This is a genomic window from Enterovibrio coralii (assembly GCF_001559595.1).
Lineage (GTDB): Bacteria > Pseudomonadota > Gammaproteobacteria > Enterobacterales > Vibrionaceae > Enterovibrio > Enterovibrio coralii.
On the sequence record NZ_LNTY01000025.1, the window covers coordinates 173,015 to 288,357 of the forward strand.

General features: G+C 48.4%; 97 protein-coding genes and 16 pseudogenes (2 of these 113 running past the window's edge). 55 read left to right on the forward strand and 58 right to left on the reverse strand.

The window, feature by feature from the left end:
* The 3 genes and pseudogenes from putA to putP form a co-directional block, all read left to right on the forward strand.
* Positions 1 to 2,122 (forward strand): annotated as a pseudogene (gene putA / locus ATN88_RS07860) (bifunctional proline dehydrogenase/L-glutamate gamma-semialdehyde dehydrogenase PutA); it begins 984 nt to the left of the window's first position.
* The gene (locus ATN88_RS07865) at positions 2,119 to 2,853 is read left to right on the forward strand and encodes a delta 1-pyrroline-5-carboxylate dehydrogenase (RefSeq protein WP_232312950.1); all 735 of its coding nucleotides are present in this window, start codon (positions 2,119 to 2,121) and stop codon (positions 2,851 to 2,853) included. The pseudogene putA and the gene ATN88_RS07865 overlap by 4 nt, the downstream one beginning before the upstream one ends.
* Positions 2,854 to 2,915: 62 nt before the next feature.
* Positions 2,916 to 4,411, forward strand: a pseudogene (gene putP / locus ATN88_RS07870) (sodium/proline symporter PutP).
* Between the two features lie 55 nt (positions 4,412 to 4,466).
* Here putP and yieH read toward each other — a convergent pair.
* On the reverse strand, positions 4,467 to 5,159 hold the full coding sequence (gene yieH / locus ATN88_RS07875) for a 6-phosphogluconate phosphatase (protein ID WP_067413803.1): 693 nt from the start codon (positions 5,157 to 5,159) through the stop codon (positions 4,467 to 4,469).
* 341 nt (positions 5,160 to 5,500) lie between these two features.
* Here yieH and ATN88_RS07880 point away from each other — a divergent pair, with 341 nt between their 5' ends.
* A complete protein-coding gene (locus ATN88_RS07880) occupies positions 5,501 to 6,163 on the forward strand; it encodes a fumarylacetoacetate hydrolase family protein (protein WP_067413808.1) in 663 nt (220 codons plus the stop codon).
* Here the strand turns inward: ATN88_RS07880 and ATN88_RS07885 are convergent.
* From ATN88_RS07885 to ATN88_RS07895, 3 genes are all read right to left on the reverse strand, one after another.
* Positions 6,141 to 6,719: a DUF1415 domain-containing protein gene (locus ATN88_RS07885; RefSeq protein WP_067413811.1), complete on the reverse strand. Its 579-nt coding sequence runs from the start codon at positions 6,717 to 6,719 to the stop codon at positions 6,141 to 6,143. The genes ATN88_RS07880 and ATN88_RS07885 overlap by 23 nt on opposite strands.
* A 102-nt stretch (positions 6,720 to 6,821) precedes the next feature.
* Positions 6,822 to 7,328, reverse strand: a complete 507-nt coding sequence (locus ATN88_RS07890; RefSeq protein ID WP_067413815.1) for a CreA family protein — start codon at positions 7,326 to 7,328, stop codon at positions 6,822 to 6,824.
* Between the two features lie 109 nt (positions 7,329 to 7,437).
* On the reverse strand, positions 7,438 to 7,722 hold the full coding sequence (locus tag ATN88_RS07895; RefSeq protein ID WP_232312952.1) for a hypothetical protein: 285 nt from the start codon (positions 7,720 to 7,722) through the stop codon (positions 7,438 to 7,440).
* A 302-nt stretch (positions 7,723 to 8,024) separates the two neighbouring features.
* On the opposite strand from ATN88_RS07895, the gene ATN88_RS07900 reads away from it, so the two are divergent.
* The 5 genes and pseudogenes from ATN88_RS07900 (at position 8,025) to ATN88_RS07920 (ending at position 12,037) form a co-directional block, all read left to right on the forward strand.
* Positions 8,025 to 8,480 (forward strand): hypothetical protein, encoded by a 456-nt coding sequence (locus ATN88_RS07900; RefSeq protein WP_067413818.1) that lies wholly within the window; start codon positions 8,025 to 8,027, stop codon positions 8,478 to 8,480.
* A 382-nt stretch (positions 8,481 to 8,862) separates the two neighbouring features.
* Positions 8,863 to 10,025: pseudogene (locus tag ATN88_RS07905) on the forward strand (D-alanyl-D-alanine carboxypeptidase family protein).
* A 148-nt stretch (positions 10,026 to 10,173) separates the two neighbouring features.
* Positions 10,174 to 10,692 (forward strand): hypothetical protein, encoded by a 519-nt coding sequence (locus ATN88_RS07910; RefSeq protein WP_067413821.1) that lies wholly within the window; start codon positions 10,174 to 10,176, stop codon positions 10,690 to 10,692.
* Between the two features lie 198 nt (positions 10,693 to 10,890).
* Positions 10,891 to 11,334, forward strand: a complete 444-nt coding sequence (locus ATN88_RS07915; RefSeq protein ID WP_067413824.1) for an L-alanine exporter AlaE — start codon at positions 10,891 to 10,893, stop codon at positions 11,332 to 11,334.
* A 106-nt stretch (positions 11,335 to 11,440) separates the two neighbouring features.
* Positions 11,441 to 12,037: a class I SAM-dependent methyltransferase gene (locus ATN88_RS07920; protein ID WP_067413829.1), complete on the forward strand. Its 597-nt coding sequence runs from the start codon at positions 11,441 to 11,443 to the stop codon at positions 12,035 to 12,037.
* Positions 12,038 to 12,060: 23 nt separating this feature from the next.
* Here ATN88_RS07920 and ATN88_RS07925 read toward each other — a convergent pair whose 3' ends face one another.
* On the reverse strand, positions 12,061 to 12,936 hold the full coding sequence (locus ATN88_RS07925; RefSeq protein ID WP_067413832.1) for a LysR family transcriptional regulator: 876 nt from the start codon (positions 12,934 to 12,936) through the stop codon (positions 12,061 to 12,063).
* Positions 12,937 to 13,037: 101 nt separating this feature from the next.
* On the opposite strand from ATN88_RS07925, the gene ATN88_RS07930 reads away from it, so the two are divergent.
* The 3 genes from ATN88_RS07930 to ATN88_RS07940 all read left to right on the forward strand — a co-directional run bounded on the left by ATN88_RS07930 (position 13,038) and on the right by ATN88_RS07940 (position 14,823).
* Positions 13,038 to 13,331 carry a putative quinol monooxygenase gene (locus tag ATN88_RS07930; protein WP_067414116.1) on the forward strand — a complete coding sequence of 98 codons (294 nt, stop codon included), beginning with the start codon at positions 13,038 to 13,040 and terminating at the stop codon, positions 13,329 to 13,331.
* Positions 13,328 to 14,302 (forward strand): Gfo/Idh/MocA family protein, encoded by a 975-nt coding sequence (locus ATN88_RS07935; protein WP_067413837.1) that lies wholly within the window; start codon positions 13,328 to 13,330, stop codon positions 14,300 to 14,302. The genes ATN88_RS07930 and ATN88_RS07935 overlap by 4 nt, the downstream gene beginning before the upstream one ends.
* Before the next feature lie 101 nt (positions 14,303 to 14,403).
* A complete protein-coding gene (locus tag ATN88_RS07940; protein ID WP_067413841.1) occupies positions 14,404 to 14,823 on the forward strand; it encodes a GNAT family N-acetyltransferase in 420 nt (139 codons plus the stop codon).
* Positions 14,824 to 14,937: 114 nt separating this feature from the next.
* Here the strand turns inward: ATN88_RS07940 and ATN88_RS07945 are convergent, their stop codons facing one another.
* On the reverse strand, positions 14,938 to 17,385 hold the full coding sequence (locus ATN88_RS07945) for a M66 family metalloprotease (protein ID WP_232312954.1): 2,448 nt from the start codon (positions 17,383 to 17,385) through the stop codon (positions 14,938 to 14,940).
* Positions 17,334 to 17,792: a hypothetical protein gene (locus ATN88_RS27020; RefSeq protein WP_232312957.1), complete on the reverse strand. Its 459-nt coding sequence runs from the start codon at positions 17,790 to 17,792 to the stop codon at positions 17,334 to 17,336. The genes ATN88_RS07945 and ATN88_RS27020 overlap by 52 nt, the downstream gene beginning before the upstream one ends.
* A 406-nt stretch (positions 17,793 to 18,198) precedes the next feature.
* On the opposite strand from ATN88_RS27020, the gene ATN88_RS07950 reads away from it, so the two are divergent.
* A complete protein-coding gene (locus ATN88_RS07950; RefSeq protein ID WP_067413844.1) occupies positions 18,199 to 18,669 on the forward strand; it encodes a GNAT family N-acetyltransferase in 471 nt (156 codons plus the stop codon).
* Between the two features lie 58 nt (positions 18,670 to 18,727).
* On the opposite strand, the gene ATN88_RS07955 is transcribed toward ATN88_RS07950, so the two are convergent.
* On the reverse strand, positions 18,728 to 19,081 hold the full coding sequence (locus ATN88_RS07955) for a VOC family protein (RefSeq protein WP_067413847.1): 354 nt from the start codon (positions 19,079 to 19,081) through the stop codon (positions 18,728 to 18,730).
* A 440-nt stretch (positions 19,082 to 19,521) separates the two neighbouring features.
* On the opposite strand from ATN88_RS07955, the pseudogene ATN88_RS28560 reads away from it, so the two are divergent.
* Positions 19,522 to 21,728: pseudogene (locus tag ATN88_RS28560) on the forward strand (esterase-like activity of phytase family protein).
* 59 nt (positions 21,729 to 21,787) lie between these two features.
* Here ATN88_RS28560 and ATN88_RS07965 read toward each other — a convergent pair.
* Complete coding sequence (locus ATN88_RS07965) at positions 21,788 to 22,297, reverse strand: GNAT family N-acetyltransferase (protein WP_067413850.1); 510 nt, start codon at positions 22,295 to 22,297, stop codon at positions 21,788 to 21,790.
* A gap of 280 nt (positions 22,298 to 22,577) precedes the next feature.
* Between ATN88_RS07965 and ATN88_RS07970 the strand changes: the two genes are divergently transcribed.
* The 5 genes from ATN88_RS07970 to ATN88_RS07990 all read left to right on the forward strand — a co-directional run bounded on the left by ATN88_RS07970 (position 22,578) and on the right by ATN88_RS07990 (position 26,200).
* Positions 22,578 to 23,102, forward strand: a complete 525-nt coding sequence (locus ATN88_RS07970) for a PepSY domain-containing protein (protein ID WP_067413854.1) — start codon at positions 22,578 to 22,580, stop codon at positions 23,100 to 23,102.
* A gap of 84 nt (positions 23,103 to 23,186) precedes the next feature.
* Positions 23,187 to 23,444, forward strand: a complete 258-nt coding sequence (locus ATN88_RS07975; RefSeq protein ID WP_067413860.1) for a hypothetical protein — start codon at positions 23,187 to 23,189, stop codon at positions 23,442 to 23,444.
* A gap of 38 nt (positions 23,445 to 23,482) precedes the next feature.
* Complete coding sequence (locus tag ATN88_RS07980; protein ID WP_067413863.1) at positions 23,483 to 24,178, forward strand: response regulator transcription factor; 696 nt, start codon at positions 23,483 to 23,485, stop codon at positions 24,176 to 24,178.
* A 71-nt stretch (positions 24,179 to 24,249) separates the two neighbouring features.
* A complete protein-coding gene (locus ATN88_RS07985; RefSeq protein ID WP_157490685.1) occupies positions 24,250 to 25,392 on the forward strand; it encodes a sensor histidine kinase in 1,143 nt (380 codons plus the stop codon).
* A gap of 94 nt (positions 25,393 to 25,486) precedes the next feature.
* Positions 25,487 to 26,200, forward strand: coding sequence for an SDR family NAD(P)-dependent oxidoreductase (locus ATN88_RS07990; RefSeq protein ID WP_067413870.1), 714 nt, complete (start codon positions 25,487 to 25,489; stop codon positions 26,198 to 26,200).
* A 40-nt stretch (positions 26,201 to 26,240) separates the two neighbouring features.
* Here ATN88_RS07990 and mltC read toward each other — a convergent pair whose 3' ends face one another.
* From mltC to ATN88_RS08010, 4 genes are all read right to left on the reverse strand, one after another.
* On the reverse strand, positions 26,241 to 27,350 hold the full coding sequence (gene mltC, locus ATN88_RS07995) for a membrane-bound lytic murein transglycosylase MltC (protein ID WP_067413873.1): 1,110 nt from the start codon (positions 27,348 to 27,350) through the stop codon (positions 26,241 to 26,243).
* Positions 27,351 to 27,486: 136 nt separating this feature from the next.
* Positions 27,487 to 28,674 carry an L-2-hydroxyglutarate oxidase gene (gene lhgO, locus ATN88_RS08000; protein WP_067413877.1) on the reverse strand — a complete coding sequence of 396 codons (1,188 nt, stop codon included), beginning with the start codon at positions 28,672 to 28,674 and terminating at the stop codon, positions 27,487 to 27,489.
* An 84-nt stretch (positions 28,675 to 28,758) separates the two neighbouring features.
* Entirely contained in the window at positions 28,759 to 32,487 is a 3,729-nt protein-coding gene (locus ATN88_RS08005) for an EAL domain-containing protein (protein ID WP_067413880.1), read from the reverse strand.
* 190 nt (positions 32,488 to 32,677) lie between these two features.
* Positions 32,678 to 33,043, reverse strand: a complete 366-nt coding sequence (locus ATN88_RS08010) for a nucleotide pyrophosphohydrolase (protein WP_067413883.1) — start codon at positions 33,041 to 33,043, stop codon at positions 32,678 to 32,680.
* Between the two features lie 207 nt (positions 33,044 to 33,250).
* Here ATN88_RS08010 and ATN88_RS08015 point away from each other — a divergent pair, with 207 nt between their 5' ends.
* The 7 genes and pseudogenes from ATN88_RS08015 to ATN88_RS08045 all read left to right on the forward strand — a co-directional run bounded on the left by ATN88_RS08015 (position 33,251) and on the right by ATN88_RS08045 (position 39,164).
* Positions 33,251 to 33,829 carry a DedA family protein gene (locus ATN88_RS08015; protein ID WP_067414119.1) on the forward strand — a complete coding sequence of 193 codons (579 nt, stop codon included), beginning with the start codon at positions 33,251 to 33,253 and terminating at the stop codon, positions 33,827 to 33,829.
* A gap of 17 nt (positions 33,830 to 33,846) precedes the next feature.
* Positions 33,847 to 34,952 (forward strand): annotated as a pseudogene (locus tag ATN88_RS08020) (D-alanine--D-alanine ligase).
* 73 nt (positions 34,953 to 35,025) lie between these two features.
* Complete coding sequence (locus ATN88_RS08025) at positions 35,026 to 35,577, forward strand: DinB family protein (protein WP_067413888.1); 552 nt, start codon at positions 35,026 to 35,028, stop codon at positions 35,575 to 35,577.
* Positions 35,578 to 36,336 (forward strand): NRDE family protein, encoded by a 759-nt coding sequence (locus tag ATN88_RS08030; protein WP_067413891.1) that lies wholly within the window; start codon positions 35,578 to 35,580, stop codon positions 36,334 to 36,336.
* Between the two features lie 104 nt (positions 36,337 to 36,440).
* Positions 36,441 to 36,868: pseudogene (locus ATN88_RS08035) on the forward strand (YHS domain-containing (seleno)protein).
* Positions 36,869 to 36,949: 81 nt separating this feature from the next.
* Complete coding sequence (locus ATN88_RS08040; RefSeq protein ID WP_067413895.1) at positions 36,950 to 37,384, forward strand: YHS domain-containing (seleno)protein; 435 nt, start codon at positions 36,950 to 36,952, stop codon at positions 37,382 to 37,384.
* Positions 37,385 to 37,411: 27 nt separating this feature from the next.
* Positions 37,412 to 39,164: pseudogene (locus ATN88_RS08045) on the forward strand (lysophospholipid acyltransferase family protein).
* A gap of 66 nt (positions 39,165 to 39,230) precedes the next feature.
* Here ATN88_RS08045 and ATN88_RS08050 read toward each other — a convergent pair.
* Together ATN88_RS08050 and ATN88_RS08055 are read right to left on the reverse strand one after the other, a co-directional pair.
* Positions 39,231 to 39,746 (reverse strand): hypothetical protein, encoded by a 516-nt coding sequence (locus tag ATN88_RS08050; protein WP_067413899.1) that lies wholly within the window; start codon positions 39,744 to 39,746, stop codon positions 39,231 to 39,233.
* A 211-nt stretch (positions 39,747 to 39,957) separates the two neighbouring features.
* Positions 39,958 to 40,665 carry a DUF445 family protein gene (locus ATN88_RS08055; RefSeq protein WP_067413902.1) on the reverse strand — a complete coding sequence of 236 codons (708 nt, stop codon included), beginning with the start codon at positions 40,663 to 40,665 and terminating at the stop codon, positions 39,958 to 39,960.
* Between the two features lie 214 nt (positions 40,666 to 40,879).
* Between ATN88_RS08055 and ATN88_RS08060 the strand changes: the two genes are divergently transcribed.
* Positions 40,880 to 41,569, forward strand: coding sequence for a hypothetical protein (locus tag ATN88_RS08060; RefSeq protein WP_067413906.1), 690 nt, complete (start codon positions 40,880 to 40,882; stop codon positions 41,567 to 41,569).
* A gap of 47 nt (positions 41,570 to 41,616) precedes the next feature.
* Here ATN88_RS08060 and ATN88_RS08065 read toward each other — a convergent pair whose 3' ends face one another.
* From ATN88_RS08065 to ATN88_RS08100, 10 genes and pseudogenes are all read right to left on the reverse strand, one after another.
* On the reverse strand, positions 41,617 to 41,880 hold the full coding sequence (locus ATN88_RS08065; protein WP_067413909.1) for a glutaredoxin family protein: 264 nt from the start codon (positions 41,878 to 41,880) through the stop codon (positions 41,617 to 41,619).
* 137 nt (positions 41,881 to 42,017) lie between these two features.
* A complete protein-coding gene (locus ATN88_RS29075; RefSeq protein WP_456297732.1) occupies positions 42,018 to 42,395 on the reverse strand; it encodes a CZB domain-containing protein in 378 nt (125 codons plus the stop codon).
* A 24-nt stretch (positions 42,396 to 42,419) separates the two neighbouring features.
* Positions 42,420 to 43,103, reverse strand: a pseudogene (locus ATN88_RS29080) (methyl-accepting chemotaxis protein); the annotation flags it as partial.
* A 232-nt stretch (positions 43,104 to 43,335) separates the two neighbouring features.
* Positions 43,336 to 43,812, reverse strand: coding sequence for a C4-dicarboxylate transporter DcuC (dcuC, locus tag ATN88_RS28200; protein ID WP_269748115.1), 477 nt, complete (start codon positions 43,810 to 43,812; stop codon positions 43,336 to 43,338).
* Positions 43,713 to 44,687: a C4-dicarboxylate transporter DcuC gene (dcuC, locus tag ATN88_RS08075; RefSeq protein ID WP_269748116.1), complete on the reverse strand. Its 975-nt coding sequence runs from the start codon at positions 44,685 to 44,687 to the stop codon at positions 43,713 to 43,715. The genes dcuC (ATN88_RS28200) and dcuC (ATN88_RS08075) overlap by 100 nt, the downstream gene beginning before the upstream one ends.
* A gap of 551 nt (positions 44,688 to 45,238) precedes the next feature.
* Positions 45,239 to 45,943: an SDR family oxidoreductase gene (locus ATN88_RS08080; RefSeq protein ID WP_067413916.1), complete on the reverse strand. Its 705-nt coding sequence runs from the start codon at positions 45,941 to 45,943 to the stop codon at positions 45,239 to 45,241.
* A gap of 46 nt (positions 45,944 to 45,989) precedes the next feature.
* Complete coding sequence (locus ATN88_RS08085) at positions 45,990 to 46,430, reverse strand: hypothetical protein (protein ID WP_232312962.1); 441 nt, start codon at positions 46,428 to 46,430, stop codon at positions 45,990 to 45,992.
* 180 nt (positions 46,431 to 46,610) lie between these two features.
* Positions 46,611 to 49,704, reverse strand: a pseudogene (locus ATN88_RS08090) (beta-galactosidase).
* A gap of 171 nt (positions 49,705 to 49,875) precedes the next feature.
* Positions 49,876 to 50,882: pseudogene (locus ATN88_RS08095) on the reverse strand (substrate-binding domain-containing protein).
* A 30-nt stretch (positions 50,883 to 50,912) separates the two neighbouring features.
* Positions 50,913 to 52,046 carry an ABC transporter ATP-binding protein gene (locus ATN88_RS08100; RefSeq protein WP_067413919.1) on the reverse strand — a complete coding sequence of 378 codons (1,134 nt, stop codon included), beginning with the start codon at positions 52,044 to 52,046 and terminating at the stop codon, positions 50,913 to 50,915.
* Between the two features lie 210 nt (positions 52,047 to 52,256).
* Here ATN88_RS08100 and ATN88_RS08105 point away from each other — a divergent pair, with 210 nt between their 5' ends.
* The 4 genes and pseudogenes from ATN88_RS08105 to ATN88_RS08120 all read left to right on the forward strand — a co-directional run bounded on the left by ATN88_RS08105 (position 52,257) and on the right by ATN88_RS08120 (position 55,782).
* Positions 52,257 to 53,153: a carbohydrate ABC transporter permease gene (locus tag ATN88_RS08105; protein WP_067413922.1), complete on the forward strand. Its 897-nt coding sequence runs from the start codon at positions 52,257 to 52,259 to the stop codon at positions 53,151 to 53,153.
* Positions 53,153 to 54,004: a carbohydrate ABC transporter permease gene (locus tag ATN88_RS08110; protein WP_067413925.1), complete on the forward strand. Its 852-nt coding sequence runs from the start codon at positions 53,153 to 53,155 to the stop codon at positions 54,002 to 54,004. The genes ATN88_RS08105 and ATN88_RS08110 overlap by 1 nt, the downstream gene beginning before the upstream one ends.
* Positions 54,005 to 54,031: 27 nt before the next feature.
* Positions 54,032 to 55,266: pseudogene (locus tag ATN88_RS08115) on the forward strand (ABC transporter substrate-binding protein).
* 168 nt (positions 55,267 to 55,434) lie between these two features.
* Entirely contained in the window at positions 55,435 to 55,782 is a 348-nt protein-coding gene (locus ATN88_RS08120) for a hypothetical protein (protein ID WP_067414122.1), read from the forward strand.
* On the opposite strand, the gene ATN88_RS08125 is transcribed toward ATN88_RS08120, so the two are convergent.
* The 4 genes from ATN88_RS08125 to ATN88_RS08140 are packed head-to-tail and all read right to left on the reverse strand — an operon-like array spanning position 55,764 to position 58,232.
* The gene (locus tag ATN88_RS08125; RefSeq protein ID WP_198158348.1) at positions 55,764 to 56,216 is read right to left on the reverse strand and encodes a GNAT family N-acetyltransferase; all 453 of its coding nucleotides are present in this window, start codon (positions 56,214 to 56,216) and stop codon (positions 55,764 to 55,766) included. The genes ATN88_RS08120 and ATN88_RS08125 overlap by 19 nt on opposite strands.
* A gap of 26 nt (positions 56,217 to 56,242) precedes the next feature.
* A complete protein-coding gene (locus tag ATN88_RS08130; protein ID WP_067413932.1) occupies positions 56,243 to 56,836 on the reverse strand; it encodes a GGDEF domain-containing protein in 594 nt (197 codons plus the stop codon).
* A gap of 20 nt (positions 56,837 to 56,856) precedes the next feature.
* Positions 56,857 to 57,732, reverse strand: coding sequence for a HAMP domain-containing protein (locus ATN88_RS08135; protein WP_067413935.1), 876 nt, complete (start codon positions 57,730 to 57,732; stop codon positions 56,857 to 56,859).
* Between the two features lie 29 nt (positions 57,733 to 57,761).
* A complete protein-coding gene (locus ATN88_RS08140; RefSeq protein ID WP_067414124.1) occupies positions 57,762 to 58,232 on the reverse strand; it encodes a hypothetical protein in 471 nt (156 codons plus the stop codon).
* Between the two features lie 854 nt (positions 58,233 to 59,086).
* Between ATN88_RS08140 and bufA2 the strand changes: the two genes are divergently transcribed.
* The 3 genes from bufA2 to ATN88_RS08155 are packed head-to-tail and all read left to right on the forward strand — an operon-like array spanning position 59,087 to position 60,974.
* Positions 59,087 to 59,368, forward strand: coding sequence for a BufA2 family periplasmic bufferin-type metallophore (gene bufA2, locus ATN88_RS08145; RefSeq protein ID WP_067413939.1), 282 nt, complete (start codon positions 59,087 to 59,089; stop codon positions 59,366 to 59,368).
* A 20-nt stretch (positions 59,369 to 59,388) separates the two neighbouring features.
* Positions 59,389 to 60,216 carry an MNIO family bufferin maturase gene (gene bufB, locus ATN88_RS08150; protein WP_067413942.1) on the forward strand — a complete coding sequence of 276 codons (828 nt, stop codon included), beginning with the start codon at positions 59,389 to 59,391 and terminating at the stop codon, positions 60,214 to 60,216.
* The gene (locus ATN88_RS08155; protein WP_067413945.1) at positions 60,213 to 60,974 is read left to right on the forward strand and encodes an HvfC/BufC N-terminal domain-containing protein; all 762 of its coding nucleotides are present in this window, start codon (positions 60,213 to 60,215) and stop codon (positions 60,972 to 60,974) included. The genes bufB and ATN88_RS08155 overlap by 4 nt, the downstream gene beginning before the upstream one ends.
* 6 nt (positions 60,975 to 60,980) lie before the next feature.
* Here ATN88_RS08155 and ATN88_RS08160 read toward each other — a convergent pair whose 3' ends face one another.
* From ATN88_RS08160 to ATN88_RS27035, 3 genes are all read right to left on the reverse strand, one after another.
* The gene (locus ATN88_RS08160; RefSeq protein ID WP_067413949.1) at positions 60,981 to 61,535 is read right to left on the reverse strand and encodes a GNAT family N-acetyltransferase; all 555 of its coding nucleotides are present in this window, start codon (positions 61,533 to 61,535) and stop codon (positions 60,981 to 60,983) included.
* A 236-nt stretch (positions 61,536 to 61,771) separates the two neighbouring features.
* Positions 61,772 to 62,392: a DMT family transporter gene (locus tag ATN88_RS08165; protein WP_232312964.1), complete on the reverse strand. Its 621-nt coding sequence runs from the start codon at positions 62,390 to 62,392 to the stop codon at positions 61,772 to 61,774.
* Entirely contained in the window at positions 62,365 to 62,670 is a 306-nt protein-coding gene (locus ATN88_RS27035; RefSeq protein ID WP_232312965.1) for an EamA family transporter, read from the reverse strand. The genes ATN88_RS08165 and ATN88_RS27035 overlap by 28 nt, the downstream gene beginning before the upstream one ends.
* Before the next feature lie 281 nt (positions 62,671 to 62,951).
* Here ATN88_RS27035 and ATN88_RS08170 point away from each other — a divergent pair, with 281 nt between their 5' ends.
* The 3 genes from ATN88_RS08170 (at position 62,952) to hppD (ending at position 65,554) form a co-directional block, all read left to right on the forward strand.
* Positions 62,952 to 63,851, forward strand: coding sequence for a helix-turn-helix domain-containing protein (locus ATN88_RS08170; protein ID WP_067413953.1), 900 nt, complete (start codon positions 62,952 to 62,954; stop codon positions 63,849 to 63,851).
* Positions 63,852 to 63,984: 133 nt separating this feature from the next.
* Positions 63,985 to 64,338 carry a DUF2750 domain-containing protein gene (locus ATN88_RS08175; protein ID WP_067413957.1) on the forward strand — a complete coding sequence of 118 codons (354 nt, stop codon included), beginning with the start codon at positions 63,985 to 63,987 and terminating at the stop codon, positions 64,336 to 64,338.
* A 145-nt stretch (positions 64,339 to 64,483) separates the two neighbouring features.
* Entirely contained in the window at positions 64,484 to 65,554 is a 1,071-nt protein-coding gene (gene hppD, locus ATN88_RS08180; protein ID WP_198158349.1) for a 4-hydroxyphenylpyruvate dioxygenase, read from the forward strand.
* 50 nt (positions 65,555 to 65,604) lie between these two features.
* On the opposite strand, the gene ATN88_RS08185 is transcribed toward hppD, so the two are convergent.
* Positions 65,605 to 66,285 (reverse strand): flagellar brake protein, encoded by a 681-nt coding sequence (locus ATN88_RS08185; RefSeq protein ID WP_067413960.1) that lies wholly within the window; start codon positions 66,283 to 66,285, stop codon positions 65,605 to 65,607.
* 20 nt (positions 66,286 to 66,305) lie between these two features.
* Positions 66,306 to 67,118: a substrate-binding periplasmic protein gene (locus tag ATN88_RS08190; RefSeq protein ID WP_157490682.1), complete on the reverse strand. Its 813-nt coding sequence runs from the start codon at positions 67,116 to 67,118 to the stop codon at positions 66,306 to 66,308.
* Positions 67,119 to 67,170: 52 nt separating this feature from the next.
* Between ATN88_RS08190 and ATN88_RS27040 the strand changes: the two genes are divergently transcribed.
* Together ATN88_RS27040 and ATN88_RS08195 are read left to right on the forward strand one after the other, a co-directional pair.
* On the forward strand, positions 67,171 to 67,692 hold the full coding sequence (locus ATN88_RS27040; RefSeq protein WP_232312967.1) for a hypothetical protein: 522 nt from the start codon (positions 67,171 to 67,173) through the stop codon (positions 67,690 to 67,692).
* Positions 67,653 to 69,491 (forward strand): response regulator, encoded by a 1,839-nt coding sequence (locus ATN88_RS08195; RefSeq protein WP_232312969.1) that lies wholly within the window; start codon positions 67,653 to 67,655, stop codon positions 69,489 to 69,491. Before ATN88_RS27040 ends, ATN88_RS08195 begins: the two co-directional genes overlap by 40 nt.
* 62 nt (positions 69,492 to 69,553) lie before the next feature.
* On the opposite strand, the pseudogene ATN88_RS08200 reads toward ATN88_RS08195, so the two are convergent.
* The 7 genes and pseudogenes from ATN88_RS08200 to ATN88_RS08230 form a co-directional block, all read right to left on the reverse strand.
* Positions 69,554 to 70,152: pseudogene (locus tag ATN88_RS08200) on the reverse strand (acetate uptake transporter).
* A gap of 262 nt (positions 70,153 to 70,414) precedes the next feature.
* A pseudogene (locus ATN88_RS08205) lies at positions 70,415 to 72,147 on the reverse strand (ABC transporter substrate-binding protein).
* A 25-nt stretch (positions 72,148 to 72,172) separates the two neighbouring features.
* On the reverse strand, positions 72,173 to 72,445 hold the full coding sequence (locus tag ATN88_RS08210; protein ID WP_067413964.1) for a DUF2160 domain-containing protein: 273 nt from the start codon (positions 72,443 to 72,445) through the stop codon (positions 72,173 to 72,175).
* 10 nt (positions 72,446 to 72,455) lie between these two features.
* Positions 72,456 to 73,253: a carbohydrate ABC transporter permease gene (locus ATN88_RS08215; protein WP_067413966.1), complete on the reverse strand. Its 798-nt coding sequence runs from the start codon at positions 73,251 to 73,253 to the stop codon at positions 72,456 to 72,458.
* Positions 73,254 to 73,255: 2 nt separating this feature from the next.
* On the reverse strand, positions 73,256 to 74,125 hold the full coding sequence (locus ATN88_RS08220) for a carbohydrate ABC transporter permease (RefSeq protein WP_067413968.1): 870 nt from the start codon (positions 74,123 to 74,125) through the stop codon (positions 73,256 to 73,258).
* A complete protein-coding gene (locus ATN88_RS08225) occupies positions 74,115 to 75,257 on the reverse strand; it encodes an ABC transporter ATP-binding protein (RefSeq protein WP_067413969.1) in 1,143 nt (380 codons plus the stop codon). Before ATN88_RS08225 ends, ATN88_RS08220 begins: the two co-directional genes overlap by 11 nt.
* Positions 75,258 to 75,266: 9 nt before the next feature.
* Positions 75,267 to 76,346, reverse strand: a complete 1,080-nt coding sequence (locus ATN88_RS08230) for an ABC transporter ATP-binding protein (protein ID WP_067413970.1) — start codon at positions 76,344 to 76,346, stop codon at positions 75,267 to 75,269.
* 262 nt (positions 76,347 to 76,608) lie between these two features.
* Between ATN88_RS08230 and ATN88_RS08235 the strand changes: the two genes are divergently transcribed.
* Both ATN88_RS08235 and ATN88_RS08240 read left to right on the forward strand, forming a co-directional pair.
* A complete protein-coding gene (locus ATN88_RS08235; protein ID WP_067413971.1) occupies positions 76,609 to 78,468 on the forward strand; it encodes a sigma-54-dependent Fis family transcriptional regulator in 1,860 nt (619 codons plus the stop codon).
* Positions 78,469 to 78,897: 429 nt separating this feature from the next.
* Positions 78,898 to 79,950 carry a porin gene (locus ATN88_RS08240; protein ID WP_067413974.1) on the forward strand — a complete coding sequence of 351 codons (1,053 nt, stop codon included), beginning with the start codon at positions 78,898 to 78,900 and terminating at the stop codon, positions 79,948 to 79,950.
* 258 nt (positions 79,951 to 80,208) lie between these two features.
* On the opposite strand, the gene ATN88_RS08245 is transcribed toward ATN88_RS08240, so the two are convergent.
* The gene (locus tag ATN88_RS08245; RefSeq protein ID WP_067413977.1) at positions 80,209 to 80,517 is read right to left on the reverse strand and encodes a DUF496 family protein; all 309 of its coding nucleotides are present in this window, start codon (positions 80,515 to 80,517) and stop codon (positions 80,209 to 80,211) included.
* A 192-nt stretch (positions 80,518 to 80,709) separates the two neighbouring features.
* Positions 80,710 to 81,633 carry a chemotaxis protein gene (locus tag ATN88_RS08250; protein WP_067414132.1) on the reverse strand — a complete coding sequence of 308 codons (924 nt, stop codon included), beginning with the start codon at positions 81,631 to 81,633 and terminating at the stop codon, positions 80,710 to 80,712.
* Between the two features lie 425 nt (positions 81,634 to 82,058).
* Here ATN88_RS08250 and ATN88_RS08255 point away from each other — a divergent pair, with 425 nt between their 5' ends.
* The 3 genes from ATN88_RS08255 (at position 82,059) to ATN88_RS08265 (ending at position 85,135) form a co-directional block, all read left to right on the forward strand.
* Positions 82,059 to 83,015: a chemotaxis protein CheV gene (locus tag ATN88_RS08255; RefSeq protein WP_067413980.1), complete on the forward strand. Its 957-nt coding sequence runs from the start codon at positions 82,059 to 82,061 to the stop codon at positions 83,013 to 83,015.
* A complete protein-coding gene (locus ATN88_RS08260; protein ID WP_067413983.1) occupies positions 83,012 to 83,512 on the forward strand; it encodes a SixA phosphatase family protein in 501 nt (166 codons plus the stop codon). Before ATN88_RS08255 ends, ATN88_RS08260 begins: the two co-directional genes overlap by 4 nt.
* 264 nt (positions 83,513 to 83,776) lie before the next feature.
* On the forward strand, positions 83,777 to 85,135 hold the full coding sequence (locus ATN88_RS08265; RefSeq protein WP_067414133.1) for a hypothetical protein: 1,359 nt from the start codon (positions 83,777 to 83,779) through the stop codon (positions 85,133 to 85,135).
* 52 nt (positions 85,136 to 85,187) lie between these two features.
* On the opposite strand, the pseudogene ATN88_RS08270 reads toward ATN88_RS08265, so the two are convergent.
* Positions 85,188 to 85,942, reverse strand: a pseudogene (locus ATN88_RS08270) (DeoR family transcriptional regulator).
* 265 nt (positions 85,943 to 86,207) lie between these two features.
* On the opposite strand from ATN88_RS08270, the gene ltnD reads away from it, so the two are divergent.
* The 5 genes and pseudogenes from ltnD (at position 86,208) to ATN88_RS08295 (ending at position 91,320) form a co-directional block, all read left to right on the forward strand.
* Positions 86,208 to 87,113, forward strand: coding sequence for an L-threonate dehydrogenase (ltnD, locus tag ATN88_RS08275; protein WP_067413986.1), 906 nt, complete (start codon positions 86,208 to 86,210; stop codon positions 87,111 to 87,113).
* A 2-nt stretch (positions 87,114 to 87,115) separates the two neighbouring features.
* A complete protein-coding gene (otnK, locus tag ATN88_RS08280) occupies positions 87,116 to 88,372 on the forward strand; it encodes a 3-oxo-tetronate kinase (RefSeq protein ID WP_067413989.1) in 1,257 nt (418 codons plus the stop codon).
* The gene (gene otnC, locus ATN88_RS08285; protein ID WP_067413991.1) at positions 88,369 to 89,001 is read left to right on the forward strand and encodes a 3-oxo-tetronate 4-phosphate decarboxylase; all 633 of its coding nucleotides are present in this window, start codon (positions 88,369 to 88,371) and stop codon (positions 88,999 to 89,001) included. The genes otnK and otnC overlap by 4 nt, the downstream gene beginning before the upstream one ends.
* Entirely contained in the window at positions 89,001 to 89,777 is a 777-nt protein-coding gene (gene otnI / locus ATN88_RS08290; RefSeq protein WP_067413995.1) for a 2-oxo-tetronate isomerase, read from the forward strand. The genes otnC and otnI overlap by 1 nt, the downstream gene beginning before the upstream one ends.
* Before the next feature lie 92 nt (positions 89,778 to 89,869).
* Positions 89,870 to 91,320, forward strand: a pseudogene (locus tag ATN88_RS08295) (GntP family permease).
* Positions 91,321 to 91,379: 59 nt separating this feature from the next.
* Here ATN88_RS08295 and ATN88_RS08300 read toward each other — a convergent pair.
* The 14 genes and pseudogenes from ATN88_RS08300 to cspE form a co-directional block, all read right to left on the reverse strand.
* Positions 91,380 to 94,486: pseudogene (locus ATN88_RS08300) on the reverse strand (error-prone DNA polymerase).
* Positions 94,487 to 94,508: 22 nt separating this feature from the next.
* Positions 94,509 to 95,918 carry a Y-family DNA polymerase gene (locus ATN88_RS08305; protein WP_067413997.1) on the reverse strand — a complete coding sequence of 470 codons (1,410 nt, stop codon included), beginning with the start codon at positions 95,916 to 95,918 and terminating at the stop codon, positions 94,509 to 94,511.
* A gap of 43 nt (positions 95,919 to 95,961) precedes the next feature.
* Positions 95,962 to 96,603, reverse strand: a complete 642-nt coding sequence (gene imuA / locus ATN88_RS08310) for a translesion DNA synthesis-associated protein ImuA (RefSeq protein WP_232312971.1) — start codon at positions 96,601 to 96,603, stop codon at positions 95,962 to 95,964.
* A 161-nt stretch (positions 96,604 to 96,764) separates the two neighbouring features.
* A complete protein-coding gene (locus ATN88_RS08315; protein WP_067414000.1) occupies positions 96,765 to 98,282 on the reverse strand; it encodes a glycosyltransferase in 1,518 nt (505 codons plus the stop codon).
* A 106-nt stretch (positions 98,283 to 98,388) separates the two neighbouring features.
* Positions 98,389 to 99,183 (reverse strand): HlyD family efflux transporter periplasmic adaptor subunit, encoded by a 795-nt coding sequence (locus tag ATN88_RS27045; RefSeq protein WP_232312973.1) that lies wholly within the window; start codon positions 99,181 to 99,183, stop codon positions 98,389 to 98,391.
* Complete coding sequence (locus tag ATN88_RS27050) at positions 99,159 to 99,863, reverse strand: hypothetical protein (RefSeq protein ID WP_232312975.1); 705 nt, start codon at positions 99,861 to 99,863, stop codon at positions 99,159 to 99,161. Before ATN88_RS27050 ends, ATN88_RS27045 begins: the two co-directional genes overlap by 25 nt.
* A 332-nt stretch (positions 99,864 to 100,195) precedes the next feature.
* Complete coding sequence (locus ATN88_RS08325) at positions 100,196 to 100,534, reverse strand: hypothetical protein (protein WP_067414003.1); 339 nt, start codon at positions 100,532 to 100,534, stop codon at positions 100,196 to 100,198.
* Between the two features lie 179 nt (positions 100,535 to 100,713).
* Positions 100,714 to 102,123: a response regulator gene (locus ATN88_RS27055; protein WP_232312977.1), complete on the reverse strand. Its 1,410-nt coding sequence runs from the start codon at positions 102,121 to 102,123 to the stop codon at positions 100,714 to 100,716.
* Positions 102,111 to 104,624 carry a histidine kinase dimerization/phospho-acceptor domain-containing protein gene (locus tag ATN88_RS27060; RefSeq protein ID WP_232312978.1) on the reverse strand — a complete coding sequence of 838 codons (2,514 nt, stop codon included), beginning with the start codon at positions 104,622 to 104,624 and terminating at the stop codon, positions 102,111 to 102,113. Before ATN88_RS27060 ends, ATN88_RS27055 begins: the two co-directional genes overlap by 13 nt.
* Positions 104,625 to 104,633: 9 nt before the next feature.
* Positions 104,634 to 105,635, reverse strand: a complete 1,002-nt coding sequence (locus ATN88_RS08335; RefSeq protein WP_067414006.1) for a response regulator — start codon at positions 105,633 to 105,635, stop codon at positions 104,634 to 104,636.
* A 113-nt stretch (positions 105,636 to 105,748) separates the two neighbouring features.
* On the reverse strand, positions 105,749 to 106,054 hold the full coding sequence (locus ATN88_RS08340) for an AzlD domain-containing protein (protein ID WP_067414009.1): 306 nt from the start codon (positions 106,052 to 106,054) through the stop codon (positions 105,749 to 105,751).
* Between the two features lie 70 nt (positions 106,055 to 106,124).
* The gene (locus ATN88_RS08345) at positions 106,125 to 106,787 is read right to left on the reverse strand and encodes an AzlC family ABC transporter permease (protein WP_232312980.1); all 663 of its coding nucleotides are present in this window, start codon (positions 106,785 to 106,787) and stop codon (positions 106,125 to 106,127) included.
* Between the two features lie 34 nt (positions 106,788 to 106,821).
* Positions 106,822 to 107,667, reverse strand: a complete 846-nt coding sequence (locus ATN88_RS08350; RefSeq protein WP_067414016.1) for an AraC family transcriptional regulator — start codon at positions 107,665 to 107,667, stop codon at positions 106,822 to 106,824.
* 265 nt (positions 107,668 to 107,932) lie between these two features.
* Entirely contained in the window at positions 107,933 to 108,139 is a 207-nt protein-coding gene (gene cspE / locus ATN88_RS08355; RefSeq protein ID WP_067414018.1) for a transcription antiterminator/RNA stability regulator CspE, read from the reverse strand.
* Between the two features lie 604 nt (positions 108,140 to 108,743).
* Between cspE and mak the strand changes: the two genes are divergently transcribed.
* From mak to ATN88_RS08385, 6 genes are all read left to right on the forward strand, one after another.
* Entirely contained in the window at positions 108,744 to 109,643 is a 900-nt protein-coding gene (mak, locus tag ATN88_RS08360) for a fructokinase (protein WP_067414019.1), read from the forward strand.
* A 170-nt stretch (positions 109,644 to 109,813) separates the two neighbouring features.
* On the forward strand, positions 109,814 to 110,368 hold the full coding sequence (locus ATN88_RS08365) for a response regulator transcription factor (RefSeq protein ID WP_067414134.1): 555 nt from the start codon (positions 109,814 to 109,816) through the stop codon (positions 110,366 to 110,368).
* 199 nt (positions 110,369 to 110,567) lie between these two features.
* Positions 110,568 to 111,140 (forward strand): chemotaxis protein CheW, encoded by a 573-nt coding sequence (locus ATN88_RS08370; RefSeq protein ID WP_067414021.1) that lies wholly within the window; start codon positions 110,568 to 110,570, stop codon positions 111,138 to 111,140.
* Between the two features lie 3 nt (positions 111,141 to 111,143).
* The gene (locus ATN88_RS08375) at positions 111,144 to 113,300 is read left to right on the forward strand and encodes a CHASE3 domain-containing protein (protein ID WP_067414023.1); all 2,157 of its coding nucleotides are present in this window, start codon (positions 111,144 to 111,146) and stop codon (positions 113,298 to 113,300) included.
* Positions 113,301 to 113,318: 18 nt separating this feature from the next.
* Entirely contained in the window at positions 113,319 to 114,197 is an 879-nt protein-coding gene (locus ATN88_RS08380; RefSeq protein WP_067414026.1) for a CheR family methyltransferase, read from the forward strand.
* A 5-nt stretch (positions 114,198 to 114,202) separates the two neighbouring features.
* On the forward strand, positions 114,203 to 115,343 hold the 5' portion of the coding sequence (locus tag ATN88_RS08385; RefSeq protein ID WP_232312988.1) for a chemotaxis protein CheB. Its footprint extends 371 nt past the window's final position; only the first 1,141 of its 1,512 coding nucleotides appear in the window; the start codon lies at positions 114,203 to 114,205; its stop codon lies beyond the right edge, outside the window.

Below are 115,343 nucleotides of genomic sequence, written 5' to 3' on the forward strand. Positions count from 1 at the left end.
GGTTCAAGCTTACTCCAAACGCGCACTGCCCGTCATCGTGTGGTTGGCTTCGCTGGCGAAAGCCAATAACACCAAAATCCCAATGCGTTTGGTGAAAGGCGCGTACTGGGACAGTGAAATCAAACTGTCTCAGCAAAAAGGGTTGTCAGGCTACCCTGTCTTCACCCGTAAAGAGGGGACGGATGTCTCTTACCTCGCTTGCGCTCGCTTCCTGCTTTCTGAACACGTTAGCGAACTGATTTATCCGCAATTTGCTAGCCACAATGCGCAAACCATCGCCGCTATTCAAGCCATGGCCAAACATGGCAACTATGAGTTTCAGCGTTTGCATGGTATGGGCGATGCGCTTTACCACCATGCCAAAGTGACCTTTGGCCAACCTGTCCGTATTTATGCGCCTGTCGGAAGCCACAAAGATCTGCTTCCTTACCTTGTTCGTCGTTTGTTGGAGAACGGAGCGAACAGTTCGTTTGTGCACCGTCTGGTCGATGCACGATGTCCAATCAGTGATTTGACCCAGCATCCCGTCGATGTGTTGCGCGCGAAACCAACGCTCAACAACACGCGAATCCCACAGCCAATCGAGATTTTTGGCGATTCGCGCAAAAACTCAAAGGGTGTTGCGACCGACATCGAAAGCGAGTGGAGCGTTTACCATGATGATGTGAATCGCTACATGGACAAGCGTTGGCAAGCAGGGCCGATTGTTGATGGTCAAAAACGCACAGGGGCGGATCATCGCGTTGTCGCGCCATACAATCACGGCATTGATGTGGGCGAAATTGCATGGTCAACCGTCGATGACGTTGACCGCGCCATGACTTCAGCGCAGCAGAGTTTCTCCGATTGGAATGCGCTTTCTGTTGAACAACGAGGTAAGTACTTACTGATGCTTGCTGATAAGCTCGAAGAGAATCTTGGCGAGCTGGTGGCCTTGTGTCACCAAGAAGCAGGCAAAACCATTCACGACAGCATTGATGAAGTGCGTGAGGCTGTCGACTTCTTACGCTACTACCCATTGCAAGCGCAAAACGTGTTAGTTGAAAACAGCGTATTCACACGCTTTGATGGCAAGGTCGTTTCACTCACCCGAGAAGGGCGAGGTGTCTTCACCTGTATCAGTCCGTGGAACTTTCCGCTGGCCATTTTCATTGGGCAAATCTCTGCTGCGCTTGTCACAGGCAACACAGTAGTAGCAAAACCGGCCGAGCAAACGTCATTGATTGCTTGTCGTACTATCGAGCTTTTACTTGAAACCGGCATTCCTTCTGGGGTGATCCACTTACTGCCAGGTAAAGGCAGTGAAATTGGGCAGGCACTGACGCAAGACGTTCGCGTTGCAGGCGTGGCATTTACCGGGTCGACCCCAACCGCGCAGCGCATCAATCAAACGCTTGCTGCTCGCGATGCTCTGCCCGTGCCGTTTATTGCCGAAACGGGCGGTCAAAACGCCATGTTGGTCGACAGTACCGCATTGCCAGAGCAAGTGGTCAGAGATGTATTGCGCTCGGCGTTTGCTTCTGCTGGTCAACGCTGCTCTGCGCTTCGTGTCCTTTATCTGCAAGAAGACGTTGCTGACCGCATCATCAGTTTGATCAAAGGTGCAATGGCAGAGATGCAAGTGGGCTTGCCTTACCTGCATCAAACTGATGTTGGCCCAGTGATCGACGAGCAGGCGCAAGCCAAGCTACAAAATCACATCAACAATCTGTTTAAACGCAGCACCTTTATTGCTAAAGCCCCGATGGACAGCAATGTGCGTCTGGGGACCTACATTGCACCCGTAGCGTTTGAAATTGACAGTATTTCTGAGCTGACGGAAGAGCACTTTGGCCCAATCCTTCATGTTGTTCGCTACAAAGCGGATGCGCTGGATAAAGTGATTGATGACATTAATCACGCAGGTTTTGGCCTCACTCTCGGTATTCATAGCCGTAACGAAAGCACCTATCGCTACATCGAATCCCGTACCCGAGTGGGTAACAGCTACATCAACCGTGACCAAGTCGGGGCGGTTGTAGGTGTGCAGCCATTCGGGGGACAAGGCCTTTCTGGTACTGGCCCGAAAGCGGGTGGTCCGCATTATCTATTCCGTTTCACTCGCGAGGAGATGTCAGCATGACCCAGAGTAACGAAATCATGATGGCTCAGGTTGAAGGTGCTGCGACACAAAGCTTAGCCGTGTGGGATGCGTGGAATGCTATCGGTGTCGAGGTTCGCAGTGAGCTTTTGATGCAATGGGCAGATGCGCTCTCTGTAAGAGGAGAAGCATTTGAACAGGCTGCTGCCCTTATTCGTTTTCAGGCTGAAAGTGCGAACGCTTTAATTGGACCTGTCCACGATATGCCTGGGCCAACTGGCGAAACCAATGAGCTTTATACCTCAGGACGAGGGCTGTTTATCGTCGGTGGTGATGAGGCGTTAACCTTGACGGCCTTGGCTGGCCAATTGGCAGCCGCGTTGGTTGCGGGCAACTGCGCTCTGCTCGTTGTGCCGACGACCTTAAAAGCAGGTGCAGATGCCTTGTTGGCAGATTTTGTCAAAGTCAGCTCACAAGATCGTTTGGTGCAATGCCTTGAAGAAAACACTTTAGAAACAGCAATGGCAACCGCGCCGATCAGCGGTGTGGCAGTTGTTGCTGATGATGCAACCTTGGTTGCATGGAACCGAAAACTGGCTGCACGAGAAGGCGTATTGGTCCAGTTCATTGCTGAAAGCAATGGGACACAATTGCCGCTTATCGCGTCGCCGACTTACCTTCTTCGCTTTATCACTGAGCGAACAAGAACCATAAACATCACCGCCGTGGGTGGCAATGCCACGCTTCTGGAACTCGGTAGTGGTGAACATTAAATCTAACGCAATCCGGAATTGGGCACTGGATATAGTGCCCGAAGTTATTGAGGGAAATTCGAATGATTGAAAACAGCTTTGCAATCAGTGCCACGTTTATCGTGTACCTGATTCTTATGCTTGCCATTGGTGTGTACGCGTATAAACGCACCGCTAACTCAGAGGACTACTTCTTGGGCGGTCGCTCATTGGGTCCTTGGCCTGCAGCATTGTCTGCGGGCGCGTCTGACATGAGTGGTTGGTTGCTGCTTGGTCTGCCGGGCTATGCCTATGCCGCGGGTATTGAATCGCTGTGGCTGGCAGGTGGTTTGTTAGCGGGTACTTACTTAAACTGGCTGATTTGTGCAAAAAGACTTCGTACCTACAGTATTGAAGTAGACAATGCGCTGACTATCCCCGAATTCTTGTCGCGTCGCTTTGAAGATAAATCGAAATTGCTTCAGACCATTTCGGCATTCTTCATCCTGCTGTTTTTCCTTTTCTATACCAGTCTGGCTTGGTAGCGGGCGGCAAATTGTTTGAAACTGTGTTTGGCCTTGAGTACAGCACGGCAGTGATCATCGGTACCGTTTGTGTAGTGTCTTACACCTTGTTTGGTGGCTTCTTGGCGGTATCTTGGACTGACTTGGTGCAAGGCCTGCTCATGGCGGCAGCACTGATGATCGTGCCCATTGCGACCATGGAAGGATCATTTACCGATCTTCCTGCCGCACTGGAAGCGAAAAACCCAGAATTGCTGACTCTATTCCACGACATCAGCGGCCAGCCGTTGTCTTGGATTGCGATAGTGTCGCTGGTGGCATGGGGTCTGGGCTACTTTGGTCAGCCTCATATTCTTGCTCGTTTCCAAGCAACGCGCAGCAACCATGACATCACCGCAGCGCGTCGTATCGCTGTGGGTTGGAGTGGTATCTCTATGGCGGGTGCCGTATTGATCGGTCTGGTGGGTATCCTTTACGTTGATAAACACATGGGTGGTCAACTGGCCGATGGCGAAACCATCTTCATGTTCCTAGTGAATGCAGCGTTCCACCCAATCGTTGCAGGTATCTTGCTGGCGGCGATTCTGGCGGCGGTAATGAGTACTGCGGACTCTCAGCTACTGGTGTCTTCTTCTGCGCTGGCAGAAGATTTCTACAAGCAAGTGTTCCGTCCTGACGCTTCAACCAAAGAAGTGGTAATGGTAGGTCGCTTTGCGGTTATCGGCATTTCTATCGTTGCGCTAATGTTGGCGATGAATCCAGACAGCACAGTTCTGGGTCTGGTGTCTTACGCATGGGCAGGCTTCGGTGCGGCATTTGGTCCTGCGCTGTTGCTGGCACTGTTCTGGAAAGACATGAACCGCAACGGTGCGCTGGCAGGTGTGATTGTCGGTGGTGTAACCGTGGTGGTGTGGAAACAAATCACGGGCGGCATCTTCGATCTGTATGAAATCGTCCCTGGCTTTATCTTCGCGTGGATTGCGATTGTGGCTGTCAGCAAACTGACTGGCGGTGCAAGCGACAGCGTGATGCAAAAATACGATGACTACGAAAACAGCCTGAAAACGCTGCCGTAATCTCTCGTAATACGAAAAAGGACGCCTTAGGGCGTCCTTTTTTGTGTCTAATTAATTATGCCCAACTGTTACATAGCGGCAGGCGTTCCAATAAGGAAGAAAGCTCGCCCATCGAATGCACTGAGCGCACTAAGGGGTGGTCGACGGCCTGTTTGTTGGCTGTGTTGAAGTAGACGGTGCGAATGCCTGCATTGATGCCCGCTTCGACGCCGAGCAAGGTGTCATCAACAAACAAACACTCTTGAATGGGCGCGGCCATGTTCATGGCTGAGTAATGCAAAAGATCCGGTGCAGGCTTCCAACTGTTGGCATCAAACGCACTAAAAAGCTTGCCTCGGAAGTGCGGCATCAAGCCTGTCATTTGCAGCGTCATTTCCATTTTGCTGACTGGCCCGTTAGATGCGACGCAGATATCGACGCCAATGTTTTCAAGCATGTTGATGACATCGGGCACACCATCAACAGGTTTAAGGTCTCTATCGAACAAGGCTGCGCATTTGTCGCGATAAAGCGGCTCCAAATCATCCAGCGATATCGTCAGGCCGTATCGCTCACAGGTTTGCATAAGGATATCGGCGAGTTTTCCGCCCTGAAAATGGTCAAGACATTCCTGAAGATCAAGGGTGACACCATAGTGAGAGAAGACCTCTACCATGGCCATCTGACAGAGCACTTCACTGTCAACCAGCGTGCCATCGCAGTCGAAGATGACGCAGGACAACGGAGTTTCAAAGTCAAAAGCATTCATTTGATTTCAGTACACCTTGTTGAGCGAAAAAGGTCGTACTGTAATCCTTGCTCTGACCAAGAAATCCGACAACGTGGGATCTTAGAAACTGTTAGATACGTCTTGCCTAAGATGCTGTTTGGGGACAAAAATCAATGCTGGGTCTGATTTTATTAAGAGTGAGACATGCCGAAAAGGACGGTGTTAAACCCTATTTTGTGCTTTCGTGTGCGCCATAAAAATTGCGGAACGATGATCAAGAAGATTTTGCCCCCTTCTAACCGAGGATCCTGCAACATCAAATCATAGGTTTATGGTACTTTAGTTGTGTTATCACTCATGGAAAGACAAGGAGAGTATAGATGTACGCACATGTGTGGAAGCGAGGTGAAAGTCTGTCGCTGCCTGTGGGAAAGGTGGTTTGTATTGGTCGTAACTATGTCGAGCATGCTAAAGAGTTGGATAACCCTATCCCTGATGAACCAGTACTCTTTTTAAAACCTCAAACATCGCTTGTGGGTGCGGAAGATGCGCTTGAGTTATCTGATAAGCTTGCGCCGATCCATTACGAAGCAGAACTCTCCATTTTGATTGGAAAAGCACTGACAAAGGCATCTGAAAAGGAAGCGGTCGATGCAATAGCAGGCATTGGTGTTGCGCTTGATTTAACGCGCCGTGAGACCCAGTCGGCGTTAAAAGCAAAAGGGCTTCCTTGGGAGTTGGCGAAAGCGTTTGACGGCAGTTGTGTGCAAAGCCCGTTTATCCCTCTTGAACATGACTTGACGGCAATCCGTTACGGGCTAGATATTAACGATGACGCCAAGCAACGTGGCGATACGTCCATGATGATAACGCCAGTGGCGGCACTCCTCAGTCATGTCTCCCAGTATTTCACTCTGCTGCCAGGCGACATTGTGCTGACGGGGACGCCAAAAGGGGTAGGTCAGCTTCATGGTGGAGATGCGCTGACCTTAACCTTAGAGGGTGAAACACTCGCAACGTTTAGCTGTGTGAGTGTGCCTTAAACAGATACGGAAACAGTGCGCGTTTTTCACTGTCAGAAAGCGCGCAGACACGGTCTATATTGATGTCCGGAATGGCCTCGGCATCGCCGCCATAATATTTCAATGCTTTCTCGATACTCGCTTCGCGGATCAGATGAAACACAGGATACGGCGATCGGTTGGTGAGGTTGCTGTCCTCTTCCGGCTCTGCGTCTGCAAAGCAGTAGTCAGGATGGAAACTGGCGATCTGGTAGGTGCCGCGCCAACCGAACTGATCGATCAGCATGTCAGCCACATCCAAAAACTGGTTGTAGTCATCGAAATCTTGAAAGCAGTTTGGTGTTACGACCAAGGTTGTTTCGAGATCGGCGACCTCGCTGTTGTCCAACAGCGTCAGTTCAGTAATGATGGATTCCATCACTGCTTGATCGTCGGTGGCGTCACATACTTCAATTTTGATTTGTTTATTGCGTTGAGGCTTTGCTGCGAAAGGGCAAAGGTTTAATCCAATCACCACTTTTTCTAACCACGCGGTGGTCTGTTCTTCTACGTGTTGGATGGATGCGTCGGAATGCATGCTCGGGCCCCTTTCTTGGTATGAGGGAGATGTTAACGACTCTGAGAAGAAAACCCAATCTACAGTGACAAATTTACACTGCAAATTGGGTGTGTTTGTTGCTTATTTGGTCTCGACTGGCTCAACCCAAGCTTTGGTGCCCCACAAAGGTACGGTAGACAGGCTGTGCTTGAAACTGCCCTCGGTTTCCTTAGTGGTATAAGACAGGTACAACAGCGTTTGGCTTTCTGGGTCGAAGATGCGTCGTACTTTCATGGTTTTAAAGAAGATGCTTTTCGATTTCTTGAAGACCACTTCACCCGATGCACTTTTATCAATCTTTGCGATCATCTCTGGCGTTATGTCGCCCGTTTGGCGACAGGAAATGGAGCTATCACTTGGGTCTGACAAGCTCAAATTCGCTTCGATAGACGCGATATGGCAGGTAACGCCTGTCACCACCTCATCTTGTAGTGAAGAGATCTTGATGTCTTTCATGGTGAATAAGCCCAGTGACACATCGCCGACTTCGTCATCGGAGCAACCGACCAATGCGACAGAAAGCAGTGAAACGGCAAGAAGGGGACGAACGTTTTTCAATCCGGCCAATGAAGATAAGCGACGAAACATTGATAGATACCTGCAAGTCGTTGTTAGTGGAGTCTGGCTGGCACTGTAGCAGTGCTCATAGTCAATTGTCTAACGACGACTTGTGATAATCATGAATCGTCACGCGGTGTTAATCGAATTGCGCGTCGCCAGGTCGTCTGTCCAAGGTTTCTGGGTTAAAGGTAAGCAGTTCGTCATAGGCGTCGCAATAGCTCGCTGTCAGGTTGTACTTCTCACGTGCCGCCTCAATTTTGCGTTCGGCGATGCGACGCTTGTCAGCACCATTTCGGTTTGAGCTGAAAATACGTTGTTGAGTGAACAGTTCTTGGGTGAATTTCTGTTTGCAGATGGTCTCATTACGCTCTGTCACCACCTCGCCGAGCTTTTCTCTGTCGGCTAAAGCGTGTGTTGGCAAAATAAATAATCCAATTAGTAGCGATTTTACAAGTAGATAGCGCATATCCATGACCCCACATTGTGACTACACCTATAAAGATAGTTCACACCCATTTGTCTCTCAACTGAGATGGGAAGACATTTTAACGATTAATTTTTGGCAGTTTTGTGATGTCTAAAACTGGGCGGATCGTGGGGTAAACAATGGCGTTGGATTGCTTGTTTTCTGTGCGGGTTAACATTCCTGCGAAAAGAAGGATGAAGCATTGCGCGGTTTGGCGTTATCTTCTTATTTTTCAAGGAATGACGATAATTCAAAAGATGCAAAAACAGGTTAATAACGCTTACCTGCAGCTTTTCATGCGGGAATCTAAGACAGCAGCAATGCTGACTCTCGACAAACTCCCCGATGTTTCAGATGTTGACGCCATTGCCCTGTTTGACTGGATGGCCAGCAAACGCTCTTTTTCTGCGTCAGAACTGAAAGGTCACCGTTACATTAAAACGTGCAGCGCAGGCTATATCACAGAGCTATGTCTGAATGACGATGGCACCTTGGATGAATATACCCTTTTCAATCGTCTTCCCACCGTGGGCACTTGGAAGCTTGAGCAAGGGATTTTGGAACTTGAGATTAGAAAGGGCGACAACACATACCACAGTCGTGTGATTGCCAATAAAGCCGTTAACATCCACTCAGCGATCGAATACAAAAACGGTGAATTGCACTCTTACCTGAAGCTTGCCCAAGTGATGCCGGTGGCAGAAAGCGCATAATTTTTCGTTCACCTTTCCCACGTGTTTTCAGTGATAAAAGCCAACGCTCTGTTGGCTTTTTCTTTTCTAATTGCTCGCCTTTTCATCGACTCTTTACGCCATTTGTAAATCGCAACATTTGTTTGCGAGTTTGTTTGAACAAATTCGCGCGTCTTGGCTCTTATTGAAGCCAGACTGTGCAAGGGCTCACAACGCACAGAACAAAAAATAGACTAATCTGCGGGTAGAGTTCTTGAACAAAAATGATCAGTATCTGTCTGAACATTAAAAGGAAACGACACGTTATCTTCAGTGGTATCTGTACCCAAACAACCTGAAGATGTTCGCTGAATTCTGTATCTCAGGTTGTTTGGGTATATGTGTTTTTGAAAGAGAGATTTTCATGAAACGGACAGCAATTTTTTTACTTTCTCTTGTAACACTGCTTCCTGCTCAGGCAACGGTTATCAAGCCGGATCCACCAAACATTGCAGCCAAGGGGTATGTCCTGATGGACTTTCACTCGGGCATGGTTATCGCACAAAAAGATGCCACTGAGCCTTTGGCTCCAGCGAGCCTCACCAAACTGATGACCGCATATGTGGTCGGGCAGGAAATTGAACTGGGACGTCTGGCGTGGAAAGATCAGGTCGATGTCAGCGAGAATGCTTGGTCTGCAAAATTCCCTGATTCCTCGAAAATGTTCATCAAGCCTGGCGATATTGTCACTGTTGAAGACTTAATGCGCGGGCTGATCATTCAATCCGGCAATGATGCGTCAGTGGCATTGGCCGAGCACATTGCTGGCAGTGAGTCCGCCTTCGTGAATCTCATGAACAGTTGGGCGGAAAAATTGGGTATGCAAAGTACCCAGTTTGTTAATGCGCACGGCTTGGATGCAGAAGGCATTAAATCAACAGCAATGGACATGGCGGTGTTGATGCAGGCCATTATTGAAGATGTGCCTGAGGTCTATGTGCTCTACAGCGAAAAAGTGTTCACTTGGGCAAATATCACCCAGTACAACCGCAACAAATTGCTTTGGGATCGTTCACTCGACGTTGATGGCGGCAAAACGGGCTACACCACTGAAGCAGGTTACAGCCTTGCTAGCTCCGCAACAGAAGGCCGTATGCGTTTGGTCTCCGTGGTAATGGGCACGGCAAGTCCCCAAGACCGTGTAACGGCCTCAAAGAACCTGATGAATTACGGTTTTCGCTTCTACGATAGTCAGCAAGTTGCCAAGCGTGATGATTTAGAGACTGAGGTGAAAGTGTGGAAAGGCAAAACGGATGAAGTCGCTTTAGCCTTCAAAGACGACATTTTTGTCACCTTACCGCGTAATGCAGCGGACAGACTCGACAAGTCCATTGTCATTGATGGCCCTGTGGTCGCTCCTGTTGAAAAGGGCACGAGCCTTGGACGCGTGGAATGGCGCAGCATGGTGAACTGATCAGCACTGTGCCGCTTGTCAGTGCCACGTCGATTGAAGAAACCAGTTGGTTTGGCCGACTGTGGGATGGCATTGTGTTGTGGTTTCACACCAAATGGTCAGCCATTTTCTAACTCTCCTCTAAAGGCCTCTCAGTGAGGCCTTTTTCCTGCGCTTTCAGACATTAATCACACCTCGTCTGCGCCTTAAATCAACTATACCTGAAATATGCCTGTGCAAATGGCTGTCCCTTATGTAGGGATTTTCGATAGGAGATTTGTGGTGCGCATTACCATTAAAACATGGTTGATCGTGGCAACTGGCTTGGTGCTTAACATTGTCGCCGCGTTGATGACGAATTTTGTCATTGATGATTTAGGTGAAGAGGTCGCGTTGGTTGCGGAAAAGCAATTTGGCAATAACCAGCTCATTCAACTGACATGGCAGCAAGTGGATGCATTGGAACGCCGTCGTGAAACCTTGCTAATTGTGATGGCTCTGAAGCCCTTGGATGACCAAGTGTCATTCGATATTGGAACCCGGCTGTTAGACGCCTTCGGCGAGATGGTGAATACGCCTCTCACTCAGCAGAATCTTCCTAAGATCATGCTCAAGATTGACCAACAGCAGGATCTCCTACGTGAAAAGATAGATTCACTATATTTGGATAACCTTCAACTGGCTGAATCCCAGCGAGAATTAAACAGCAAGACTTCTGCCTATCGAAACCTCGCTTTGTTCCTACAAGTGCTGGGTCTGGCTCTCATCATGGCGCGTGATCTATCCAGACGGCAAGATTGAACAAAATTACCGCAAAAAATGCCCCAAAATTAAATAGTTAAACATGCCATAAAATAAACATATAAACAGAATATAATTCTGTTTATATGTTTTAAAATGGTGCCTAACGCTACCGACCTTTTGTTTTAATACTCAAATATTTTAGTCCTTCTTTTTAGGACAATTTTTTCGATTTTAAGAGCGATTTTGGGGAGAGAGATGAAAGGCGCTGATCGCGTTCGTAGTGTTGTGGCTGATATGTTCGCCATGGTTGTGTTTAGTTTTGTTACTGGCATGCTGATTGAAATTTTCGTGTCAGGCATGTCTTTTGAGCAATCTTTAGCATCTCGTCTGCTGTCGATCCCAGTCAATATCTTGATTGCCTGGCCGTATGGTGTGTTCCGAGATAAGGTGCTTTGCTTCGCTACTCGACAGTTCCCATCTCGTTTAACCAAGCGTGTGGCTGATTTCTTTGCTTACGTGGTTTTCCAATCGCCAGTGTACGCCGCCATCTTGTTTACTGTGGGTGCAGAGCCAAACCAGATCCTTACTGCAGTGGCGAGTAACGCCTTGGTATCAGGCATGCTGGGTGTGGTGTATGGTGTATTCTTGGAAAGATGCCGTCGATTGTTCAAAGTGCAACCGGTGCCGATGCCAGTGTAAGCCTTCTGAAAATTTTGCTAAAAGCCCTCTCATCGGAGGGCTTTTTTCTGCCTTGCGCACAAGGCTATGGCACAATGCTGTTTGGTTTATCGCAAAGGATTGACGCATGAAACCCAAACAGATTGGTCTTGCCTATGACAGCATCATCCACCTATGGCAGCGTGAAGACTTCAATCGAAACAATGGCATTGAAGCGCACAAGAAAGCACTCTCCTTCGTTAAGCACAAAGGCGCGGCACTGGATATTGGTTGCGGCTGTACGGGACGCTTCATCGACTTGCTTCAAGGCGAAGGGTTTCTAATGACTGGGCTCGATGTTTCCTCCGAGATGCTCGCGCTAGCCAAGCAACGACATCCCGATGTTGCCTTTATTCATGCTGATATCTGTGAATACACACTTGAGAATAAATACGATCTGATCACCGCGTGGGACAGCATCTGGCACATACCATTGCGTCACCAAAAGGCGGTTCTGACGAAAATCATTGATAGCCTTAATGATGGTGGCGTGTTCATTTTCTCTTTTGGTGGCACTACCGAAGAAGGAGAGCATGAAGATGACTTCATGGGGCCGACTGTCTATTACTCATCACTTGGCACTAGCGGCTTTCTTTCGTTGTTCATTGAGCTGGGCTGCCACATTCGCCACCTTGAGTTCGACCAATACCCAGAACTTCACACCTACCTGATCGTGGAAAAGTAACGAAGACGCGTGCAAACGATAGATCAGGTCAACTTGCTCAGCACAAAGTCGACAAATGTGCGATTTTTCAAAGAGAGCTGTTTGGTGCGATACAGCAGATGAATAGGCTTGGGTGTTGGAGCCGCATACGGCAGGATTTCTACCAAAAGACCTTCGCTAATTTCGTCTTCCACCAGAATTTGGGGTTGCAGCAAGATACCGGCACCTTGAATGGCCGCGAATTTCAATACGTCACCATTGTTCGATGTTAGACGCGTATTGCTTTGAGTGAAGGTGCGGGACGGCAAATTAACAACCTGTTGGCTCTCTCCTTGATGGTAGTGAAACCCCAAGCAATGGTGATTGTGCAATTCATCTAATGACGAGACTTGGCCATGTTTCTCTATGTAAGTAGGGGAGGCGCAATACATCATTTTATAATCGCCCAGTTTGCGCGCGACCAAATTAGAGTCTGCCAACTCGCCAATACGAACAAGGACATCTGCGTCAGTTTTGAAGGGATCAACGAGGTTATTATCCAGTATCAACTCTACGTTGATGTCGGGATAAACCGCCAAAAACTCCGCCACAATCGGTGCGATCACTTTCTTTCCCAAGGTCACAGGACAATTGATTTTCACTACACCTGTGGGGCGATTGATGAGCGTCTGGATAAGGTTTTCCGCGTTGCTGATGTCTTCTAGTATTCGCTGGCATTCAAGGTGATATAAACGGCCTGCTTCGGTCAGTGATTGCTTGCGCGTTGTGCGGTGGATGAGCTGGGTGCCCAGTCGTTGCTCTAAATAGCTGACGTGTTTGCCGACCATGGTTGGTGAAATATCAAAGTGGTTTGCCGCACTTCGGAAACTGCCGTTTTCGACGACGAAGGCGAAGATCTTCATGCTGGTCAGCTTGTCCATTAATAACTCATGGTTGATAAACAATTAACTGAGCTGGAGTTTATCAATCTTGATGGTGTAATTACAGTTGGCGCATGACTTCAGACAAACCAACAAACAGTATGAACCAAACCATTTTTGTCACCGCTGAGTTAGCAATGCACCCTGATCATCCAAGAGATGATGTGATAGACGCCGTTGAGCAGTTTTGCCGCGACATGGAAAGTGAAGCGGGATGCCTTCAAGCGAGGGCGACGTATGATGACAATGCCCCGCACCGCGTCATCCTTTGGGAGCGTTATGCGAGCCGAGCTGCCATAGACGCACATTTTGCGATGCCGCATACACAGGCGTTTATTGCCTCTGGTGTTACTGCGCTTGTTCAAGCGTTTGAAACCATGGAGCGAGTGTCATGAAGTGGGGCATTCTCGGAACCAGTTTTATCTCTGGCGTAATGGCGGATGCCATCAATGGTGACCAAGGTAGCGAGCTTTATGCTGTGGCGGGACGCTCAGAGAAGAACCTTGCCGCATTTGCTGAGCAACACGGGGTGGATACAACCTATTCGGACTACGATGCGTTACTGGCAGATAGCAACGTTGATGTGGTTTATATCGCTTTGCCCAATCACCTTCACCATGAGTACATCATTAAAGCGGCCGAAAAAGGGAAAGCCATCCTTTGCGAAAAATCCCTCTCGGTAGACATGGAGAAAACCGAGGCAGCTCTGCAAGCGGTAGAAAAGTATCAGGTCTTTTTCGCTGAAGGGTTAATGTATTTGCATCATCCTTTAATAACGGCTCTGTTGGATGCACTTAACACTGGCGAGATTGGTGAGCTGCGCTCCATTCATGCGTCTTACATTGCTTCCATCGCGCAGTTTGTTAACCCAGAAGGCAAGGGCGCGCTGTATAACTTGGGTTGCTATCCTCTGTCTCTGGTTCACCTCGTTGTAAAAACCCTGCTAGGTGAAGATGTGTTAGCAAACAGCGATATGCAAGCCATCGGAAGACGTGGTGGAGATGGTAACCTGTGTGAAGCCAACCTGATGATGCGATTTGGCGACCAACAAACGGCCATGGTCCACACCGCGGAAGACCATGGTTTGAAGCACCAATTTACCATTCTTGGTAGCAAAGGTTGTATCACCTTGGACTCGAACCCTTGGCTTCCATCAGCACAAAATCGGTTTACCGTTGAAGTGTATGAAACGTCAAAGCGCGAAGTGATTGTCGACGCCGAGGGAGATGCCTTCTTCTACCAAGTTCGTAACGTAAGACGTGCAATTGAACATGGGAAAGTCGCGTTGGAAAGTCCTTTTGCGACATGGGAAGACTCTCGCCAAATCATGCAGTTGCTGACAGAGTGGGAAGCGGCTGCAAACTGAACGCGTCCTTTAACATCCCTGCCGCTAGCGCAGGGATTTATCTACTGACAGCAGTTATGCTACAACACTATTCAAACTGGTGATCACACAGGGAATTCATCTTGGTATCGTTTCAACCGTCTACAGACCTTTCAACCTCTGCTGTCCTGACTTTTGAAAACATGCGCCCTTACTATGCGCACTATGGCGTTGATTGGCAGCAAGCGACCATTTATGAGCAAATTTCTGGTTTGGATAATTGGGATATTCTCATTCAAGGGGAAGTGGTCGGCGCGATTCGTATGGCGATGGAAAACGGCGATGGGTACTTACGAGACCTTCAAGTGAACGCCGCGTTTCAAAACAGAGGGGTTGGTGCCAAAGCACTGGATGAGGCAGCGCGCATCGCGAAAGAACGAGGTGCTGCACACCTAAAACTTCGCGTATTCAAAATCAGCCCAGCTTTTCATCTTTACACGCGTGAGGGATTCACACTCGTAAAAGAAGATGACCGATTTTACTACATGAAGAAAGAACTATAGGGCAGGACTTCGCAGGCTGACGGGATGTCTGGGCCGGCGTTGCAGCGAGAATAACGAAAAAGAGAAACCGAATGGTTTCTCTTTTTGGTTATGGCAAGGTTACGTCACTTTGCCTTAGTGATGATGATGTTCTCCATCGGCATGATCACATTGCTGTGGCGCGTATTTTGACGCTTGAATACGAGGCTGAGGCGCAGCAAAGAGTGAGCGGAAGCTTGTACGTGCGGCAACTGCATCTTCGCCTTGTACCGTGTATACCGGCTCAAGCGTTGGCGACGAAATCGCTTTGGTGTCCAGCACTTTGCCATCACACACCACGGACGCAGCGACTGGGTTATCAGCGCGTGCCACGTTGACGTGGAACTTATTCATGTTGTCTGTGTTGCGGCGGTTGTTTTTCAGTGCATATTTCAAGACAGCACCATTTGCGGTCTCGACTTCCAATGCACAGTTGTTTGCCGTCAGGGTTGCTGAATCATCTGGGTAGACATAACCATATGAGCCGTGCAGTGCTGGGAAGATATAGCTGCTTAGCGTCGCTTCAGGGTCGTAATAGCCGACCAGAGTCGTCACTGGCACACCAAAGGCCTTCGGCTTGCGCGCTTGGCTGGATTGGTACTCGGCGTCTTTGACCCAAGTTTGGCCATCTGAGACATACGTCAATCGACTGCCATAAGGGACAGTGATCTGCTCGCCGTTGATGTCGAGGTAAGAGTGGTAACCCGCGTCAGATTTGAACGTAAAGATCTTTCCTTTGTTCGCCAAAGAGGCTGCTGGCACGGACATATGACGCGCCCAGTGGCCGTTCCACGTCGACAAGTCGACCTTGTCAAAGTTATTGAATAGCCCCCCAATATACTCAGCGTTGGCATTCCAAGGTTCAACCGAGGTTGTCTCTAGGATGTCGATGCGATGCGTGTATTCTTCCATGCTCTCAGTCGTTTCATCCCACTTACGGAAGCCTGTTGATGAGGTTTCATCAAAGACGGCTTTGCCTTCCAAGTTCTTTTGAATGAAGTGCATCGAGTATGGCGTGTAGAGCGTAAATCGCTGTGCATCGTACATTGCCCAGCCACCTGCCATGGAGTCATAGCCAAAGCGGAACATGTCATTGAATGCAGGAACGCACTGACCATCGTGGCAGCTCTCGCCGCCGTTGTTTTGAGGGGCGAAGTTTGGAATGAAGACATCTTTAGATGAATCCCAACCCCATGTTGAGTTGGTCATGTGCGCAGGCTTATGAACCGAGCCTTCGAAACCACCAGGGTAATGGCCCAAACCATAGTTATGGCCGACTTCGTGACTGAATTCGTTCCCAATTGAACTGTCGAGTGTCACCATGCCCGCACCACCGGAGCCACCGTGCGTTTGCACGCCATTGCTGTAAACGCCGCGTGTGTTATGTGCAGTGAGCTGTGCGGCAAGGTATGGGTTCTCGCTTTCTCCGACGCCTATTGTGGTGTGAATACCGTAGTTGGCATTGTTTATCCCGATAGAGATAAGTTCTTTACCAATACGTTGACGCATTGTACCGCCGTGCCAGCCACCTTCGCTTGGATCGTGGTCTGTGAGCAAGGTGCCATCAGGTAGCATCACTTCTGTTAGGTGAACAGGCTCGTATTCACTGACCACCATTTTGCTCAGCGGTGCGGTTTCAAAATACTCGCGCTGTGCTTCTTTGTCGTATTGGAAATGGAAGCTGCGGCGAGGCTCAACCAGCATGCCGACATCAATGGTGTGCATGAGCAGTTCCGTTGGTGCGCCGACTTTAACATTGTTGAGCGTGCCTGTTTTACCTTGGTTCTCAAAGGAGAAACTGACACCAGGCTTTACCCAGTGTTTTGGCAATTCAGCCGACCAGAAACCGTCACCATAGCCGATTTTGTTGAAGATCAGATCGTCTTCAAGTACCCACGTCCCTTTGACGTTCTTAAATACTGTGGTGGTGCCATTTACGATGGTTTTCTTACGTTCTTCGTAATAGGAAACCACAGAGTTGTAACCCGCACTCGAGGTGAATGCGAAGGTTTTTCCATCCATCGCAGGGTTGTTTTGTTCTAGGACGATGTCGCGAATCCAATGCCCATTCCAGGTTTTTAGTTCCACCACATCGTGCTCAGCCAATGCTGCGGCAACGGCCTCGCTCGATACTTCACGAACGGCGAAGGCTGTTTCGGGATTAAACGAGAAATCGATAGCCGTGTTATGGATTTCCGGGATGGCTAGAACGTTTTTAGCAAGCTGACTTGGATGAAGCATGTCCAATGTGCCTAAAAGCTTACCAGAGCGATCGGAGACCGAAACCTGCATGGCGGTGAAGTCTGTCGGTGCTTGTTCAGGCTTGAACATGACTTTGGTTTTACGGTCAGAAACCAAGTGCATGCGCTTTTCGTTGTTGTCCGGATTTGCCGGAACAATGTGGGCTTGAGCAAACAGGACGGCACCGTTTAGGCTGCCTACGAGGTCATTGCTGAGCATATTGTTGTTGAAAAAGATTGAGGCACTTTGCGTCAAATCTGCACACTCGCTCGTGTCGAGAACACTTGTTTGGGAACGTTCCAAATATAATTCCCTTGATTGTCTTTGGAACCGCGAGCAGCAGGGTACATGCCAAATGTGCATTTTTCGGCAGTAAAAAATCCCATTGGGTAAATATCAAATCCGCCGTCGTACCAATATTTTTCCCATTCGGTTGGGATAAATTCAAAAACCGTATCAAATTCTGAATCGAAGTCGAATAAATCAAATTTAACGTTGCCGTCATAATTTATTCGAAGCTTCTTTCCTCGGTAAGAAAGGTACTTTTTGTCTCCTTCTATGACCACATTCGAGGGATCTTTAGCCAACTCAGCAAGCTCTGCCATACGCGTCATGATAAGCGTTGTAGATGCTTCGAAACTCATTGTCTCTGCGTGTGCGTTAGCCGTCAACACAGACGCAATCGCCAGTCCTATTAGCGTTTTTTTCATTTGGGCCTCTTTATTATTGTTATTACCGTTATGCAATCAAGCGAATAAAAATTGCTTTCGGAAATATTTTATATAGGGGGGTGAATTCTTTGTTATTAATAAAAATATAAATTGAGAGGTTAATTCCATTGATTGTCTGAGTTATTGATAAGTTCTGAATTAAGTTGGCGAATTTGTTTTTGATAAGCTAGAGCGTCCAACTTGTTAATATCATAGTGAGTTTTTCTTTATCGCTTAACGGTTAGTCTTAATTTGTTTGAATTAATAACAAAGTGGTGTTGTTACGCGCACTTCGGTGAGGACATGCCTTATTCAATACATTCCACAACATTTGGAGAGATGGCTTTAAAGACAAACGCAAAACTGGCAGCCTATCGTTCAGACATCGGAGAGGTTGAGAGACAGCATGATCACCATTGAACGGTATTCCAAGGCATGGGAACAAGAGGCGAAAGGGTTACGTGTTAGTGCCGATCAGGAGGTATTCACGGTTAGCAGTGTGGTGGAAACGGTATCAGTGCTGTCTTCGCAAGAGCACCCTTTCCTGATTTTGATGGATGGTAAGCCAGTTGGTTTTTTCCTGTTGGACTTGGCGTATTCAAGTACAGTTGATTTTGCCGCTGACGATACGATTGGTATACGCGCGCTGCTTATCGACGAGCGTTATCAAGGACAAGGGATTGCGAAACAAGCGATTTGCTCCCTCCCAGCGTTTGTTCAGCGTACCTATCCACACTGCAATCGCCTGCAATTGACCGTCAACTGCAGAAATGAAGCAGCATACCGCTGTTACCTAAAATGTGGTTTTGAAGACACGGGGGAGTGCTATCTCGGTGGTCCTGCGGGTCCTCAACACATTATGCAGCGAGAGCTCTAGTTGGTAAAAAGGCGATCAAAAAAGGGTGCGAGGGCACCCTTTTTATACTGATAGCCGGCTATTTATCTGACCAAACCGCAAATTCGTTACCACTGGGCTCTCTGAAATGAAAACGTCGGCCGCCAGGGAAAGTGAAAATAGGCTTAACAATTTCTCCGCCAGTTTGACGAATGTTGGTTTCAGTTTGTTCCAATCGTTCGCTGTAGAAAACGACTAGGGCACTCCCAACATCCGTGTCCGCATGTTTTTCAGAACGGAAAAAACCACCATCTAATCCTGCGTCGGAGAAGGCTGTGTAATCTGGGCCGTAGTCGGTAAATGTCCAGCCAAAGGCCTGAGAGAAAAAGGATTTTGTTGCGAGCAGATCGGTTGCGGGAAATTCAACATAGTTGATTTTGCCGTGCTGATTCATTGGGTTACTCCAAGATTCGGCATTCGCGGTATGCCACAATAGCGTGTCGCTTTTCAGCCGTGTGACGGCCGCTTTGCCTCTACGAATTGACTGTATTCAGCATAGAGAAAAATAGGGGAATTCACTGGGAGCCAAGGCACTTTCTGAGCAAGCTGCAACGTTATTTAAACATTCTCAATGCGAAGTGGTGACAAAGTGCGAACTCCTCAAGCAACGAGATTGGTGTTTCAGCAATATCTTGGATTAACCACAAAATTAGAAAGGCTAAATGAATAGAATCACTGTCTCACGGCTGCTTTAAACACCAAGGATATTCAAGCAAAGTGCAGGGCATGACGCATTTTTCAAGGCGATAAAATAAACGCCATCTAACTGTCATTGGGTTGTCACCCGAAACGACAAAGGTATGCCCCTTTAAATGGTGTTAAAGGAGTGAACCCATGCGTATGCAGCGCAATCTATTGCTTTCTCTGTTGGCGGTATCTGTCAGTGCCAGTGTGCAAGCAAGCGAAAGCCAATCTTTTCAGCGGATCAGTGCGTTCCCAACGGCGAACAACATTCCACCGGGTGTTGAGAAAACCCACGAAAGCTCAGCTGAAATCATTGCCGCGAGTGATGATGGCAATACCTTGGTTTACTCCGATAGCCCGTTGAGTGGTATCGGTATTGTTGATATTTCCAATCCGAAGATGCCCAAGGGCAAAGGTTTTGTCACGCTCGACGGGGAGCCAACCTCCATCGCCATTTTCGGCGACACCTTTATTGCAGGTGTGAACACCTCAGAAAGCTACACCCAGCCTTCGGGTTATCTTGTTCAACGCGCGCTTGATGCCTCAACCCAAGTCGCCAAGTGTGATTTAGGCGGTCAACCTGATTCCGTTGCGATTGCAAAAGATGGCAGCTTTGTCGCGGTGGCGATTGAAAACGAGCGCGATGAAGACCTCAACGACGGCGTATTGCCGCAGTTTCCTGCGGGGCACTTGGCACTCGTGCCAATGAAAAAGGGGTTGCTCGAATGTGAAGCGCAAAAGAAAGTAGCCCTGACAGGGCTTGCAGGTATTGCGCCGCAAGATCCTGAACCTGAGTTTGTCGACATCAACAGCAAGGGTGAAGTGGTTGTGACCTTGCAGGAAAACAACCACATTGTGCTGGTGGATGGCAAAACAGGCAAAGTGATGAACGACTTCCCGGCTGGCGAGGTTGATCTTACGAACGTTGATTTGGACGAAGAGCGTGCGCTGACGTTTGATGGCGAACAACTGGCAAGAAAGCGCGAACCGGATGCGGTTAAATGGCTTGATGATGACCGCTTTGTGATTGCCAACGAAGGTGATTACGAAGGTGGTTCTCGCGGCTTCACCATTTTCAACAAGGCGGGTGAAGAGCTTTATGAGTCTGGGCTCGATTTCGAATATCGCGTCGCGATGGCGGGTCACTATCCGGAAAAACGCTCCGGCAATAAGGGTGCGGAGCCAGAAGGGTTGGAAGTCGGTACGTATAACGGTGAGCGTTATATTTTCGTCTTGTCAGAGCGCGGCTCTGTGGTTGGAGTGTATCGCGACACTGGCAAGGCTCCTGAATTCATCCAGCTTTTGCCGTCAGGTATTGCCCCTGAATCTGCTGTGGCGATCCCAAGTAGAAACCTTCTGGTAACGGCGAATGAAAAAGACTTGATTGAAGATGGCGGTGCTCGCGCGCATGTCATGGTGTATGCATTAGAAGATGCTGAGTCTGCCTACCTCAAATTGAATCTGTGATGGTTGACGGGCGACCAATCGGTTGGGGAGCATTGTCAGGCCTCGTGGCAGACGCTTCCGATGACAACATCCTTTATGCTGTGAACGACAGCTTTTACAAAGCGCAGCCTTCGATCTTCAAGATTGATGCATCATCCTTACCCGCGAAAATCACCGCGCGTATTCCGGTAATGCGTGATGGTAAACCTGCGAAGAAACTGGATTTGGAAGGTATTACCACTGATGGAAACAGCGGCTTTTGGCTGGCGTCAGAAGGACGTACTGACAAAGGAATTCCTCATGGGCTGTATCGCACCGATGCCAAAGGTAACATTGTGGAAACCGTCGCTTTCCCTTCTGAGTTAATGGCAGTAGAGAAGCGTTATGGCGCAGAAGGCATCACCCGAGTTGGCGACAATCTTTGGATTGCCATTCAGCGCAGCTGGAAAGATGACCCTGAAAACACCGTGAAGTTGGTGCAATACAACACCAAAACCGGCGATTGGAAAGCGGTACGTTATCCTACTGATGCGGCTACAAAAGGCTGGGTAGGGCTGTCTGAAATTACCACGTACGACGGTGCGCTTTACCTTATTGAGCGTGATAACCAAATTGGTGAGGCAGCAAAGGTGAAGCAACTGACCCGTGTGCTTTTGTCAGACATCTCGCCAGCTTCGTTAGGTGGCGCATTGCCGCTGGTGAAAAAAGAGGTGGTGTACGATTTCATCCCTGATCTCCAAGCGCAAGGCGGTTATGTCACTGACAAGATTGAAGGTTTCGCGATAACCAAAGATGGCCGCGCTTTTGCTGTGACCGACAATGACGGCGTGGATGATAGCAGCGGTGAAACCTTCTTCTTTGCTTTAAAGCAAGATGGTAAGCCCTTAGATTTCGCCACACTGAGACCGTAAAGCGAGAAGAAACTCAGCCTTTAAGAAAACGCCGGTACAGTGACCGGCGTTTTTTCGTTTTACAGATCGAATTGATAAAGCCAAAGGTCGTTGAAGCGTCCTTGAATCTTTGCGGCATTCCGCTCTCTACCGATATATCGAAAGCCTGTTTTGGCGAGTACCTTTTGTGAGCCGATGTTGTGCGGTGTGGTTTTTGCCAGCATATAGTCCACATCTAACTCATCTTTGCACACAGCTATCAGAGCCTGTACTGCCTTGGTGGCAATCCCTTTTCCAACGGCTTGCTCACAGACTCGATAGCCAATCACAGCGTGGTCGTCGCGAATCTCATTGATGTTTGCCCGTCCGACAATGCGCTGTTGTTCATCCACCATCACAAACAGTCGGTGAGTAAGGTTGCTTTGCAGTTCAAGTGCGGTGTGCGTTGCTCGCGTTAGCCCATGCAAGTCAAAAAAATGTGGCGGACGAGGTGCAATGTAACGTTCAAACCATGCTCTGTTTTTGATTTCAAAGTTGAGCAAGGCCTCACAGTGTTCGAGAGAAAGTGGCTCAAAAATACAGATGGTCATGTTGAATTCAGACAAAGGAAAAGAAGCCAGATAGTGAAGGCTTTACTGGCGAAGTCGAAAAATCGTCACATTTTCTGCGATGCATCTCAAGGAAGTGCGACGGTTTTTACATTGTAAACCAAAGAGATAAGCCACCGAAATCGCCGTCGAATCGCTTTCTGTCCAAACCTTACAAAAATGTATAGTTCAGGAAAACTTGTCGCAAATTGATGTGGGTAAAGTACACACATCGACAGGGAACAAGCCTTGTCGGGTTAACACCCAATACGAGGAAAGAATGATGAAAAAGTCTAACGTTTTTAAACCTGCTGCTGTTGCTCTGGTATTTGGTATGACAGCGTTTACCGCTTACGCAAGCGATGCACCAAAGTCGATGAATGAAGATGCAGTCTCGTTACTGCAAGCGGTTGAAATTGCAAAAAACAGCACGGGTGCAACACCGTTCGAAGCAGAACGTGATGTTGAAATGGGCCAAGCGATTTATGAAATCGAACTGATTGGCAAAAATGGCGAAGAAATTCACTCTGTCATTAACGCACAAACCGGCGAAGTGATCCTGACTCAGCAACGTCGCGACCAAGACGACCAACTGGAAAACGCACTTTGGTTGTCTGGCGTGAATGGCGGCAAATACCTGTCACTGGAAAGTGCTGTGCAGCAAGCTGAAGCGGAGTTTGGTGGTAAAGCGTGGAGCGTAGCGATGGAAGATGACCACAACAACGTCTCTTACGAAGTCGAAATGCTGAACGCTAATGGCAAGCGCGTGGAAACTGAAATCAACGCGATGGCACCAGTGAAGTCGTAATCTCATTGAACAAATGACAAGCGTCACTGAGTTAACCTATTCACGATTCAGGGTGTCAGCAGACATCCTATGGAGAGCTTTACAATGACAAATACAAACAAAACATCACGAATTTGGATACGTGCAAAAACACTAGCGAAACAAGTACGTGAAAACGGCCTAGGCTTGGTTGTTGGTGTGGTAACTTTCTCGCTGTTTTTCATGATGGGACTGGTTACACTGGGTGCATGTCTGTTTGCCGGCGTTGCCGCAGTCATCATCGCGAAGTGGCATGAATACAAAGCGAAAAATGATGTCGCCAACCCAGTAAACAACACCGAAGAACCTATTGCAGCGGCGTAACCCGCTGCAAACTTATTTCAAATCGAGAGAGATAAAGAATGCGCGTACTATTGGTAGAAGATGATGTCAGTCTCAGCAGCTTTGTTGAAAAAGGGCTGAAGGAAGCTGGGCATCAAGTCGAAGTTGCCGATAATGGAAAATACGCCCTCTCGCTTTGTATGGCGGAGCAATATGACGTTGCGATTGTCGACCGCATGTTGCCGGGACTGGATGGCCTGTCACTGGTTAAAGCACTGCGTGCGGCACAAGTCGGTACGCCGATTCTGTTTTTAACCTCTTTGGGCGGCGTTGATGACCGTGTTGAAGGGTTAGAAGCTGGTGGTGATGATTACCTCACCAAGCCTTTTGCTTTCTCAGAACTGCTGGCACGCGTGACCGCACTTTCCCGCCGTGCTGTGTTGAAATCAACAGAGACCAAACCTGAACTCGCCTATGGCGATGTGGTGCTGAATTTGTTCGAGCATACGGCAACGCGCCAAGGCACACCACTTGATTTACAACCGAAAGAATTTCGTATTTTAGAGCTGTTCCTGCGTCATCCGGGGAGAGTCATTACTCGCACAATGTTGCTTGAGCATGTGTGGGATATTCATTTTGATCCACAAACCAGCGTGGTTGAAACGCACATCAGCCGTTTGCGTAATAAGCTGGAGAAGCCGTTTGGCGACACCCTTATTCAAACCGTCCGTGGTGCTGGCTACAAGTTAGATCGTAAAGATAACGGGGAGGGATAATGAAAGCCTCCCTTGAACGTAAAAAAGCGCGCCTATCTTCTGCGCTTTCTTTTAGCAACGTGATAAAGAAAATGCCACTGTGGATGAAAAGCTCTGCCATGCAGCAGGGGCTGATGTTCGGCGCCGTCTCCATTTTTAGTTTGATATTGATGGCGTCGGTAACGCTGTTATATGTCGACTACGAACTTGGCAATCAAAACAAAGAAATCGTCAAAGAATCCCGTGAGCTTGTGCAAGGACAAAACAAGCACATAGATGATGACCCGATTGAAGACGATGAAATCATGGCTGTGCTGACGTCCGGGTTTGTTTTGGCGGGTGTGTTGGTGTCGCTGTTTTCGGCAGTGATTGTGACGGCACTTAGCCGCCACAGCCAAAAGCGCATTACTCGCATTGAATCTGTGTTGAATGCCGCGGCAGAGGGCGATTTGTCTGTGCGAACGGGTGAGAAGCACACCATTAACGATCTGGCGCGAATTTCTGTGTCTGTTGACGAAATGCTGTCACGGCTGGAAGGCTCTGTGGCGGCGATGAGCGACATTTCTGCCAATATTGCCCATGAGCTGAAAACGCCAATTACGCGCCTTCGTCATAATTTGCTAACATTGCGCGATGAAGCAGACGCATCGCCACAGGCGCACACAGATGCCTTTCTCAATGAGTTGGATAACGCCTTGGAGGACTCTCAAAGGCTGGCGACCATTTTTGATGCCTTATTGCGTATCTCTCAGATTGAGTCGGGCGCGCGCCGTAGCCGATTCAGCGAAATCGATCTGACGCAGGTTGTTGGCACCGTGGCAGAAATTTACGAGGATGTGGCTGAAGACGCGGGTATGACGCTATCAGTCCAAAATGCTGAAGCACCGCTTTTGTTGCAAGGTGACAGGGAGCTTCTTATTCAGCAAATCGCGAACTTGATTGAAAACGCGCTTCGTTATTGTCCTGAGGGCAGCCAGATCACGCTAGGTTGCGGAGAAGATGCGGATGCAATGTGGATCAGCGTGGAAGACAACGGCCCGGGTATTCCAGAGAGCGAAAAGGCTAGGGTGTTTGAGCGTCTATACCGGGTAGATAAGAGCCGAACCGATGGTGGATTGGGGCTCGGGTTGTCGTTGGCGAAAGCGGTCGCTGGGCTTCACCATGGTTCTATCACCCTCCACGATTGTCATCCAGGCCTTGGCGTTAAAGTGACTCTACCTGTCGAACAGAGGTAAAATGACTATACCCAGATAACCTTAAAACGAACGGCTTTTGCCAGCGATATACGGTTATTTGGCGTGATAACCCAAGGGCAAGGTAGAACAAAAAATGTATAAAAATAAAGTGGTTGTGATTACCGGTGGCAGCGGCGGCATCGGTGCGGAGTTGGTGAAGGCATACGCCGAGTTGGACGCTACGGTTATCTGTCTGGATATCGTGGGCGGTGACTATAAGCGTTGCCACTATTTTCTGACTGATCTTGGCAAGAAAGAAGAAGTCGTCGCGGCGTTTGCCACCATCAAAGCCCAGTTTGGTGCAGTGCACGTGCTTATCAATAATGGTGCAATTTCCACGTTTAATAAGCCCGTTGATACGCTTACGCCTGAAGAGTTTGCCAATGTGATCAACGTAAATTTGGTTGGTGCATTCACTTGTGTCAGCGAGTTTATTTCGGCAAACGAAGGACAAGATTACGGTCGCATCGTCAACATCTCTTCCACGCGTTGGCATCAAAATGAAGCGGGCTGGGAAGCATACGGTGCATCAAAAGGCGGGCTGGTATCGCTGACCAATTCATTGGTGGTGTCCCTGTCCAACACGCCTATCACGGTCAACGTAGTGAGCCCAGGCTGGATCCAGTCGGCAGACTATGATGCGCTCCGAGACATTGACCACAAACAGCACCCGTCAGGGCGTGTTGGAAGACCGAAAGATATCGTTAACGCTTGTCAGTTCCTGACGCATCCAGACAATGATTTCGTCAATGGTGCGAATATTCTTGTCGATGGCGGCATGACGAAAAAGATGATTTACCAAGATTGATGAATGAACGAAAAACGGCACCTCAAGGGTGCCGTTTTTGTTAGATTTTTCCTTCGTTGAAGTCCTTTTGGAAGTAGAGAACTTTCTGAAGGTAGCGACGCGCTTCGCCTTTCGGGTGTTTCGTCGTGAGTTTGTCGTAAACCTGTTTCGGCGAGTGACGGTTTAATTCCACCATGGCTTGTTTGCGATCTGGGTGGAAGGTAGCAAGTACACCGCCCGTACCGCCGTTATACGCTGAAATCATACTGAAGTGCTTTGATGAAGCGTTCTTCACATCTCTCAGGTAACGGGTCTTCAGGATATGAAGATACGCCGTGCCTGTGTCGATATTGTTGGCAGGATCGAACAGGTATTCTTTAGTTGGCATGCCCGGCTTTTTCTTCACCAGATTAAACACGTCAGCACCCGCTGTTTTTGGAATCACCTGCATCAACCCATACGCACCCGCATGACTAACCGCATACGGGTTAAAACTGCTCTCGGTTTTAATCACCGCGTAAATCAGATCTTCTGGGATGTCATAGCGTTTTGATGCATCACGGACGAAGTGGGCGTATTGGTATTCACGCTGTTCAAGGTGGTCTTTCACCATGTCAATTTCGACGTAATACGCCGTGCCCGTTTTGATTTTCTTGCTATGAAGCTTGTTGGCAATCAAGTAATCGGCAAAGCGGTTTGCACGCCATTCCCATTCAATGGATTTGCCTTCTTGATCGACAATTTGGCCAAGGAAGAAAGGCTTGCCGTTAAGCTGAATGTCCTTGTCCGTAAATTGCTCGGCGTACTTTGGGTCGGCTGGCATTAACACGGTTTGAACAATGGCTTTTTGCAGCTTTTCCTTCGGCTGGTATTGCGACACGGTAGAAACGTAGATCTTGCCCGCTTCAAAGTCGATGTGCGCGCGAGTTTGGTACCCGTCGAGGTACTTAACGAAACGGTGCTTGCTGGACTCGACGTAATCGTCTTCACCCCATTGCTTAACGGCTTCTTTGGCTAAATAGCTAAACAAAGCGGCAATGGCCTTTTTATTGCTGTCAGAGACGGCTTCGCTGGTAGGTGGTTGGCTGCTGGAGCAATCGCACTCCGGCGGCTCGGTGGTGGAACAGCCTGCAAGCATCATGGCAGACAATAAGAGAGCGGCTTTTTTCATCGTATGTCGCGTACTTCTTTTTCTGGGAAAGCGTGAAAAGCTTAGCGATGGGTATAAAGGATAGAGGCGACGATGCTATGCAATACCTTAAGAAAAACAAAGCAATTTCTTTGATATTCGTTGGGAAGTGCTCGTTTCAGAGCACTTTGTCGACGATATAGCGTGCAATAGGGAAACAGGACGTCGCAGCTGGGGATGGCGCATTGCAAACCACCAAGGTGCGCTTGGTTTGATGGAACAGAAAATCATCGACCATTTGTCCGTCAGGATAGACGGCTTGCGCGCGGATCCCTGATGGGTAACTTTGCAGATCGGACACGGTCAGAGAAGGACAGTACTTTTGTACCTCTTTCAGATAGCCGCCTTTCCAAAGGCCATTTCGCACTTCCTTAGCGGCAGATTTTAAATGTTTTCCAATCACCTTGTAGAAGCCGGAGTACTGCAGCATTTCCGCTGTGTCTTTGGCAGAAAACGATAAACGTCCATACCCTTCACGCGCCAAACTCAACACCGCATTGGGTCCCACTGTCACTGAGCCATCAATCATCTTTGTCAGATGTACACCCAGAAACGGCAATGACGGGTCAGGGATCGGGTAGATAAGGCTATTGATGATGGTGTTGTGTTCCTTTGGTAGCTGGAAATAGTCACCGCGAAAAGGGATGATCTTGAAGGAAGGCTCTTCGCCCATTAACCGGACGATGCGATCAGACATCACCCCAGCACACGAAATCACTTTATCCGCATGAACGGTATGACTGCCCGCCACCACGGTGACTCCCTCGTTCGACTCTTTAATGTATTCGACAGGGCTATCGAAAAGAACACTTCCGCCTTTTTCCTTGATCATGCTTTCGAGTTTTTGGCAGATCTGCAAGTAACTGACGATGCCCGTTGAGGGGACAAAGATGGCTCCGAGTCCTTGAATATTTGGTTCTTTTTCTTGGAGTTGATCTTGGGTCAGTACCTCAAATTCAAGGGCGTTCTCGGTTGCGCGTTGAATCAATCCGTCCATACGAGACAGCTCTGCGTTTGAGGTGGCGACAAGCAACTTGCCGCACTCGTCGAACGGAATGTCATGCTCTTGGCAGAAGGCTTTGATGGCGATGTTGCCTTCTTTGCAAAACGTCGCCTTGAGGCTGTTGGGTGTGTAATACACACCTGCGTGGATGACGCCACTGTTGCGACCGGTTTGATGGCACGCGACGGATTGTTCTTTATCAACCACCACGACGCGCTTGTCGGGATCGCGTTGCTGAATTTCATTCGCAACGCTCAATCCGACGATTCCAGCACCGATGATCAAATAGTCGCAGTTCACCATGACGTTTCCCTCGTTCGCTTGCCCGCAGTTGATTGAACGTGAATTAGGAAACAAAGAAAAGTCAGAGCACAGTATTTTGCTGCATCAACTCACTGATTTATGGGTATCAGGTAAGAACTGTAAGCCAGCTTGGGATGAAGAAATGACTTTCACCAAGGAAACGGGCGGACCAAAGATTGGGCCTTGGGTGTAGCTTAATCCCAGACTTCTAACCGCGTCGAGTTCTTGGTTTTGTCGAACATCTTGCGCCACCGTCGGAATATTCAGCAGTTCACTGATTTGTTGGATAGACTCGGCAATCTGGCGATTGAGTTGGTTGTTGGCAATATGGCCTGTGATACCGCCATCGAGTTTAACGAGTGACACGTTGAAATTTTTCAGCAAGTTAACGGACGCCAATTCTGACCCAAACTTGTCGACAGCAATCAGACACCCTGCGTCCCTAAATTTTGCAACCGTCTTCGTCGCCGTTTCAGGCTCTGTGATTAGTGTCCCTTCCTCTATCTCGATGCAAAGTCGGCGGGTTGGGATCACTGACTGGTCAATGATGTCGATAAGCTCATCAACAAGTTGGTCGTTGTAAAATGCTGACAGCGACAATTTCAACGCGATATTGAGTCCGGCTTCATTCAGTTTCTCGCCTTGTATCAACAAGGTCTCTTTAAATGCCCAACATTCAATATCGTTCAATTTACTGCCTGTCTCTAACCCGTTGAGATATTTTCCAGGCTCGATAAGTTGGCCGTCTTCCGTCACTAAATGAGCTTGAATCTGATACCAGTAAGGAAGGCCTTCTTCATTGGGCACCATAGGCGCGCACAACAGGCTATAGGCCGACTGTTTAATTGCGTCATCAATATGCTGCAAGACGTTTTCGCCAGTACTGATAGGCTCACTGTTGGCTGGCTCTTGGTATATCACTATTGGCGTGTCCGCATTTTTCTGTGCCGAAAGCAGCGCGATCTCTGCTTGCTCAAGCAGCATATACGGATGTGTTTTAGCCTCATTTGCAGCGGTGATGCCGACCAGTGCCATCAACTGAATGCTCGTTGATGCTTCTCGGTAGCATAAGTGGTTCAATTTTTCGGCGATGTCTTTGGTCACTTTCTCTGCGCCAGCGACATCACATCCTCGCAGAAGGAGGGCGAAACTGAGATCGTCAATGCGGGCAAGGAGATCGTTTTTCCGAATGGAAGACTGGATTAACAAGGATGCGGATTTGGAGACCTGATCCAACACCATCATAGGCAAGGTATCGCAAAGCGGATTCGCCGGTTTAAGCCTGAATACGGCCAGCGCATGCTCGCCATGTTTTAAGCTCAGCTCCTGAATATGTCCGCGCAGAGCGATATCAAGCCCCTGTCGGTTCATCAAGCCAGTGTGCATGTCATGGGTTGCACCGTATGTCAGTTTGTTGCGAAGTGCCTCAGAGCTAGATACATCCCTGACAGATACCACCCAGCCTACGTCGTAGTGTGCAGCGTTAGACAAAGGTGTGATGGTGAGGTGAACGAGCAGCTTTTCCCCTTCTGGCGTGTTGACGGCCACATCCTGCTGTATCGGATTTGCATCAGTCACACTCACTGGGAGGAAGTCGCTGAACGGTTTGAGCGTGCCGTGATGCTCAAACTGCACATAGTCGTCTAATGGCTGACCGACCATCGCTTCGTTGATGCCAAGCATGACGGAACAGGTGGGATTGATGTGCGTAACACAGAGCGAGCTGTCGAGTGTTAAATAACCCTCAGTCACAGGACTCGGAGAGGAAGCATAGTTGTCTTCTTGTGGGGTTGGGTGGACGGCGTTGTAAGATCTCGCCGAATGCACACCAATAATTCGGCGATTATCAATGCGATACGCTGCAATGAAGAAGCGTTTATTCGGCAGGTCTTCAAAGGTGACCCGAAAAGAAGCTTCGACCAACTGACCCAGAGGTTGCTCGGGTGACAGCAGGTTATCGAGTTTGTAAGTGTCATCCGCCAGTAGGCGAGACTTCCAATGGAACACGTCCATCGCTTGCCCGTTTTCGAGATGATAATCCGCATACATCCGAGCATCCCAGATAAGCTCTTGGGTCTCGGTGTTAAACTCCCAGATGCCAAACTTTCCTACCTCGGCAGCCAGTAATGTCCGTTCTGAGGCGAAGGTGATTTCTTCAATCGCTGATTTTTGCTCGGAAATGTCGGTAATGGTGCCGATAACGGTTTTATTGAAGCCGCTTTCATCTTTCGTCAGCGGTTGGCAACTGTCTCTGACCCAGTGATACACCTGATTGTCGTCCATCAGACGGTATTCAATCGTGACGGGCGTCTCTCCAATCTTGCTGATGCTTCGCTGGTATTCAGCGAGATCTTTAGGATGAATGCGCGCCATCCACTCATAAAGCCGATGAACGGCATGAGGTGAGATATTGAGTACGTCCTGAACGTTGTCGGAGAAGGAAATGTATTTGGTATGACATTCAAGCTCGTAAACAGTGAGGCGGTTTATACCCAACGCGAAGGAAAACTTGGTGGACCAAATTTGACGCTCAGTTTCGATGCGCTTTTCTGCATCAATGTTCTGGATTTGGTAGATGAAGTGGAGTGGCTCTTTCGTCCATGTATCGCGCACGACGGTCGCTGACACTTTTGCCCAAAACACCTCTTTGCTTTTCTTTAGAAAACGCAGCTCTTTTTGGTAGCTATCTACTGCTCCCGTCTTGAGTTGATAAACACTGGCATCAATGGAGTCTCTGTCGCTCGGGAACAACATTTGTTTGAACGTGCGCGTCGAGAGCTCTTCTTGCTCGAACCCTGTTAAGTCAATAAAGCTTTTGTTGGCGTTGACCAACCGTCCTTCGGGTTCTGCCATCACCATACCGATGACCGATGCATTCATCGCGTTTGAAAACAGCGCAGCCTTCTCTTCACTTTCTTTTCGCGTTTGCCGCAATGCCGATGAGCTAACGATGAGCCACGTACCCAAAATCATGGCGGCGGCGATGGGAATCAGCAGTTGTGTCACGATCATTGTGCTAGGAGACAGTGAGAGAGCGAGTATGTGCTCCACCAACAAGATATTCAGGGTTACAGAAATGATAAAGGTGGTGATAAACGCAGACATGCGATCGAGCAAAGCACCCGCCAAAGTTATCGCAATGGCAATTTCGATGAAGGGGAAGGGAACAAACTTTAAGAAAACGCCAGAGCCTACGACGATGAGCGCAGAGACCAGCATCGCATTGGGTTTGGTGAAGCTTTTCGGATACTCGTTTGACCGTCTAGCAACCAAATACACCATGGGCGTGATGGACAAAATACCAATGACATCACCGAGATACCACCCAATTGCGATGTCGATGAAGTTGCCGTTCAAGACATAATGTAAAGATGCTCCGCCTATCAAAGTGCCACTCAAGGGCGCGAGCACAACGACAGTGATAAAGAAGGTGGCAAATGAGCGAGAGCGAGAAAACGGATTGGTGACAGCACCTGCTTTGTCTAGACAGTAAGTGCCTGTTGCGACGGTAAAAGAGTTGGCCGTGGCAAGTAACATCGCCAGTATCAACGTGTCTCCGAACACCAAGTTGGCGAGTGTGATAGCAACAAAGGCTGAGAGTAAAAGCAGCGGCCACTGTTTTTTTGGAGAGAGCGTGATCGCAGCGATGGCAAAGCCATTGGTGTACCAGATAAAGGCGGCACTGTCGGGTTGGCGAAGGAGATAAATGCCAAAGAGTGCGAAGATCAAGCAGCCCAAGAAGACAAAGATGCTTCGCGACAGCAAAGCATCTTCGGGAAAGCGATCGACAATGCGCATTGAGTTCTCAGACATATCTGATGTTCTATTTGTACCGTGTTATTGGGGATAAACAGAAACTTCATATCCTGAGCTACTCTTTTGGTTTGCTCAGGTGCGAGGAGCAAAAAGCCCTCATTATCTAAAAGCTTAGACTATGTCTTATTGTTGAGTGAACCTATCTGCTAATTGTTCGCTGAGCACATTCAGCTCATCTATTGTGAGGTCATAGCTCGTTGTATTTCAGAGACTTGCCAAAACACTTTTCAACTGGGTATTTCGCTTTGTTCAAAGCGATTTTTCGGTCGCAAGCCGCTTCTAAATCGATGTGACATTTCTCTGCCAAGCGCAGTAAGTACAACTGAATGTCAGCCAATTCGTGCGCCAGTGCTTCTTGTTTATCTGCCGGAAAGTTCTCGGCTTGTTCTGGCGTTAACCATTGGAATAACTCATTAAGTTCACCGACTTCACCGGTTAAGGCCATGACAAGATTTTTAGGGTTATGGAATTGGTCCCAGTCACGCTCTTTGGCAAAGTCGGTCATCTCTTGTTGAAGGCGAGAGAAGGCGTTGGTTTGGTCTGTGTTTTTCATGAATGCATCCGGCTACAGCGAAAAGAAAACAGTGTGGCATGTCATAAGGTGTTTGCAAGTATGAAGATGGGTTGACGAAGATTCGGAAAGCTTGGCGATACACGTCCTATTTTTGTGAAATATAAGACTTTCCTTTTACAGTGAAAGCGAAATGGTCTGAATCCTGTCTATTCTTTTTACAAGGATTTGCATTTGGATAAAGACACATTGAATGACGTAACAGCCACCCTTCTTACCTACTCTCCGGTGACCCTCTTTTTTGCGGTGATTTTGCTGTCTTACCTGTTGGAAGATCTGGCGATTGTGTCTGCAAGCGTGGCGGCTGCGCACGGTGTGATGTCTGTGCCTCTTGCGTTGCTGGCGATTTTCGTTGGTATCGCCAGTGGCGATGTTGGGCTGTATGCACTGGGTATGTGGGCGAGACGATGGCGCGCACTCAGAGGCTTGTTGCTGACAAAACGCAGCGTGCGCTTTATTCGACGGAAACTACGATCACATGCGTTTGGCAATCTCTTCCTCATCCGGTTTATTCCGGGTTTACGTTTTGTCGGCTTCTGTCTTAGCGGTTTTTTCCGTATCCCTTTGCAAACTTTCCTTTTGTCCGTCTTATGTGCAACGGCGTTATGGACCGGCGTTGTGTTTACCTTGGTGTATCAGCTCGGTGAAATCCCTTGGGTACACAAACATTTAAGCTGGGGATTGATCCCCTTTGTTGTTTTGCTGCTCATTGCCATTAATCGCATTGCAGGCAACAAATTAAAGGAGAAAGCGGTTTGCCAAGATTAAAGCTGGTGGATGACCAAATGCTAACGACTATGCCAGTCAATCACGGGATGCCACCTTTAGACATGTCGGGTAAGCCTGTTTCCATGTTCGAGTTTTGGCCGGGGTGGGTGTTTTATGCACCGTGGCGGTGCAATGGGTCTGGTATGGATTGAAATATCGAAGCCTTGGTCTGCCGCTGATTGCAAATCCCACCATTTCTTTGAGTGGCATGGTTGGCGAATCCAAAGACGCCATTCTCTCTCTCGCAGGCGATCAGGCTAAGCAGTGGATACTGCCTTACGTGGCATGGGAAAAGTCACTTTTCCCTCATGAAACTCAGGCACATCAAGCTCTTGCTAAGCTTCATAAAGCGGGTTTGCGCTTTCCGATTGTTGCGAAGCCCGATTTAGGATGTCGCGGTGCCGGCGTGCGCTTGGTTGAAAATAAGCATGAATTGGAAGAATACCTGCGCCTTTTCCCCGTTGGTGCCAAGCTGATTTTACAAGAAAAAGCACCTTACAACGCGGAAGCTGGCGTGTTTTACGTGCGTTATCCGGGCGAAGCGAAAGGGAAAATCTTCTCGCTAACGCTCAAGTACAACCCCTTGGTGGTAGGAGATGGCAAGAAAACTCTGGCCGAGCTTATCGATGATGACCCTCGTGCAGGAAAGTTAAGCCATCTCTACCGCACGAGACATGAAGACAAACTGGATGTTGTGCTCGACAAAGGCGAAGAGTTTCGTTTGGCATTTGCTGGCAGCCACAGTCGAGGTGCAATTTTTAGAAACGGTGCAGATTACATTACGGATGCATTGACCGAAAAATTGGATGAAATTTTTAATGATTTCCCCGGTTTTCATTATGGGCGCATTGATCTCAAGTTCCGCGACATCAAGAGCCTGATGCTGGGCAAAGATTTTGTCATGCTGGAAGTGAACGGTGCCAGCAGCGAAGCCGCGCACATTTGGGATCGCAATGCGTCACTCAAAGATGCGTTTACCACCTTGTTGGATCAGTACCGGATGTTGTTCGAGATTGGTGATAAACAGCGAAGCGCAGGGTGTTCTGTACCGTCGCTGCTAGATTTATACAAAGCATGGCGAAAAGAGAAGGCGTTGGTACAGCATTATCCATCCACCGACTAATGCGACCGCCAACTATGAGCTGATTTTCTATGAAAACAATAATGATGAAGACGCGCTATTTTAAGGGGATCACATGTTAGCGAATGATGCTGCAGGCGAGCAGAATCCACCTCTGCCGTTTGAAGTGGAAGGGTGTTTAGACATCGCCAATCAAGCCAAAGAGCTCTTGGTTCAATTGACGGACGAGCAATATAACTACGTCGCCGCACCGTATCTTCAAAGCTCTATCGGACAGCATATGAGGCATATTCTAGATGTGTTTCATGCTGTGGAAGTGTGGCCGTCTTCCTCCTTCATTGATTACGACAAGAGGCGCCGTCATCACCCGGTTGAGAAACAAAAAGACATTGCGTTGGAAGAGTGGAATGCCATCGAACAGTGGTTGGTAGGTGTGCCTGAGTCTGCACTTTCAAGCCCACTCACGGTGAGCAGTGAAGTGAGCCTTCATCAACAAATGTCACCAGAGTCCGCCTCGACCTTGGCAAGAGAGCTTTCCTTCGTAGCAAGCCATGCGGTTCATCATTTTGCATTGTTGCGCGTCAGTCTGTGTGCGCAAGATATTCCCTCAGATCGCGCTTTTGGGTTGGCACCCGCAACCGCGTCGTATTACCGAAGAGGCAACTAAATGTGCACCGTTAGTTGGATACTCAACACTCGCGGCTATGACGTATTTTTTAATCGCGATGAGCAAAAGGGCAGAGCGATTGCCATTCCACCCAGTTCATTTTCATTGGAAGGCACAGAATGCCTAATGCCGCTTGACCCCGATGGTGGTGGGACGTGGATAGCTACCAACCAATATGGTTTGTCGTTGTGCTTGCTGAATTACTATCAAGGTGATGTCCCTGAGCTTCCGCTTATCAGCCGTGGGCTGTTGGTAAAAATGTTGGCACCCATGGCATCAGTTCCTGAGGTCGTTGCCACGCTAAATAGCCTACATATGGGGTCCTATGCGCCTTTCACCTTGCTACTTTTCGCGCCTGATCTCACCAGTAATCACGGACACGTGATTGCTTTTCAGTGGGACGGTCATGTCTTGACTCAGCGCCCAAGCGTTGAACCCATGATTTCTTCCTCAGTGGCGTTTCAAGAGGTGATGCTCGCCAGACGACAAGCCTACAAAGATTACATGGAGCCAACACCAACCATTGAAAATGCGTGGGCGTTTCACCGAAGTCATGTTCCTGAAGCGGGCTATAAGTCGGTGTGTATGCATCGTGAAGACGCCAATACCGTGAGTTTTACCCACCTGTCCATCACGCCGTGTAACTCGCAAATGCGTTATGTCGATGGCTCGCCATGTGAAAACAAAAAATCGGTGACGACAGAAATTACGCGTAAGTCTTCGTCATTAAAGTGGGTTGCCAGCGATATGTCGGATTGAACACGGGTTTTGAACGAATGGGCGAAAAAAGCTGAAAGTTTTCATCGCCCTTACGGTCTTTTAGAAGTGTTCGATATTGGCGGAAAATACAAAGGAGCGCGGCTATGTCTCGAATTCTTATTCTCATCGCGATGCTATTCACATCATCTGTTTTTGCAGCTGAGGATGTTTACACCGGCTTTTTCAGCAGTAAAGCGGTGAGTGGTTATGACACTGTGTCCTTTTTTGAAGGTGGGCCAGTTAAAGGTAAGTCGCATTTAAAACCGAGTATCAAGGTGCCGACTGGTTGTTTGCCAGTCAGGCGAATCTCGATAAGTTTTTAGCCGAGCCTGAAAAGTATGCGCCTCAATATGGCGGTTACTGTGCTTGGGCGATTGCTGAGAAAGACGATCTGGCACCGGGTGACCCGAAATACTGGAAAATCGTCGATGGCAAGCTATACCTGAACTACGACCAGTCCATTCAGAACAAGTGGGAAAAAGATATCCCTGGTTTTATTGGCTTAGGTGATACCAACTGGGCGAAGCGCTAAGTCTTTTTCCTGCGTGAATGACTGACAACGAATGACCGCCTGATACGACATCAGGCGGCTCTAACAATAAGGAGTCATACCATGCGCCATCTACTGCTCATCCTCTCGTTGTTTTTCTCTTCATTCAGTTTCGCTTCGCAGGAAATCTATACCGGTTTGTTCAACAGCGATGCGGTCAGTGGGTATGACACAGTCTCGTTTTTTGAAGGAAAACCAGTGAAAGGCAGCTCCAAGTACCAAACTGAATATATGGATGCCGATTGGTTGTTTTCGAGCCAAGAAAACTTAGACAAATTCAAAGCAGACCCGACCAAGTATGCGCCTCAATATGGCGGTCACTGTGCGTGGGCGATTGCAGCGAATGACGGCTTAGCACCGGGCGATCCAACCTATTGGAAAATTGTCGATGGCAAGCTGTACCTCAACTACGACAAGTCAGTCTGGAATAAATGGAACAAAGACATCCCCGGCTTTATTGAGCAAGGCGATATCAACTGGGCGAAGCGCGCGAATTAACGCGATCGCCGAGTAAAAGGAGAATCAATGACGATTAGCCCTTTTCAGCTACCAAGAAAAACCCCTTTTGGCCTTGTAGAGAAAACCTTGGAATCTCTCACAGGGCTTCGCAAACTCGACGGCTACTATCGCCGTCGTCCTGAAGGCATAGATACCGACGACTTTCTTTCGTACACGTTGGATGTGTTGGGTGTGGATTACACCGTATCCAACGAAGACGTCCAGAAAGTGCCTGTCAGCGGTGCGACCGTTGTCGTTGCCAATCATCCGCTGGGCGGTGTGGAAGGGGTCATCCTCGCTAAGCTCCTGCGCTCTGTGCGTAGCGACGTAAAAGTGCTGGCAAATTACTACCTGAAGCGTATCCCAGAGCTGTCGGATTTGTTCATCGGCGTCGATGTGTTTGAAGGAAAAAACGCGCACAGAGCGAACATGAAGGCACTGCGTGAAGCGCATCAACACGTCAGCGAAGGCGGATTGTTATTGGTATTTCCGGCCGGTGAAGTTTCTACTTTCGATAAAGACGGCTTGCTGAACGACAAAGCTTGGAGTCGTTCTGTGGCAGGCATTGTGCGCAAACACAAAGCCACGGCGTTGCCGATCTTTATTGGCGGTCGAAACAGCCGAAAATTTTATCGCGCGGGCACGATTCACCCTCTTTTGCGTACCGTTTTGCTTGGAAGAGAGCTTCTTAACAAGCGTGGAAAACCGATCCCCTTATCGATCGGCGATCCGATTGCGTGGAAAGAAGGCAGAGCGTTTGAGTCTGACGATGCGTTAGTGAATTACCTGCGTTTAAACACGTATTTACTGAACAACGAAGAAGTGGCAAACGGCGCAGGCACGTCAGTTTCCGGGCTGGATATTATGAAGCCCGCTTCAGTCGAAAGCATTGAACAAGAACTGGCGGCGTTACCTGAGAGTGCCAAGCTTCTTTCTTCTAACGAGTTTGATGTGTATTGCTGCAAGAGCAAGCATATCCCTATTGTGCTGCAAGAAATTGGCAGGATGCGTGAAGTGAACTTTCGGGCTGTTGGCGAAGGCACAGGGTTCGATTGTGATCTCGATGGTTACGATACCTACTACATGCACCTGTTTATCTGGGATCGCGATGCGCGCCAAATGGTTGGGGCATATCGCTTGGGGCGTGTGAAGGAGATCGTACAAAATCTTGGTTTGAATGGTCTCTACTCGCGTAGCCTTTTCCAATACGACGAGCGTTTTGTCGATACCATGGGCAGCGCGATGGAAATGGGGCGTTCAGTCATAGATGAAAAGTATCAACGAAGCCTGACGGCGTTGTTGTTGCTTTGGAAAGGGATCGCTGAATACGTTTATCGAAATCCACACATTACCACCTTGTTTGGGCCTGTTAGCATCAGCAATGACTACCCATTGAAAGCAAGAAGGCTTTTGGCGGAATGCCTGAGTATTCATCATTACGATGACAACATGGCGCAACTTGTTAAGCAACTACACCGCTAGAAACGTCATCTCCTGTCCCATGGCATACATCGATGTTGTCAGCACTGGGTGATATGCAGTTGCTGTCGAAGTCGTGGGTCGAATGAGTAACGGCTTGGGTGTGCCCGTGTTGCTGCGTCAATACTTAGGGCTCAATGGCAAGTTGGTGTGCTTTAACGTTGACCCAGCATTCAACAATGCTCTAGACGGTCTGATTGTGGTGGATTTGCGTAAAGTTCCTGCGAAAACACTCGGACGTTATATGGGTAAAGAGCAAGCAATGGAATACTTGGCGAGTCACGAAGAAAGTGACGAGTGAGCTATGTGACAGTCAAAGAAAAACGCCTCACAAGAGGCGTTTTTTGATCGTATCTCTTTATATATTTTAGAAGCTGACTTTTGCACCAACAGAAATGGTACTGGTTTCCGCGTCACCACGGTCTTGATAACCCAGTTCAAGCGCAAGACCAGGACCAATACCTGGAGACAGGCTAATACCAACCGCACCCAAAATACCCCAACCGTCTTCAGATACGTTGTTGTAGGTGTTGTCGTAATAGTTGCCACCACCGCGTACGTAGACATTACCCAGCACCACAGGAAGATTGATTTGAAGAGCCAAAGGAATCGAGGTGGAGGTGAAATCGCGGTCGACGCCGTTCGCGTCAGGGATCTCAGCGGTGGTTTCACCGTAACCTGTGTAGATACTGGTGAAATCGTTCAGAGCCAGATTACCGTTAAGTTTCCAGAAATAACCAGTTGCGCTACGACCTTTGTATTTCACATCGACCACACCCGCATCCGCACCGACTGACAGCGGCAAAATCATTGCAGAAGCTGATGATGCGAAAAGGGCGGCACTCAGTGCTGAAAGCGTTGCTAGCGTGCGGATTTTTGCCATGGTTCACTCCTTGTGAAATCGAGCGCATTGTTTCTAATGTGAGACGGTTTTACTGCGTTTCATTGTAGGTGTGAATCTCTGTCATAGCTGGTAACTGCGTCAATTATTCGCAATGAGATCAGATATTTGTGAACTCGCGCCAAAGGTTTGAGTGATGAGAAAACAAAAACGGCACCCAAGGTGCCGTTTAAAAACAGAATTTTGAGCTTGCTTACAGGGTCAGCAAAGCAGAAACGACACCGATCAAACCGCCGAATACACCACCCCATACAACCAGCCAGCCCAGATGCTCGCGAATCATTTTTTGTACGATGTCTTTCACCATTTCTGGCGTCAATTCGTTAAGGCGTTGCTCAATCACAGATTCAATGTTGGCGGTGATGTCACCCATCATTTCTGGCTGCTCAATTTGCGTTTTCAGCGCGTCGCGGAATTCTTCTTGTTGCGTAATTTCAATCACAGAAGACTGCATTTTCTCAACAAATGGCTGACGTAGTGGTGTCAGTGCTTCTGGGCCGCCCATCATCATCAGCATGCCGCCAAATGGACTGTTGTTAATGACATCGACCAAGCCGTCAAACGTTGGGTTAAAGTCGATTTTCTCGATCACAGGTTCTAGGTTTAGATTCGCATCACCAGCGATTTCTTTGCTCAGAAAGCGGTCGATGTTCTCTTTGGTAAAGAACTGGTCCATCATCAGAGACTTAATGCCCAATTTGAACGCTTCGAAGCGCGCTTGAATAACACCAGAGCCATAAAGTCCCGGCACCTTTTCAAACAGCATGTGAACGGCCAAAAGGTTTGTAAGAGAGCCTGACAGGGCGAATAGACCGCCATAAAGTGCAATCGGTTGGTCAAGGTAATAGCCCACAGCGGTAATGATTGCCGCTATGAGGTTGGTTAAAAAGCTCTTATTCATGGATGTTGCTCTTTGAAATGGTTCAGAAAATGGTAGGGATTCTAATGGATGGCTTACACCCAAACAACGGGTTGAGTAAAGATCTGATATCAGCACATGTCACGGTTATTGGATGCGGTACGCACTCCTTGCTATTGAGGCTTACGCAGAGTTCTGCCTGCCCCTACACTCTCTGCATCTTTGTTTAATCATTGCTCAATAAGACAGGAAACGGATGCCTTCTCGTGCGTTGTTGTTTGGCTTGATACTGTTGACCCTAGCCGGTTGCAGTAATGGCAAACGACCTTTTGAAATCAAAAACCTGGCAAAGTCAGACATGGATTTGATCACAGACATCCATATCATTGAGATGCGCGATCTTCTTGAAGAACTGACGGTTAAACTCTACAAGCGAAACCCCAAAGAACTGGCAAAAGTCGAGGGCATGACAGTTGAAGCGCGCCTTGAGTCTTTGATGAAAGTTGAGCGCCCTGCAGAAGGCTATCCAGAGCTAGGCGGCATTGATGGCGTTAATGCACTGTACCTTGCATTCAACGAAGAGTTTCAAGGGGATCGCGTGTTTGCCATGATGGTGGGCATTTCAGGAATGTTGAGCGACAGCTACAACAATCAGCTTGAATTCTTTATCCTTGACGACATTGACCAGCAAAAGCTCTACAACAGCGCGAGAAACTTAGAAATTGTCGCTTGGCTGATGAACACCCGCAAAGACTTGAACGGCGAGCTGTTAATTTTGAGCAATGGTATCGCCGAAGACGGTACGCCAAACTATAGTTATGAGCGCGTGATCAGCAAGATGATCGTTATCCAAGACATGATGGCAAAGATGGTCTCAGACAGCACCAACCGAGCAATCAACCAAGTTGTCCACGGTGTGGCGTCGATGACCTTCTTCCCGATTTAATGTTGAAACTAGAGATAGAAAAAGAGCCCCGATTGGGGCTCTTTTTGTTAGTTGGCAAAGTTCTCTTGGAAGTACTCGATGATGTCATCAGACTCGTACATCCATTCAACTGTGCCGTCTTCATGTTCGATGTGGAGACAAGGCACCATACCGCGGCCACCTTCAGAAACCAGTGCTTGATAAGCCGCAGGGTCTGCACTGACATCGACCAGTTTGACATCAAGGTTCATCGATTTAAGTGCTGCACGCACTTTCATGCAATATGGGCAGAATTCGCGGTGGTAAAGGCTGTGAGCATTTAAATCAGGCATAACAATACTTCCTTATTTTTTATTCGTATGCGGTTAGTTGAACGTATTGATAGCAAAATAATTGCAGCGTGAACAGAGTGAAAAAAGCCCCTGCGTCGGCAGGGGCAGTTTTTGATTTGATGATGTTCGATTGGTGCCTAGCGAACGGCACTTTCTGCAATGAGATTTTCCAGTGCATCCGTCACTCTGAGGCTACCTTCTTCCATCGCGTTTAAATGGTCGACTAACGAGCGGAGATCACCACGCAGGCCTGCTTCCAGTGCCATGCGGCCAGACTCGTGTACCTGCTTATGCGGAACATCAATGGCAGAGAATGAAGGGTTTTTCTTAAAGTGCGTTGCGCCGTCGCCTTCAAAGTACCACTTACCCAAGCGACATTCGGTATGGCGGTTAACCTGCTGCCCGTAGTCACCAAGGCTGATGTGTTTGTAGATGGCACTTTTCCACACAGCGTGATCTAGTTTGACCGTGTTGAGGAAGGAAGAAACCGCCGCATTTTGAATCACGCGCTGCATGTTCTTTGATTTCTCAATAACCTGATTCACGACAGATTCAATCTGTGTTGAGGAAGATGCAACGTCGTCTGCGCCGCGCTGACTTTCTTCAACGAGGTGCTGAATGTCGGCGTTTTGGTCGATGACCTTTTTCACCAATGCTTCGATTTGGCTACTGGACTCACCTGCCTTCTTAGCTAGTTGACGCACTTCATCCGCCACCACGGCAAAGCCGCGACCCGCTTCGCCTGCACGCGCCGCTTCAATCGCTGCGTTGAGTGCTAGAAGGTTGGTTTGCTCTGAGATCTCCTGCACGGCAGCAACGAAACGGTTGATGGACGTGGTGGTCTCTGTCAATTCCGCTACGGCTGCGCGGTTACGGTTCGCTTCTTCGGTGATTTTATTGGCTCGCGCTGAAAGGTTTGCTAAGGCAGAAAGTGTTTGCGAGAACATATCATCTAAAGCAGAAATCTCGTGTTTTTCTGCCACCAAGGTATCGGCATTCACCAACAGCCCCTCTCGGATAGCTTCGAGCATGCTCGTGCCTTGCTGCTGACATTGACTGGTTTTTTGACGGTTTTCGATTTGCGTTTCGAGCTCTGCAATTTTGGCATCTTTTTCCTCAAGCTGTTGCTCCAGCATCATGGCTTTTGCATTGTAGTTAGAGGCTACCTCTTGCATTTGTTGGCTAAATTCGGCTTTTAATTTGTTGGAATTCCAAAATGCCATTTTATTTACTTCCTATTTCATCAAGGGCTACAAGCATCGTAGATAAGTCAGGTTAAATTGAAGTACTTATTTTTGTAACGTGTTATTAAATTTGAATTTTAATTGATCTAGGTAAGGAAAGCGTTGAATTTGTTTGGGTGACGTGATGCTTTTGTGATCAGGTGAATGGTGTGTTTTAAACAATAAAAAACCGGCATCTCAATGATGCCGGTTTTGCGTTTTTTACGTCGTCTTACAGACCGATGATCAGTGACGCTGCCGTTGAAACGATCAGTGCACCAACCATAGGGACAGCGGTACGTTTAACCAGCTCGAACGGAGATACGCCAGCCACACCTGCAACTGCCACAACAGCGCCAGTAATTGGCGACATCGAGCGCGCAATACCTGAAGCAAGCTGCATTGGCATCAGCATGGCAACGGCAGGAATGCCTACCTTACCCGCGATTTCTGGCACCATAGCAGCAAACGAGAAGAATGGTGCATTACCTGAGCCCATGATGATCGCAGCCAGTGCGATGATTGCGACCATCAAGATAACCATCAATGCCGGTGACACACTTGCAGCTAACGCGCCGTCGATCAGTGCGTTCAACAGACCAATCGTTTTTAAGCCGTGTGCGAAGGTTTGACCCGCAACAACCAGGGTAACAACGCGCGCAAACTGGCGACCCATGCTGTCAAAGTAAACCAGAATATCGCTAAACACCGCTTTAGGTGCGCGGCGGAAGCTTCACACAGCATGGCAACAGCAATAGACACCAACATGGCGGTAACGACGTCGATCTTGACGGTGTCGATAGCCATTGGGCTGAACAGAAGAAGCAGAGCCAATGGAATGACAGGCAGAAGTGCGTACCAGCTTGGTGGGTTCACTTCGCTTTCTTTTACATTGATGTCAGTATCTTCAGAAGACGATTCTCTCTTGTCGAACCAACGCTGCACAAACAGGTGAAGGACAGCAATGGTGACCATAGTCGCCAGAGCAACAGGCAGTTGGTAAGAGATGAAGTATTCAGTTACTGGCATGTCTGCTGTGCGTGCAGCGAGGTTTGCGTTGCCTGATGCTGGACCCAAGTCCAAACACGCCGCTGTTGCGATAACTGCGGTTGCCGACATCTTACTCACACCAAGGCGAACCAAGATCGGGTAAAGGGTAACCATCAACAGCAGACCGAGACCAGAAGCACTTGGAATGAAAATGTTGAGAAGCTGGCCGATGATGTAACCCAGTGCCATGACCAGATAAGGAGAGTTGAAATACCCCAAAGGTTTAATGGCGATGTTTACCAGCGCACGAGAGGCACCAATATGGTCCATGTAATGCGCGAAGCCGCCAACCGCCATGATGATAAGACCAAGGCCTGCGACGGTTTTGCTCATTGTTTGCTTAACAAACGTAAAGATGTCGAGTGCGACTGAGCCGCTTGATGCAGACTCGGCAAGTGGAAGACCGGTGCCGAAAAAGACACTGGCAACCATTAATAACATACCGCCCAAGAAGAGGGTGGTTTGAGGGTTGTAACGCTTAACAATTAAATAACCGACAGCAAGGATCACTATCAGGCTGAATAAGGTTGTCATTCATGCTTCTCCATAAACAAAAATCGACACGAACCCATATTGATGGCCGATTAAGGCACATCAATAACGTGTCACATTCTTTGCTTTTCTTTCGATAAGTCAAAGAGTCACGGGAGATTTATCAGCAGTGAATGAATCGCACAATTGAATTTAGCTTGATGAATAAATGCGCTATTAATACATATATCAATTGTATTGATGAGATGATTTTGTATCAAAAGGTGACGACATCAATAACACCAAGCGAGCCGTTTTTTATAAATTTGTGTGAAAGGGCCAAAGCGGGCGAAAAATACGGCACTAGAATGCGTAGCGGTTGTCACGAAATTAGTCACGATGCGCCAAAAAACACGTCATTTTGAACAATCATGAAGCCAGTAGCGCGGAAAAAATGTTCAGCAGTGAGATGCCAATCACATCTGCCTATTTCTATAGAGGGTGTGAGAAGGTGCTTTGGGGTGACTTTCTACAAGGTGTTAACATTGCTGAACGAGAAAGGCGGGTTCAGTTGCACCGCCTTCTCTTTGTGAATGCTTATTTCGCGGAGTGTGTTACCAAGGAATCTCAGAGCCGTCAAAGTTCAGGAATTTGCCGCTGTCTTCGTTCGTTAATGAGTCGAGCACTTTGACCAAGCCTGAGGCTGAGGTTTCCGTTGAGATTAATGCATTTGGCCCGCCCATTTCCGTCTGCACCCAGCCAGGATGAAGGGCGACGGCGACGATTCCCTCATGAGACAGGTCATTAGAAAGACTTTTCACCACGGAGTTTAATGCTGCTTTTGAAGAGCGGTAGATATACCCGCCGCCAGAGGTGTTTTCCGTCATGCTACCGACTTTGGAAGACAACGCCGCAAATATGCCCGGTGAACCCGCCTTCAATTGAGGGTAGAACGCTTCTGCAATCTTGAGAGGTGCAATCGTGTTGATTTCAAGCACCCTGCGCCATTCGTTCATGTCGGTATTGCCGAACCCATAGCCTTTTGGCCCGTAATAACCTGCGTTATTAATGATCAAATTGTAATGGCGGTCTTTGAGCGCTGCGGACAAGGCATCTATCGCTTGGTGGTCGGTTACCTCAAGCGCATGCACTGAGAGGGCGGGATACACATCTGCCAAATGTTGAAGGTCAGGTGCGTCAAACGGAGAACGGCAAGTGGCGTCTACCTGCCAGCCTGCGTCAAGGTACGCTCGTGTAAGCGCAAGGCCAATGCCGCGGTTCGCGCCAGTGATAAATAGCTGTTTGAGTTGATGCCCCATGGTTTTGTTCCCCACTCATCCTTTGGGCAATCATACTGCGCCTAATTCATGCCTCTGTCGAGTTAAGAGACTTTGGCGATTTCCCATGTTCCGTGGCAAGGCGCATTTGATACCTTCCAATCGCCGGTGATCGCTTGGTTGTCTGCGTTGCTTGGAAGTCATAGCCCCAGCGGGCATTGTCGCTGTAGAGTGAAAGCTTTCCCTCGTCGCTTATCCAACCTTTCAGCATGGTATTGTTGTACATCAAGCGAAGAGAGACTTGGCCGTTTTCAATCTCGCCCAAAATACGGGTCTCAAGGCAGATCTTGTCGCCACTGACGTCAAAACGTCGTCCCTCCCACTTGCCGTCGAACGCGTCGCTAACCTCAAACGGTGCTTGCTCAGGTAAGGTTTGGACATAGCTGACACGCTCTCTTGGAGCCTTGGTCGATTCTTGATAGATGATAAAGGCGAGTATGATGAATACGGCAATGGCGAGCTTTTTCATTTTCTCTCCGAGGTTGGCGGTCAACTATGACGGTATGAGTTTGCTTTCACATCCTAAAAAATCGAACTAGAGAGAAAAAGGCTTGGTTAGCAACGCCCGAGTGATGTCGCACGAATCGGCGGATTTGATGGCGTTTGTTTGATGCTGAAAAGAGAAAGCCGCCAAGTGGCGGCTTTTCTATTAGAGCTCTTTGATGGAGAAATTCAGCGAATACCGATAGTGCTGCTTATCGAGAAGATATTCTGGGTGAACACTCGGGCTCCAAGAGTCATCGCCACCTACACCCATGTGGTAGCCGTCGATACGCAAATACAGATGGTCATCGGCAACCAATTCATGGTTGTGCTTGGCATCAATCAGCGATTCTTGACTGTATCGACTGACGGAGAAATTGAACATGCCTTGAATATTGAGGTTATCGATATCCAAATGCCTGACATCACAACGTAGTCCATTTTCAGACGGGAATATATATGGCGTGTGCATGTCCTCGACGCGAGAAAGGTAACGGCTGATCATCGCACTGTCTTTACGGTCGGGATAGTTTTCGTGAGGGCCTCGACCAAACCAAGATAGCGAATCGGTCAGCGGCAGTGCTAATTCTAAACCTACGCGCGGCAGGGCTGGCATGTCCGGTGCCACATCCACTTCGACGGTCAGCTGTACATCGCCGACGACGTTGACTTCATAGCGCCACAAGCTGCTGATCACCATGGCGCCACCAATGAAGTAACCATGGTGCGAGCGCACTTGGACCTGATCAGCGAGCAAGTCGACGGTGTTAAAGAGATTCTCATGGCGAAGTTTAAACAAGTTTGCCGCCGCCCATTTACCGAGCCAGGCATTCGGATCGGGGTTGCCTGCTTCGCTTGCACCAATGTCATTGTCTATTGGCGCGCGGATGAAGTTGTCTTTCGGCGCGTCCAAAATTTGTTCTTCACCATGGATCAGCCATTGCACTAAATGTCCGGATTGCTTATCAAACCCCAAGACAAAACTGTCACCACTTATTGTCCAATGATCGGAGTCTTCGGTCACCACTGGCAATTTATCGGGTGATACGGGCGGTACACGCAGCGGTCGGTTTACGGGTAAAGCAAGTTGCGACTGCGCAATAGCGAAACCTTTCTCTGCCCATGGTTCGTCTTCTGACAGCACCACCTCAAGAAGCAAGAAGTATTCTGCACCGTGTTTTGGATAGGGCAGCGAGTCCATCAGCTTGTAACTCATGGTGACACCCGCGCGAAGGTGAAGTGCTTCGAAGCCACTTGCCACCTGTTTGCCATTTTTCTGCACAGACCACTGCAAGGTCAGGTTTTCGGGAGGGTGGAACTGGTACTCGTTTTCTACTGAGACGACCAACGGGAAGGTGCCTTCCAGCCCAAAGACAAAACGTTGCTGGTGGTATTTTGCTTCGAACGCGCTCGGGTGTGGGGTGCGATCTGGAAACATGAGGCCATTGATACAAAACTGTCTGTCATTTGGCATATCGCCAAAGTCACCACCGTAAGCCCAATACTCATTGCCTTGATCATCTTTCCGAGTCAGGCCTTGATCGACCCAATCCCATATGAAGCCGCCTTGTAAGCGAGGGTGACGTCTGAACGCCTCCCAGTATTTATTGAAACTGCCCAAACTGTTGCCCATGGCATGGGCATACTCACAAAGGATCAATGGGCGATCTTCTTCGGGAAGACCTATCCACTTTGGTAGTGCCCATTTGGGTAACGGCGTGTTGGTTTGGTCTTGCTCAACACGTGCATACATGGGGCAAAGAATGTCAGTCGCTGCCGTGTTCGCACCACCGCCCTCATACTGAATCGGGCGGGTAGGGTCGCGCTGTTTGAGCCATTGATACATGGCATGATGGTTCGTACCAATGCCGGATTCATTGCCTAGCGACCACAAAATGATGCAAGGGTGGTTTTTATCCCTTTCCACCATGCGCGTTACGCGCTCCATGTAGGCGTGCATCCACTCAGTGTTGTCAGAAAGTTGTCCCATCGGCTCAAGTCCGTGAGTCTCGATGTTGGCTTCATCGACCACGTACAACCCATATTTATCGCAAAGGGCATAAAACGCGGGATGGTTGGGGTAATGCGAAGTACGAACTGCATTGAAATTGAATTGCTTGATGAGCTTTAAATCTTGCTCAATGTCTTCGACCGATTGTACGTAGCCCTTGTCGGGGTGGAATTCATGACGATTGACTCCACGGATGAGCGCGGGGTGGTCATTGATTTTCAGTAAACCGTTTTGGATCTGAATATGGCGGAAGCAACGTTACAGGCTTCAATATCCACGGGCTCGTCAAAATCATCAAGCAATACCAACACGAGGCGATAAAGGTGAGGGTCTTCGTCGCTCCACAGTCGTGGACAAGAATGGTGATGGAATGATGGCATCTGTCTTTCCAACTGCCTCTTTCATCAATCGCAATCTCACCGCACTCCGCAACAAGTGGCCCTGAAATGTCAGTGCCTTCGTCAAAAAGCTGCACCAATACGCGCTTGTGTGCGCCTCTTAGTTTGGTTTCGACCGATAGCGTGCCCGTTTGGTGAGTCGGGTCTAACTCAGTACGCACTGTGTAATCGAGGATTGCATTGTGAGGCTTTCTACGCAGGGTGACATCGCGAAATATCCCGCTTAGCCACCACATGTCCTGATCTTCGAGATAGCTGCCGTCACACCAACGCAGCACAACCACAGCCAGCGTATTGTCTCCTAAATTCAAAAAGGCACTGAGGTCGAATTCTGCGGGTAGCCGAGAGTCCTGACTGTAGCCAACGAACGCGCCATTACACCAAACGTAAAAGGCGGCACTGACCCCTTCAAAACAAATACGCGTTTCGCCTTTTTGCCAATGCTCAGAGAGTTGAAATTGGGTGCGATAAACGGCGGTGGGGTTGTCAGTCGGTACGAGAGGCGGGGTGGCAGGGAAAGGATATCGAATGTTGGTGTATATGGGTTTGTCACCGGTGTCATGAAGTTGCCAGTTGGCGGGGACAGGCATGGTCCGCCAACTCCGATCGTCGAATTCGGGGCAGACAGATGCAGATGGCACAGATTCAGGGGCGTCAAATAGTGCGAACTTCCAATCCCCATTAAGTGAAATCGTACTGCCCAAACACGGACCGATTCGGTCTTGATGCTCTACGGCAAGTTCAACATTGGGATAGGATTCGAGAGGACAATGTGCAGGTAGCCTGTTCAGCTGGACGATGGCGGGATTTTCCCAATGTCTGCGTTGAATCAGTTCGGCGTAGCGGGTCATGTCACTCTCCGTAAGTCAGGTTTTCCATGACAACGTGGCAGCGAGTGAAAAAGGCTGCTCCACGGTGTTTTCTTTACGCTGTTAAAGCCAAGCTTAGACCAATTTGATAAAGCCGATAGTGTTGAACTGAAAGCAATTTTTATTATTTTGGTGATGTCAGTTCAGTGATCACTAAAAAAGGCGTTTTATCGAATCTCGCAGAATCAAAGACGGCGTATATCCACCACTTTTTATAGGGATTTCGTCACTCTTCGTCAGAGCCAAGGCAAGTTCGGCTGCCTGCACCGCCATCTCGCCAATGGGATACCTCACGGTAGTGAGTTTTGGATGCAAATATTGGGCGATCAGGCTGTCATCAAACCCAATAACGGAGATGTCTTCTGGCACCTTGTAACCGTTGTCTGTGAGTGCCGTAATGGCACCTGCGGCCATGTTGTCGTTATAACAACAAACGGCGGTAAGCGTTGGATGCGCATCAAGTAACGCCACCATGGCTTGCTCCCCGCCTTTCTCATTGGGTGTGTATTTCACGATCAGATCTTGCGTGGCGTGTTTACTCAGCCAGATGCAGCAAGCGCATCTAAATATCCCCGGGTGCGTTGCCAGCTATCTTCAATTTTATGGTTTGAGCTAATGCAGCCGATTTCCCTGTGCCCCTGACTAATGAGATGCTCCGTGGCAAGGTAAGCTCCGCGATAGTTATCAAGGAAAATGCAGCGGGATTCTAGCCCTTTGATACAACGGTTGATAAAGACCATGGCAGGGTAATCTTCAGCGAAGAGTTTAAGTGTGGTGTCGTCGAGGGCTTTGCTGTGAATGATGAAGGCACCCACCTGATTTTCGATGAGCAGTTCAATCGCCTGCTTTTCCCGCTCTGCATCGTGATAGCCGTTACCGATGAGAAGTTGCTGCCCGCTGAGAAACGCCACGTTGTCGACATGTTTGACCAATCCGCCGAAAAAGGGGTCGGACACGTCGGCGACAACGACCCCTATGGCTTTGCTTTTCTTGTTAACGAGTGTACGGGCCGCAGCATTAGGGCGATAACCCAACTTGCGCATGGCTTGCCTGACCGTCTCCACTGTCTCTGGACGTGTTTGTGGTGACTGATGAATAACGCGCGACACCGTGGCGACAGACACGCCAGCCAATCGCGCTACATCTTTTATCGTCGCCATGCTTTCACCTTAATCTTCAGCAAGGCGGGCTTATTGCACGTTAGGGGCTTCGGATGCGGAGATCTCACGGGTCGAAGGTTCTCGGTACGTGAGGGCTTGTTCCGCTTCATCGAAGAGGTGAATGTCACTTGGCGAGCAGCGCAGCCTTACCGTTTCAAACGCCCTTACCGCGTTGTCTCCTGGGATATGAACCTTGAAACCGTCTGAGCCATAATACTGGCCGAACAGATATGTGCTGTTGCCAAGTCGCTCAACCACTTCGCTATGAAAATCAAAATTGAAGCCTTCTCCCGCACCAATTTGAATATGCTCGGGGCGGATACCAACAGTGACTTTATCTCCTTCTTTCACCGGCTTGATAGTAGGGACGCTCAACGTCTGTCCATCAGGCATGGTGATATCGGCTTGGCTGTCATGCGATGCTGAAACCACACCTTCGATGAAATTCATTTTTGGTGAGCCAATAAAACCAGCGACAAAAAGGTTGGAAGGGTTGTGGTAAAGCGCAAGCGGTGAACCGACTTGCTCTACATTGCCGGCACGCAAAACCACGATTTTATCGGCGAGCGTCATGGCTTCGACCTGATCGTGGGTCACGTAGATCATGGTGTTTTTAAGCTCTTGATGTAGTTTGGCAATTTGCAGACGCATTTCAACGCGAAGCTCTGCATCAAGGTTAGAAAGCGGTTCATCGAACAAGAACACCTTGGGATCGCGAACGATGGCGCGACCAATCGCCACACGCTGCCTTTGGCCGCCAGAGAGGGCTTTGGGTTTTCTGTCTAACAAGGCTTCCAATTGGAGGGTTTTCGCTGCGCGGTCAACTTGCGCATCGATAACAGATTTCTCCACGCTGTTCATTTTGAGTCCGAACCCCATGTTCTCGCGCACCGTCATGTGTGGGTAAAGCGCATAGGATTGAAACACCATAGCGACGCCGCGATCGGCAGGGTCAACCTCGTTCACTTCGAGGTCGTTAATCGCTATTCGTCCTTCTGTAATCGTTTCCAAACCAGCAATCAACCTAAGCAGTGTTGACTTGCCACAACCTGAAGGCCCAACGAAGACGACAAACTCGCCACCCTCGATTTCAAGGTCTACTCCATGAATCGTTTCCACGTTCCCAAACCGCTTGATGACCTTGTTTAGAGTGATATCCGCCATAATTCACGCCCTATGCAACCTGTTTAATTCTGATGCGTATCGAAACCGTCGAACACGTCACCCTTTACTAAACGTAGCGGATTTTTTCGCCACGTAAACGTTTACATGAAATAAATTGTGAACTAGATTTAATCAAAATTGAATATCTATTTACATTTTATTAACGCGAGCGGGTTGCTCGGGTGTTCAAAACAGCGGCAAGGAGTCTGTATGGCTGGGTCTTCAGTGACATCACCTCAATCCCCCAAACGAAGCCAATTAGCTCTCGCACCTTGGTTGTTCCTCTTTCCGGCGATCATCATCTTCACGGTGTATGTGGTTTATCCCATCGGACAAAGTGTTTGGCTGAGCTTTTTCTCTTGGGATGGATTAGGCGAAAAGCAGTGGGTAGGTTGGGAAAATTACGTCGAGCTTTTTGACTCCGACGCGTTTTACACCTCGCTCATCAATAACTTTCTCTGGCTGGTGCTCTTTATGCTGGCACCACCAATTGGCTTGCTTATCGCCCTGTTCCTCAATCAGCAGGTGGCGGGTATTCGTCTGGTAAAGGCCCTGTTTTTCTTCCCGTTTGTTATCTCGCAAGTGGTTGTTGGTCTGGTGTTTGCGTGGTTTTACGACCCGTCCTTTGGCCTGCTTACGCAGTTTATGGTGGCTTTAGGATTCGACCCTGTTTCCATATTGGCAGACGAAAAACTGGTGACATACGGCATCATCGCGGCTGGGTTATGGCCGCAAATTGCGTACTGCATGATCCTTTACTTAACCGGGCTCAATAACCTCGACCCCGAACAGATTGAAGCTGCAAGACTCGACGGTGCCAAGGGCTGGCGAATGCTTTGGTATGTTGTGGTTCCACAACTCAAACCCGCCACCTTCATCGCGGTGGTTGTGACTGTGATTGGTGCGCTCCGCTCCTTTGATCTGGTGGCCACCATGACAGCGGGTGGCCCGTGGGGAAGCTCGACAGTGCTCGCGTACATGATGTACGAAGAATCAATCTTCAACTACCGCATGGGCTACGGTGCAGCCGTCGCTGTGGTGCTCTTCCTAATCATGGATCTTTATATCGCCTGGTTCCTATGGCGCATGCTGAGAGGTGAACGCTAATGTTTCCAAGACCTATTGAACAACGCGGACAGCTGGCAAACACCACTTATCGCATTGCACTCTACATTGCGGTCATTTTATGGCTGATCCCACTTGCTGCTGTGTTGATGACATCGCTGCGCTCAATAGCGGACATCAATGCGGGTAACTATTGGGGTTTGCCCGATGAGCTTCAGCTGGTGGAGAACTACACCGAAGTCTTCACCGCAACACCAATGGGACGTTATCTCCTTAACAGCCTGCTGATCAGCATTCCAGCGGTGGCGGGCGCGGTTGCACTGTCGACACTCGCTGGCTTTGCGCTGGCGAAGTACAAGTTCAAAGCCAACATATGGCTGTTCGCGCTGTTTATTGGCGGGAACTTTGTGCCTTTCCAAATTTTGATGATCCCAGTACGTGACTTAACCATCTCCTTTGGTCTTTATGACTCACATTGGGCACTGATCTTCTTCCATGTGGCTTTCCAAGCTGGTTTTTGCACCTTGTTCATGCGCAATTTCATCGTCGGTATTCCTGACGCTTTGATAGAAGCCGCGCGTGTTGAAGGGGTGAGTGAGTGGCGAATTTTTTGGTATGTCGTGCTCCCACTTGTGAGGCCTGCATTGGCAGCTTTATCCGTTTTGGTCTTTACCTTTATTTGGAACGATTTTTTCTGGGCGTTGGTATTGGTGCAAAGTGATGAGGTTCGTCCTGTCACGGCTGGTCTCAACGCGTTACAAGGACAGTGGCTGGCTTCTTGGCAGTACATGTCAGCAGGGGCGGTAATTGCTGCGCTTCCTCCTGTGGCTCTGTTCTTTACGATGCAGCGACACTTTATTGCCGGTTTAACGTTAGGCGCAACGAAAGGCTAATGACGGCTTGATAAAAGGATGGATAGGATGAGAACGCTTGCAACAAAAGGCTTGAGCGTGCTTTGCAGTCTGTTTCTTCTGCTCAGCGGCTCCGCGGTATCAGGAACCTTGGTTATCAACTCTGATGCGTCAGATCCTGCGCCGAAGAAAGCGTGGGCAGAGGTGATTGAAAAGTTTGAGCAAGAATACCCAGATATCGAAGTGAAATATAACCTCTACGATCATGAAGCCTATAAAACGACGATTCGTAACTGGTTGGTGACATCACCACCTGACATCGTGTTCTGGTATGCCGGTAACCGTATGAAGACCTTTGTCGATCGCGGCTTGTTTGAAGATGTCAGTGATCTTTGGCAGTCCAACGGCATGTACGAGGATTTCTCCAGTGCGAAGCCCGCGATGACAGTAAACGGCAAGCAATTTGGTGTGCCTTATACCTATTACCAATGGGGCATCTATTACCGCAAAGACATTTTCGATAAATACGGTATCGCGGTACCAAAAACCTGGGACGAGCTGGTTGCTGCGGCGAAAAAGCTTGAGGAAAACGGTGTCACGCCCTTCACCATTGGCACCAAATACCTTTGGACGGCAGCGGGCTGGTTTGATTACCTCAACATGCGTGTTAACGGACTCGATTTCCACATCGATTTGATGGACGGAAAAATTCCGTACACCGATCCTCGCGTGAAAGCTGTGTTTGAGAAGTGGAATGAGTTGGTTGAGCCGGGTTACTACCTCGACAACCACGCGTCCTACTCTTGGCAAGAAGCGCAGCCGTTCCTTTACAACGGCGAAGCAGCGATGTACCTGATGGGTAATTTCTTGGCGGCTAACTTTACTGATGAAGTACGTCCAAACATGGGCTTCTTCCAGTTTCCTGTGATTGACCCTAAGGTGCCAATGGCTGAAGACGCCCCGATGGATACCATTCACATTCCGTCAAAAGCGAAAAACAAAGAAGATGCGAAAACCTTCCTTGCCTTCGTCGCACGTCCTGAAATTCAAACCATGATCAATGAACCATGCTACAAATCCCAACCAATAACAAAGCCACACCGAAGGACGATGAGTTCTTGAATGCCGGTGTTGTCATGTTGGGCGAAGCGGCAGGTACAGCACAATTTTATGACCGCGATACGGATCCAGCCATGGCTAAAGAAGGCATGAAGGGCTTCCAGCAATACATGGTTTATCCAGATCGAATTGATAAGATCTTGGAAAAATTGGAAAAAACGCGTCAGCGTACATTTAAGCAATAAACTAGTCGCAGATTAGTCTTTCATACCACATAGAAGCAAAAGCCGATGGCACGGCTTTTGCTTCTTTTTTATACAATGAGCGCGCGGAAAAAACCTGCCGCTCTGAAAGGGGTGTACTAAAGTTAAGAATACGCCACGAAGATGACCGACGCAGGACAGGGTACGGCAATGCCAAATCTCATTAACACCAATTACGTCACCAGCAACTACTATAACTCTCGCCAAAAAGAGCGTGAGGAACAGCAGCAAAACGGCGTGCGCGGTGATAATGCGGTGTCACCCAATGAGCGCGCGGAGCAACTTCGCAAAGAGCGCGAAGAAAAAATGCAGGCGGAAAAGGCTCAAGAAGATGCGCCACAGCGTGGCGATTATCGCGGCCTTATCGATCGCGTGGCAGAGCAAGAAGCAAAAATGGCGAAGTATTCCGCCTACACGCAAGGGCAACAACAACTGCTCAAGCAAGTTGAGAGCACCATTTCACCCAATAGCGACAGAAGTTACGATTTCAAGGTATAACGCATATTCACAAAGCGGATACCATTAACTTCTTCCTCTTCACGAATGGCCTCGCAGCCGAACTTCTCGTAGAAAGGTACAGCATTGACCGATGCCCGCATCGTTACCTCGTCTGAGGTTGCGAAGGAAAAAGTGCGGGTCAAAAGTGCCGCTCCCCATCCTTTTCCTTGAACACATTTATCGACAAAAAGGTGCGTCAGGTAATTTCCTTCTCTAAGCGCACTGAAGCCAACCAGCTTGTCATTATCAACCAGTTTGAAGGTGTGGTAAGACGCGTTCTCAAAGGTTGTTTTCACATCTCTTAAGACTATGTCGAGAAAGAAAGCTTTCCCCTCGGCACTGAAATGCGGCAACACATCATGCGCGGCTACCCGTTTGACCAATGCCGTGATGGTTTGGATGTCGTCAGGTGACGCCTTTTCTATTTTAATCAATACGTTCCCTTTGATGTTCGTTTGAGTCATGGTGAATTAGGATGCGGGTTCAGCAACGTCTTCTTTGCTCTTAGACTGAGCACGGGCACTTGGTCTGTTTTGACAACCTCAAACACGGTTTGGTTTCTTCCTCCGTGTTTTGCCGCATAAAGCTGTTTATCGGCATAATCGAAGGCGTCCGTGTATGACCAGTCTCGCGCTTGCGGTGGCAACATAACGGCACCAACCGACAAGGTGACAATGCCGCGTTCCGTCACGTGCGGAATGGCGAGTGCTTCAACGCCTTGTCGCATGCGTTCAGCGGCATAAAACAGGTTCTCAGCGTCATATACCTTCATCAAGACGACAAACTCTTCACCCCCAATCCTGAAGCAAAGATCGTTGTTTCGCGTTGAGCTCAACAAGACATCGGCGGTTTTTTTGATAACGACATCGCCTTTACCGTGACCGAAGGTATCGTTGTAAAGCTTGAAATTGTCGATGTCACAAACAATCACGCCAAAGTTTGCGCCCTGCAGGCGTGTTGCGTGATACAGCGATTGCGCTCTTTCGTTGTAATTATGCCGACCGCTCAAACCGGTGAGCGCATCGGTGTCGGACAGATGCTTGAGAAGCTTCAACTGAGACTGGGTTTTACGCGTTAGCTATGCAAGCCTCGGGCAAGCACACCAATTTCATCACTTCGATGAATTTCCTCTAAAGAAGCAATGTTGAGCTGTTCGATGTCTTTATCCATTTGCGCAGCAAGGCGGCGCAATGGCGCGACCAACCAGTGGGTCACACCAATGATCAGCAGCAGTGATACAAAAAGAGCAATCGCAGCTTCCACGGCAATGGTGAAATAAATTTCTGACTTCAACGAGTAAAGGTGGGACGCATCAAAAACGGCATACAGATACCCGCCATTTTTGTTGAACAAGGGCAACTGTATTGCCGCGACATTTTGCTCTGGGAACAGGGCAAATTTATCCTCAAGAGGCGCAATCGGCCAAGGCGGCGAAAACTCTGCGGTAAGCTTTTGACTTAATGCTAATGCTGACAGATCTTTATTGGCTTTGTTGAGCAAAAAAGCGAGCTTTCGAGCGGTGATATGGTTGAGGTTTTCCTCTTCCAACTTGGTTGCCAAGGTGTCGCGGGTAAGCTTGGTGCTTTCCAATTCTTCGTCGCTGACATCCACACGCCATATTTCCCCGGTCTCTCGGACATATCGGATACACACTTTGTTATCGAGATAATCCGATGTGCCTTGTACATCGAGAAACAGCAATTGCTCAATGCGTGACAAGGTATCTTTTTGCGAGGGCATCATTAACGCTGTGTAGTTCCGCCCCGCGACAGCGGCAGAAATCTCACGCATCAATGGCGACACCGATTGTTCCATCAGTGCTGCTTCTTGATTGACGCGTGATTCCCATTCGCTTTGGTAGCGAGAGTAGCTCATGCCCGCAATCAGTATGACAACCAGCAATAGATGGGAAACAAACAGCAACTGATTGATGGTAAGTTTTTTCAGCATTCAGCCTCTATCCTTTTTAACCTAACGCCCTATTCGTACGAAGAGAGCACAGGCTCGGTGCACGTACCGTTAATGCAGATGTCTTTGTAGGTGTCATGGCAACGCTGGCAAAACTCTGGCTCCAGCGTGGGGTGCATACTCGATATATCCTGACCTTTGCGGTTGTAGCTGCCATACATAGGCAAACCGGCGAAATGTTCCGTCACCCAGATGATGCCTTCAACCTCGGAAACGGCAACAACCGTTGGTCCGTCGGTATATGGGCCATGGGTTTTGTACTGCTCTAGCTTGTCTGGGTTCACGCGAATTGTTAGAGGTGAACCTTCGCCATTGTTGATCCATGCGTAGGAGCGAACCGCTTCCTGAATAAACAGCGAGGTTTCTGGCGGCAGCACAGTGTCTGCGGGTAAGGTCATCGATTCTTTTACGACTGGCCACGCTTCCCAACCTTCTGGGTAACTGGCGACGGAATCGGCGTGAGCATGTGTGTGAACAACCATCAATAGTGCAAAAAAGAGCTGAAAAGCCCTGAAAAACCGCATTTCTCTTCCCCAAAACAAAAAATTGTCAGCAAGTGGCTGAACAAACGTAGTTTATTCGTTAAAAAACCGTAATAAAAATGGAGTTGAGCAATAGTAGATGTCGGTAACATTACAAATACCTAAAGACTCGTTGACGTTCACAAACTGACGCCAACAAGCTGTATGAAGTTGACTGGCTTTGTGCGCTCAAAAGCATCAGGTAACACAATGTACAAGAGGCGAGGGTTGGACATGACGTAATAACAATCGACGCCGCTTTTCACGCTCTGTTAGCTTCTAACCTGCTCGCGAATATCGAATGATTTAATAACAGGAAGAGGGCGTTGGAAATAACGCATGCCGTACTTTTTGGCGGTTATATTTTAAAGAATTTCGATGTCTAAGAAATAATGGCGTGTGAGTGGTTTTCTTGACACGAACTTAGCCTAAAAGGCCAAGGTTTGATATTTTTTCGACAATATTCAACCTGTTGTTCATGTCTTTAGGTTGCATGGATTCTCAATTTTGCCTCACTTTATCTCCATGCCATGTCGTTGCTACAACGTTGATTTTAAATTTTTTTGTATTTTTATTTATTTTTAAATCAATAGTTAAAGTGTAATAACGAACGAGTTGTTCACTTTATTGCAAACTTTTCGAAATAAATTTTGACTGCTTGAGGTCTTTTCATTTGAGCGCCACTCAAACCAATAAATTTTACGGGTGGGGTTTCTATAAACGTTTAATTCAAATGGCGGCAGTGCTTTTATTCTGTTCCTCATTTAGCACGAATTTGTCTGCTCATTTGTACAAACAACATTGGAGAAATGAGAATGAATAAGATCGAAAAAAGTGCGACTTTCGCATCTGTCGCTTTAGCACTAGCAGTAAGTACCGGCGCGTTTGCAGCAGAACAACCTGCAGGTAGCAGCGGTGCAGCGATTGGTGCTGGCGATAAAGTGCACTGCTATGGTGTTCATTCGTGCAAAGGAAACTCTGATTGTAAAACAGCAGAGCATGCATGTAAGGGACAAAACCAGTGTGGCGGCCACGGCTTTAAAGCCATGGGCGCGAAAGAGTGCCTTGACGCTGGTGGCACAATCTCTGATGTTTAATTAAACGAAGGAGCGATGAAATGACGTCTAGCTTTGGTCTTGGATTGCGAACTCAGCATTACAATGATTTTTTGGATGCGCCACAACCGGTTGACTGGTTAGAGGTCATTTCAGACAACTATATGGTCAATGGCGGTAAGCCATTGGCCATGCTTGATAAAATTCGAGCAAACTACCCCATGGTGATGCATGGCGTGTCTCTCTCAATAGGCTCAGTAAATGGCCTTGATACGGACTACCTTCAGCGTCTTCATGCTTTAGCTCAACGCATCGAACCCATGTGGGTGTCAGACCATCTATGTTGGACTGGTGTTCATGGTCGAAAGCTGCATGACCTTATGCCGCTTCCCTTCACCCAAGAAACGTTGGATGTTATCGGGAGAAACATCGAGCAGGCTCAAGATGTGCTGAATCGTCCCCTCGTGATTGAAAACGTTTCAAGTTACGTAGAGTTTTCTTCCTCCGAAATGACGGAGTGGGAGTTTTTGGCTGAGTTGACGCAAAAGACGGGCTGTAAGCTGCTACTCGACGTGAACAATATTTATGTCAGTGCCTTTAACCACGGCTTTTCGTCTAACGATTTCATCAACGGTTTGCCTGTAGATTGTGTGCAACAATTCCATTTGGCAGGTCACCTCAACAACGGCGACCATTTGATAGATACCCATGACCATCCGGTTTGTGACGGTGTGTGGAGTTTGTTTGAACAAGCCATTCTGCGATTTGGTGCTGTTCCTACCATGATTGAGCGAGATGACAATATTCCCCCTCTTCCTGAGTTGTTGGCTGAGCTGGATACAGCCAGAGCCATTACCAACAACGTGCTAAGCATGCGAGGGGCAGTATGAATCTTCAGAGCATTCAAGATAGCTTCCAAGAGCTGGTTTTAAATGAAACCTGTGTGGATGCGAGCTGGGTAAGTCGCTCGGCGCAAACCCTGGCACCTAAAGATCGCTTGGCGATTTACCACAACGCGTATCGCGTACGTCTGATTGACGTGCTGCGCGATACCTTTGGCCATACCGTGACGTATTTGGGTGACGAATGGTTTAACCGCTTAGCTGGTGAGTTCGTTCAATCTCACCAATCCATTTACAACAACATTGGTTTTTACGGTGATGTCTTCCCCGTATTTTTGGCGAAGCAGCTTCCAAATGATTTGGATGTGGCTGAATTGGCGGAATTGGATTGGACACTGCGAAGAGCATTTGATGGCACCGATAGCGAGGTGATGAGCTTTGAACATCTCCAAGCTTTGGCGGCTTCAGGGCAAGAGATTCAGCTTGTGCCAGTGCCGACGTTGACAAAGGTAACACATGCCTTCAATACCTTAGATATCTGGCATGCCATCGACAAAGACGATACGCCGCCAACCTCTTCCAAGCTGCTAGAGCCTGTTGATGTGTTGATTTGGCGTAAAGGCTATTCCCCCCATTTTAGAAGCCTGTCGCCCATTGAGTCAGTCGCCATTGACTGTGTGCGCCAAGGTGATTCTCTGGACGCCATCGGGGAGACGCTAGCATCGCGCTTTCCTGACGAAGATGTGTCTGTTGCGTTTGGTCAAATGCTGCCGCGCTGGATTGCAGACGAAGTGCTTTCACGCTGAATGGCGTCAGTACACGCACCCTCCAAAGTCTATCTCATTGTCTTGCAGTAAGATGCGTTGAGATAAGTGTTTGAACATACCACCGCGATAGACGAAAGACGTCCATGTGTGCGTCGTATCATCAACGTGGTGGATAGGCATCTCAAGCGCTTGATATCCGCACGCGCGATAGATGTCTGGTACGTAAGCGAAAAGGAAACTGACATCGACGCTGCTTGCCATCATCTGTGTCTCTAACGCGTGGATAAGGCTGCGACACAGTCCTTTTCCCCGCCAGTTGGGATGAACGGCGACGCTGCCAATCACGCCACCCAAAAACCTTGTTTCACCTTGCGTCATTTCTCTCACGTGCACTGATGAACACGCCACTATCTGTTCACTTTCCAGCACGACAACGTACGCAAGCAGCTCATCATTGCAAACGATGTCCATTGTAGGGTTGTCGAACACGTCCCTTAGAAAGTGGCGAAGTTCATTGGCATATCGGGGCAGTTCTTTGGGTGTTAAGTGAATAATAGTCATGAGGGTTGGCAGTGATGAGAAGGCGAGCAATTTTCGCATGTAGCGATAAGAACCCTGCCTTTTTTCGGCCAGAATTGCTCATGAGTTTTCCAGAATGCGTTCCTGCTCACGCCATAACCGCTTGGTTAAATATCCTCATTGAACGCAAAGAGGGCATAACCATGAGCAAGTCTACAGACAACGGAAAGTCAGGCCGATTCGAATTGGGTATTCCGAGCTGGCTATGGCCGCTTTTGATCAGCATGGTGTGGCTGATCCAGTTGGCCGCAGAGTAATTATTGTCGGGCGAGATACCAGCGTTTTAACGGCTCAGGCAAGCCAAAAACGCGTAGGTTACCGCATACCACTAAAATGACGCCGAGTAGAGACGTCCACGTCCATTCATAGCCCTCAAAGACGGTAGAAAGCGATAGCGCAACGAGGGGAAAGAGAACCGTACAATACGCAGCCTTGGGAGCACCAATGCGTCCCACCAGAGCAAGGTATGTGTTGAAGCCGACGACAGAGCCGATGATTGCGAGATAGACCAATGCCGAGACATATAGAGGCTCAGAGCTGAAGTTGAGGTTGTGGCCCATCAGCAGTGAGATGGCAAACAGATACAACGCGCCGTACCCCATGGCCCAAGCGGTTGTCGGTAACAACGGCATGGCTTGTTGCTGGGCTTTTGCGGAGACCAAATTGCCCATTGAGAAGAAGTAGGTGCCAATAAACGAAATCCCCAGCCCCACTAATATGTTGAGGTCCATTGCTGCATTGAAAAACTGGGAAGCGAACATTAGTAACACGCCGACAAACCCCATGATGGCACCTTGCATAAAGGTGCGTCCGGGTTTGCGCTTTTCCAGCCACCAAAGATTGAGCGCATTCAAAATGGGGGCAAGTGAAAAGACCACGCAATAAGGCCACTTGGGAAATAGCTGGTTGCGACGTAGAAGCAAAGGAAGTTATTGGAAAAGAGGCACAATGCCAGCAGTGCCGCCATCTTATGGTTTTCTTTCGTCAGCGGGACGAGTTTGCGTTGAAGGGCGAGAATGACAAACAGAGCCAGCGATGCCAACGCAAACCGCCAGCCTACAGATACCGGTACAGGGGTATCGCCCGCTTGAAAAGCAATCGCAAGCCAGGTTGTTCCCCAGATCACGACGGTGATGATATACAGAAACGTGTTCACGTTATGCCCCGTCCCTTCTTTTTGAAAAAAGCTGAAGGCTGGCCCGGATAAGGGACGGCCAGCCTCCATAAGTTCTAGCCTAATTAACGTTGTTTTATTGATAGGTAGTAAGGCGAGGCCTTACAGACGCTCGTCTTACAGATGAAATGCTATGCACAATTCTTGGTTAGAACTTCCAAAATATTGCGGTTTTTATAGATTCTTGCGCATTTTTATTACTGGACGGTGTTCATATGCTGTTACTAGGATTTATAGTGCATGTGAAAGGAGTGTAGTAAGGCATGGCTAAAGGATTGGCAGAGAACAATAAGAACAGGCAAGTCTACGATGTACTTCAGAGCAACACCGCTCAGCTTCAAAGCGACGTGTTTTTAGACAATGGCATGGGTGTTGCCCTGTGGAGTAACAGTCACGGAACGACTGTGTATGACAAGCCGAATCATCATACCCTCAGCTATTATGTGCAGGGCGGAAAGAACACCAAACGCTCCACGCGTGGTGGTGATATTTATGGTGGGCAAGACAAACTGTGCTTGATGCCAATCAACCATCGTTCGGTTTGGCATTACGCCGATCCCTTTTCGTTTTTCCACTTTTACTTTGAACAATCCCATCTTCAAGCGTTTGCTGAGCAGGTTTTTGACAAAGAAGGCCGCCATATCGAACTAAAAGAGCGCACCTTCACTGATGACCCCTTTGTCAATCAGCTCATCCGACAGAATATGTTGCCGCTCGATTGGACAAGCACTACCGATCAACTAATGCTTTCTCACGCGCAGCAAATGATGCTGCTGCATTTGGTGAGGCAGCACTGCCATGAACCCTTTAAGAAGGCATTGCCGACAGGCGGTTTGTCGCCAGTGAATCAACGCCGTGTCATGGATTATATTGAGGCGTCACTGTCGCACTCATTCACATTGAGCGATCTCGCCGCCATTTCTCAGCTCAGCGACTTTCACTTTGCTCGAATGTTCAAAGTGAGTTTTGGCTGTACGCCGCACCAATACGTATTAGAGCAACGCGTAAAACGCGCTAAGACTTTGCTTTCTCAAAGTGAATTCTCTCTCTCCGACATTTCCGCCATGTGCGGTTTCTCCTCCCAACAACACCTCTCTCAACAATTTAAACAACGTGTTGGATTTAGTCCCGCCAGCTATCGCCGCAGTCAAAATGTGAGATGACCGGACTCTCGTAAAAAAGAGAGGGCGAATACTCACTATTAAGACACAAGCCCGCGCCTGCTCTGGGTAGATTGAAGTGTTAGTTAGCCGCGTCGCGGCTAGAGGCATAACTGCGCGATACAGGAGAGATGGCATGACAACCAGCGACACGACACCTGTCGATAAGTTTGTTGCAGCCTCCCGCTCAAGCGGGGAAATATGGGGTTTACACTGTAAAGATGGCTGGGTGATTTGTGATTCTGCCATTTATGAAGAAACAGACGTTATGCCATTTTGGTCGACGCGAGAAGCCGCAGCGGTGCATTGTGTTGACGAATGGGAAGACTTCGCACCCGTTGCTATTCCTCTGGAAGAGTTTATCGAAGACTGGCTGGTCGATCTTGCGCATGACGCCGTGATGCTTGGTCCTGACTGGGGTGATGACCTGAGTGGGGAAGAGGTAGAACCCAACGATCTTGTCTCAAAATTCCTTGTAGAAACAGTCTGAACTCAGCACCGTCAATCAAGGTGTACAATTCTCTCTTTACAGTGTGCATGCTTCAGTGCGCACTGCTCTTCTTTGTCTTGATCGCATACCGACTGCTATTCGTTTAAGCATGCATTGACGCGTGGAAACGATGGTGGGAGGCACAATGACCGAGACGATTAATCCAATGGGAACCGACGGTTTCGAGTTCGTGGAATACACGGCTCCGACGAAGAAAGGAATCAAAGAACTCAAAGCACTGTTTTCTATGATGGGCTTTGCTGAAATCGCCAAACACAAGCATAAAGACGTGTGGTTATACCGTCAGGGTGATATCAACTTTATCGTAAACGGTGAATCTCAGTCTCAAGCTGAGGGCTTTGCCAAAGTGCACGGTGCCAGTGTGAACGCCATGGCCTTCAGGGTAAAAGATGCGGCTCATGCCTTGAACTATGCCGTCAAGCAAGGTGCAGAAGCATGTGCACCGAGAATTGGTCCGATGGAGCTTAACATTCCTGCCATACATGGCATTGGTGACTCCTATCTGTACTTGGTTGACCGCTATGGCGACCAAGGTATCTATGACATCGATTTTGATTTCTATACCGATTGGAAACAAAGGCTACTGGCATGTGATGCTGGCTTGGGCGTTATCGACCACCTCACGCACAATGTCGAGAAAGGCAATATGGATAGCTGGGCGGATTTCTACGATCGCATTGCTAACTTCAAAGAGATCCGCTTTTTCGACATTGAAGGTAAACGCACAGGATTAAAATCACGTGCGTTAACGGCACCTTGCGGAAAAATCCGCATACCTATCAACGAATCCAGTGATGATAAATCCCAAATCGCCGAGTACCTCAAAGCGTATAACGGCGAGGGCATTCAACACATCGCGCTCAGTACCGAAGACATTTACAAAACCGTGGAAGTGCTTCGTCAACGTGGCATGAAGTTTATGTCCACGCCAGATACGTACTATGAGAACGTTAATCATCGTGTTGAAGGCCACCAAGAAGATATCGGTCAGTTACAGAATTTACAGGTGCTGATTGATGGCAATGTGGAGACTGGCATCCTGTTACAGATTTTCACAGACACAGTAATCGGGCCAGTGTTCTTTGAAATTATCCAGCGTAAGGGCAATCAAGGCTTCGGCGAAGGTAACTTCCAAGCTCTGTTTGAGTCGATAGAGCTGGATCAAATCCGTCGTGGCGTGCTCGATGCGGGCTAAGGCTTACTCGAAGAAAAGAGCAAAAAAAGCAGGTCATACTGACCTGCTTTTTATACGTCCAGAGAACGGTCATTGGTGCGCATGTCGAATAAGAACTGGTAGAACAGCTCTTTTCGAAGCGTGCTGTGGGTTTCATCAAAACGAATCCCCACGGTAGGAGGCTCTCTGTCGTTGTTCACCGCGACAACTTCCCCTGGAATTTGACCACGTAAATCGTCGCTGTGGTCCACCGTTAAAACCAGCTTTTCGCCTTCAAACATCAATCGGTCATTGCCGTTGACTTCGAGGCAGCAGCCAGACACGGAATAGTCGAGCATGAAGGCTTTGAATTTCTCGCCTTCACACTCGGCGTGAATCCAAAGATTGGTATCAATACGCGGCTCTTGGCGGATTTGTCGGTGCGCGACATTTTCTGGAATAGAAACAATTAAAAGGCGAATAGGCTTTTGAATAACGCCCATCACGAGCGAGCGGAAGGCGATGACATCGCGGAACTCGCTGTCGGTTACGGCTCGAATAATCAACTCGTTGTTGGGGATATAAAACCGTTCGATGATGGGGTCTTTTCCCGCAGGGCAATCAATGAGCAAGAACTGATCTTTTCGAAAGCCGACCAGTCGAGAGCTCAACTGGGTTTTCTTTGGGTCGTCGGAAAGCTCAATACTCAATCGAGACCCGACAGAAAGCAGCCGGTAAAAATTGTCTGACGAGTCGGTTTTAATGGTTTGCATGGACTAATACACGCTCCGTATTACAGGTAATTCGCGACAATTTCCTGTAGCTCGTTATTGTCTTTCATCTCTTTAATGCGCTGATCAATGTACGCCTTGATTTCAGGGTCCATGCCCGGTGAATACGCCAAATGGATTTGATAGCTCGGGATCATGTTGCTGATTTTCTGTAGTTTGTAATCTTCTTGCGTGAACCCCAAACGCTTGAGGTGGTACTGAAGCCTCAAGTCCATTTCCACAAAACCGGCCGTGCCCTTCAATCTGTCGACGACGCGAAACGCTGAATCGTAATTCTTCACACGAATTTCACTGACATCACCGCTTTTAATCTTTTTATCAAGGCCGGGGTAATCGAAACCGAACAGCAAGATTGCCACCTTGTCTTGAAGATCATCGGTGTTTTTGTAGTCAAAGCTTGACTGAGCACCGCTCAAGATACTGTGCTCAACCTCCAGAATTGGATATTCAGACAAGTTTGCTGCCTGCATGTCGCCCCACAAAGGACTGCCGTATGTGATCCAGTTTTCTTGTTGATGCTTGGCAAGTTCGGCAATCATGCGATTGAAAGGGTAGGTGTGAATAGCGAGTTCGTACTTTGACCCTTTTAGAGCTTTGTTGACGATATCGGTAACAATCCCGCGATGATTTTCGCCAGCATCTTGAATTTGAAGGGGTTCCGATTGATTTTGTACAACGTAATAATCGAGTGTGTCTGCTTGGCTCAATGCGCTAAAAGTGGTTGCAATAAAGAGCGTTAATAGATGTATGAACTTATTTGCATTAATGGTTTTGATGCTGCACATGTTATCGGCACTCTCAAGTTTGGGAATCAACGCTATTCTTAAAGAGGACTGTTCCTTTTTTAAGACAATTTAAGCCTAGACTATGTTGAATCAAAACGAGAATTCGCGTCCGCCTGTGAGCATGGCTGCCAGATTGGTTGGACGTATTTTGCTGGTATGTACCTTGCTCGCTTTTCTGGTTGCAGGTTTTGCACTGTACCTTGATTATCAGGCACGTTATGAGCAGACGCGCGAAAACGCGTTGCTGATTCAAAAGACAGATCTCCCTGCGGTGGCAGCCAGTGTTTGGCAGGAAGATGTCGAGCAGCTTCAAGTGGTCACTGAAGGTATATTCCGAAATCCGGACGTGGCGCATGTGGTGGTGTTTGAGAAAGACCGCATCCTTGCAGAAGCAGGTCAAACGCCCTCGGAGCCAAAACTGACGTATGAATGGCCAATTCAATATTCCCAATTTGGCGCAGAGTTTGAGCTAGGCTACATCCGCGTCGATATCACACTTCAGCATATTTATAACAGTCTGACCGAAAGGTTTATCACGCTCCTTTTGTTCCTGGGCGCAGCACCTTGGTACTGGGTGCTTTGGTGTTCCTCATTGTTTACGTAGATGTCGTTCGTCCTTTGATTTGGATATCTAAAGGCGTCACCAAATTTGATATCAACAATTTGCCTGAGCCTATTGAAAGGCCACAACAGTCGATGGGTGAAGAGTTGGTGAGGCTTTACACGCAGTACAACAACACCGTTGAGCGGATGCGAAATAACAGCGAGGAGCTGAAAGAATCCAAGCGGGTTGCAGAGCGGGCGAACAAGAAAAAGAGTGAGTTTCTTGCCAATATGAGCCATGAGATCCGCACGCCAATGAACGGCATCATCGGCATGGCATCGCTCTTAAAGGGCACAAAGTTGGATGAAGAGCAGCGAGAGTTTATTGAGATGTTGGAAACATCGTCGCTGACCTTGCTCGACATCATCAATGACATTCTCGACTTCTCCAAAATTGAAGCTGGCAAGCTTGAGCTGGATACTGTTGAGCTGAATGTGTTTGAGCTAAATAAAGACATCGAGCAGATGTTTAAGCTTCGCACCAAAGAAAAAGGCATCGACTTTGACTGCCATGTTGACCCAGATATCTCGCCACTCTTGATGGGTGATGCGCCTCGCTTGCGTCAGGTTATGATTAACTTGGTGGGGAACGCAGTGAAATTCACGGAACGCGGCAGCGTGCGCGTGAACATTCAACAAACCAGCGAAAGCGGCGACTACTGTACCTTGCTGTTTGAGGTCATCGATTCGGGTATTGGTATCCCGAGCGACAAACTTGAAAGTGTCTTCGAAAAGTTTGAGCAGGCAGATGGCAGTACAACGCGCAACTTTGGCGGCACAGGCTTAGGCCTTGCAATTTCAAAGCAAATTGTCGGACTGATGGGCGGCAAGTTGGCGGTCGAAAGCCAAGAGAAAGTCGGCAGCCGCTTCTTCTTTACCGCGACATTAGAGCGTGCTGATGAGCCTGAAGCGACGCCAATTGATGCGATGATGTTTGCTGATACCGAAATGCTGTTAGTAGATGACAGCAGATTGAACATGCGCATTACCAGTATTCAATTGGGTAATTTGGGTAGCAACATCACTTGCTGCATGCGTCCTGAAGATGCGGAAGAGATGATCGCCGAGCGGATCGATTCACCGAAGCCGTTCAAGCTGGTTGTTTTAGATAAATTGATGCCGAGTGTCGATGGGTTCTCCGTCGCGTCGCAGTTGAAGAAACGCTTTGGTAATCGTTGTCCAAGCATGATCATGATAACGGCAGCCCCCGAAGTGCACGACAACATCAAGTTGGAGACATTGGGTATTCAAGGTTACCTGTCAAGGCCTTACAAGCTGGCGGATTTGAAAAGCACCATTTTGAAGGTACTTCGTAATCAGCAGCCCAAACTGGGTGTTGTGTCTGAGTTGAGTGCGACGCCTGAAAATGCCGAAGTGTACGAACACGCCCCAGACGCAACGGAATTTGCTGGCCGAATTTTGGTGGTGGAAGACACCAAAGTTAACCAACGTGTTACGCAGGCCATGCTCAACAAAATGGGTGTGGAAGTGGTAATTGCCGAGAACGGAAAAATTGCCGTCGAATACTGTGAAAATGACGTGTTCGATTTGATTTTTATGGACTGTCAGATGCCAATCATGGATGGGTTTCAGGCATCTCGCCTCATTAGAGAGCACCATCTGGCGGATCATTCTCCGATTGTTGCTCTGACCGCCAACGCAACAGCGAAAGACAGAGAAGATTGCTTGAAGTCGGGAATGGATGACTATATTGCAAAACCTGTCAGTAAAGCAGATTTAGAGCGCATGCTTCGCATGCACCTGCGACCGCTTGAACATGGCAAAGCGCAGACGCAGTAGCATACCGACAATAAAAAAGGGCTAGCACATCGCTAGCCCTTTTCTTTTCAATGCGTTTTCGCTTACGCAGCAACTTCAGCGGTTGCTACTGGTGCCGCTGCTTTTTTCTTCTCGCCGATTGGAGGATAGTGCGGCCGTATTCGTTGTTCAGCACTTGTGCCATTGCGAAGTAGATTGCGCTCGCACCACAGAAGATACCTTCAATACCTGCGATGGTACCGATCAGTGTGCTGCCTGTGAAATCACGTGCTGCTAGCAAGAAGAACAGAACAGTCAGAGAACCGAATACGACTTGCTTCGCTACTGGGTAGCACAGTGAACCAATGAACATGAAGCCAGTGAAGATACCCCACAGTGCCAGGTACCAACCCATGAATGATGCAGGGCTAGCTGGCAGACCCATGTAAGGCATAACAATCAAGCCAACCAGCGTCAGCCAGAACAGACCGTAAGAAGTGAATGCAGTGGTACCGAAAGTATCACCACGTTTGAAACACATCATGCCTACCAGCACTTGGCTCAAACCACCGTAGAAAATTCCCATGGCCAGGATCATGGAGTCAATTGGGAAAAAGCCTGCGTTGTGAATGTTCAGCAGGATGGTGGTCATACCGAAGCCCATTAGACCTAATGGAGCTGGGTTAGCCAATTTTGTAGACATGCTCGCGTTTCCTTCAAAAAAGTTGGTAAAAAATGCGCGCGAATTTTAGTGGAATGTAAGCAAAAATGAAAAAGCCAATAGTGAAAACTAAGTTTTCGTTTTCTGTAAGTGATTGATATTTGTGATTTATATCACTGTTTTTGGCGAGGGTGTGTAAGTGGGCTGTTTACTTTTAGCGCAAGCGCTAACTGTCTATTTTGCTTAAATTAAATAAAGAAAAAGCACCTGACTATGCAGGTGCTTTGGGCGTGTTGTTAATCGATTACAGTGCCGATTTCCATTCTTCGAGCAACTTATCGTAATTGATGGTTTGTCCTTGTGGTTTCTCGTTTGAAAGCTTGGCTTTTGGTGCGCCAGGCAGTTCCAACCAGTAAGACGCATCACGTGGTTTGTTAAGTTTCGGACCACATTCGCCCTGTACGTTTGCACGTTCTAGACGCTGAAGTACGCGATCTTGTGCTTTCGCCAGACCGTCCAGTGCTTCTTGTGGGGTTTTCTCGCCGTTCGCTGCTTCAGCGATAAATTGCCACCACAATTGCGCCAGTTTCGGATAATCAGGCACGTTTGTACCCGTTGGTGTCCACTGAACACGCGCTGGGCTGCGGTAGAACTCGACCAGACCGCCAAGTTTTGGTGCGACATCTGTCATCGCTTGTGAGTTGATGTCAGATTCACGAATTGGCGTCAGACCTACAAGGGTTTTCTTAAGCGACACAGATTTCGCCACAGTGAACTGTGCGTAAAGCCAAGCGGCCATGCGACGCTTAGGTTCGGTAGACTTCATTAAGGTCCAAGAACCGGCATCTTGATAGCCGAGTTTCATACCGTCTTCCCAGTAAGGCCCACGAGGTGACGGTGCCATACGCCACTTCGGCGTGCCATCTTCGTTAACCACTGCCAGTCCCGGTTTGGTCATGTCAGCGGTAAATGCGGTGTACCAGAAAATCTGCTGTGCAATAGACCCTTGTGCTGGCACAGGGCCCGCTTCAGAGAACGTCATGCCTTGTGCTTCTGGTGGTGCGAACTCGCGCAGCCAGTCAACGTACTTGGTTGTGGCAAATACTGCCGCGGGGCCGTTGGTGGCACCACCACGCTCGACACTGGAACCAACCGGCGAACAGCCTTCAACACGAATGCCCCATTCATCGACGGGAATACCGTTTGGAATGCCCTTGTCACCGGCACCTGCCATGGAGAACCATGCATCGGTAAAACGCCAGCCGAGAGACGGGTCTTTCTTACCGTAATCCATGTGGCCGTAAACGCGTTCACCGTCGATTTCTTTCACATGTACAGAGAAGAACTCGGCGATATCTTCATAGGCGGACCAGTTCACTGGCACACCGAGTTCATAGCCGTAGATGTCTTTGAACTTGGCTTTCAGATCATCGCGCGCAAACCAGTCAGCACGGAACCAGTAAAGGTTGGCAAACTGCTGATCAGGCAGTTGGTAGATTTTTCCGTCCGGGCCAGTGGTAAAACTGATGCCGATAAAGTCATCGAGATCGAGAGTTGGCAGAGTCACGTCTTTTCCTTCGCTAGTGATGTAATCACTGATAGGGAAGACCTTGCCGTAACGCAGGTGCGTACCGATCAAGTCAGAATCATTGATGTAGGCGTCATAGATACTGCGGTTGGATTGCATCTCCGTTTGCAGTTTTTCCACCACATCACCCTCTTGGATCAAGTCATGGGTGACTTTGATACCCGTGATCTGTTCAAAGGCTTTGGCAAGCACTTTGGACTCATATTCATGGGTTGTGATGGTTTCGGATACGACTTTGATTTCCATGCCGCGGAACGGTTTCGAGCTTCAGTAAACCACGCCATTTCCTTTAGCTGTTCATCTTTGCTTAGCGTCGAAGGTGTAAATTCATCACTCACCCATTTTGCTGCAGCGTCGCTGTACTGGTCGGCGAGGGCTGCCGGTGCCAGTAATGTACCTATCAGACACCCCAAGGGCGTCCATTTGGATACAGCAGGCAGATGCTTCATAGTTTCGCTCCTTTGTCGTTTTTCCTTATCCCCAACGCAACACAGTGATCAGCCAAACGATGGAAATCCCAAAGGGATACCAAATCGGCAAATCTGTGGCTCCGATGAAGAACAGGTGGATATAGGCACTGCCCAGCAGCCCTATAAAGAGTCGATCACCCCGCGTTGTGCGGATGGGGAGAAATCCCTTTCGTTCCACACAAGGACGGAGTACTTCGAATATGGTCATCGCCAGCAACATGCAGGCAATGGTGATAAAAAACAGTGCGCTTGGGAGTGTCCATGCCATCCAGCCCATCGTGATCTCCTTATACGCGTCCTAAAGCGAAGCCTTTTGCGACATGGTTTCGAACAAACCAAATCACAAGCAGCCCCGGTACAATGGTTAAAACACCCGCCGCGGCCAGCACGCCCCAGTCAATGCCTGAGGCACTCACTGTTCGTGTCATGGTGGCCACAATGGGTTTGGCGTTTACCGATGTCAGCGTTCGGGCAAGTAAGAGCTCTACCCAGCTGAACATGAAACAGAAGAAGGCCGTCACACCAATCCCTGAGCGGATCATAGGAATAAAGATCCGCACGAAGAATTTGGGAAAGCTGTAGCCATCGATATATGCCGTCTCGTCGATCTCTTTCGGCACCCCTGACATAAAGCCTTCCAAAATCCAGACTGCGAGCGGCACGTTAAATAAACAGTGCGCCAACGCCACCGCAATGTGGGTATCAAACAAACCTACAGAGCTGTAAAGCTGGAAGAAAGGCAGCAGGAATACGGCAGGCGGTGCCATGCGGTTGGTCAGCAGCCAAAAGAACAGGTGCTTATCGCCGACAAACTTATAGCGTGAGAAGGCATAAGCGGCAGGCAGTGCAACCGCCAAAGACAACAAGGTGTTGATGGTCACGTAGGTCAGCGAGTTCAAATAGCCCGTGTACCAGCTTGGGTCTGAAAAGATGACGATGTAGTTATCCAACGTGAAGGTCTGCGGCCAGAATGTAAGGCCACCCAAGATCTCCTCATTGGTTTTGAACGACATCATCAACAGCCAATAAATCGGTGCCATCAAGAAGATAATGTAGGCAAGAAGGCCAACGGTTTTTCTAGTCATGTTCAGCCCCTCTTATCCATGTTGGTCATCGCGGTGTAGAAGACCCAACACACCAGAAGAATGATCAAGAAGTAGATGATCGAAAATGCAGCCGCTGGACCGATGTCAAACTGGCCGACTGCCATTTTGGTCAATGCCTGAGAGAGGAAGGTGGTGGCATTACCAGGGCCGCCACCGGTGAGTACAAACGGCTCGGTATAGATCATAAAGCTGTCCATAAACCGCAGCAGAACACCAAGCAGCAGCACGCTTTTAAGTTTGGGTAACTGAATGTATCTGAACACTGCCCAGTTAGAGGCGCGGTCGATTTTGGCCGCTTGATAGTAAACATCAGGAATGGCGCGAAGGCCGGAATAACACAGTAAGGCAACCAGTGATGTCCAGTGCCACACATCCATCACCAACACAGTGATCCATGCATCGACCGGATCGGCAGCATAGTTGTATTGCACCCCAATACTGTTTAGGAACCAGCCCAGCAGCCCAATGTCAGCACGTCCAAAGATCTGCCAAATGGTGCCAACCACGTTCCATGGAATGAGCAGCGGAATAGCGAGAATGATGAGCACTATTGACGCTTTGAAACCGCGTGCTGGCATGGTCAAGGCAACCGCAATCCCCAGCGGGATCTCTATGGCGAGCACGCTAAAGGAATAGATGAACTGACGTACCAGAGAGTCATGTAAGCGAGGGTCGTTAAGAATTTCCCGATACCATTCCGTGCCCACAAAGTAGCGGGTGTTCTGATCGAAAATATCCTGAATCGAATAGTTCACCACCGTCATCAGCGGGATGATGGCAGAGAAGGCAACCAGCAAGAAGACGGGAAGTACCAGCAGCCATGCGCGATTGTTTTCGGTTTTAGCCTGCATCCTGCATCTCCTCGTCACTGTCTTTTGTCGTGTCTTCTGGCTCGCCAATCAAATACTCATCGATGTAGAGCTTGAGCCATTGGGCGGGGAAGCTAATGAAGGCGTGATCTTTCGGAACGGGGTCTTCCTCGGCGATACGAAGTTTGAGTACCTGACTGCCAAACTTCACTGAGATGATTTTGTATGTCCCCAAGTCTTCAACGTATTGCACGGGGACTTGCCACGCATCGTCACGGGCTTCTTGCCACACATGCACAAACTCAGGGCGAATGCCGACTTTGATGTTGTTGCTTTCTGTGGCTGCCAACGCGGCTTGCTGGTCTTCAGTGAGGGGTAAGTCGAATGATTCAAAGGTGACGTTGCCGGAGGCGTTTCGCTCAACTTCGAGCAGGTTCATCCCGGGACTGCCGATAAAGAAACCCACAAAGGTGTGATTAGGCGTTTCAAACAGCTCGCGTGGCGTACCGAATTGCACGATTGCACCGTCATACATCACGGCAATTTCTTGCGCGAAGGTTGCGGCTTCGAGCTGATCGTGGGTCACGTAGATCATGGTGATGTGGAACTGCTCGTGGATCTGACGCAGTTTGCGTCTCAGCTTCCATTTGAGATGCGGGTCGATAACTGTCAGTGGCTCATCGAACAGAATCGCGGATACATCCTCACGAACCAAACCGCGCCCCATGGAGACTTTTTGTTTTTCATCCGCGGTGAGGTTACTGGCGCGCTTATCCAAAACCGATGAAAGCTCTAAGAGCTCTGCCACTTCACTCACGCGAGAACGCACTTTGGCTTCGGGCGTTTTCATGTTGCGCAGCGGGAAGGCGAGGTTGTCGTAAACCGTCATGGTGTCGTAGACGACTGGAAACTGAAAAACCTGCGCGATGTTTCGCTCTTGCGGGGCAAGATGGCTGACATCTTGTTTATCAAAGATGACTGAACCTTCTGACGGGGTTAAGAGCCCAGAAATGATATTCAACATGGTGCTTTTTCCGCACCCAGAGGGGCCAAGTAGCGCATAAGCGCCGCCGTTTCGCCAGACATGCGTCATTTTACGAATGGCATAGTCTGCGCGTTGTTGTGGCGTTTTGTGATAGGAGTGCGCAAGAGATTGAAGCGTAATTTCTGCCATGATGCGCTCCTATAAACGACGGGCTGATTGGATCAGCTTCTGCTGGTGGTCGAAAACGTAAAGCTTATGTGTCGGTACATAGATGCTTATCTTGGCATCGACGTCGTAATCGTGAACACCGGGAAGGTGAAGCACCATATTGATGTCGCGGTTTCGGACATGCAGGAAGGTTTCACTGCCACTGATTTCTGCAAGCTCAACGTCTACCACAAGCTCCAAGTCATCATCATTGCGAGGCACAAGGCTCAAGTGGTTTGGGCGAATACCGAACTGGTAATCACCTTCACTCAGCTCGCCCAAATCCGTATTGAGCGGGAAGTGAATATGTTCATCAAACGAGACATTGCCATCACCGACACTGCCTTTGATGAGGTTGATAGGTGGCTCGCCGAATAACTCCGCACACGTCACAGACGCAGGATGGTGATACACCTCGGCAGTAGGCCCGGTTTGAATCACCTTGCCTTCGTGCATCAGCACGATGTTGCCACCAAGAGCGAGTGCCTCGTTCGGCTCTGTGGTGGCGTAAACAGCGATGGTATTGCGCTGAGAAAAAAGCTCCCGCATTTCTTGGCGCAGTTCTTCGCGTAGTTTGTAATCAAGGTTCACCAAAGGCTCATCGAACAAGATGATGTCTGCATTCTTCACGAGTGCACGTGCCATGGCGGTGCGTTGTTGTTGCCCGCCTGACAATTCCAAGGGATAGCGGTTTAGGAAGGATTCAATATGCAGCATTTCTGCAGTTTCCTGAACCCGCTCTTTAATGATGTGTTCAGATTGCTTTTCAAGGCGAAGGGGCGAGGCGATGTTTTCGAAGACAGTAAGATTGGGATAGTTAATAAACTGCTGATAGACCATGGACACATTGCGCTCTCGTACGGGCACACCCGTCACGTCCTGACCATTAAACAGCACGCGCCCCTCTGAGGGACGATCTAACCCCGCCATTAAACGCATCAGGCTGGTTTTCCCTGCCAGCGTCCTTCCGAGTAACACATTAAATGAACCGGGCTCTATCCGAATGTTTATGTCATCCAGCCATCGTTCGTTGTTGCTAATTCTTGTGACATTCTCTAGTTCAAGTGACATGACATCTCCGTGTCAGTTGGGATCAAAGGCTGCGCAAGTTGAGTTGAAGGCCGTGCGCAGATGCTCATCACAATCCGAATGACATACGCTAGAAGCGTGCCAAGGTTATACAAACATTTAACATGTTGATTTTTAGTGATTTGCTAATTCCGCCAGTTTGTTAAGTGTTCACGGACTGTTCAGTGTTGTGTTGACGGTTAACAAAATGTGAACAATGCTTAACGCTCACCAATATGTTCGAATGAGCACAAGGAGAGTGGAAATGAGCGATAAAGCTCACCAACACGACGAGATGATCCGCGCCTCTTGGCAGCGGTGTCAGTCATTTGGGCTTGACCCCAAACACTCTCCGGAAATTGTCACCTTGCATGGTGGTCAGTGGCGCGAAGCGAAAGAGCGTTCGAATGATTTAATCCAAACGACCCAAGAGCAGGTGCTGCCTTATTACGAAAACATATTGGTAAACAGTAATAGCTTGGTGCTGCTGGCGGATCAGGAAGGTAATCTGTTAAGCCGCTGGGGAAGGGCAGATTTTGTCGGTCAGATGGAAAAGCACTTGTTTGACCAAGGCACCAGTTGGCGTGAGCGATACAACGGCACCAATGCAATTGGCACAGCATTGCAAACCGGCGAGTCTGTGGTGGTTGGGCGAGATGAACACTACCTTGTCGCAAACCGATATATGACCGCCTCAGCGGCCCCAATCTATAACAGTGAACGACATTTGGTTGGGGTACTGAATATTTCTTCTGACGCCTATTTGCCGACATCTCACGTTAACGGCATGGTGAAAGTCATGACGCAGGCGGTAGAGAACCAACTCATCATGGCGACATACCGAAGCCACAGCAATATGCTCATCTTCAATACCAGCTCTGACAATCTGGCCAGCCAATGGGCGGGGTTACTGGTTTTTAACGACGGCGGTGAAATTATCGCGGCAAATCGCCGAGCAGATTTACTGGTCGGACAGTCGTTGAGAGGCTTGTCGGTGGAAACTGTTACTGGGATCCCCTTGCTACAACTCTCAGCGCATCCAGAAGATCACCCTCTGACTTTCGTTGGACTTTCACATTATCGGCTTTTCGGCTCCATTCGTCGTCCTGCTGGCAACCGCATTATTGCTGTTACACACAACGTGCATCGACAACCTGACGTTTCAACACCTCCATCGGCTAGCGAACGTAAGCTGCATCATTTGGACTTGGGTGATACCTGCATGCAAAAAGCCATTCGCCAAGCGATGAGCGTGGTGAACAGTGATATTCCTTTGGTGTTGCAGGGTGAAACAGGCGTGGGTAAAGAAGTGTTTGCCCAAGCGGTTCATGCTTCATCAGAGCGTGCAAATAAGAAAATGGTGGCGGTGAACTGTGCGGCGATTCCGGCTGACCTGGTGGAGTCTGAACTCTTTGGTTATGTGAAAGGGGCTTTTACTGGCGCAAACAACAAAGGCAGCATTGGCTATATTCGACAGGCCGACGGTGGCACATTGTTGCTCGATGAAATCGGCGACATGCCGCTTCATGTGCAGGCAAGGTTACTGCGTGTGCTGCAAGAAAAGAGCGTTACGCCTTTAGGGAGTACAGAAAGTTATCCTGTTGATTTTCGCGTGGTGTGTGCCACACACCAATCACTGCGCGATGCAGTCGCCGAAAAGCGGTTTCGGGAAGACTTGTATTATCGAGTCAATGGGCTGACGGTATTTCTCCCTGCACTTAGGCAAAGAACAGACATCATCCCTTTGGTAGATGTGTTGCTGACCCAACTCTCTGACGGTCGCAAAATTTACCTGGACGACGATGTCATTTCAGCGTTTTGCTGTCATCCTTGGCCGGGGAATATCCGTCAACTTATCAATGTGCTTAGGGTTGCTCTCGCGATATCAGGCAGCGACAAGATAAGCATTGGTCATCTCCCCGATGACTTCTTTTTAGATCTTGAACAATCCGAACCGATGGATTCGCCCATCGAGCAGACATCCATTCCTTCTATTTCTTCATGGCAAGATACGTTGCCTTCTATCTATGCCCAGACTGAAGGCAATATCTCAAGAATTGCAGCGATCACAGGTGTAAGCCGCAATACGGTTTATAAGCGATTGAAGCAATTGGGATTGAAATGACGTGCTAGATAGTCATTAACACCCAACACCTATTGCCAGAAAACGATCAAAAAGCAGTCATTTATCGAAGTTTCTGATAATCACGTAATCGCATATACGTGAAGTGGCTCGCAACAAATGTTTTGAGATGTATGTGTTTTTTTGGGTCAAAAGATAATCAACTTTGACGATCCGTAATCTGAATATTCATCAAGCCTCACCTACATCGAATCCCTAAATTTAATGTGATTTACCTCATATGAATGAATGGCTATGCACCTTTACGGGGATGCTGTGAATATCTGTTTATTGATTAATTAGTAATCATAATATGTTGAATACATTGAATTTGTTAGAAAATGTATCGTTGATCACTGTGTTTTGAATTTGTTAGCTTGGTTTTGCAACATTTTTGCAAATGGACTGAAACAAAATACAGGATCGTATTTTATGAATAAGAAGATTTTAGCCGTAGCAATTCCGGCAGTGATTTTGGCAGGCAATGTAAACGCATTTGAAGCTTACAGCAGTGACGCAGGTTCAGTAGAGGTTTATGGTCAACTTCGAGCAGTTGTTCAGAAACTAGAGAACGCAGACGTAAAACTTGATGATGGTGGCTCTCGAACAGGTGTCAACGCCTTCTACACTATCAATGAAAATCTAAACGCTTTCGGTACCGTTGAATACAGCCTTTCTTATTCCGACAGCGATACAAACATGAAAAATCGCTTGGGATACCTGGGCGTATCCGGTGATTTTGGCAAAGTCTCTTTTGGTCGCCAATATCTGACCGCCGATGACTTGAGTGGTGTTGATAATTCTTACTTCTATGGTGGCAGCCACATCATTGAAGAGCAGGTATCAGGTGGCAAGCACGACAACGCAATTCGTTATGTCTTTGAAAACGATGCAATCTACATTGATGCGAGCTATGCACTGCCAGAAGATGGTACCTCACCAGAAGTGCTGGAGCTATTTGTCAGCAAGAACCTAGCAGGTTTTGATGTAACCGCAGGTGTCTCTACGTCTAATCAGGACCACGGCGCGTTTACGTTGAATAATGTGGCCGTCTCTGCCGGCTCAATCGATGATTTGTACTACACAGTTTGGGCGCAACGCACGTTCGGCGACCTGTCTGTAGGCGTTCAGTACACGGCAAGCAGCATCGAAAGTGATGCGACGTCACTGGAGCTGGACCGTTCTGGTTACGCGCTGGCTCTGAGCTATGCGGTTACCGACAAATCAGCATTGTACAGCGGCTTTGAATTCTCAGACTACGATCTGAAAGGCCAAACTATCGGTACTGTTGATAGCGATAACCTGACAAACATTTACGCGGGTGCGGTTCACAAGTTTAATTCTTTCTTCCGTGTTTACGGCGAAGTGGGCTACCGTGACGGTAAAACACCAGGCTTTAGCAACAGCAACTCAGAATGGTCAGTAGGTCCATCTGCATACGACGGCGAGTTGCGTTACGCACTGGGTGCACGTGTTTACTGGTAATCAGTAAGTAAATACGCTTTAACTTCCCCCTGCCAAAAAAGCCCAGCGATTGCTGGGCTTTTTATCTTTCCGAATTCAGATGCCTGTGGCGGAGAAAATCGCAGGAAGCCAGCAGAAAGCCTTTTTCGATCACACAGAAAAAGGACATCGAGCCGCTAACAGAAAAGCGTATTTTCGATTCCTAAGTGGACGGCATTGACCACAAATTGCAGCCAATAAAAAAGGAGGCTGACGCCTCCTTTTAAAAGTCAGGAAAGCTTATTTTTTGCCTTCTTTGTCTAGACGAGTCAGCTCTTTGATTTGACGGCTGATTTCGCGGCGCTCTTTAGAGATTTCTGCACTCTTGATGATGTGATCGTCAACGCGGTCTTCATAGTCCGCTTTCATGTTCTTAACGATTTCTACGATTTCATCGTGAGACATTTCTGGTTGAATGTAGTCAAGCAGGTTCTCAAGCAGGGTAACGCGCTTTTGGTTGTCGCGGATTTTTTTCTCGTTATCCTGAATTTCCCGCTTCAGTTTGTTTTTGCGACGAGAGAACTTAACGATCTCGAATACATTGTTCATAGGTCTTTAACCTTCTATGTGTGATCCTGATGAAATTAAACCACATTGAGGCACTGGGAAACAGTCTTTTGATCAATGAAAAGTCACTTAAAACAAACTTCTGTTTTGACGCTAAGGCGGGAAAATTGGAACGGGAATGGTGTACGGTGAGGCATGCGTATTGCATGCCTCAAAAGATCATATGAAAGTAAATTACTCGATGGCACCTTCAAGGCGAACATGCTCGCCTGTGGTCTTGAGATTCGCACCACGGAGCATGGCATTCACCAATTCTGTCGCATCAAACTTAGTCAATGCTTCGTGTGCACCGACTTGATGCGCGCGATCAACACTGATTTCGCTTGAGAGCGAGGTGTGGAGAATCAAATAGGCTTCCGACAAGGCACTGTTGTTGCGGATTTCGAACGCCAACTCATAGCCGTCAATGCCCGGCATCTCGATGTCACTGACCACGATATCGAACGGACGGCCTTCACTTGCCGCGTTCTTCATCTTCTCAAGCGCATCAAGCCCGTTGTTACTGACTTCGTAAGGGATATTGATGCTGTCTAGTGCTTCAGAAAGCTGTCTTCGCGCCAAGCTACTGTCATCAATAAGAATGATGTGCATCGGCTTGAGTTTTTCGCGGTCGACGTCAGCGAGAACGGGATGCAGCTTGTCTTCCTCATACGGGAAGATTTTGTACATGATGAGTTCTACGTCGAGTAACTGAACCAGCTTGTTGTCAACGTCCATCACGCCAGTCAGAAACGCTTTCGTTCCTAAGGTGTCCGGTGGCGAGGTGATGTTTCGCCAATCACATTCGCTGATCTTTTCAATGGCGCGAACAAGAAAGCCCACAACACGACGTTGACAGTCGGTAATGATAATAAAGCAGCGTTCGTATTCTTCCTTTGGAACAGGTTTATAGCCAATAGCCTTTGCCATGTCGATAACCGGTGTGGTGACACCGCGAATGTTGGCGGTTCCGATGACAGTATGGTGAGAACCTGGCAGCGCAGTTAGGGGACAAAATGGAACAATCTCACGCACTTTTAGCGTGCCTATAGCAAAGGATTGTGTTGCCGTTAGCCTAAAGAGCAACATTCCCTGTGATTCGTTGGCTTTACTTTTCATGTCAGCGCCTGTTTCGGACGTATAAACCATTCTTATTGTCCCCCAATTGTAGCGTGTCGCATTGACGATAACACCTAGGTTGTACCAATTTATTGGCACAGGTCGGCAAGATTTCCTTATCTCAGTTACTCAGTACGCACGGAATGAAACGGAAGTTCAGGACATTTGTGAGGAGGGCGTTTCGCTTTCTTCAAGGAGATTTTCTACTATTAATGTGGAAATGATAGTTAACGCGCTAAAAATCGAATGCAAGATGAGCCCCGGTGAGAATTGTGGTTAACTTGAAAGAAATTGCTCGCTAGGCAGGAATGGATACAAGCACCTGTAATGTCTAGATAACATGGCTGACATGTCGAGCGACACAAGGAATGAAAGCAGCCAGTGCTGCTTTGCAATGAGAAAGTGTTCAATACGGCATAACGATAATGACAAGTATTTTAGATTCTGTAGATTCTCGTACGAAGCTGGTTGGGGAGAACCGGTTAGAACTTCTCATTTTTCAGCTCGGTACTCGACAGCTCTTTGCTATCAACGTATTCAAAGTGCGTGAAGTATTAAAGGTTCCGCACCTCAATCAAATGCCAGGCTCTCACCCCAAAATATGTGGTGTCGCCACCATCCGCGGTCAATCTATCCCCGTTATCGATATGCGTCAGTCTGTCGGTATGCGTCCGCTTGAAAAAGACCAAGATACCAACCTCATTGTGACGGAATACAACCGCACCGTTCAGGCATTCCTTGTCGGTAAAGTGGTGTACATCAAAAACATGGGGTGGGATGAAATCATGGAGCCGCCGTCAACTGGGCGCGGCAACTATCTGACTGCTATCACCAAGCTAGAACATGACAACGAAAATAAGCTGGTAGAGATAATTGATGTCGAAAAAGTGTTGGCCGAGATCGTCTCTTACGATATCGGTATTTCTGAGGAAGTACTTGATGAAGACTTGTCTCACCACCTGATGAACACACGTGTGCTGGTGGTTGACGACTCTTCGACGGCAAGAAAACAGGTGACAGAAACCCTCGGACAGCTCGGTATTGAGTGCATCGAGAAGAAAAACGGTGCACATGCTTTGCAGCTGTTGAAATCGTGGTGTGATGAAGGAAAGAACGTCACCGACGAAATTTTGCTGATGATCACCGACGCAGAAATGCCCGAGATGGACGGCTATAAGCTGACCTCGGAAGTGCGTGCGGACAGCCGGATGAGTCACCTTTATATTGCGCTCAACACCTCATTAAGCGGCAGCTTTAATGAAGCGATGGTGGAGAAGGTGGGTTGTAACCGTTTCGTGTCTAAATTCCAGCCTGATCTTCTCGTGGACGTGGTACAAACACGTATGCGCGAGAAGCTAGAGGAAGAAATGGGCAAGAAATGAAACTGCTGTTTCTCGTTCGCCATGCAAAATCGTGTTGGAAAGATGCTTCACTCGATGACCATGACCGGCCGCTAAATCCTCGTGGTTTAAAAAATGCGCCGGAAATGGGTTTGCGATTGGCCGCTTGGCAATGGTCGCCAGAGCTGATCGTTTCAAGCACTGCACTGCGAGCAAAGGAAACCGCGCGGCTTGTCTCCGAGCAGCTTTCCGGCACTGACTTATCTATCTTGCACAACAAAGACGTGTATACCGAAAATTGGCATGATCTGGTGGCTATCATTGAAGGATTTGATGATGACGTTAATCGCATCATGCTTGTCGGTCACAACCCCGCTTTTAACGACCTTATTAACGATGTTCCTTTCGAACTAGAAAACCTGCCAACCTGCGGTGTCGCAGCCATAGCAATGTTTGATACTTCCTGGTCAAACTGGTCCTCCGCAAAAAAAGAGCTCCTTTTCCTCGACTACCCCAAACGGCTTTCTTCTCCACGTTAGAAACGTGCAAATTTTTCATCAACGTATGCATCAAGTTATGCACTTTTTCTGTGGATAACTCAGTTAGTCACCCTGAATATGTGTGTTTATCTCTCAGATATAAAAAGGATTATGGCGGGGATGTCATTGCGTGCTCATAATTTGAACACATCATCATCGTTTCTTTCTCCTCGCATTTTTAGCTCTGCTTTGAATTCCTAATTCGTTAAACTATGCATCACGAAGCGGAGAGGCCCGTGTGAAAGATAATGTTTGGAGTACGCATTGATCTCTGTAGAAAAATATGAGGGATTAACAGCACGGATTGCGCTAATCAATGAAGAGATAAAACGACAGGATGTCGAGTTCTACCTTTTTGTCCCTGGTGAGCTGAATTTTTCTAAAAACGTCATTAGTGAAGATCAGTTCTACAATACGGTGTTGTCGAATACCCGTACCTATTTCACGTCTCAGTACCACTTGCCGCTGGTGCACTCTCGCCTTGCGAGCCGGGACAAGCTGCCATCTGACAAATACCGCGTCAGTTTGAGTTTGTACGCCTATCAATATGCGCTCTCGCTAGAAAAAACCACCCACCGATTCTTCGATACGCTGGCGGATGTTGGCGAAGAAGAAGCGGTTGAGCAGCTCGAATTTATTACCGACATGGCCGTTGAGATCCTTCGACGCCTGCGTCGTTACGTGCCAAAAGACGAAAGCCTCATTAAGTACTACAACAACATCGACAACTACTTGTCGTGGTTGACCGAACAGCGCTTCCTGTCTTTGATTGCACACATGCCACGAAGTGCTGCGTTTAAGCCAATGCGTGAGCAGTTGATTGAGTTTTGCCAGTCAGAGTCGAACTATCGCGTCGAGCAAAACTACAACTCGCAAAAAGCCCAAAGCGACCCTACACGTATGGTAAACAAGATGCGTCTTGCAAGACGTCTGATTGAATACCCAGTAACGATCCGACAAAACGATGTGGTGTTGGGGCAAACACTGAACAAGCTGGCAAAAGGTACCGCGACGGGTTTGGTGATGATCTTCGTGACTTTCGCCATCATTCGCATGCGCAGTTATTTGGGTGAAATTACCATGTCCTTTGTACTCGCAATGGCAGGTTTGTACGCCCTTCGTGAGATCTTTAAAGATGACCTGCGAGACGTGCTGTGGCGATGGATTCGCAAAGGCCGTCCAAAGTGGCGCAAAATGTTTACCGATCCAACGTCAGGCCAGCGTATTGGTAGCCAGTTAGAATGGCTCGACTATATCTATTTCGACAAGCTGCCAGAAGATGTGCGCAAGCTGCGCAAAGGCAAGCTGCGTCAGCGCGAAGAGTCCGTTGTGCGCATGAAGATGGTGACCCAAATGTCCACCACCAAATTCCTCAGCGGTTACGACATGACCCGAGAAGTGTGGCGCGTCGACTTTCGTCCATTCTCGCGCTTAATGGCACGTGGTAAGCAACGTTACTACGCACTAAACGAAGGGAAGGTGAGCCACGAGTCCATCGATAAACGCCACCAGTTCAACCTGATCTCTAAGCAGAAAAACCCAGATGGGAGCTTCACACTTCAACGCTGGAAGATAACGGTCAACAGATCGAAAGTGATTGATGTTGAAGAAGTAATTAGCTGAAGTAAGAACATGAACGGGGTGGCAGAAATGTCACCCCATTTTTTACTCGTTACTACAAGAGAACGTCGATTCCTTTCTCTTTAATCTCTCTCGCAATACTCTCTGGGAAATTTTTGTCCGTCACGATGGCATTGAACCTGTTCAGCCTAGGGCGTGAAATGTCCCTATTCTTCCGTACTTTGATGAATCTGAGACCAAGACAAGGTGCTGGGCTGCGTTTGCGACGGCTTGTTTCACTATGACTTTGGGTTCGCTTGGCGTGGAGATGCCTTTTAGGTTCCAAGAGGAGGTTGAGATGAAGGCGATATCGATGTTCATCCCTGACAGAAACTCTGCCACTTTGCTACCAACGGATGATTGGTTATCGCGGTCGATGCGGCCACCAGTATGATAGATCTCGCTTTGTCCGTGCTGCATCAGGTGGTTAGCAACCACAAAATCATTGGTAATGACCAATAAATCTGAGCGATGAGCAATAGCATGCGCAATTTCTAGCGTTGTTGTTCCCGCATCCAAGTACACCGTACAGTTTTTGGGGATCAACGAGCTCGCAAGTTGGCCGATCCCTTGCTTTTCATCAGCATTCTGCGCCGCTTTTGCATCGTGGGTGGCCTCTCGGTGAATCAACTGTGTAAGTTGAACCCCTCCAGATACCGACAACACTTTTCCTTGTTCCTCTAGCTTGACGATATCGCGGCGTATGGTCATGTGAGATACGCCAATGCGATCTACGAGATCGTTAATACTGATGACTTCTTGCTTCGAAAGCATCGTAAGAATGGTCTTTTGTCTTTCTGCGGGAATCATTGTCATTCTCTGTTTTTACTTTCCTCAATACTAACAGCAGCAAATATTGTTTGTGAATATTTGATTTGTTTTGTGAAGCTCGCTGAGCCTGATTTTTGTTGAATAGTGCTCACATCTTCGATGCTAATCAATAAATTGATGATTTTTACTCGTTTCAAATTGCAATGAATGTCACAGACATACGTTGATGAATTCACAGATAATCACACCAAAGAACATATATTAACAAATCGCGCTGCGCGCTTCACAACTGTGAGTATGATTAATGAACAAGAGTACGGTGAAATCAGTAGGGGTTATTGGTCTGGGTTCGATGGGCATGGGTGCCGCGAAATCATGCATTCGCGCAGGTCTCGATGTTTACGGTGTTGATTTAAATCCTGCTGCTTTAGAAGCATTGGGAAATGCTGGTGCTAAAGCGGTTGCCACAGACGCTAACCAATTCGCAAAAGAGCTGGATGCGGTGTTACTGCTTGTTATCAACGCTAAACAGGTTAAGTCCGTCCTATTCGACTCGGGGTTAGCAGCAAACTTGAAACCACAAACTGCGGTTATGGTTTCAGCGACTATTTCAGCTCAAGATGCGAAGGAAATTGAAGCGGGTCTGAAAGCTCACGACTTGATCATGCTTGATGCACCAGTCTCTGGCGGAGCTGTAAAAGCGGAAGCGGGTGAGATGACTATCATGGCGTCAGGCTCTTTGCTGGCGTTCGACCTGTTGAAGCCAGTTCTCGATGCCACCGCAGCCAAGGTTTATAACATTGGTGAAGAGATTGGTCTCGGTGCAACCGTAAAAATTATCCACCAATTGCTGGCAGGTGTTCATATTGCTGCGGGTGCAGAAGCGATGGCGCTCGCAGCGCGTGCCAACATTCCATTGGATCTGATGTATGACGTTGTTACCAATGCAGCGGGGAACTCTTGGATGTTTGAGAACCGTATGAAGCATGTGGTTGATGGCGACTACTCGCCGAAATCTATGGTCGACATCTTTGTTAAAGACCTCAATTTGGTCGCAGACACCGCACAAGATCTGCGTTTCCCTCTGCCACTTGCAAGCACTGCCCTCAATATGTTCACCTCAGCAAGCAACGCCGGTTACGGTAAGGAAGATGACAGTGCTGTCATCAAAGTCTTTGACGGCATTGAACTGCCAGGCGTGGAGAAATAGTCATGCTGTTAGGTGTTATTGCTGATGATTTTACGGGCGCCAGTGATATTGCAGGCTTTCTGGTTGAAAACGGGATGCGAACCGTTCAATTGAATGGTGTTCCTACTTTAGATACTGACATTGATGCTGATGCAGTGGTGATCAGCCTCAAATCACGCTCATGTCCTGTCAATGAAGCTGTTTCAGATTCCCTTGCTGCGCTGACTTGGCTGCAACAAAAGGGCTGTCAGCAGTTCTACTTCAAATACTGTTCGACCTTTGACAGCACAGCGAAGGGCAACATAGGTCCGGTTACAGATGCATTGCTGGATGCCCTAGGGGAAACATTCACCATCGTTTGTCCTGCTCTACCAGTCAATGGACGCACTGTTTTCAACGGCCACCTGTTTGTCCTTGGTGAGCCGCTCAATGAATCCGGTATGCGACATCACCCGGTGACGCCGATGACAGATTCGAGCGTAGTACGACTGATGAAGGCGCAATCGAGAGGTGAAGTGGGGTTAGTCAACTACCAAACCATCTCGTCTGGATGCGCACAAACCCGTAGCAAATTTGAAGAGCTTCAGTCTCAAGGTATTCGCTACGCCGTCGTGGATGCGATCAATGCAGAGCATTTGCACACATTAGGCGAAGCAGCCAAGCACCTCAAGCTTGTGACAGGCGGGTCAGGGTTAGCTTCGGGTATTGCGAAAAACTGGGCGGGTCATTTGGCCGACCAAAGTGAAGCCAAAGCAGCGGGTTATCCGAAAAAGGGGAAAACCGTGATTTTGTCGGGGTCTTGCTCGGTGATGACCAATAAGCAGGTGGCGGTTTATCAAGCCAAAGCCCCTCACTACGCCATTGAAGTTGAAGCCTGTTTGAGTGATGAAGCTTACGGTCAAGAAGTGTGCGAGTGGGTGTTAGCAAACCTTGATGATGAATATGCGCCGATGGTGTTTGCAACGGCAGAAGCCGAAAAATTAAAAGCCATTCAAGAGAAGCATGGTGCAGAGGCCTCAAGCTTGGCGGTGGAGAGACTTTTCAGTCAACTGGCACATCAACTTAAAGAACAAGGTGTGAAGAACTTTATTGTCGCTGGCGGCGAAACCTCTGGCACGGTGACACAAAGCTTGGCGGTATCTGGATTCCATATTGGGCCGCAGATTGCTCCTGGCGTGCCTTGGGTAAGAGCGTTGGACGGTGATTTGTCACTGGCATTGAAGTCGGGAAATTTTGGTGATGAAGCGTTCTTCGAGAAAGCACAGGAGTTCTTTCTATGAATGAAAACGAACTTCGTGAGCAAATGGTCGCACTTGCTCGTTCAATGTTCGAGCGTGGTTACGCGACAGGTGGGGCTGGAAACCTTTCCGTCAAATTGCCAGATGGACACTTTTTGGCAACGCCGACAGGTTCATCTTTTGGCCGACTGATTGCGGAAGATCTTTCTGTCGTGGATATCGAGGGCAACCCAATCTCTGGCAAAAAAGCGTCGAAGGAGATCGCTTTCCATTTGGCGATTTACCGAAACAATCCGACGTGTAATGCCATTGTGCACCTTCATTCCACGTATCTCACAGCACTGTCATGTTTGGAAAACCTCGACCATGACAATGCGATCAAGCCGTTTACCCCGTATTTCGTCATGCGTGTGGGTAAGTTACCCGTGATCCCATACCTCAGACCTGGCGACCCGCAGATTGCAGAGGAGTTGGCCAAGCGAGCGGCGGACTACCGTGCATTCTTGCTTGCCAATCACGGACCTGTGGTGACTGGCACAGATTTGATTGATGCCGTTGATAACGCGGAAGAGCTAGAGGAAACCGCAAAACTTGTTTTTCTGTTGAACGATAAACCGATTCGTTATCTGACCAATGCTGAAGTGGCTGACCTTGAAGGGAGAGGAAAATAATGGCCCGATTTGCTGCAAACCTAACCATGTTGTTTAACGAGGTCGATTTCCTCACGCGTTTTGAAAAGGCCCATGACGCTGGATTTAAGGCTGTGGAATTCTTATTCCCGTATGCCTACGAGCCGCAGGTGTTAGCAGACAAACTGAGTCAGTTTGGCTTCGAACAAGCACTCTTCAACATGCCGCCGGGCGATTGGGATGCAGGTGAACGCGGTTTTGCTGCGATTCCGGGACGCGAAGCAGAATTCAGACAAAGTGTAGATACCGCGTTGATGTATGCGCAGGCCCTGAAGTGTAAAAAAGTGCACGCGATGTCGGGACTACTGGATAGCCAGTTTAGTTACCAAGAACACGTGGACACCTTCATCGAGAACATTCGCTATGCCGCAGACAAATTTGCAGAGCAAGGGGTGGAGTTGATGATTGAGCCCCTTAATTCGCGTGACGTGCCGGGTTATTTCGTCGCCCATCAAAGAGAGGCTGTTGAGCTTATCAAACAGGTTGACCGTCCGAACGTAAAACTGCAATTCGACGTGTATCACGCCCAAATCATGGATGGTGATTTAACTGTGATGATCCGCGATCTCGCCGACTACATCGGTCACGTACAAATCGCCTCTGTACCAGAAAGACATGAACCTTCGGAAGGTGAAGTGAACTACCCACATGTGTTCAACATGCTCGATAACGCGGGTTACGTTGGATGGATTGGGTGTGAGTACAAACCAAGAAAATCGACAGAAGAGGGATTGGACTGGGTAAAACCGCACCTCTAACGACAACACATAAAACAATAAAAAACCGACGTCATTGCCTTCGTGTTGAAGGCAATGCTTTCAAAGAAACAGAATCTGAAAGGTAGAAAAAAATGGACGCTGCGCTAATTGGTATTATCGTGGGGATAGTCGCCATGATGGGGATGATCATAAAAACTCGCATCCCTGTTGCTTTGGCGATGGTTCTGGCAAGTATCATCATGGGCTTGTTTGCTGGTATGGCACCGACGGCTCTGATTGATGCAATCAAATCAGGCTTCGGTGGGGTACTCGGTGGTATTGGTCTTATCATCGCATTTGGCGTGATAATGGGCGCATGTTTTGAGCGCTCTGGCGCAGCCGTTCGTATGGCGAAAACCTTCGTCAAACTTTGTGGTAAAGGACGTGAAGACATCGCACTGGGCTTTACTGGTGTGCTGGTGGCGATTCCGGTTTTTTGTGACTCTGCGTACATCATTCTTCATTCTCTTGTCCGCGCAATTTCACGCAATACGGGTAAGTCTGCCGTTGGTCTTGGCGTGACACTTGCGCTGGGTTTGCTGATCACTCACGCACTGGTGCCGCCAACGCCTGGTCCTGTCGCCGTGGCGGGCATTTTGGAAGTTGACCTTGGTGTATACATGCTGTGGGGGCTGATCGTTTCTGTTCCTATGATGCTGCTCTCTCTCTTCTACATTCGTAAAGTGGGCAATGAATACTACCGTGTGCCAGAGGGACAGGAATGGATTACGTCTCAGGCTGATTGGGCGAATCTAGAGAAAGTACAAGAAGCGGATGAGAAGAATCTGCCAAGTAACTTCCTGTCTTTTGGTCCTATTCTGATCCCGATTGCACTGATTCTTGCAAACACACTTGTCGGCGAAGGCGATTCCTCACTTCAAACCCTGCTGTCGCTGATTGGTAACCCTGTTGTTGCTGTTGGTATCGGTGTCTTGATGGCACTGTATGGTTTGACGCGCCATATCGACCGCAAGGACATGGTTGGCTCGATGGATGATTCTCTTGCGACAACGGGTCTGATCCTTGTGGTCACGGGTTGTGGTGGTGCGATGGGCGCGGTGTTAAAGGCATCAGGGGCAGGTCCTCAAGTGGCTGAAGCAATTGCTAGCAGTGGTATTCCACCTTTGCTCGTCCCATTGGCAATTGCCTCTTTGCTACGCCTTATTCAAGCTCTGCAACCGCCGCAATGATGGTGGCCGCAACCATGACGTTACCGCTGGTCGACACCCTGAATTTAGACCCGGTATTCGTTGCATTGGCATGTGCCGTAGGTCCTGTTGGGTTCTCTCACCTGAATGACTCTTACTTCCACATTATCAGCCGAACTTTGGGTATTACTGAGCTTGGCGATCAACTGAAAATATGGACAGTGACGTCAACAATCGCTTGGGCAATCGGCGCAAGCATTGTGATGGCTCTAAACCTCGTGTTTGGTCAAGGCGGTACGCTGATTGATCCAATCGTGCCGTTTGCTGTTCTCGCAGCGATTATGGTTTGGGTGAAATCGCGTGAGAAAAATATCGCGTTAATGCAGACAAACTAGCTTTTCACCAAAAACAAGAGAAAGAGTGCCAGCCAAGTGCTGGCACTTTTCGTTCTGGCTCAATGGAAATCCCTTGATTGAACGAGAAGCTGATCGAGTGTGTTTGTCATGTCGATCAGCCTGCCTGCCACGATATGCACCACATCACCTTCACGCTCTAATATCCCTTTGACCTTTAAGATTTTGGCGGACACGAAGGGCGTGTTTTGCGCGCGTGCAGTGGCGAGCCAAACGACCACGTTGATGTTGCCTGTCTGATCTTCCAAGGTCACAAAGGTCACGCCACTGGCGGTTCCGGGGCGTTGTCGGCCTGTGACGACACCAGCGACAGTCACTGGTGTACCTGTTTGAATGTGCCGTAATTCACTGGCAAGACGGTGTTTACCGAGTTTGCCGCTTTCATCGAGCAGGGCAATAGGGTGCTTGCCAAGCGACAAGCCAGTTGATGCGTAATCCTCAATTAAGTCCTCGACGGCAGACGGGGCGATAATGGCTTGTCTGTCGCGAGTGTCAGGCTCTGTGTTGCTGAGCAGAGGCAGTGTATGGCTGTCATCCATCATCTGCCATCTTGCAGCATAACGGTTATTCGACAGCACTTGGGTGGCATTGGCACTGGCTAATGCTTCAAGATCGCCTTTGCTCAAGCCGCATTGTCTTAAGGCGTTCAGATGCGTGAAGCCGTTGTCGGGTCGCTGATTTAACAGTTTTTGCACGCCTTGCTCTGACAGCCCTTTGACGAGACGAAAACCAAGACGTAGAGCAGGGCGGGCATTTACGATCACTTGCTGGTGGTCCCATTGGCTGTGGTTTACGCAGACAGGCAAAATCGTCACGCCATGGAGCGCGGCATCTTGTAATAGTTGAGATGGGCTATAAAACCCCATCGGCTGGCTGTTAAGCAATGAACAGTAAAACGCCACTGGATAGTAGTGTTTAAGCCACGAAGAGGTATAAGCAAGCACCGCAAAAGAGGCACTGTGAGACTCAGGGAAACCGTACTCGCCGAATCCTTGGATCTGCCGAAAGATTTGCTCTGCAAATTCCACCTTGTAGCCACGCTCTTGCATACCATTGATGAGCTTTTCGCGGAATGGCGCAAGCTTACCACTGCGCTTCCATGCCGCCATTGCACGGCGAAGTTGGTCGGCTTCACCGCCTGTGAAGCCTGCGGCCACCATGGCTAACTGAATGACCTGTTCCTGAAAAATAGGCACACCCATGGTGCGAGAAAGTACGGATTCCACCTCTTTTGAGGGATAACTGACAGGCTCTTCACCCCAACGTCGTTTGAGGTAAGGATGCACCATGTCGCCTTGAATGGGACCAGGGCGAACAATGGCGATTTGAATGACCAAGTCGTAGTAACAGGCTGGTCGAAGCTTGGCAGCATGCTCATTTGGGCGCGAGACTCAACCTGAAACACGCCGACAGAATCGGCTTTCTGAAGCTGATGGTAAACCTTAGGATCGTCACCTAATGCCGTGATGTGCGCGATGGAATATCTGCGACCATGCTGCGATTCAATAATGGCAAACGCTTTTCTGATGGCACTTAACATACCCAGAGCCAGAATATCGACTTTCAGCAGCCCCAAAGACTCCAAATCGTCTTTGTCCCATTGAATGACACTACGTTCTGGCATTGCGGCGTTTTCGACAGGCACCAACTCATACAAGGGCCCCGCAGAAATGATAAAGCCGCCGACATGTTGGCTCAGGTGGCGTGGAAACCCGCGAATTTCCTCAACCAGCTCTAATAACCAGCGACCAAGGTGCGAGTGAATATCTAGTCCAAGCGTTTGCAACTGCTCTGCTTTATCCAGCCCTTTGTCTCTGTGGTTCAGATTTTTGATGTAGTAATCAAGCTGGGTTTCATTGATCCCCAAGGCTTTGCCAACATCTCTGAACGCACTTTTAAAGCGATAAGTGATGACAGTTGCTGCAATTGCAGCACGCTGACGGCCGTATTTTTGGTAGATGTAGCGGAACACTTCCTCGCGGCGTTCGTGCTCGAAATCCACATCAATGTCTGGTGGTTCATCACGCTCTTTCGAGATAAAGCGCTCAAAGAGCACGTTGATTTTTTCTGGGTTAACCGCCGTGATTTCAAGGCAATAGCACACAACGGAGTTCGCTGCAGAACCTCGCCCTTGATAAAGAATGCCTTGAGATTTGGCGAACTGCACAATGTCGTAGATCGTGAGAAAGAAATACTCATAACCTTGCTCGGCGATAAGGGACAGTTCTTTGTCGATGGTGGCTTTGATTTCTGGTTTTAGTCCTTCTGGGAAGCGCAAAGCGATCCCTTTGTCGACAAGGTGCTTGAGATAGGCACTGGCCGTGAAACCGTCAGGCACTAATTCTGCTGGGTATTCATAACGAAGCTCGCTGAGGCTAAACGTACACTTGTCTGAAATACGGCGAGTCTCCTTTAGCCACGCATCAGGGTAGAGCTTTTGTAGCTTATCGAGCGATTTTAATGCCTGTTCGCCATTGCGGGGCAGTGCTTGACCGCACGATTGCAGTGGTTTTCCCAGACGAATAGCGGTTACCACATCGAGAAGCGGTTGACGTCTTGAGTGGTGCATCAATACATCGTTGGCACAGACCACGGGGGTATCCAGCACTTCTGATAAGGCATCAATCATGGCAAGGTATTCGGCTTCATTAGGGAGTAAAAGCCTTTCCGCGCCAATCCAAAAGCGTCCTTCAAACAGGCTTTTTAGGCTGTGTTGAACGGGCGTAAGTTGGTCGATATCAAGATTGCCGTAGCTTGGAAACCAAATGCACAGACAGTGTTTGATATGGGCAAAGTCATCACTGAAAACTTGATAATGGCCTTTTTCGCTGCGCATACGAGCCTGGGTGATGAGCCGAGAAAGCTCACCATATGCGGTGCGATTTGGGCAAAGCAGCACCAGTTTTTCGCCTTGAAAGGTAATTTCAGACCCAACAATTTGTTTGATCTTGAGGTTTTGTTCACGAATCGCGGTGTAAGCACGCACTACACCTGCAAGTGAGCATTCATCAGTGATGGCGATGGCTTGGTAACCCAATGTGGCGGCGCGAACCACTAACTCTTCAGGATGCGAAGCGCCAGTGAGAAAGCTGTAATTACTTTTACAGTGCAGTTCTCCGAACCATAGGGTGTTGTCGTCTTTTTGCATGGAGAATGTCTCTGTAAAGCGGTCAGCAGAACAAGCCGTGTTCGAACCACTCGCCTGTCGCGGTGCGGAACACCCAGCAAAGTTGGCCACGTTTATTGCGAGCAACGAAGTAGTCTCGTTGGATAGGTGCTTGATCCCACCATCCGCTGCAGATGCGTTCAGGGCCAGTCAATGTGTCGGGCTTTGCTAAAAGTGGTCGTGGCGATTTGTGCAGCAGCGACGGGCGCATGGGTAAAGGCAACGGTACAACTTGCAGACACGTTTGAAGCGGTGCTTGGTGTTTGAATGCATGCTCAGGGCGATGATCATCCACCAAGGTGAGGCTATAGACCCCTTGTTTGCCAGCTTTGGCCTGAAGCAAGCTGATGAGTTCTCCCGGTGTGATTTGCCCACGTTTACCTGCAAACAAGTCCTGTGTTGGTGCTTGCCTTGGTAACAAGGTGTTGGCTTCCAAATGAATATGAATGACAGGGGCATCCAGTGTCAGTTTCTCCAAATGAAGCTGTAGCAAGGGCATCCATCGACTTGCCGTGGATTCAGGTTTGGCGGCAAACAGGGTCAGTATTTTCGGTTCATGGTCGTCACGCTGTGTTAGTGTCAGGGTGATTTCCGGTACAACAGATTCACGCGCATCGAGGTACTTTTCCATCTCTTTGAGCATGCGTTGAATGGGAAAGCATAAGGTCTGGCTGGCAGCAATCTCATGCAGTAATTCCAACGATTGGTGAAAATAAGCGGGTGGCGCGAACATGGCGGGCAAGGCGGCTTTGGTTTGGGTCAATGCACGAATATGTGCAGTGAGTGATTTGCCAAAACGCTGCCCTAGTGCGTCGATAGGAAGAGCAAACAATTGCTTAGCGTGGCGAACGCCCATGCGCTCAAGCTGGGTGACATGTTTTTCAGTTAAGCCGAGTTGGCGAATCGACAGTGTCGCCAAGGCTTGTTCTGTTGCTTCTAAGGTCAAAAAGCCTCGATCCAAGCCTGAACGGGCGAGGCGTTTCGCCGCTTCAGGACAGGGACTGAGTGCGTAATGAAATTGAACATTTTCATCGTTAAGTACCGGTAGCAAGGCATGCCAATAGGCGTCTAACGAGCCGTAAAGCTTGAGCATGGGCGTGACTTTCATCAGCAGGCCGTTTGGAGCATCGAGGATGATGTCAGCATTGATTTGGTACAGCAGAGCCGCCAGTTGGTGTAGACGCGCGCTTTCTTGCTGCTCGTCGTAATCCACCACATCTAAGGCATGACAAAGTGCACTGGCTGTGCCCAAGTCGTTACCAATACGAATGCCACTGTCGATTGCCGCTTGATTGGCTTGCCAGACATGCCCAGTCGCACGAGACAGTACGATCAGCGGGGAGTCTGTGCTGTTGTCCCTGATCAAGGTATCCAGCAGCAGCGTCGGAAAATGCAGGTAGAGCCAAAGTGTCATCGGAACAATGGCACCACGTTGGATGGCAAAGGCTCTGCATCATTCATGGCAGAGAACTTCGCATGAGAGAGAAGCTACTGCAGACTTCCGGCAATGGCAGCGTGAAGGGCAGTACTGGCAAGCCACGACGTTTTACGACGTGGATATTTAACCCTTCTTCGACGGGTGTAATAGACAAACGGCAACTGACAGGCAGCCCCTGAACACTTTGTTGATGGGTGATCATAAAGAGCAGGCAATCATTTTCTGTCGCCGCCAGTTGCAGGCGTCGAGCCTGCGTCACAGACAAGGCTTCGCCCCACAGGACGGCTGTTCGGCAACAGCCACTTTTCAAGGCCTGTTCGACGCACCACAGGCTCGAATTGGTCGTGGTGTCTAAGATCACCACTTTTTCCAGATCGAGTCCTGCCTGACACAATGCCACAGGATTCACTTCGCCCGGTGGGGTGGCAAACACAGTAAGCTCACTGTCGTCTAACGCGCTCGCAATGGCAGGCAGGATGAGTCTGAGTTCCCCAATACCGAAACAAGGAAGTTGTAACTCGACAACACCGGATTCAGGCCAGCCGCCCTCGAGCTTTTCATCAAGCAATACGTGGCCGCTTGCGCGGAAGTGTGTCTGGGGTTGGTACAGGCGATTCGCTGTCCAAATCCCCGAATGGAGAGCAAGGATATTGTCGATCATAAGAATAATAATACTGTATATGTATACAGTATTATATTAGGGCGAGTTAGCCACAAGAGCAAGCAGGTTTTCATCGTGACGTGCAATGAAAAGGTGGCGTAACTCTTTGTTTATGATCGCTAAATTGGTGATATCACTGAATAAAAAGTGCGCAAAAAGCGTCAGGCTTCAGCCCCGTATAGCCACATCACAAAAATGAGCAGACAACTGAACGCGGCGGTGGTTTGTAAGTGAGGCATCCAGCGCTTAATTTGCTGAGAAACAGAGTGATCTTGAACCTGTCCACTGATGTCTTGACGTGTCCATTTTTGCAGGTTGGGGTGGAAGAAGAGATACACCTTCACCAAGGAACCAACCAACTGCTCGTACCAAAGCAGAGGCACAAAAATCGGGTGGAACTGACCGGATTGCACCGAGATCAGCAGCACGTTAACACTTCGTGTCGCGATCACCCAGAACAAGTAGGCGATCACCACTTTGGCACCCATGTATGTTGCCACAACAATTGCTAGCGTCGGGCCAATCAAGGTCGTCCACATACTGATGCGTTGGTCCAGAAGACAAATCCATAGGAAGATGCCGGCTTTCTTAGGACCCAGATCGATGGCGCGCATGTTACTTCTTAGCATGTTGCCGTACCAACGGGTCATGAGCGATACGCTGGTTTTGAGGAAGCTGCCTGACGGCGCATCTTCCAAACAGGTCACAGACACGTCGGGGAGATACATCATCTTCCATTGCTCTTTGAGCACGAAGTACCATGTACTCTTGTCATCCCCTGTGAGCATGCGAATGCGTCCGTATCGCCAGTGACTGACATGGTCATAACGCAGGCTGTCGATGAAATCTGGCGACAAGGCCATGGTCGCGCGGTAGACAGAAAACCGTCCCGTGAGCACTAACACGCGATAGGTGAGGCTTAGAGAGCTCATGTAGAAATGGCGTTGTGCCATACGCTGGCGGTACCACTGACGCGTCAGAGAATTGCCTTTCACAATCGGTGCATTGTGTGTGGTGAGGGCACCTAAATCGTGATAACGCATAAGAAAGCCAGACGCTTTCGCCAGGATGCCTTCGGGCAGCACAGTATCACCGTCCATTAAGACGAGGATGCTGTCTTTTGATACCGGGCGGTCTTCTGCCAGTAAGGTCAGAGCGTCGGCCATGGTGTTGCGTTTACCGCTGCCGTCTTGGTCGATGATGTAAAGGCTAACTGGCACGCGTTCTTGCAGCTTGTTGAACTGGGTTTCGATGATGTCGAGGTCAGCCTCATCCGTCACGCAAGCCACAGCGCGACAGGCTACGCCAAAGTTACCAATTTCATCGATAAGTGCTTTGAAAACGGGCGCACTGATCTCCGGTGTTGTGCGATAGCATGGGATGACCAAGAGTATTTCGCTCGGCTTGTGAGTCAGCTCTGCAAGGCTAGAAAGCACAGGGTAGCGAACGTATTGATAGTACAAGCCACGGAATAGATGGATTGTTTTCCAGCCGTAGCGCCATGCACCAATGATACCGAGCGTATATAAAACTTCTGGGTTGACGTGATCATCGGGCAGAATGCTGTAAATCGCCCAAAGTCCCAGCAATAGACCCGCGAAGAACAACCACCACAGCACGGTGATGTGCGTTGGGTCTTCGCGGTAGAAGTTTTTAACGACAAGGTTCTTTACGTTCATAGATTGAACCAGCGTTTGAAGACATCAGACCAACCAACCGTCGCAACAACGGCTACTGGTTCGTTAACGATGGAATCGGTATCTTTTGGATCAGGTTGAATCTTGATCAAGGTGTACTGTTGCAGTCTTGGCAGCACTTTGGGCAGACACTTAAGGACTCACCTTCATCGTTGTAGATGTCGCTGTTAGACGCACTGTAGAACTGAATGTGGTCGATAGTCCCTGTCATCTTCTCTTCAGTACTCGCGAGACGGTACTCAACAGGCATACCAATTTTCAGCAACTCAGCACGCTCCAATGGCATCAGCGCGAGAATGGAACGTTCCGTTCGATCTTCTTGGGAGATGGGAGAAAGTTCGAAAATCGACGTGCCGGTTTGAACAACCTGCCCGTCTGTGGCGTTGATGGCGACGACATAACAATCACACGGCGCGTAAGCTAAACCACGGGTTTTCAAACGTTCGATCTCTTCGAGGATCTTGTCTTTCTCTTTCACCAATATGTCGAGTTGGCTTCTTACTTCAAACGGCGACTTGGAATCTACCAGAGCTTCTCTTGGGGGGACGCCAATAAGGATTTGATCGAGTTGGTTCTCGATATACTCTATTTCAGCATCAATAGAGAGTATTTCGCGCTTGATTTCATAGATAGCCACACGCTCAAGCTCACGAGAGACGTTGTCGACGGACCCGCTTCGCACGCCGTCGTTATACAGTGCCAAAATGGTGCCGCGTGTTTTGAGCTCGTCCTCTAGCAGGCTTCTTTTTTCGGTAATAAGCTTTAATTCTTTGAACAAGCGCGAGTTATATCGAGCGACCGACTCTTTACTTTGGCGAAGCAAGGTTTGCAGATAGAGGATTTCGCTGTTGATGTTACCTAAATCTTGTTTGCTCTTTGCCAAGAGATCCGTGCCTTCTTCCGTAAAGACGGAGAAGAGGAGTTCGCCCCGTTTGACAAGTTGCCCGGTTTATACTCACCCAATCGAAGCACACCGTTGTTATAGCTTCGTTGTGTCAGCACGGGTTGGCTTACCGCAGCATGTTCGGAATTGATGGAAAGCAGCCTTGTTTGGATCATCAACGCGGCGGTAGAAATCAGAGCTACAGAAACCAAAGCGACAACCGCGAATCGCCACCAGTTTTGACGCATGCGCTTCACCTCTTCTTCGTGAAGTTGCGCTTTAACGCCGTAAGAGGTCACGCTCTCAAGTGAAATGGTTTCACCGGTCAGGTAGGTATCTACAATCGATTGAAGCGTTTTCTGGTGACCAGAATTCAGAGAGTAAAACTGACAACCCAATACATAGCCGTCATCACTGACTCGCATGACTTCAAAGTGGACTGGGGTAGAAAAGCGTCCGACGGGTAATTCAAAGCAAAGATGACCACCAGATTTGTCGCCTTTCTTTCCTTTAATTTTTCCGTCAGGAATGGAACACCCACCAACACTCCATTCGTTGGTAGGATATAAAATACCATCTACCTCGATCTGAGCAGGAAACTCAATACGAGGAAATTTCCTAGCTCCCGAACGGGAACGGAATGTATGGATCGAACCGGAACTAATGGCTGCTACTCCCATCTGCCCCTCCCTATAATCTTAAATGGCGTGATGTCTAATAAGTTGTTCAGCAAGTTTCACGCCAAAGTTACATAAGTATAAATAGTGAGACATAGTTCAAAAATTGAGCTTATTGATAAGTATATAAGCTAATGTGATTTTTTCAGGAAAAATGGGCGTTGCGAGCAGGTTCAAAAAAATAAATCAGGGAAGAGGAGTTTAAGACCTTGTTTGCGAGATTTTCAAAATAGGAGAGAATTGGGCTGAAAAGTTGCAATATGCGAATAAAATAAGAGGGTTAAGAAGCGAGAGAGGCAACAACTTTTCCCTCGCTCCAAAGTTGGCTAAACACACTACATTTTCGTCGCGCGTTCAATATGGAAGAGATGAATCTCATGAAGGATGCGTTCTGAGATGAGGTCTGAAATGATGCCATCAAAACGCGTCTGCAGTTTCTGAACAGCAGGGATCAATTCCATCATCGCTTCTTCATTTTTATCATTCAGCTCAACATCAAAGCTGAGGTCGTAGTCGATGGATGCAATGAAAGGCTTCATGCGCTCTAGAATGCAGTTGATCATGTATTCGTTGGAGCTAAGGTGCATCAGCTCCTCTTTGATCAGCTCAGTCAACGCACAGGTGTCCTCTGTTCGCTGAGCATTCTCTTTAGGAAATGGGATAACGGTCGGCATAGCGGATTCTCGTTAAAAAAAAAAGATATAAGTTATGTTTATTAGTATTTGGTATCAAAATTAGTTAAAAATCGTACGCTTGCATAGAGACACCTGACATTAGTGCAGCTCGGTTATCAATCTTAGTAAAAGGGATTGGATTGCAACTAAATGAGGCTTGCGCAATTTCCTAAGATCGTCTAGCACATTTTGATGGTATCTACCGCTGCGAGCATGCTCTCGCAGAGCGCGTCACTGCTCGTTCTGATGCTATTGAATAGCTCTTCAGGCAAGCCTTGCGAGAAGTCATGATGCTCAAGGTTTTTACATGCCTCAGAAAACGCCACAGCCCCCACCATTAACGCTGCCCCTTTCATTTTATGCGCTGATTTTTTAACGTCTGCGTACTTCTCTGCCGACCATGCAGTTTCCATTTCTTTAATGTCAGAGGCTTGGGTGGAGACATAACGGTCCACCAACATAGAAAGCAGATCTGGATCATCACCTGTCGTTTCTTTCAACGTTGAAAGATCGAAGGGGGCATTATCCAATACGTCTACTGAACCTGTGCTGTCTGATTGAGATGGTTTCAAGTCCGTCTCAGTTGGCGAGAGTAGTGAGGTGGCGGTGTCTTCCGCGCCCTCCGTTGGCGCGGTTCCCATGGTCGGGTTGAGGGCAATAAGCTTATTCATGACAACGAGAAGGTCTTGCTGCTTAAAGGGTTTGGCAATGTAATCCGTCATACCTACGTCCAAGCATCGCTCTCTATCGCTAGCCAAGGCGTTGGCCGTCATGGCCAATATTGGAATGGCTGGCAGGTTGTTTTTCGCTTCAATTTCACGAATGCGTTGTGTGGTTTCGTACCCATCCATCACGGGCATTTGACAGTCCATAAAGACAATGTCGAAGCGATCGGACATATAGCGTTCAAACGCAATGGCACCGTTATCTGCAATGGTTGGATGACAGCCAAGGTTTTTAATAACCGTAGTGATGAGATCCTGATTGACCGGATGATCTTCGGCAACGAGTATTGATAGTCCTTCGCGAGTCAAAGACGTTTCCTGTCGTTTCGAGATATTTTCGCGATCAGTCAATTGGGTGAATATCTCATTACGCGTACAGCCTTTGCCATCCATGTGCGAGATGACTTCGAGAGCGTGCGTGAGATTAAGGATGGTAAACGGCGCGGTAAGTGAAGCCGATATTGAGTAAGGTCTGTGCGTTAGCACGCCTTTAATGTCGGCGAGGTACAGCACATGCTTGGTATAGTGCTCAGGCTCAAGTCGTGGGCGTAGTTCTTCGAGAGAAACCGTATGGTCGACCAGCGTGTACATAAAGCCAGGAGCGTTTTCCAAGGTGACCAATGCCGCGTGTTCGTTTCTTGCTACCACACACTGCATATTGTGGTATTCAAGGTATTTCACGATGTTGGATACTTGGCTGACGCTGCGTGAAATCACCAACGCGCGTTTTCTATCGAGCGTGGTAGACGGTGCGGAAAGACCGTCAATGTTGTCTTTGTCGATTTCAACATCGAGTTTAATGGTGAAGGTTGAGCCTTTACCCAAATCGCTGTCAGCTTCAATGGTACCCTCTAACAACTCCACAAACTTGTAGCAGATTGGCAGGCCAAGCCCGGTGCTTGGTAGCGACGTTTGCTGGAGTTGTCTATCTGAGAGAATTTTTCGAAGACTTTGTTTAAATCCTCTTTCGCTATACCGATCCCCGTATCAGTGATCTTCATTTCAATCGAGCAACGTTCATCTGAAAGGTCAACCATGGTGAACGCGACGTCAACGTATCCTGTTTCAGTAAACTTGGCGGCATTCCCCGCAATGTTGACCAATGTCTGGCGAAGTTTGGAGAAGTCAGACACGATACGTGTCGGCAATCGAGGGTCGAGATATGATGAGAAGCTGACCGTCTCTTTTACGCGCGGTGCAACAATGTTTGTGACGTTTTCCAACAGTTCGTTAAGACACATGGATTCATGCCGCACGGACATTTTCCCCGCCTCAATTTTCGACAAGTCGAGAACATCGTTGATGATGTCTAACAAGGCGTTGGCTGACGTGGAAATCGTTTCGTTGTAGTGCCGTTGCTCATAGGCTAACTGGGTGTTCCCTAATACTTCTGACATGCCGATAATGCCATTGATTGGGGTGCGAATCTCGTGGCTCATCATAGCTAGGAACGTCGATTTCGCTTCATTGGCTTGCTCTGCTTCATCTTTCGCGTGGCGAAGTGCCTCTGTCACTTCTTGGTTCAGCTGCGCCTGCTTGTCTGAATACATCATGCTGCAAATGCTTTTTACGACAGGTGCAATCCAATTGATGGTTTCACCGTCGTACTCATAGCTTCTGCCAGCGATGAAAATCACACCCACTGCTTCGCCTTTGGTGATTAACGGAATAAGGACGTACTGAGAGAAAAGTGGGTCATCGTTTTGTATGAATTCGGCATCTTGCGCGAAGCCGTTTCGCTTTAGCGCAATACAGTGCTGCGCGTATTCAAGTAAGTCGGCGGGTAACTGCATGAACATATTTGCAGTGTTATTTTGAGCGTGTTTATAGAGCAAGGTTTGTTGATCACCTTGAATGCCAATCATGGCAGCGAGTTCACTGTCAGTAAATGTTGAGAGCACAGCGAGTGCCTTTTTAAAGCTGCGCTCGGAATCGCCCGTCGTCATGTACAGGTCTTGCACTGTGTTAAATACAGAATACAAGGCGTTTCCTCGGCTCAATTTCGCCTCGACATCGAGTTGTTTTGATATATCCCTGATCACGATAACGACGTGGAAGATCCCGCCAATTTTTTGTTTGTTGGCTTTGAAACTGAGATAGCGAATATCGCGGCCTTCTCCAAGCGTTTGTACTGACTCCATTTCTGACAAAGACATCGCGCCTAGATAAGACTTTTCCACCGCCCCAATCAGGTCGGTGTTCGCCTCCGTTTCCAATGCCTTTAGTTGATTGACGTCCCCGTCCATGCAGTTTTCAGGAGCTTCTAACAAGGTAATCGCGGCTTGGTTGCTTGATGTAACATGCCCTGTTTCATCTAAAACCAGCACGCCATCGCGGTAGTTTCGAAGTATCGATTCGAGATAGCTCTTACCAAAACCGATCTTCAGTAAGGTGTTGGCATGTCGAATAAAAAAGAGTGAAAGCGTGACGATAACGGCGAGAAATACGGCCAATAAATACTTCTGGGTAAATTCAATCGTATTGAGTGCGCGGTCTGCTTTGAATTCTATGACCACGCCCAAATTAAGGTAGGGGAGCCATTGCCACGCGCCTATCACGGAATTGTCACTGATGTCTGGGTAGCCGTGTGTGTTTATAAACCTGTCTGTTGACCCCGCAAAATACTCGCCATACTCATTACTCAAATACGGGAGTTCGCTGGTTTCTTTTTGCATGGTAGAGGGGGCGAGTATGTTGCCGTTTTTGTCGGTGATAAAAAACAGGCGGTTGTCAGTTTGGTCATGGGTGACGAACAGATCGTCGAAGGATTGGCTCGATTTAATGGCGATGACGACGGGTGGAGATTCAAATTCTACGCGTCGACTTTCAACGACAAACCCGTAAACCACGGAGGAAGAATTATCGTCCGGGTTCAGCTTAAGCGGTGTGCCAACATAGTGTTGATGTTGTCGGATAGATTCGACGGTTTGGCTCATCACCGAAGTGGACATGACGTTTTTATTGCCCACGCTAATCGCGACGTCGTTTTCCGGTGAGACCAAAATGAGACTATTTAGAGAGAAGCTGTTGAGGTACTGGTTGAGCGCACGTTGAGCCAACACGATGTCGCGAAACTGTGGTCGCTCGCTGGTGATTAGTGTCTCGAGATCGCGAATGAGCGCGGCATCATTTTGCATGATGGTGAGTTCACGGTCTTTGTGCTCAAACCAGTCCTCTAACAGGACGGTTGCTGTATCCAATTCCGAGTTGAGGAAATATTCCAGCTTGAAATGCGTTTCTTGATAAACCGAGCGGAAAAACCACAAAAACGACAGCAAGATGATAAGCACCACCGCACCGCCGCTAACAAATAATTGGATGAGCGTTTTTTTCGATTCCTGAGAAAAATAGGCGTGGTTTAGCATCTAGAAACCTCAGGCATGTTCAAGAAAGACGTTTTTATATTTGGTGTCTTCCTGTACTACATGTTTCACCCACCAGAATCGGAGCAGTTTGAAAAAGTCAGTCTTGTAAAAGCTGGGGTCTGCTTGGCATTTCAGAATGACGAAGTCGGCTTGTTTGACCAATCGCACATGCATTTCTTTGTGTACTTTCAGTCGTTGGTATTCCCGTTGTTCCAGTAGCTGTTCTTCCAGCAAAATGTGCCCTTTTATGTAGGCATCAAACCTTGCGGCGATTTCATCAAAGGCTTTCTCATCTTTGTGATTGATGATGATGTCGTAGGTGTCGTTGATGATATCGAGCAACGCCATATTGCTGTTGTCCAAATCGCTTTGCCCTACCGAAAAACGATCTTGCCATTTGATGAAGAGTTTTTTAGGTGGCGCAATTTCAACGTCTTGTTTGGTATCGGTCGTGGCAACTGGTTCCGAAACGGTGGGTATGTCAGAGAGTGGAGCACTCTCGTGAACCAAAGACTCAAACTCTTCCATCGCTTCGTCTGCAAACGCGATGGTGCCGTTTGTTTGAAACGCAGTCGTTTTGGCTGGGTCTTGCTGATAAATTTCGAAGTAATGCTCGATGGTCTTTTTGGGCTTTGCTTGCTGGGCAAGCTGGTTAACACGCTCTTGCAAAGATTGACGGTTGACGGGCTTTACCAAAAAGGCATCAACATCAAAAGCGATACATTGTGCGATAACACTCTCTGAGGCATTTGCCGTCAGAATGATGATGGGAATATCGTGCGGAAGACCAAATCGACCGCTACGCACTAACCTCAGCATTTCCAGACCATCGATAGGATCCATCTGAAGATCAGTGATAATCAGAGAAGGGCGCTCATGGTAGAGTTTAGAAATGGCATCCGCACCGTCGATGGCAGTGATGGCCTCTTCAAAGCCGAGAGACTTCGCCATGATCGCGATGGTCTCCCGAATCATTTCATGATCGTCAACAATCAGACACTTATCCAGCATAAACGGTCCCCCATCTCGCAACACTTCCCCTAACTAATTTATAGTTTATTTAACTGATTTTTCAATAAATTGGACAGGTGTAAACAACACGAGATTCGGGACTTTGAAGCCAGTTATCGGATAAGTAAGAAAAAGCCCATTGATATGACGACAGTCGGCAAGGTACCGAGCCGCATTAAACTGAGCACACAGACGAAAACACCGGAAAGTAAAAAGGCATTGTCGAATGAAACGTCTAACTCGCCTTCCGGGAAAACGAGAATAGGAACAGCCAGTGCAGTGAGTACAGCAGGCGCACTGAATTTCAAGAATCGTTGCATGACTGGCGTGACCCGAAAGGGAATGCTTTTGGCCAAGAAAAAGTAACGAACGCTGAATGTAATGGCAGCCATACCAAAAATCATCAACCAAGTATTCATTGTTCATCCTCCTTTTCATGGGTTTTTGGTGACATGCCACTTTCACAAATAAATCCTGCCAACATGCCAACTAACGCGCCAGCATGAGAGCATTGCCAATGCCTGCCAACGTGAAAAAGACCACAGAAATGGCGGAGACAATCACGCTGCAAAGTACGGGGAAATCTTTAATGGTTGGGATGACAAGAGCAATAAAGGTTGCAGCGATGGCGAACTCCAGTCCCAGCTCTTCGATGTTGTCGAAATGAGTGCCGCCAAGTACACCCACCAATGTCGCGAGATTCCAGCAGAGATAGAAAAATGCGCCACTGAAAAGGGCATAGTGCCGGCAAAAGATGCCGTGTTTTTCAGTATGCGCGGCACTGAGCGCATACATTTCATCGGTCAGCAGAAAGCCGAGTGCCAAGCGCCACTTAAGCGGGAGCACTTGGATGTGTTGGCGCATGTTGACCGAGTAAAGAAGGTGGCGAGCACTAATCACAAACGTGGTACCAAATAATGTGCCTGTCGGCGCGCCAATGCCCATCATGGTTACGCCTGAGAGCTGCGCAGCACCGGCGAAGACTAACAATGACATGGCTTGTGCTTGGAGTGGTGTCAGCCCTGCTTGAATACCCAATGAGCCACATAAAATGCCCCAAGGCACCACGGCAACACTGAGTGGGATCATATCTGAAAACGCCGTAAGCCAAATGCGCTTCGAAGACGGCGTGAGAGTCGAGTGTCCATTCATTGAAAGCGAGTCCTTCTTTCGCTTGAAACCTGATTTAAGTTCTAACAGACCGTTTTGGGGAAGAATTGCACAAAATTGCTTTTTGATATTGCTTGGGTGTCACACCCATGGCGCGACGAAAGTGCCTGTGGAGATGGCTTTGATCGTGAAAGCCACAGGCGTGCGCGCACTCTGCCACGGGCATGCCAGACTTCAGCAGCAGTTTGGCTCGCCGTACTTTCAATTGGATCTGATAGGCATGCGGAGGCAATCCAAAACGTGCTTTAAATTGTCTTACCAGATGGTAAGGGCTGACTCCGGTAAGCTGACTGAGATCATCGAGCTGAATACCGTCTGCAAAATGTTGATGCAGATACTCACGAACCATGTCCAACTGTGGCCCAAGTGAGGGGGCAGGCAAGATAGACTGCGTTTGTCTTTGGAATCGACATGTCAGCGACAGCAGGACATGATGGGTGAAAGTCTCAGTCAACAGCGGTTCTTCGTTGTCACGCAGCAAGTCAAAGAGCATCACTAATTGATTGGCGAGCTTTTGGTCATTTTCTACGGCAGCAGGGAAGTAAGGCGTGGCTGAAGCTAAGCCCAAGTCTGCATTTACTGCCTCGAATTGCGCTTCGGTAGGATACATGGCTTCATATGACCAACCGCCTTCGCTGGCGGAATGGCCGTCATGAATTTGATCGGCATTGACCAGAATGATGCTGTTGGTTGGGGCGATGTGATAGCTGCCATTTCGCCAAAAACGCTGCGCGCCTTCGCGGATCACGCCTACTGTGTATCCTTCGTGCGTATGACGACTAAAAGCTTGTTTTTCATACGTTGCTTGCAGGATTTCCAGACCGCCAAGCAACGGAGAAGCATCAAATTTGGCAAATTCCATTGCACACCTATTCGTTCAGTTACTGAGCAGTATAACCAAATAGGTAGCAAAAAATTTGTACAAAATTGCGATATACCTAAACAACCTGAAGATGCAGGATTCAGCGAGTTTGGGTATACAAGATAGCGATGAGAAAGAAAGTGCTTGGGATTTGAGAATCAAAGTGACCAAAGAAGATGTTTCGCTGTCTTTAGTAGAGTGGGGAAGTACAAAATAAAAAGGATGCCATGAAGGCACCCTTTTCAGAACTCTGCGAGGAGAAAAATTAGATTTTTTCTACGTTTGCAGCTTGTGGACCTTTTTGGCCTTGTTCGATTTCAAATGCTACTTGTTGGCCTTCAGCCAGAGTTTTGAAACCTTCGCCAGTGATAGCGCGGAAGTGAACGAATACGTCTGGACCATTCTCTTGTTGAATGAAACCAAAACCTTTCTCTTCGTTAAACCACTTCACGGTACCGGTAGATTTAGACATGTTGTCTCCTGAATATATTTCCATTTGTAACATTGCGCATGCGCACATAGACCTATTAATGAATCAACTTATGGTGGCAAATGTAGCGAATAGCTTCAGGACAACTTACTTTTGCGAAGGTAGGGTGTAACGAAGTTTTCAATTGCAGCATAAAGAGCTCTATTAACCAGGCCGAACGATAGTAACACAGCATCTCCAATTGTATAGGTATTTTGGGTTGCTGCTGTCTCAATGTGTGCTCTGTGTCGGCAGAAATCTCAAAATCACCGAAAATTTCAGCCGAAGTTGAACACAAAGTAAACATAGTCGTTAATTCCGGAAAAGAAAGTGAGACATATCCCGATTTTCAAAACAGAAAGTGTATTCTTTCTAAGAATCATGAGTTTAGAAGTATAACTGCGTGGAAAATTGTCACTTAATTGTAAAGAAAATCTTCAGTTGCTCACCGCAAAAAAGCATATAAAAATCCAGAGTCTCATAGCTGATTGTTTCGCGAGACACCTTTAGAATTAGCCTATAAGCAAACCACAAGAATCCTGCATATTCATGTGGTTTGGGTCTATTACTTTTATAAAAATGCGCTGAAGAGATTTGGAGGTCGTGAGTGAGAATCGGGATTGATCTGGGTGGTACAAAAATCGAGGCAGTGGTGCTTACAGAGGGTGGCGAGCAAGTTTTTTGTGAACGCGTTCCGACACCTCAGCATGACTATCAAGGCACACTAGAAGCCATTAAAGGCTTGGTTGAGCGTGCAGAAGCGGCGGTGGGTGAAACCTGTACAGTTGGCATGGGCATTCCAGGGACCTTGTCGCCAGTGACGGGGCTGGTGAAAAACGCCAACTCGGTATGGTTGAACGGGAAGCCATTGGACAAAGATTTGGCCTCGGTATTAGGTAGAGACGTGCGTATCGCCAATGACGCAAACTGCTTGGCAGTATCTGAGGCCGTTGACGGTGCGGGCGCAGGCGAGCATTTCGTCTTTGCCGTTATCATCGGTACGGGTTGTGGCGGCGGTGTGGCTATTGATGGAAAAGTGCATGCTGGTGGAAATGGCGTTGCAGGTGAGTGGGGACATAACCCGCTACCATGGCAAAATGATGAGGATCGCCACCACGAATCAAACACGCCTTGCTACTGCGGCAAACCGGGTTGTTTGGAAGTATTTATTTCAGGGACGGGTTTCTGGAAAGATTTTGAACTGACCACAGGCAAAACGTTGCGTGGGCCTGAAATCGTTGCGATGGCAGAAAACGGTGACGCAGAGGCTGAGGCATGTTTGCAGCGCTATGAAGACCGTCTGGCGCGTGCATTGGCATCCGTTGTGAACACAGTTGACCCAGATGTTATTGTCTTGGGTGGTGGTATGTCTAATGTTGATCGCGTGTACAAGAACGTCCCGGGTTTAATGGCCAAATGGGTTCTCGGTGGTGAGTGTGATACGCCGGTTCGAAAAGCGAAATACGGCGATTCAAGTGGCGTACGTGGCGCAGCTTGGCTTTGGTAAAACAGCCTTACTCTTCAATCAAAAGCACGGTATTGCCGTGCTTTTTCTTTATCTCCTCTCTGCTCTACTCACTATCTGCTGAAGCAACGTCAACCCTTGTGAACAGATCTATATTTATTGGAGGTGTTTCATTTTTGAAACTTCCAATGGGCTTTCTGAAAAGGGTATCTATGAAAATCATTTTTGCAGACGACATGGCAGATATGCGTGAAAACATCCTCTCTTCACTCAAAGCGGTTGAGGAGGAGTTTGGCCCTTTTGAAATTTTGGGTGAGGCTACCAATGGCAGAGAGCTTATCTCTTTGGTGGAAAGACACCCGCATGTCGACCTCGTGTTAACTGACCTTAGAATGCCGACCATGGACGGGTTATCTGCGCTGGTTTACCTCAAAGCGAACAACAAAATTAAAAACATCTTCATGATTTCCAGTGAAAGTATTGTGTCGATTAATCAGGCTGAGAAATTGAAGATGGACGCAGATTTGGACGAAAAAATGGGGTTGTTGGATAAAATTGCCCACCGCGTGATCGACGATGAAATCGTGGAAGGAAAGATCAATTCAATTTTGACGGGCTGTGAAAAGCTGCGCCTCGATCCCATCAAAGTGGCGGAATATTACGGCGCGACGGGTTACATGAGAAAACCGATTTCCCGTCGAAAAATGGGAAACCTGTTTGAAGCCCTCTCGACCCAAAACGGCTTTATCAATATCGGCCTCGTTTAGGCGAGCATCTTCAGGTTGTTTGGGATTATTGATTGTTTTGACAATGAGACACGCTCGCCTAGTGTTTAAGCGAGGCGACCAAAACACGACAAAAAATACATTTTGGTTAGCGAGATTTTTTTTGCGCTTATATATCAATATCTAACGGTTTTTGATTGCAGTTTAAGTGCTTACTGATTACCCGAAAAAGGTGTAGCAGATGAGTATGGCAGCAGGACACCAACCCAAATTTCACACGCCAGTGAGTACATCAGCCACGCACGGCGACACCAAGAAAAGACGCAATCAGAAAAACCTTATCTTTTCACTCGATAATGAACAGTACGGCATTCCCTTATCATCGGTAAAAGAAGTGATTGGTATGGTGAATGTCACGCCGATCCCTCACGTCCCATCTTTCTTTAAAGGCCTGTTAAACCTGCGTGGGCGGATCATTTCTGTGATTGATTTGAGGTTGAAGTTGGGGCTGGAAGAAAAGCCTTATGAACCGAAGAAAACCTCGATCATCATCAGCGACGTTAACGCACTGACCATTGGCACCATCGTCGATGATGTCAATGAGGTGGTGGGCTTTGACGAAGAGCAGATTGAACAAAACCTCGACATTGCAAACAGCATCAAACGCGATTACATCTCTGGCGTTGCCAAAGCATCGAACAACCTTGTGCTCTTGCTCGATATCCAGAAAGTGCTCGACCCCGATGAACTAGAAATCGTTCATCAACACGCCCAGTCATCGCTAAAAAACAACAACGATAGCCAAGAGGGATAAACCATGTTTGAGACTCTCTCCTTACGCGCAAAAATCATTTTGGGTAATGCCGTTAGCTTACTGTTTCTCATCGTGCTTGGGGCGGTCAGCTTAAACAGCCTAAGCAAACTAGAAGAGACAGATCAGTGGGTTGACCATACCCACAGAGTGATCAACAAGGCACTGCAAATTGAGAGCTCTGCGGTGGATATGGAAACGGGTATGCGAGGTTATCTGCTCGCTGGGCGCGAACAATTTTTGGAACCCTACAACAGCGGTAAGAAACACTTTGAAGAGTTGGTGACGGAGTTAAAGAAAACGGTCAGTGACAATCCCGCGCAGGTTGCGCTGTTGGGCGAAATCGAATCCAACATTCAGGAATGGCAGAACACAGTCACCGAAGATGCCATTTCGTTGCGTCGGGAAATCGGTGATTCGAAAACCATGAACGACATGGCCATGGTTATTGCTGAAGCCAGAGGCAAAACCTATTTTGATCGCTTTCGTGGATTGATAGATACCTTTGTTTCTCGCGAGCGTGGGCTCTTGGCACAACGTGAACAGACGTTTGAGAATGCGGTCAGCGTTGAAGAGATACGTGATTCTGTCGATTGGGTCGCTCACACTTATCAGGTTATTGAACAGGCTTTTTTGATTGAAGCGGCGGCACTCGACATGGAAACCGGCATGCGTGGCTTTCTGCTCGCGGGGCGCGAAGAGTTTCTTGAACCCTACAATGAGGGACGAAGCCGCATCAATACGCTGATCAACGACCTGAAAAATAAGGTCAATGACAACCCGGCGCAAGTGGCGTTGCTCGGCGACATTGACGCAGTAATATCGGAATGGCGTACACAGATTGCGGAGCAGCAAATTTTGCTTCGTCGTGAAATTGGTGATGCCAAAACAATGGATGATGTTTCCGATTTGGTTGCGGAAGCTCGCGGGAAGCGTTATTTCGACAAGTTTCGCGGTCAAATCGCGACCTTTATTGAACGCGAAGACGTGTTGATGACGCAACGATTAGCTGCGGCAGAGGCAACGGTTTCAAGCACAAATTACACCTTAATATTTGGCGTTATCATTGCCGTGATTGTCGCCATTCCCACGGCGTATCTGCTGAGTAACTCCATCATGCGCCCCTTCCAGAATATATTCCGTGGGTTGCGCAAATTCAGCACCAAAGAGTTGCGAGAGTTGAGCGTGGCATTTAATGGCGTCGTACAGCGAATGAGCCAAAGTGCAGGTCGCGTGGCCACAGTGGCGAACAGCATCGACAATGTATCGCAGAACCTTTCCCAAATCTCTAATCGTCAAGCGAGTTCGGTCGAAGAAACGTCTGCGAGCACTGAAGAGATATCTGGCATGGTGCGCATCAATGTGCAGGCGGCAGAAGAATCGCGCGATCTGTCAAAACAGGTCGGAGAAAAAATGTCCGAGCTTGATGAGGCAATGAACAAGATCTCCGACTCCAACCAGAAAATCGCTGAATTGGTGAAAATCATCGGGGAAATTGGCGCGAAAACAGAAATCATCGACGAGATTGTTTTCCAAACCAAACTCTTGTCCTTCAACGCTTCTGTGGAAGCGGAGCGGGCAGGGGAGCATGGACGTGGTTTTGCCGTGGTCGCGCAAGAAGTGGGTAACCTCGCCCAAATGAGTGGTAAGGCCGCGACGGATATTGCGTCTATTGTGAAGCAAAGTATTGGCGAAGCAGAAACCATCGCCAAAGAGAACACACAACGTGTAGATAATGGGTCAGCGATTGTTGCCGACACACGCAGACAGTCGAATCAAGTGCTTGAAGGCACGACCAAGATCTCAGAGGCCTCGAATGAACAGGCGAGAGGTATTCAGGAAATCAGCAATGCTGTTGAGTCCATCAATAAAGCCACACAGCACGCTGCGTCTATTGCCGATCAGGCATCGAGTTCAAGTTCAGAGCTGAGCCGACAAGCGGAAGATCTCAATCGTATGGTGAGAAACCTCAATAGCTTCTTGAGAGGGCATGAAACATCGTCTGTGGACGATGCGCCCATGAGTGTGAACAGCCAGATTCAAGAGGACTATGAAAGACAATCTTACTCGAGCATTCGCGATCATGTAGACAACGCATTGGGTACGGAAGAGGTGGGGTCTTCCGTCGACAGAGACAACAAAGTTGCCTGGAACCGTCTGTAACGATCAGGAGCTGAAACGATGGATGAATACATTAGTTCGGCTAACGCACAGGAAAAGGTACACACTGATTGGCAAGCGAGTTCAGCGAACCTGACAGTTCAGGAGTTCAACTATTTTGCAGAGCTTATTTTCCAGCACGCAGGGATAAAGCTCGGGATCGAAAAGCGCAAGATGTTGGAAATCCGTCTGAGTAAGCGGTTGCGAGCGTTAAACCTAACCAGTTTCAGCGATTACTTGTGCGCGCTGAAGCGAGACATGGGTGGACGCGAGTTGATTGAGTTCACCAATGCCGTCACGACAAACAAAACCGAGTTTTTCCGCGAAGAATACCATTTCGATTTTCTTCACGAAGATATTCTCGCCAAGCGTCATCCTGAGTCTGTGTTTATTTGGTCTGCAGCCTGTGCCAGTGGTGAAGAGCCTTACTCCATCGCGATGTTGTGCGAAGAAATAAAGCGTGAGCGTGCCAACTTTGATTATCGTGTTCTGGCCACCGATGTCGACACGCAAAGATTGGCCATGAGCGAGAGCGGTGTTTACGCCAAAGATAAGCTTGAAGAAATTCCTCAGAAATACATCGACAGATATGTCTCCCGACATCGTTTTGATGCTGCTGGCGACATTCAGGTATCAGAAGCCATTCGACACTATGTGAAGTTTCGACAACATAATCTAATTCATTATCCTGAAAAATTTGGCATTCAGTTTCACTATATTTTCCTAAGAAATGTCCTGTTCTATTTCGACCGACAAACCAGTGAGAAAGTTGTTCGCGCTTTGCTATCCCAGCTTCAAATGGGCGGCCTGTTTTTTGTTGGCTTAACAGAAACACTGCAATACATGGATGTGGGACTGAAGCAAGTCGGCTCCTCTGTGTATCAGAAAGTGCGTGGCTAGTGACGATGATGAGAGAAATTCAGGTGCGCTCAGGCGAGTTTCAATTCGCATACCGAAAACCGATGTGGATGCAAACCGTGGTTGGTACGTGCGTGACGGTGTGTATTTGGGATCAAGAAAAAAACAGCGGCGGAATGTGCCATTTTCGTCTGCCAATATCTCCTGATGCCATCGCATTGGATGACAACGCCAATGACTACGGTTCTTGTGCGATTCCGAACCTTCTAAGAAAGTTTAAACAGACGGCTTCTCGACCAGAAAATCTCCGCGCATGGGTGCTGGGTGGTGGTCAGATCAATGACGGCGAATTCATCCAATCTCAGCAAATTGGAGAAAGAAATGTCGCGGTTTCGTTAGAACTGTTGGCGCATTATGGCATACCAGTGGTTGGTCTCTCAGTAGGCGAGAAGTCGGGAAGACAAGTTCGTTTTGAGCCTTTTTCTGGCCGTGTGGATTTTCGTTTGGTTGATAACGGCAGTGAGCACAATGAATGCTCCAAACCCGTTTCCAAAAATGCGTTTGTTGCAGCCATCCCCGATCATACTGCCAGCAAAAACTGGATTGATAATGCGGTCGATTGCTCTTTTTCGGGCTTTGTTGAATCGTTCAAAGATCTTGAATCCGTTTCCGAATATGCCGATGCCAGAAAACCACGCGCACTCATCATCGATGCCATGCACCTGCCTAAAAAATTCAAAGAGCCTGTCACTCCTCTGGGTATCCCCGCGATTGTCGTGTCAGATACTTTGCAGCCGATCCCGATTTCAACCTACAAAAACTTGGCGCGCATGGTCGGAAACCACATTTTCACCTCAACGGCAGATAGCTTAACGAAAGTGCTGGAGTCTGCGGTGTCATTGACCGCTGCGCACAATTCGGTCAAACAAAGTCAGAGCACCGCGGCGTCAGAGCAAGCCGGTTTGATTTTACTGGGGTCGTCGACAGGTGGTGTAGATGCCCTTGAAACCGTGCTCTCTGCATTACCTCAATCCATGCCACCGATTTGCATTGTTCAACATATCCCCAAAGGGTATTCGGCCGCCTTGGTTCGGCGGCTCAACCACGTCAGCAAACTGACCGTCGTTGAAGCCACCGACGGTGAAGAGGTAAAGGCGGGCACGGTCTATTTTGCGCCAGGTGGCAGGC

Bases quoted from the DNA above. Each gene is read 5' to 3' on its own strand.
- otnC (WP_067413991.1), top strand. From the start codon at position 88,369: ATGAATGAAAACGAACTTCGTGAGCAAATGGTCGCACTTGCTCGTTCA.
- ATN88_RS08215 (WP_067413966.1), bottom strand. From the start codon at position 73,253: ATGACTAGAAAAACCGTTGGCCTTCTTGCCTACATTATCTTCTTGATG.
- lhgO (WP_067413877.1), bottom strand. From the start codon at position 28,674: ATGGTGAACTGCGACTATTTGATCATCGGTGCTGGAATCGTCGGATTG.
- ATN88_RS08380 (WP_067414026.1), top strand. From the start codon at position 113,319: ATGGATGAATACATTAGTTCGGCTAACGCACAGGAAAAGGTACACACT.
- ATN88_RS08080 (WP_067413916.1), bottom strand. From the start codon at position 45,943: ATGGGGCATCAACTCAAACAGCTATTTATCACTGGCGCGAACCGCGGC.
- ATN88_RS08100 (WP_067413919.1), bottom strand. From the start codon at position 52,046: ATGGCGGATATCACTCTAAACAAGGTCATCAAGCGGTTTGGGAACGTG.
- imuA (WP_232312971.1), bottom strand. From the start codon at position 96,603: ATGATCGACAATATCCTTGCTCTCCATTCGGGGATTTGGACAGCGAAT.
- ATN88_RS08030 (WP_067413891.1), top strand. From the start codon at position 35,578: ATGTGCACCGTTAGTTGGATACTCAACACTCGCGGCTATGACGTATTT.
- ATN88_RS07930 (WP_067414116.1), top strand. From the start codon at position 13,038: ATGAACCAAACCATTTTTGTCACCGCTGAGTTAGCAATGCACCCTGAT.
- ATN88_RS08340 (WP_067414009.1), bottom strand. From the start codon at position 106,054: ATGAATACTTGGTTGATGATTTTTGGTATGGCTGCCATTACATTCAGC.
- ATN88_RS07885 (WP_067413811.1), bottom strand. From the start codon at position 6,719: ATGCATTCCGACGCATCCATCCAACACGTAGAAGAACAGACCACCGCG.
- ATN88_RS07985 (WP_157490685.1), top strand. From the start codon at position 24,250: ATGCCACTGTGGATGAAAAGCTCTGCCATGCAGCAGGGGCTGATGTTC.
- ATN88_RS08365 (WP_067414134.1), top strand. From the start codon at position 109,814: ATGAAAATCATTTTTGCAGACGACATGGCAGATATGCGTGAAAACATC.
- ATN88_RS08305 (WP_067413997.1), bottom strand. From the start codon at position 95,918: ATGACACTTTGGCTCTACCTGCATTTTCCGACGCTGCTGCTGGATACC.
- ATN88_RS07890 (WP_067413815.1), bottom strand. From the start codon at position 7,328: ATGTTTCGTCGCTTATCTTCATTGGCCGGATTGAAAAACGTTCGTCCC.
- ATN88_RS08140 (WP_067414124.1), bottom strand. From the start codon at position 58,232: ATGGTTGTTCACACACATGCTCACGCCGATTCCGTCGCCAGTTACCCA.
- ATN88_RS07935 (WP_067413837.1), top strand. From the start codon at position 13,328: ATGAAGTGGGGCATTCTCGGAACCAGTTTTATCTCTGGCGTAATGGCG.
- ATN88_RS08250 (WP_067414132.1), bottom strand. From the start codon at position 81,633: ATGAAAAGTAAAGCCAACGAATCACAGGGAATGTTGCTCTTTAGGCTA.
- ATN88_RS08085 (WP_232312962.1), bottom strand. From the start codon at position 46,430: ATGAAAAAGCTCGCCATTGCCGTATTCATCATACTCGCCTTTATCATC.
- mltC (WP_067413873.1), bottom strand. From the start codon at position 27,350: ATGAAAAAAGCCGCTCTCTTATTGTCTGCCATGATGCTTGCAGGCTGT.
- ATN88_RS07865 (WP_232312950.1), top strand. From the start codon at position 2,119: ATGACCCAGAGTAACGAAATCATGATGGCTCAGGTTGAAGGTGCTGCG.
- yieH (WP_067413803.1), bottom strand. From the start codon at position 5,159: ATGAATGCTTTTGACTTTGAAACTCCGTTGTCCTGCGTCATCTTCGAC.
- ATN88_RS08110 (WP_067413925.1), top strand. From the start codon at position 53,153: ATGTTTCCAAGACCTATTGAACAACGCGGACAGCTGGCAAACACCACT.
- ATN88_RS07975 (WP_067413860.1), top strand. From the start codon at position 23,187: ATGACAAATACAAACAAAACATCACGAATTTGGATACGTGCAAAAACA.
- otnI (WP_067413995.1), top strand. From the start codon at position 89,001: ATGGCCCGATTTGCTGCAAACCTAACCATGTTGTTTAACGAGGTCGAT.
- ATN88_RS08225 (WP_067413969.1), bottom strand. From the start codon at position 75,257: ATGGCAGAAATTACGCTTCAATCTCTTGCGCACTCCTATCACAAAACG.
- ATN88_RS08060 (WP_067413906.1), top strand. From the start codon at position 40,880: ATGCCTTCTCGTGCGTTGTTGTTTGGCTTGATACTGTTGACCCTAGCC.
- ATN88_RS08160 (WP_067413949.1), bottom strand. From the start codon at position 61,535: ATGCGAAAATTGCTCGCCTTCTCATCACTGCCAACCCTCATGACTATT.
- ATN88_RS08185 (WP_067413960.1), bottom strand. From the start codon at position 66,285: ATGCAAACCATTAAAACCGACTCGTCAGACAATTTTTACCGGCTGCTT.
- ATN88_RS08065 (WP_067413909.1), bottom strand. From the start codon at position 41,880: ATGCCTGATTTAAATGCTCACAGCCTTTACCACCGCGAATTCTGCCCA.
- ATN88_RS07915 (WP_067413824.1), top strand. From the start codon at position 10,891: ATGAAAGGCGCTGATCGCGTTCGTAGTGTTGTGGCTGATATGTTCGCC.
- ATN88_RS08255 (WP_067413980.1), top strand. From the start codon at position 82,059: ATGACAAGTATTTTAGATTCTGTAGATTCTCGTACGAAGCTGGTTGGG.
- ATN88_RS08260 (WP_067413983.1), top strand. From the start codon at position 83,012: ATGAAACTGCTGTTTCTCGTTCGCCATGCAAAATCGTGTTGGAAAGAT.
- ATN88_RS08335 (WP_067414006.1), bottom strand. From the start codon at position 105,635: ATGCTGGATAAGTGTCTGATTGTTGACGATCATGAAATGATTCGGGAG.
- ATN88_RS08170 (WP_067413953.1), top strand. From the start codon at position 62,952: ATGGCTAAAGGATTGGCAGAGAACAATAAGAACAGGCAAGTCTACGAT.
- ATN88_RS08005 (WP_067413880.1), bottom strand. From the start codon at position 32,487: ATGTCTGAGAACTCAATGCGCATTGTCGATCGCTTTCCCGAAGATGCT.
- ATN88_RS08220 (WP_067413968.1), bottom strand. From the start codon at position 74,125: ATGCAGGCTAAAACCGAAAACAATCGCGCATGGCTGCTGGTACTTCCC.
- ATN88_RS27050 (WP_232312975.1), bottom strand. From the start codon at position 99,863: ATGGGAGTAGCAGCCATTAGTTCCGGTTCGATCCATACATTCCGTTCC.
- ATN88_RS08105 (WP_067413922.1), top strand. From the start codon at position 52,257: ATGGCTGGGTCTTCAGTGACATCACCTCAATCCCCCAAACGAAGCCAA.
- ATN88_RS08040 (WP_067413895.1), top strand. From the start codon at position 36,950: ATGCGCCATCTACTGCTCATCCTCTCGTTGTTTTTCTCTTCATTCAGT.
- ATN88_RS08230 (WP_067413970.1), bottom strand. From the start codon at position 76,346: ATGTCACTTGAACTAGAGAATGTCACAAGAATTAGCAACAACGAACGA.
- ATN88_RS08325 (WP_067414003.1), bottom strand. From the start codon at position 100,534: ATGCCGACCGTTATCCCATTTCCTAAAGAGAATGCTCAGCGAACAGAG.
- ATN88_RS07970 (WP_067413854.1), top strand. From the start codon at position 22,578: ATGAAAAAGTCTAACGTTTTTAAACCTGCTGCTGTTGCTCTGGTATTT.
- ATN88_RS07900 (WP_067413818.1), top strand. From the start codon at position 8,025: ATGCAAAAACAGGTTAATAACGCTTACCTGCAGCTTTTCATGCGGGAA.
- ATN88_RS27060 (WP_232312978.1), bottom strand. From the start codon at position 104,624: ATGCTAAACCACGCCTATTTTTCTCAGGAATCGAAAAAAACGCTCATC.
- ATN88_RS08375 (WP_067414023.1), top strand. From the start codon at position 111,144: ATGTTTGAGACTCTCTCCTTACGCGCAAAAATCATTTTGGGTAATGCC.
- ATN88_RS08235 (WP_067413971.1), top strand. From the start codon at position 76,609: ATGAGCGATAAAGCTCACCAACACGACGAGATGATCCGCGCCTCTTGG.
- ATN88_RS08135 (WP_067413935.1), bottom strand. From the start codon at position 57,732: ATGCTGAAAAAACTTACCATCAATCAGTTGCTGTTTGTTTCCCATCTA.
- ATN88_RS29075 (WP_456297732.1), bottom strand. From the start codon at position 42,395: ATGCAGCGCGTGATTCAAAATGCGGCGGTTTCTTCCTTCCTCAACACG.
- ATN88_RS27040 (WP_232312967.1), top strand. From the start codon at position 67,171: ATGTTGAATCAAAACGAGAATTCGCGTCCGCCTGTGAGCATGGCTGCC.
- dcuC (WP_269748116.1), bottom strand. From the start codon at position 44,687: ATGACAACCTTATTCAGCCTGATAGTGATCCTTGCTGTCGGTTATTTA.
- ATN88_RS07920 (WP_067413829.1), top strand. From the start codon at position 11,441: ATGAAACCCAAACAGATTGGTCTTGCCTATGACAGCATCATCCACCTA.
- ATN88_RS08245 (WP_067413977.1), bottom strand. From the start codon at position 80,517: ATGAACAATGTATTCGAGATCGTTAAGTTCTCTCGTCGCAAAAACAAA.
- ATN88_RS08050 (WP_067413899.1), bottom strand. From the start codon at position 39,746: ATGGCAAAAATCCGCACGCTAGCAACGCTTTCAGCACTGAGTGCCGCC.
- ATN88_RS07880 (WP_067413808.1), top strand. From the start codon at position 5,501: ATGTACGCACATGTGTGGAAGCGAGGTGAAAGTCTGTCGCTGCCTGTG.
- ATN88_RS08025 (WP_067413888.1), top strand. From the start codon at position 35,026: ATGTTAGCGAATGATGCTGCAGGCGAGCAGAATCCACCTCTGCCGTTT.
- ATN88_RS08210 (WP_067413964.1), bottom strand. From the start codon at position 72,445: ATGGGCTGGATGGCATGGACACTCCCAAGCGCACTGTTTTTTATCACC.
- bufA2 (WP_067413939.1), top strand. From the start codon at position 59,087: ATGAATAAGATCGAAAAAAGTGCGACTTTCGCATCTGTCGCTTTAGCA.
- cspE (WP_067414018.1), bottom strand. From the start codon at position 108,139: ATGTCTAAATCTACCGGTACCGTGAAGTGGTTTAACGAAGAGAAAGGT.
- otnK (WP_067413989.1), top strand. From the start codon at position 87,116: ATGCTGTTAGGTGTTATTGCTGATGATTTTACGGGCGCCAGTGATATT.
- ATN88_RS27020 (WP_232312957.1), bottom strand. From the start codon at position 17,792: ATGAAAAAAACGCTAATAGGACTGGCGATTGCGTCTGTGTTGACGGCT.
- ATN88_RS08120 (WP_067414122.1), top strand. From the start codon at position 55,435: ATGCCAAATCTCATTAACACCAATTACGTCACCAGCAACTACTATAAC.
- hppD (WP_198158349.1), top strand. From the start codon at position 64,484: ATGACCGAGACGATTAATCCAATGGGAACCGACGGTTTCGAGTTCGTG.
- ATN88_RS07925 (WP_067413832.1), bottom strand. From the start codon at position 12,936: ATGGACAAGCTGACCAGCATGAAGATCTTCGCCTTCGTCGTCGAAAAC.
- ATN88_RS08240 (WP_067413974.1), top strand. From the start codon at position 78,898: ATGAATAAGAAGATTTTAGCCGTAGCAATTCCGGCAGTGATTTTGGCA.
- ATN88_RS08350 (WP_067414016.1), bottom strand. From the start codon at position 107,667: ATGGAATTTGCCAAATTTGATGCTTCTCCGTTGCTTGGCGGTCTGGAA.
- ATN88_RS08010 (WP_067413883.1), bottom strand. From the start codon at position 33,043: ATGAAAAACACAGACCAAACCAACGCCTTCTCTCGCCTTCAACAAGAG.
- bufB (WP_067413942.1), top strand. From the start codon at position 59,389: ATGACGTCTAGCTTTGGTCTTGGATTGCGAACTCAGCATTACAATGAT.
- ATN88_RS08055 (WP_067413902.1), bottom strand. From the start codon at position 40,665: ATGAATAAGAGCTTTTTAACCAACCTCATAGCGGCAATCATTACCGCT.
- ATN88_RS08315 (WP_067414000.1), bottom strand. From the start codon at position 98,282: ATGAACGTAAAGAACCTTGTCGTTAAAAACTTCTACCGCGAAGACCCA.
- ATN88_RS07980 (WP_067413863.1), top strand. From the start codon at position 23,483: ATGCGCGTACTATTGGTAGAAGATGATGTCAGTCTCAGCAGCTTTGTT.
- ATN88_RS08155 (WP_067413945.1), top strand. From the start codon at position 60,213: ATGAATCTTCAGAGCATTCAAGATAGCTTCCAAGAGCTGGTTTTAAAT.
- ATN88_RS08370 (WP_067414021.1), top strand. From the start codon at position 110,568: ATGAGTATGGCAGCAGGACACCAACCCAAATTTCACACGCCAGTGAGT.
- ATN88_RS08175 (WP_067413957.1), top strand. From the start codon at position 63,985: ATGACAACCAGCGACACGACACCTGTCGATAAGTTTGTTGCAGCCTCC.
- ATN88_RS07990 (WP_067413870.1), top strand. From the start codon at position 25,487: ATGTATAAAAATAAAGTGGTTGTGATTACCGGTGGCAGCGGCGGCATC.
- ATN88_RS07955 (WP_067413847.1), bottom strand. From the start codon at position 19,081: ATGAATCAGCACGGCAAAATCAACTATGTTGAATTTCCCGCAACCGAT.
- ATN88_RS07950 (WP_067413844.1), top strand. From the start codon at position 18,199: ATGATCACCATTGAACGGTATTCCAAGGCATGGGAACAAGAGGCGAAA.
- ATN88_RS08345 (WP_232312980.1), bottom strand. From the start codon at position 106,787: ATGAATGGACACTCGACTCTCACGCCGTCTTCGAAGCGCATTTGGCTT.
- ltnD (WP_067413986.1), top strand. From the start codon at position 86,208: ATGAACAAGAGTACGGTGAAATCAGTAGGGGTTATTGGTCTGGGTTCG.
- ATN88_RS07965 (WP_067413850.1), bottom strand. From the start codon at position 22,297: ATGACCATCTGTATTTTTGAGCCACTTTCTCTCGAACACTGTGAGGCC.